This window comes from Cupriavidus sp., from assembly GCF_057315035.1.
The window spans coordinates 56,877-155,314 of the sequence record NZ_DBHKYV010000014.1 but is presented as its reverse complement, the minus strand read 5'-3'; the positions used below and the strand labels follow the sequence as shown (position 1 = coordinate 155,314).

Annotated in this window: 85 protein-coding genes, 2 tRNA genes and 1 riboswitch (1 of these 88 only partly in view); of the genes, 30 read left to right on the top strand and 57 right to left on the bottom strand. The window is 61.9% G+C overall.

Annotated elements, in window-relative coordinates:
- Positions 1-58 precede the first annotated feature (58 nt).
- From ACO550_RS18700 to pgi, 3 genes are all read left to right on the top strand, one after another.
- Positions 59-1,597 carry an NAD(P)H-hydrate dehydratase gene (locus tag ACO550_RS18700; protein WP_315598197.1) on the top strand — a complete coding sequence of 513 codons (1,539 nt, stop codon included), beginning with the start codon at positions 59-61 and terminating at the stop codon, positions 1,595-1,597.
- Positions 1,594-2,532 (top strand): EamA family transporter, encoded by a 939-nt coding sequence (locus ACO550_RS18695; RefSeq protein WP_315598196.1) that lies wholly within the window; start codon positions 1,594-1,596, stop codon positions 2,530-2,532. The genes ACO550_RS18700 and ACO550_RS18695 overlap by 4 nt, the downstream gene beginning before the upstream one ends.
- 203 nt (positions 2,533-2,735) lie before the next feature.
- Entirely contained in the window at positions 2,736-4,364 is a 1,629-nt protein-coding gene (gene pgi, locus ACO550_RS18690) for a glucose-6-phosphate isomerase (RefSeq protein ID WP_315598195.1), read from the top strand.
- 10 nt (positions 4,365-4,374) lie between these two features.
- On the opposite strand, the gene ACO550_RS18685 is transcribed toward pgi, so the two are convergent.
- A complete protein-coding gene (locus ACO550_RS18685) occupies positions 4,375-5,073 on the bottom strand; it encodes an ATP-binding cassette domain-containing protein (RefSeq protein ID WP_315598194.1) in 699 nt (232 codons plus the stop codon).
- On the opposite strand from ACO550_RS18685, the gene ACO550_RS18680 reads away from it, so the two are divergent.
- Positions 5,072-5,758, top strand: a complete 687-nt coding sequence (locus tag ACO550_RS18680; protein WP_485994930.1) for an arylesterase — start codon at positions 5,072-5,074, stop codon at positions 5,756-5,758. The two genes, ACO550_RS18685 and ACO550_RS18680, sit on opposite strands and share 2 nt — an antisense overlap.
- Positions 5,759-5,861: 103 nt before the next feature.
- On the opposite strand, the gene ACO550_RS18675 is transcribed toward ACO550_RS18680, so the two are convergent.
- The 8 genes from ACO550_RS18675 to mnmC form a co-directional block, all read right to left on the bottom strand.
- Entirely contained in the window at positions 5,862-7,808 is a 1,947-nt protein-coding gene (locus ACO550_RS18675) for a SurA N-terminal domain-containing protein (RefSeq protein WP_315598193.1), read from the bottom strand.
- Between the two features lie 334 nt (positions 7,809-8,142).
- Positions 8,143-8,219, bottom strand: a tRNA-Asp gene (locus ACO550_RS18670).
- A 48-nt stretch (positions 8,220-8,267) separates the two neighbouring features.
- Positions 8,268-8,343: transfer RNA gene (locus ACO550_RS18665), tRNA-Val, on the bottom strand.
- Positions 8,344-8,586: 243 nt separating this feature from the next.
- Positions 8,587-10,998, bottom strand: a complete 2,412-nt coding sequence (gene lon, locus ACO550_RS18660) for an endopeptidase La (protein ID WP_315598202.1) — start codon at positions 10,996-10,998, stop codon at positions 8,587-8,589.
- A gap of 266 nt (positions 10,999-11,264) precedes the next feature.
- Positions 11,265-12,542, bottom strand: coding sequence for an ATP-dependent Clp protease ATP-binding subunit ClpX (gene clpX / locus ACO550_RS18655; RefSeq protein ID WP_315598192.1), 1,278 nt, complete (start codon positions 12,540-12,542; stop codon positions 11,265-11,267).
- A 289-nt stretch (positions 12,543-12,831) separates the two neighbouring features.
- Positions 12,832-13,482, bottom strand: a complete 651-nt coding sequence (gene clpP, locus ACO550_RS18650; RefSeq protein ID WP_130390252.1) for an ATP-dependent Clp endopeptidase proteolytic subunit ClpP — start codon at positions 13,480-13,482, stop codon at positions 12,832-12,834.
- Positions 13,483-13,587: 105 nt separating this feature from the next.
- Positions 13,588-14,943, bottom strand: coding sequence for a trigger factor (gene tig, locus ACO550_RS18645; RefSeq protein WP_315598191.1), 1,356 nt, complete (start codon positions 14,941-14,943; stop codon positions 13,588-13,590).
- Positions 14,944-15,089: 146 nt separating this feature from the next.
- A complete protein-coding gene (gene mnmC, locus ACO550_RS18640; protein WP_315598201.1) occupies positions 15,090-17,102 on the bottom strand; it encodes a bifunctional tRNA (5-methylaminomethyl-2-thiouridine)(34)-methyltransferase MnmC2/FAD-dependent 5-carboxymethylaminomethyl-2-thiouridine(34) oxidoreductase MnmC1 in 2,013 nt (670 codons plus the stop codon).
- 123 nt (positions 17,103-17,225) lie between these two features.
- On the opposite strand from mnmC, the gene ACO550_RS18635 reads away from it, so the two are divergent.
- Positions 17,226-18,083 (top strand): 23S rRNA (adenine(2030)-N(6))-methyltransferase RlmJ, encoded by an 858-nt coding sequence (locus ACO550_RS18635; RefSeq protein ID WP_315598200.1) that lies wholly within the window; start codon positions 17,226-17,228, stop codon positions 18,081-18,083.
- Here the strand turns inward: ACO550_RS18635 and ACO550_RS18630 are convergent.
- Both ACO550_RS18630 and ACO550_RS18625 read right to left on the bottom strand, forming a co-directional pair.
- Positions 18,058-18,408: a VanZ family protein gene (locus ACO550_RS18630; RefSeq protein WP_315598190.1), complete on the bottom strand. Its 351-nt coding sequence runs from the start codon at positions 18,406-18,408 to the stop codon at positions 18,058-18,060. The genes ACO550_RS18635 and ACO550_RS18630 overlap by 26 nt on opposite strands.
- A 98-nt stretch (positions 18,409-18,506) precedes the next feature.
- On the bottom strand, positions 18,507-18,932 hold the full coding sequence (locus tag ACO550_RS18625; protein ID WP_315598189.1) for a hypothetical protein: 426 nt from the start codon (positions 18,930-18,932) through the stop codon (positions 18,507-18,509).
- 252 nt (positions 18,933-19,184) lie between these two features.
- Here ACO550_RS18625 and ACO550_RS18620 point away from each other — a divergent pair, with 252 nt between their 5' ends.
- The gene (locus ACO550_RS18620) at positions 19,185-19,745 is read left to right on the top strand and encodes an RBBP9/YdeN family alpha/beta hydrolase (RefSeq protein ID WP_315598188.1); all 561 of its coding nucleotides are present in this window, start codon (positions 19,185-19,187) and stop codon (positions 19,743-19,745) included.
- 21 nt (positions 19,746-19,766) lie between these two features.
- Positions 19,767-19,886, top strand: a complete 120-nt coding sequence (locus tag ACO550_RS18615; protein ID WP_315598199.1) for an alpha-hydroxy-acid oxidizing protein — start codon at positions 19,767-19,769, stop codon at positions 19,884-19,886.
- Between the two features lie 135 nt (positions 19,887-20,021).
- Here the strand turns inward: ACO550_RS18615 and ACO550_RS18610 are convergent, their stop codons facing one another.
- Positions 20,022-20,906 carry a LysR substrate-binding domain-containing protein gene (locus tag ACO550_RS18610; protein ID WP_315598187.1) on the bottom strand — a complete coding sequence of 295 codons (885 nt, stop codon included), beginning with the start codon at positions 20,904-20,906 and terminating at the stop codon, positions 20,022-20,024.
- 169 nt (positions 20,907-21,075) lie between these two features.
- On the opposite strand from ACO550_RS18610, the gene argC reads away from it, so the two are divergent.
- Positions 21,076-22,011, top strand: a complete 936-nt coding sequence (argC, locus tag ACO550_RS18605; RefSeq protein ID WP_315598186.1) for an N-acetyl-gamma-glutamyl-phosphate reductase — start codon at positions 21,076-21,078, stop codon at positions 22,009-22,011.
- On the opposite strand, the gene ACO550_RS18600 is transcribed toward argC, so the two are convergent.
- Positions 21,986-23,092 (bottom strand): phosphotransferase, encoded by a 1,107-nt coding sequence (locus ACO550_RS18600; protein WP_315598198.1) that lies wholly within the window; start codon positions 23,090-23,092, stop codon positions 21,986-21,988. The genes argC and ACO550_RS18600 overlap by 26 nt on opposite strands.
- 52 nt (positions 23,093-23,144) lie before the next feature.
- The gene (locus ACO550_RS18595) at positions 23,145-23,933 is read right to left on the bottom strand and encodes an SDR family NAD(P)-dependent oxidoreductase (protein ID WP_315598185.1); all 789 of its coding nucleotides are present in this window, start codon (positions 23,931-23,933) and stop codon (positions 23,145-23,147) included.
- A 248-nt stretch (positions 23,934-24,181) separates the two neighbouring features.
- On the opposite strand from ACO550_RS18595, the gene ACO550_RS18590 reads away from it, so the two are divergent.
- Both ACO550_RS18590 and ACO550_RS18585 read left to right on the top strand, forming a co-directional pair.
- Positions 24,182-25,870 (top strand): long-chain-fatty-acid--CoA ligase, encoded by a 1,689-nt coding sequence (locus ACO550_RS18590; protein WP_315598184.1) that lies wholly within the window; start codon positions 24,182-24,184, stop codon positions 25,868-25,870.
- 110 nt (positions 25,871-25,980) lie between these two features.
- The gene (locus ACO550_RS18585) at positions 25,981-27,000 is read left to right on the top strand and encodes a zinc-binding dehydrogenase (protein ID WP_315598183.1); all 1,020 of its coding nucleotides are present in this window, start codon (positions 25,981-25,983) and stop codon (positions 26,998-27,000) included.
- A gap of 21 nt (positions 27,001-27,021) precedes the next feature.
- Here ACO550_RS18585 and ACO550_RS18580 read toward each other — a convergent pair whose 3' ends face one another.
- A complete protein-coding gene (locus ACO550_RS18580) occupies positions 27,022-29,892 on the bottom strand; it encodes a winged helix-turn-helix domain-containing protein (RefSeq protein WP_485994929.1) in 2,871 nt (956 codons plus the stop codon).
- 408 nt (positions 29,893-30,300) lie between these two features.
- Between ACO550_RS18580 and ACO550_RS18575 the strand changes: the two genes are divergently transcribed.
- From ACO550_RS18575 to ACO550_RS18560, 4 genes are all read left to right on the top strand, one after another.
- A complete protein-coding gene (locus tag ACO550_RS18575) occupies positions 30,301-31,275 on the top strand; it encodes an enoyl-CoA hydratase-related protein (RefSeq protein ID WP_315594463.1) in 975 nt (324 codons plus the stop codon).
- Between the two features lie 57 nt (positions 31,276-31,332).
- On the top strand, positions 31,333-32,211 hold the full coding sequence (hchA, locus tag ACO550_RS18570) for a glyoxalase III HchA (protein ID WP_485994928.1): 879 nt from the start codon (positions 31,333-31,335) through the stop codon (positions 32,209-32,211).
- A 210-nt stretch (positions 32,212-32,421) separates the two neighbouring features.
- Positions 32,422-32,913 (top strand): hypothetical protein, encoded by a 492-nt coding sequence (locus tag ACO550_RS18565; protein ID WP_315594464.1) that lies wholly within the window; start codon positions 32,422-32,424, stop codon positions 32,911-32,913.
- Between the two features lie 87 nt (positions 32,914-33,000).
- Positions 33,001-34,008, top strand: a complete 1,008-nt coding sequence (locus ACO550_RS18560; protein WP_315594465.1) for a phosphotransferase enzyme family protein — start codon at positions 33,001-33,003, stop codon at positions 34,006-34,008.
- A 229-nt stretch (positions 34,009-34,237) separates the two neighbouring features.
- Here the strand turns inward: ACO550_RS18560 and ACO550_RS18555 are convergent, their stop codons facing one another.
- The 5 genes from ACO550_RS18555 to ACO550_RS18535 form a co-directional block, all read right to left on the bottom strand.
- Positions 34,238-35,125, bottom strand: coding sequence for an SMP-30/gluconolactonase/LRE family protein (locus tag ACO550_RS18555; RefSeq protein WP_315594466.1), 888 nt, complete (start codon positions 35,123-35,125; stop codon positions 34,238-34,240).
- A gap of 21 nt (positions 35,126-35,146) precedes the next feature.
- Entirely contained in the window at positions 35,147-36,109 is a 963-nt protein-coding gene (locus ACO550_RS18550) for a tripartite tricarboxylate transporter substrate binding protein (RefSeq protein ID WP_315594467.1), read from the bottom strand.
- A 114-nt stretch (positions 36,110-36,223) separates the two neighbouring features.
- Positions 36,224-37,216, bottom strand: coding sequence for a Bug family tripartite tricarboxylate transporter substrate binding protein (locus tag ACO550_RS18545; RefSeq protein WP_485994927.1), 993 nt, complete (start codon positions 37,214-37,216; stop codon positions 36,224-36,226).
- Positions 37,217-37,260: 44 nt separating this feature from the next.
- On the bottom strand, positions 37,261-38,487 hold the full coding sequence (locus tag ACO550_RS18540) for a CoA transferase (RefSeq protein WP_315594468.1): 1,227 nt from the start codon (positions 38,485-38,487) through the stop codon (positions 37,261-37,263).
- Positions 38,484-39,410 (bottom strand): hydroxymethylglutaryl-CoA lyase, encoded by a 927-nt coding sequence (locus tag ACO550_RS18535; protein WP_485994926.1) that lies wholly within the window; start codon positions 39,408-39,410, stop codon positions 38,484-38,486. Before ACO550_RS18535 ends, ACO550_RS18540 begins: the two co-directional genes overlap by 4 nt.
- A gap of 103 nt (positions 39,411-39,513) precedes the next feature.
- On the opposite strand from ACO550_RS18535, the gene ACO550_RS18530 reads away from it, so the two are divergent.
- Both ACO550_RS18530 and ACO550_RS18525 read left to right on the top strand, forming a co-directional pair.
- Complete coding sequence (locus tag ACO550_RS18530) at positions 39,514-40,242, top strand: IclR family transcriptional regulator domain-containing protein (protein WP_315594470.1); 729 nt, start codon at positions 39,514-39,516, stop codon at positions 40,240-40,242.
- Between the two features lie 170 nt (positions 40,243-40,412).
- Complete coding sequence (locus tag ACO550_RS18525; RefSeq protein ID WP_315594471.1) at positions 40,413-42,269, top strand: sulfatase family protein; 1,857 nt, start codon at positions 40,413-40,415, stop codon at positions 42,267-42,269.
- On the opposite strand, the gene ACO550_RS18520 is transcribed toward ACO550_RS18525, so the two are convergent.
- Positions 42,241-42,363, bottom strand: coding sequence for a hypothetical protein (locus tag ACO550_RS18520; protein WP_485994932.1), 123 nt, complete (start codon positions 42,361-42,363; stop codon positions 42,241-42,243). The genes ACO550_RS18525 and ACO550_RS18520 overlap by 29 nt on opposite strands.
- Positions 42,364-42,405: 42 nt before the next feature.
- Positions 42,406-43,341 carry a LysR substrate-binding domain-containing protein gene (locus tag ACO550_RS18515; protein WP_315594472.1) on the bottom strand — a complete coding sequence of 312 codons (936 nt, stop codon included), beginning with the start codon at positions 43,339-43,341 and terminating at the stop codon, positions 42,406-42,408.
- 253 nt (positions 43,342-43,594) lie between these two features.
- On the opposite strand from ACO550_RS18515, the gene aspA reads away from it, so the two are divergent.
- The 4 genes from aspA (at position 43,595) to ACO550_RS18495 (ending at position 48,873) form a co-directional block, all read left to right on the top strand.
- Positions 43,595-45,028 (top strand): aspartate ammonia-lyase, encoded by a 1,434-nt coding sequence (gene aspA / locus ACO550_RS18510; protein ID WP_315594473.1) that lies wholly within the window; start codon positions 43,595-43,597, stop codon positions 45,026-45,028.
- 51 nt (positions 45,029-45,079) lie between these two features.
- The gene (locus ACO550_RS18505; RefSeq protein WP_315594474.1) at positions 45,080-46,387 is read left to right on the top strand and encodes a cation:dicarboxylate symporter family transporter; all 1,308 of its coding nucleotides are present in this window, start codon (positions 45,080-45,082) and stop codon (positions 46,385-46,387) included.
- Positions 46,388-46,447: 60 nt separating this feature from the next.
- Positions 46,448-47,887: a cysteate racemase gene (gene cuyB, locus ACO550_RS18500; RefSeq protein ID WP_315594475.1), complete on the top strand. Its 1,440-nt coding sequence runs from the start codon at positions 46,448-46,450 to the stop codon at positions 47,885-47,887.
- Between the two features lie 188 nt (positions 47,888-48,075).
- A complete protein-coding gene (locus ACO550_RS18495; protein ID WP_315594476.1) occupies positions 48,076-48,873 on the top strand; it encodes a metallophosphoesterase in 798 nt (265 codons plus the stop codon).
- A 39-nt stretch (positions 48,874-48,912) separates the two neighbouring features.
- Here ACO550_RS18495 and ACO550_RS18490 read toward each other — a convergent pair whose 3' ends face one another.
- The 12 genes from ACO550_RS18490 to hpsN form a co-directional block, all read right to left on the bottom strand.
- On the bottom strand, positions 48,913-50,361 hold the full coding sequence (locus ACO550_RS18490; RefSeq protein WP_315594477.1) for a PepSY-associated TM helix domain-containing protein: 1,449 nt from the start codon (positions 50,359-50,361) through the stop codon (positions 48,913-48,915).
- Positions 50,362-50,371: 10 nt separating this feature from the next.
- Positions 50,372-52,585: a TonB-dependent receptor gene (locus ACO550_RS18485; RefSeq protein ID WP_485994925.1), complete on the bottom strand. Its 2,214-nt coding sequence runs from the start codon at positions 52,583-52,585 to the stop codon at positions 50,372-50,374.
- Positions 52,586-52,618: 33 nt separating this feature from the next.
- Positions 52,619-52,865, bottom strand: a riboswitch (cobalamin riboswitch).
- A 212-nt stretch (positions 52,866-53,077) separates the two neighbouring features.
- A complete protein-coding gene (locus ACO550_RS18480; RefSeq protein WP_315594479.1) occupies positions 53,078-53,818 on the bottom strand; it encodes a UTRA domain-containing protein in 741 nt (246 codons plus the stop codon).
- A 136-nt stretch (positions 53,819-53,954) separates the two neighbouring features.
- Complete coding sequence (locus ACO550_RS18475) at positions 53,955-54,971, bottom strand: tripartite tricarboxylate transporter substrate-binding protein (protein WP_315594480.1); 1,017 nt, start codon at positions 54,969-54,971, stop codon at positions 53,955-53,957.
- 68 nt (positions 54,972-55,039) lie between these two features.
- A complete protein-coding gene (locus tag ACO550_RS18470; RefSeq protein ID WP_315594481.1) occupies positions 55,040-56,080 on the bottom strand; it encodes an Ldh family oxidoreductase in 1,041 nt (346 codons plus the stop codon).
- The gene (locus ACO550_RS18465) at positions 56,077-57,012 is read right to left on the bottom strand and encodes an NAD(P)-dependent oxidoreductase (protein ID WP_315594570.1); all 936 of its coding nucleotides are present in this window, start codon (positions 57,010-57,012) and stop codon (positions 56,077-56,079) included. The genes ACO550_RS18470 and ACO550_RS18465 overlap by 4 nt, the downstream gene beginning before the upstream one ends.
- On the bottom strand, positions 57,012-58,187 hold the full coding sequence (locus ACO550_RS18460) for a UxaA family hydrolase (RefSeq protein WP_315594482.1): 1,176 nt from the start codon (positions 58,185-58,187) through the stop codon (positions 57,012-57,014). Before ACO550_RS18460 ends, ACO550_RS18465 begins: the two co-directional genes overlap by 1 nt.
- A 74-nt stretch (positions 58,188-58,261) precedes the next feature.
- Positions 58,262-58,543 carry a UxaA family hydrolase gene (locus ACO550_RS18455; RefSeq protein ID WP_137923741.1) on the bottom strand — a complete coding sequence of 94 codons (282 nt, stop codon included), beginning with the start codon at positions 58,541-58,543 and terminating at the stop codon, positions 58,262-58,264.
- 142 nt (positions 58,544-58,685) lie between these two features.
- Positions 58,686-59,699: an alcohol dehydrogenase catalytic domain-containing protein gene (locus ACO550_RS18450; protein WP_315594483.1), complete on the bottom strand. Its 1,014-nt coding sequence runs from the start codon at positions 59,697-59,699 to the stop codon at positions 58,686-58,688.
- 73 nt (positions 59,700-59,772) lie between these two features.
- Positions 59,773-61,119: an MFS transporter gene (locus ACO550_RS18445; RefSeq protein ID WP_315594484.1), complete on the bottom strand. Its 1,347-nt coding sequence runs from the start codon at positions 61,117-61,119 to the stop codon at positions 59,773-59,775.
- Between the two features lie 104 nt (positions 61,120-61,223).
- Complete coding sequence (hpsO, locus tag ACO550_RS18440; protein ID WP_315594485.1) at positions 61,224-62,009, bottom strand: (S)-sulfopropanediol 2-dehydrogenase HpsO; 786 nt, start codon at positions 62,007-62,009, stop codon at positions 61,224-61,226.
- Between the two features lie 2 nt (positions 62,010-62,011).
- Positions 62,012-63,322, bottom strand: a complete 1,311-nt coding sequence (hpsN, locus tag ACO550_RS18435) for a sulfopropanediol 3-dehydrogenase (protein WP_315594486.1) — start codon at positions 63,320-63,322, stop codon at positions 62,012-62,014.
- A gap of 219 nt (positions 63,323-63,541) precedes the next feature.
- Here hpsN and ACO550_RS18430 point away from each other — a divergent pair, with 219 nt between their 5' ends.
- Both ACO550_RS18430 and ACO550_RS18425 read left to right on the top strand, forming a co-directional pair.
- Entirely contained in the window at positions 63,542-64,573 is a 1,032-nt protein-coding gene (locus ACO550_RS18430; protein WP_485994924.1) for a LacI family DNA-binding transcriptional regulator, read from the top strand.
- Between the two features lie 68 nt (positions 64,574-64,641).
- Positions 64,642-66,306, top strand: coding sequence for an ABC-F family ATP-binding cassette domain-containing protein (locus tag ACO550_RS18425; RefSeq protein WP_315594488.1), 1,665 nt, complete (start codon positions 64,642-64,644; stop codon positions 66,304-66,306).
- A 54-nt stretch (positions 66,307-66,360) separates the two neighbouring features.
- On the opposite strand, the gene ACO550_RS18420 is transcribed toward ACO550_RS18425, so the two are convergent.
- On the bottom strand, positions 66,361-66,984 hold the full coding sequence (locus ACO550_RS18420) for a LysE family transporter (RefSeq protein ID WP_315594489.1): 624 nt from the start codon (positions 66,982-66,984) through the stop codon (positions 66,361-66,363).
- 35 nt (positions 66,985-67,019) lie between these two features.
- Positions 67,020-67,727: an FCD domain-containing protein gene (locus tag ACO550_RS18415; RefSeq protein ID WP_315594490.1), complete on the bottom strand. Its 708-nt coding sequence runs from the start codon at positions 67,725-67,727 to the stop codon at positions 67,020-67,022.
- A gap of 150 nt (positions 67,728-67,877) precedes the next feature.
- Between ACO550_RS18415 and ACO550_RS18410 the strand changes: the two genes are divergently transcribed.
- Both ACO550_RS18410 and ACO550_RS18405 read left to right on the top strand, forming a co-directional pair.
- The gene (locus ACO550_RS18410) at positions 67,878-69,272 is read left to right on the top strand and encodes a M20/M25/M40 family metallo-hydrolase (RefSeq protein WP_315594491.1); all 1,395 of its coding nucleotides are present in this window, start codon (positions 67,878-67,880) and stop codon (positions 69,270-69,272) included.
- 60 nt (positions 69,273-69,332) lie between these two features.
- A complete protein-coding gene (locus ACO550_RS18405) occupies positions 69,333-70,589 on the top strand; it encodes an amidohydrolase family protein (RefSeq protein WP_315594492.1) in 1,257 nt (418 codons plus the stop codon).
- A 114-nt stretch (positions 70,590-70,703) separates the two neighbouring features.
- On the opposite strand, the gene ACO550_RS18400 is transcribed toward ACO550_RS18405, so the two are convergent.
- Complete coding sequence (locus tag ACO550_RS18400) at positions 70,704-71,078, bottom strand: hypothetical protein (RefSeq protein WP_315594493.1); 375 nt, start codon at positions 71,076-71,078, stop codon at positions 70,704-70,706.
- Between the two features lie 328 nt (positions 71,079-71,406).
- Between ACO550_RS18400 and ACO550_RS18395 the strand changes: the two genes are divergently transcribed.
- The 4 genes from ACO550_RS18395 (at position 71,407) to ACO550_RS18380 (ending at position 76,242) form a co-directional block, all read left to right on the top strand.
- Complete coding sequence (locus ACO550_RS18395; RefSeq protein WP_315594494.1) at positions 71,407-72,264, top strand: N-formylglutamate amidohydrolase; 858 nt, start codon at positions 71,407-71,409, stop codon at positions 72,262-72,264.
- A gap of 13 nt (positions 72,265-72,277) precedes the next feature.
- Entirely contained in the window at positions 72,278-73,273 is a 996-nt protein-coding gene (locus ACO550_RS18390; protein WP_315594495.1) for a tripartite tricarboxylate transporter substrate-binding protein, read from the top strand.
- Between the two features lie 12 nt (positions 73,274-73,285).
- A complete protein-coding gene (locus tag ACO550_RS18385; protein ID WP_315594496.1) occupies positions 73,286-75,031 on the top strand; it encodes a M28 family metallopeptidase in 1,746 nt (581 codons plus the stop codon).
- Positions 75,032-75,204: 173 nt separating this feature from the next.
- Positions 75,205-76,242, top strand: coding sequence for a porin (locus ACO550_RS18380; protein WP_485994923.1), 1,038 nt, complete (start codon positions 75,205-75,207; stop codon positions 76,240-76,242).
- A 71-nt stretch (positions 76,243-76,313) separates the two neighbouring features.
- Here the strand turns inward: ACO550_RS18380 and ACO550_RS18375 are convergent, their stop codons facing one another.
- The 6 genes from ACO550_RS18375 to ACO550_RS18350 form a co-directional block, all read right to left on the bottom strand.
- The gene (locus ACO550_RS18375) at positions 76,314-77,564 is read right to left on the bottom strand and encodes a CoA transferase (RefSeq protein WP_315594497.1); all 1,251 of its coding nucleotides are present in this window, start codon (positions 77,562-77,564) and stop codon (positions 76,314-76,316) included.
- Positions 77,565-77,568: 4 nt separating this feature from the next.
- Positions 77,569-78,765 (bottom strand): acetyl-CoA C-acetyltransferase, encoded by a 1,197-nt coding sequence (locus ACO550_RS18370; protein WP_315594498.1) that lies wholly within the window; start codon positions 78,763-78,765, stop codon positions 77,569-77,571.
- Positions 78,762-79,592 (bottom strand): enoyl-CoA hydratase/isomerase family protein, encoded by an 831-nt coding sequence (locus ACO550_RS18365; protein WP_315594499.1) that lies wholly within the window; start codon positions 79,590-79,592, stop codon positions 78,762-78,764. Before ACO550_RS18365 ends, ACO550_RS18370 begins: the two co-directional genes overlap by 4 nt.
- A 38-nt stretch (positions 79,593-79,630) precedes the next feature.
- Entirely contained in the window at positions 79,631-80,380 is a 750-nt protein-coding gene (locus tag ACO550_RS18360) for a 3-oxoacyl-ACP reductase FabG (protein ID WP_315594500.1), read from the bottom strand.
- A 101-nt stretch (positions 80,381-80,481) separates the two neighbouring features.
- Complete coding sequence (locus ACO550_RS18355; protein ID WP_315594501.1) at positions 80,482-82,587, bottom strand: acetate--CoA ligase family protein; 2,106 nt, start codon at positions 82,585-82,587, stop codon at positions 80,482-80,484.
- A gap of 48 nt (positions 82,588-82,635) precedes the next feature.
- A complete protein-coding gene (locus ACO550_RS18350) occupies positions 82,636-83,622 on the bottom strand; it encodes a tripartite tricarboxylate transporter substrate-binding protein (RefSeq protein WP_315594502.1) in 987 nt (328 codons plus the stop codon).
- A gap of 138 nt (positions 83,623-83,760) precedes the next feature.
- On the opposite strand from ACO550_RS18350, the gene ACO550_RS18345 reads away from it, so the two are divergent.
- Positions 83,761-84,660 (top strand): LysR substrate-binding domain-containing protein, encoded by a 900-nt coding sequence (locus ACO550_RS18345; RefSeq protein ID WP_315594503.1) that lies wholly within the window; start codon positions 83,761-83,763, stop codon positions 84,658-84,660.
- Positions 84,661-84,721: 61 nt separating this feature from the next.
- On the opposite strand, the gene ACO550_RS18340 is transcribed toward ACO550_RS18345, so the two are convergent.
- The 7 genes from ACO550_RS18340 to ACO550_RS18310 form a co-directional block, all read right to left on the bottom strand.
- Positions 84,722-85,474 carry an IclR family transcriptional regulator domain-containing protein gene (locus ACO550_RS18340; RefSeq protein WP_315594504.1) on the bottom strand — a complete coding sequence of 251 codons (753 nt, stop codon included), beginning with the start codon at positions 85,472-85,474 and terminating at the stop codon, positions 84,722-84,724.
- A gap of 83 nt (positions 85,475-85,557) precedes the next feature.
- Complete coding sequence (locus ACO550_RS18335; RefSeq protein WP_315594505.1) at positions 85,558-86,538, bottom strand: DUF1177 family protein; 981 nt, start codon at positions 86,536-86,538, stop codon at positions 85,558-85,560.
- Between the two features lie 26 nt (positions 86,539-86,564).
- Positions 86,565-87,722, bottom strand: coding sequence for a porin (locus ACO550_RS18330; protein WP_315594572.1), 1,158 nt, complete (start codon positions 87,720-87,722; stop codon positions 86,565-86,567).
- A gap of 103 nt (positions 87,723-87,825) precedes the next feature.
- Positions 87,826-88,581 carry a dipeptidase PepE gene (gene pepE, locus ACO550_RS18325; RefSeq protein WP_315594506.1) on the bottom strand — a complete coding sequence of 252 codons (756 nt, stop codon included), beginning with the start codon at positions 88,579-88,581 and terminating at the stop codon, positions 87,826-87,828.
- A gap of 32 nt (positions 88,582-88,613) precedes the next feature.
- Positions 88,614-89,798 (bottom strand): aminotransferase class V-fold PLP-dependent enzyme, encoded by a 1,185-nt coding sequence (locus tag ACO550_RS18320; protein WP_315594507.1) that lies wholly within the window; start codon positions 89,796-89,798, stop codon positions 88,614-88,616.
- A gap of 117 nt (positions 89,799-89,915) precedes the next feature.
- On the bottom strand, positions 89,916-91,514 hold the full coding sequence (locus tag ACO550_RS18315) for an OPT/YSL family transporter (protein ID WP_485994922.1): 1,599 nt from the start codon (positions 91,512-91,514) through the stop codon (positions 89,916-89,918).
- Between the two features lie 312 nt (positions 91,515-91,826).
- Positions 91,827-92,288 (bottom strand): MarR family transcriptional regulator, encoded by a 462-nt coding sequence (locus ACO550_RS18310; protein ID WP_315594508.1) that lies wholly within the window; start codon positions 92,286-92,288, stop codon positions 91,827-91,829.
- Positions 92,289-92,515: 227 nt separating this feature from the next.
- On the opposite strand from ACO550_RS18310, the gene ACO550_RS18305 reads away from it, so the two are divergent.
- On the top strand, positions 92,516-92,971 hold the full coding sequence (locus tag ACO550_RS18305; RefSeq protein ID WP_315594509.1) for an Ohr family peroxiredoxin: 456 nt from the start codon (positions 92,516-92,518) through the stop codon (positions 92,969-92,971).
- A 61-nt stretch (positions 92,972-93,032) separates the two neighbouring features.
- Here the strand turns inward: ACO550_RS18305 and catC are convergent, their stop codons facing one another.
- From catC to ACO550_RS18270, 7 genes are all read right to left on the bottom strand, one after another.
- Positions 93,033-93,317, bottom strand: coding sequence for a muconolactone Delta-isomerase (gene catC, locus ACO550_RS18300; protein WP_315594510.1), 285 nt, complete (start codon positions 93,315-93,317; stop codon positions 93,033-93,035).
- A gap of 33 nt (positions 93,318-93,350) precedes the next feature.
- The gene (gene mmlI, locus ACO550_RS18295) at positions 93,351-93,692 is read right to left on the bottom strand and encodes a 4-carboxymethyl-4-methylbutenolide mutase MmlI (protein ID WP_315594511.1); all 342 of its coding nucleotides are present in this window, start codon (positions 93,690-93,692) and stop codon (positions 93,351-93,353) included.
- A gap of 45 nt (positions 93,693-93,737) precedes the next feature.
- A complete protein-coding gene (locus ACO550_RS18290; protein ID WP_315594512.1) occupies positions 93,738-95,045 on the bottom strand; it encodes an MFS transporter in 1,308 nt (435 codons plus the stop codon).
- Positions 95,046-95,102: 57 nt separating this feature from the next.
- Positions 95,103-95,765, bottom strand: coding sequence for a 3-oxoacid CoA-transferase subunit B (locus ACO550_RS18285; RefSeq protein ID WP_315594513.1), 663 nt, complete (start codon positions 95,763-95,765; stop codon positions 95,103-95,105).
- A 10-nt stretch (positions 95,766-95,775) separates the two neighbouring features.
- The gene (locus ACO550_RS18280) at positions 95,776-96,465 is read right to left on the bottom strand and encodes a 3-oxoacid CoA-transferase subunit A (RefSeq protein WP_315594514.1); all 690 of its coding nucleotides are present in this window, start codon (positions 96,463-96,465) and stop codon (positions 95,776-95,778) included.
- A gap of 222 nt (positions 96,466-96,687) precedes the next feature.
- Positions 96,688-97,602, bottom strand: a complete 915-nt coding sequence (locus tag ACO550_RS18275; RefSeq protein ID WP_315594515.1) for a LysR family transcriptional regulator — start codon at positions 97,600-97,602, stop codon at positions 96,688-96,690.
- Positions 97,603-97,712: 110 nt separating this feature from the next.
- On the bottom strand, positions 97,713-98,438 hold the 3' portion of the coding sequence (locus ACO550_RS18270) for an MBL fold metallo-hydrolase (protein ID WP_315594516.1). 165 nt of this gene lie beyond the right edge of the window; 726 of the gene's 891 nt are visible here — the last part of the coding sequence; its start codon lies beyond the right edge, outside the window — the gene reads right to left on this strand; its stop codon occupies positions 97,713-97,715.

Here is a 98,438-nt window from a genome sequence, read left to right as displayed (position 1 = left end):
CTTCCCCCCCTCTTCCGGAGCAGCACCGGAACCCTCGACTGCATGGACTGCGCTCGACGTGGCCAGCGACGACCCGACACCACTGTACGATGTGGCCACCATCCGGCGGGTCGAGCAGGCCGGGCTGGATGCCACGCCCGCCTTTACGCTGATGTCGCGGGCCGGTGCCGCCACCGCGGACTGGATTCACCATCATGTGCCCGAAGGCCGCATCCTGTTCCTGGCGGGCCAGGGCAACAACGGCGGCGATGCGTTGGTGGCCGCCACACGCCTGCACCAGGCCGGGCGGCTGGTCGAGGCCTGGCTGATTGCCGAAGCCGACCGGCTGCCTGCCGATGCGGCGCGCGCATGGTTCGAGGCCCGCACCGCCGGCGTGCCACAGCTCGCCATGCATCCCGACCCCGATGCCGCATTGCCACCGTGGCCGACAGGCTGCGTGGCGATCGTCGAAGGCCTGCTCGGCATTGGCCTGAACCGCGCGGCCGATGGCAACGTGGCGCGCTGGATCGCGCATCTCAATGCCTCACGGCTGCCCGTATACGCACTCGATATTCCTAGTGGCCTGTTTGCCGATACCGGCGCGGGCCAGCCCGCCGTGCGGGCCCGGCGCACGCTGACGTTCCTGGCGGCCAAGCCTGGCCTGCTGACACTCGACGGCCGCGATTGTGCCGGCGCCATCGACATCGCACCGCTTGGACTCGACTATCCGCCCGCTGAGCGACCCGTTGCCGTAGTCAACCAGCCCGGCGGCTTCGTCCACGCCCTGCCGCGGCGCGAGCACGCCGACAACAAGGGCCGCTTCGGCAGCCTGGCCGTCATCGGCGGCAACCACGGCATGACCGGCGCGCCCTTGCTCGGGGCGCGCGCGGCGCTGCATCTTGGCGCGGGCCGCGTCCATGTGGGGTTCCTTGCGCAACCGGCCCCGGCGCTCGACCCGGTGCATCCGGAACTGATGCTTCATCCGGTCACGGAGCTATCGCTCGATACGATGTCCGCCTTCGTGGCCGGCCCTGGCATGGGCAGCGGTACCGCCGCACGCAAGCAGTTGGCGCAACTGATCGACATCTGTGCCAATGCGGAACCGCCATTGCCGCTGGTGCTCGATGCCGACGCGCTGAACCTGCTGGCCGCCGACACCGCACTGGGCCAGCAACTGCGCGACGGCAACGTGGCATGCATCATGACCCCGCATCCGCTCGAGGCGGCACGCCTGCTGGGCAACAACGTTGCCGAGGTGCAGCGCGACCGCATTGCCGCCGCCCATGCACTTGCCTCGCAGTGGCAGGCCACCGTCGTACTCAAGGGATCGGGTACGGTTATCGCCACGGCGGACCATGATCCGCCCGCCATCAATCCGACCGGCAATGCCGGCCTTTCCACCGCCGGCACCGGCGACGTCCTCGCGGGCATGATCGGCGCGCTTCTGGCGCAAGGCATGCCATTGCCTGCCGCGGCGCATGCAGCGGTATGGATCCATGGCCGCGCGGCCGATCGGCTCGTTGCTGCCGGCACCGGTCCGGCCGGACTGACCGCCAGCGAACTCTACCTGCCGGCGCGCGCGATCTTCAATGCGCTGCTGCAAGGCGGCGCAGCGTGAACCATGCCATGGCACTGGCGGGCGAAGAAGACCGACGCCGCCGCCTGTTGACGGGGATCGCGCTGCTGGTTGTGGGCCAATGGATCCTGAGCCTGCTCGATGCCACGGGCAAGACATTGACCCAGCAAGGCCTGCCAGTGGTGGCCGTGGCGTGGGTACGCTATCTCGGGCATGTGGTGGCCATTTTCCTGTTGATTGGCCCGGCACGCTGGCGGCAGCTGTCGCGCCCGGCCCTGCCGCGCCTGCAATGGCTGCGCGGCGCGCTGATGCTGGCATCGACGCTGGTGTTCTTCACGGTACTCAAGCTGATGCCGCTGGCCACCGCCACCGCGCTGAACTTCTGCGCGCCACTGATCGTGGTCGCGCTGTCGCCCTGGCTGCTGGGAGAACGTCCCGGCGTGCACGCACGCTGGACGCGCTGGATCGGGGTTGGTATCGGTTTCGCGGGCATGCTGGTGGTGGTACGCCCTGGCGGCGAACTTAGTCCGCTCGGCATGGGACTGGGCCTGCTGTCGGCCCTGCTGTTCGCACTGCTGCAGATGCTCACGCGCCGCATCGCGGCACATGATGCACCCATGACCACGCTGATCCAGAGCGGCGTGACCGGTGCCGCGCTGACCACGGTGCTGGTGCCATTCTTCTGGTTCGAGGCCGTACCGACCCTGCCCCAGGGCGCCCTGCTGCTGTCGGCGGGCGTGACCGGTTCGCTAGGGCACTACTTCGTGATCCGTGCCTTTCAGTACGCCGATGCCTCGTTCCTGAGCCCGTTCCTGTACCTGCAGATCTTCTCGGCCACCGTGGTCGGTTATTTTGCGTTCGGACATCTGCCCGACTGGACCACCGCACTCGGCATTGCCGTGATTTGCGTGGGTGGCGTGTGCGTGGCTGGCGGAGAGCCGCTGTTGCGGCGCATTGCGATGCGCTTGCAACGCTGACGCGTACGTTTGCGCACAAAACTCGCCAGGCGTCGGACAATAACCGATACGGATTGCCCCATTGACCTGCTAAGGTTTGCCGATACCGCAAGCGCCGTTACTTTTTGCAGCCACTTCCGGCTTTTGACATCACATTGAGGCGATATACTTGCGTTCGGGCCCGCTGCCGCGGGCATATGTCCCCCCGATTTCCAGAAGAACGCATGCCGACTGAATTCCACGCCTGGACCGCCCTTCGCCAACACTACGATGCCATCAGCCATACGCCGATGCAGCAGTGGTTTGCCGATGCCGAGGCGGCCCGCCGGGTCGAGGACTTCTCGCTGGAAGCCGCCGGCCTTTACCTCGATTTCTCGAAGAACCGCATCACGTTCGAAACCTTTGCGCTGCTGATGAAGCTGGCCGAGGAAGCGGGCGTGACCCAGCGCCGCGACGCGATGTTCGCGGGCGAACATATCAACACCACCGAAGATCGCGCAGCGCTGCATGTCGCGCTGCGTGCGCTGCCTGACGCACCGTTCAAGGTCGATGGCAAATCGGTGATGCCCGGCATTCACGACGTACTGCATCGCATGCGCGATTTTGCCGCGCGCGTGCGCACCGGCGCATGGACCGGCTTTACTGGCCAGGCCATCACCGACATCGTCAATATCGGCATCGGTGGCTCGGACCTCGGGCCGCGCATGGTATGCCGTGCCTTGGCGCATCTTGCAGATCCGCGCGGTCCGCGCATGCATTTCGTGTCGAACGTCGATGGCACCGAACTGGCCGAGACGCTGGTCCGGCTCGACCCGGCACGCACACTGGTCATCGTCTGCTCGAAGACGTTCACCACGCTGGAAACCATGGCCAATGCGTGCAGCATGCGTGAATGGTTCCTGCGCAACGGCGTCGCCGAAAACCAGCTTGCGCGCCATTTCGTCGCGGTGTCGACCAACCGTGAGGCGGTCGTCAAATTCGGTATCGACCCCGCCAACATGTTCGAGTTCTGGGACTGGATTGGCGGACGCTTTTCGCTGTGGTCGTCGGTCGGCCTGTCGATTGCACTGGCCGTGGGCTTCGATGCATTCGAGGACCTGCTACTGGGCGGCCGCGCCATGGACGACCATTTCCGCACGGCGCCGCTGGCGCGCAATATGCCTGTGGTCATGGGCATGCTCGGAATCTGGTATCGCAACTACTTTGGCATGCCTACCAGTTGCATGGCGCCCTATTCGACGTCGCTCGAACTGTTCCCGGCGTTCCTGCAGCAACTGGAAATGGAAAGCAACGGCAAGTCGGTGCAACTGAACGGCGACCCGGTGCACGTGGATACCTCGCCCGTGGTCTGGGGCACGGCCGGCACCAATGGCCAGCATGCCTATTTCCAGATGATTCACCAGGGCTCGCAGATCGTGCCGGTGGATTTCGTGGCGCCGCTGGTGCCCCCGCGCGAACTGCCGGGCCATCATGCCAAGCTGCTGGCCAACTGCTTTGCGCAGGCCGAAGCACTGATGCGCGGGCGTAGTGCCGAAGAATTGCGCGCGGCTGGCATCAGCGACGAAGCGCGCATCCCGCACATGGTGTTCGAAGGCAATCGTCCCAGCAATACGCTGCTGATGGAAGACCTGACGCCGCATGTGCTGGGCGCACTGATCGCGCTTTACGAGCACCGCACGTTCGTGCAGGGCGTGGTGTGGAACATCAATTCATTCGACCAGTGGGGCGTGGAGCTAGGCAAGATCCTGGCACGTCCGATCGAATCGGAACTGAAGGGCCAGGGTACGGCCACGCACGATGCATCGACCGCCTCGCTGATTGCTCGCGCCCGCAGGGTGCTGGGACGCGCCTGACGCGCAACCGCTAGATTTCCGTTCCCATCAGTTCGTCGCTGGCCACACGGCCAGCGTCGATGGTCAGGATGCGGCCGCAACGGGCCGCCACGGAGCGATCGTGCGTGACCAGCACCAGCGTGGATCCCGCATCGCGGTTCAGTTCGAACATCAGCGCGATCACCGCCTCGCCCGTGGCGGTATCCAGGCTGCCGGTGGGCTCATCGGCAAACAGGATGGCGGGCCGCGCCACGAACGCGCGGGCCAGCGCCACGCGCTGTTGTTCGCCGCCCGACAAGGTGCGCGGATAATGTGACAACCGCTTACCCAACCCCACGCGTTCGAGCATTTCCGTGGCACGCTCGCGTATGCGATCGGTTTCGCCACGCAATTCAAGCGGCAGCATGACGTTCTCCAGCGCGGTCAGGTGACCAACCAGCTGGAACGACTGGAACACAAATCCGACATGGCGGCCGCGCAACGCCGCGCGCTGGTCTTCGTCGAGCTGGAACAGGTCTTGTCCATGCAGGCGCACGGATCCGTTGCTCGGCAGGTCAAGGCCGGCCAGCAAGCCCAGCAGCGTGGATTTGCCCGAACCGGACGCGCCGACAATGGCCAGCGTTTCGCCCGCCGTGACGGAAAACGAGACGTCGTGCAAAATCGTCAGCGAACCCGTCGTGTCGGCTACGGTCTTTCCGAGTGACTCGACAGCAAGAATGGAAGAAGACATGCGCGAGAAGATTGGAAACGTTAATCGCCGGCGGCTGCTGGCGGCTGGTTGTGCGACTGCCGTCGTCGCGTTCGGTTCACTGGCATCCATGCCCGCCCTGGCCCAGGCTGCCGGCCCCGCGGTACTGATACTGGGCGACAGCCTGTCCGCCGAATACGGGATCGCGCGTGGCACTGGCTGGGTCAGCCTGCTGCAGGAACGCCTGCGCCATGAGCGGTTCGATTATAGCGTCGTCAATGCCAGCATCAGCGGCGAAACCACGGTCGGCGGCAAGACCCGGCTGCCCGACCTGCTCAAGCGGCACAAGCCGGCCGTCGTGGTGGTGGAACTGGGTGCCAACGACGCGCTGCGCGGGCTGTCCCTGCAGTCGACCGAGACCAACCTGCGTGGCATCGTTGGCGATGCGCAGAAGGCCGGCGCACAGGTGGTGCTGGTCGGCATGCGCATTCCGCCGAACTATGGCACCGACTATACCGAGCGATTCTTCGGACTGTTTCCGAAACTGGCCAGGGAATACCGCACGCAACTGGTGCCCTTCTTCCTCGACAAGGTCATTGCCCGGCCGGAATGGTTCCAGGACGACCGGATTCATCCCACATCGGCCGCGCAAGCCACTCTGCTCGACAACATATGGCCTGCGCTGAAACCGCTGCTCAAGCCCCCAGGCAAGCCTAGAACGAAGTAAAACAAAAAGCCCCTGCAGGTCGATGACCGCAGGGGCTTTTTATTGCCTTGCTGATTTGCTGCCTTGCTGTCTTGCCGACAGCAACCAGTAGTGTCAGTGGGTGTCAGCGGGCAGCAGCGTCGCTTGCCGCGGCGGCATCGTCGGTCTTCACCGGATGCAGCACCTTCACCTTGGCCTTGGCCTTCAGCGCGTCGTAGTAGGCCGCAAGCTCGGTCTGGCCAGCCAGTTGGCTCAGCTGCTGCGCGTCAGCCTGACGCTGGCCCGGATTGGCCTGCGCGGGGGTACCCACCTTGGTGATGCGGTAGATCGCATAGCCATCGGCACCCAGGTCCACACCAACCACCGACGGCAGCTTCGTGGCATCGGCGCGCATGATGGCATCCACAGCCTTCGGCGACAGGCCATCGGCCTTGGCACGCGACACGGTCATCAGTGCGCCGAAGCCGTCGGCACTGCCGCTCTTCCTGAGCGCTTCCAGACGTGCCTCACCATCCTTGCGAGCCAGCTCGGCAGCCTGCTGCGCGATATAGGCCTGGCGCACCTGCGCTTCCACGTCCTCGAACTTGCGGGCCGCGGCCGGACGGTAGTCGACGATACGTGCCGACACCAGCGTCGTGGGACCGACCTGGACGGCTTCGGTATTGCGCTTGTTCTTGATGATATCGTCGCTGAACAGTGCCTTGAGCAGCTTCTCGTTGTTGAGCGGGCTGTCCTTGCCCAGCGCCGGGTTCGGCTGGCGCGTGACATTGTCAGCCGTCTGGATCGTCAGCTTGAACTTGTCGGCAGCCGGCTTCAGGCTGTCGGACTGTTCGTAGACCGTGTTGCCAAATGCATCAGCCTGTTCGGCGTACTTCTTGCCTGCCAGCTGCTTCTTCAGTTCGGCTTCCAGTTCCGGACGCACCGCGTCCAGCGGCTGCGTAGCGGCCGGCTTGATGCCGGTGAGCTTGATGATGTGGTAGCCGTAGTCGGTTTCCACCAGGTCGCTGATCTGGCCGTCCTTGAGCGCGTACATTGCGTCTTCGAACGGCTTGACCAGTGCGCCACGGCCCATGAAGCCGAGATCGCCACCGTTGGCCGCCGAGCCCGGATCCTGCGAGTTCTTCTTGGCCACGTCTGCAAACGTTTCCGGATGCTTGCGCACTTCATCGAGCAGCTTCTCGGCCTTTTCCTTCGCAGCCTTCCGATCGGCTTCCTTGGCATCCTTCGGCACGGTCACGAGGATGTGGCTGGCGCGGCGCTGCTCTTCCGTGCGGAAGCGCTGGACATTGCTGTCGTAGTAGGACTTCAGTTCCTCGGGCGTAACCGCCTGGCTCGCGGCCAGCGCGTCGCCCGACAGCACCACGTACTCGACCTTGGCCTGCTCCGGGGTGGTATAGGCCGACTGGTGCGACTCGTAGTAAGCCTTCAGCGCGGCAGCGTCCGGCGCCACCTTGGCCGTGAAGTCGGCCGGCTTGATCACCAGGGCCTGCACATCACGCTGCTGGTCACGGATCGCGATCAGTCGATCCAGCAACGACTTGGGCACGAATGCGGTAGTACCCACGGCGCCGCCCAGTTGCTGCGTGGCCAGTTCGAAGCGCATGCGCGAGTCAAGCTGCTCGGGCGTCATGCCTTGCGCCGCCAGCAATTGCACATAGGCCTTTTCATCGAACTTGCCATCGGGGCCGCGCAGCTGCGCAATTGCCGGAATGGCCTGGATGGCTTCGGCAACCTGCGCGTCGGAAACGGTCAGGTGCTTCTTCACGGTAGCGTCAGCCACCACGCGTTGCTGGATCAGTTGCTCCAGCACGGACTGGCGCGCCGCGGCGCCTTCGAACATGCGCGGATCGTAATTGTTGCCAAGCATCTGGCGCATACGTTCGCTCTGGTCTCGCACCACGTTGTCGATTTCCTGCACGGTAATGGCACGGCCATCGACCTTGGCAGCGTCGTGCGAACTGTCCATGAAGCGCGAGTAGCTCTCGACTCCAAAGAACACGAACGACGGGAAGACAAGCACCAGCAGCAGCAAAAGCATCAGGCGCCGGTTGTTGCGTACGAAATCAAGCATGCTGTTCGGGTAAAGGGTTGGGCCTTGGGCCGACGGTCAAACCCCGCGATTCTAGCAGGTGCGTGCGCCAAGGCCTGCGGAATGTGAATCGGGAGATGATGTTGGGTCAGGATTTGGCGATTTGGTGAGTTGGCGATTTGCCGGCGCTTTTGGCGTTCGCGCACCAACGAAGTGGAACGCCCGTTGCACGGGCCTTCCACTTCGGGGGCTCGCCTACGTTCCGCAGGCCGCGGATTCGCTTGCAAGCGAATCCCTTCGAGCCCCGCCGGGAGCTGCGCAGGCAGCTCCCTCCACTCCGCCCAAAAAAAAAGCCCGCGTGCGCGGGCTACTTTTTTGGCGGAGTGGACGGGGCTCGAACCCGCGACCCCCGGCGTGACAGGCCGGTATTCTAACCAACTGAACTACCACTCCTAATTGGGTCCCTTCTCGGCAATGCTATCGACCGCGCAGATGGTGAAGTGGTGGGTGCTGAGGGGCTCGAACCCCCGACCTACGCCTTGTAAGGGCGCCGCTCTACCAACTGAGCTAAGCACCCACTAGACCATCTGCAGCCTGTTGCCTGCAGGGTAATCTCGCTTCGCACGATTCGGCGGTTACTGCATGGTTGCCGCTGTTTGCGTTGCGAGGCCGCGATTGTAATACGATAGTTTTCGGTTTGCCAAGTGCTGATTGAAAGAATTTTCCGATTGGCCCTTTGTACGGAATCGAGGCACCAAACAAAAACGCCGCAGGGCTTGCCTGCGGCGTTCCGGTTCAACACGTACAGCGCGTACGACGCTCAGTGATGGATGCGATCCACCTGCGCCGCAGCCTTGTCTGCCACGTCGGCAGGCTTGGCCTCTTCATCCGGCAAAGCCTCGGGCTTGCGCTCGAGTGCCAGCTCCAGCACCTTGTCGATCCAGCGTACCGGCACGATCTCGATGGCGTTCTTGACGTTGTCGGGAATATCCGCCAAGTCCTTCACGTTCTCCTCGGGGATCAGCGCCAGCTTGATACCGCCACGATGGGCTGCCAGCAACTTCTCCTTGAGGCCACCGATCGGCAGCACTTCGCCGCGCAATGTGATCTCGCCAGTCATCGCCACATCGGCACGTACCGGAATACCGGTCAGCACCGACACCAGCACACTCGTCATCGCGATACCCGCCGACGGGCCATCCTTGGGGGTGGCGCCTTCAGGCACGTGGATATGGATGTCGCGCTTCTCGAACATCTCGTCCGCGATACCCAGACGACGCGCCCGTGAACGCACCACCGAACGCGCAGCCTCGACCGATTCCTTCATCACATCGCCAAGCGAACCCGTGCGCGAGATGTTGCCCTTGCCCGGCATGATCGCAGCCTCGATCGTCAGCAGGTCGCCGCCAACCTCGGTCCACGCCAGGCCAGTTACCTGGCCCACCTGGTTTTCCTTGTTGGCCAGGCCAAAGTCGTACTTGCGCACGCCAAGGAATTTGTCGAGGTTCTCGGAATCGACCTTGACCGCGCCCGACTCCTGCTTCAGCAGCAACAGCTTGACCACCTTGCGAGCGATCTTCGACACCTCACGTTCCAGCGAACGCACGCCAGCTTCACGTGTGTAGTAGCGGATGATGTCGCGGATAGCCGCTTCGGTCACGTCGATCTCGCCCTGCTTCAGCCCGTTGTTGCGAATCTGCTTGGGCAGCAGGTAGCGCGTGGCGATGTTGACCTTCTCGTCCTCGGTGTAGCCGGACAGGCGAATCACTTCCATCCGGTCCAGCAGCGGAGGCGGAATGTTCAGCGAGTTCGACGTTGCCACGAACATCACGTCCGACAGGTCGAAGTCCACCTCGATGTAGTGGTCCTGGAACGTATGGTTCTGTTCCGGGTCCAGCACTTCGAGCAGGGCCGACGACGGGTCGCCACGGAAGTCCATGCCCATCTTGTCGATTTCGTCGAGCAGGAACAGCGGATTGCGCACGCCAACCTTCGACAGGCTCTGCAGGATCTTGCCCGGCATCGACCCGATGTAGGTACGGCGGTGACCGCGAATCTCGGCCTCGTCACGCACGCCACCCAGTGCCATGCGCACGAACTTGCGGTTCGTGGCGCGCGCCACCGACTGGCCCAGCGAGGTCTTGCCCACGCCGGGAGGACCGACCAGGCACAGGATCGGCGCCTTCACCTTGTCCACGCGCTGTTGCACGGCAAGATACTCGAGAATGCGTTCCTTGACCTTCTCCAGGCCATAGTGGTCTTCGTCGAGCACGCGTTCGGCGTTCGCCAGGTCATTGTTGACCTTGCTCTTCTTGCGCCACGGCAGGTTGACCAGCGTGTCGATATAGTTGCGCACGACCGTGGCTTCCGCCGACATCGGCGACATCAGCTTGAGCTTCTTGAACTCGGCGTCGGCCTTCTTCTTGGCCTCCTTGGGCATGCGGGCAGCCTTGATGCGCTTGTCCAGCTCCTCAAGATCGGCACCTTCCTCGCCCTCGCCCAGTTCCTTCTGGATCGCCTTGACCTGTTCGTTCAGGTAGTACTCGCGCTGGCTCTTCTCCATCTGGCGCTTGACGCGGCCACGGATGCGCTTTTCCACCTGCAGGATGTCGATCTCGCCCTCGAGCTGCGACAGCAGGCTCTCGAGGCGCTCGGTCACCTTCACCATCTCCAGGATCTTCTGCTTCTGCTCGAGCTTGATCGGCAGATGCGCGGCGATGGTGTCGGCCAGGCGGCCAGCCTCGTCGATACCCGACAGCGATGTCAGGATCTCCGGCGGAATTTTCTTGTTGAGCTTCACGTACTGGTCGAACTGCGACACGATCGCGCGGCGCAGGGCCTCGGTCTCGGCCGATTCAACCGGTGCGGGCGGCACAGGCACGGCTTCGCACATGAAGTGCGAATCGTCCTCGCTCACTTCGGTGATGTTTGCTCGCTGCGTACCTTCGACCAGTACCTTTACGGTACCGTCGGGCAGCTTCAGCATCTGCAGGATGTTCGCGATGCAGCCGACCTCGTAGAGATCATCGGCGGTAGGTTCGTCTTTGGCGGCCGTTTTCTGTGCCACGAGCATGATGCTCTTGCCCGACTCCATCGCAGTCTCAAGCGCCTTGATGGACTTCGGGCGTCCCACGAACAGCGGGATCACCATGTGCGGAAACACCACCACGTCGCGCAGCGGCAACAGTGGGAGGCGAATCGGCTCAGCCGGGAGGAGTTGTGTTCCGGACATCATTTTCCCCAGTCAGTCATTTAAGGCGTAAATAGGGTCGCGGGAATCGATTGCAAGATACCCATCATCAATTCCTTGCACAGACAAACATGCTGCGGACTGCACTTGCGACCCACTGTGAAACAGCATACCCGCGTTTGCTCCCGTTCGTTTGTGGAATTGAAGAAAAAAAGCCGCTCGCTTTCCAGCGAACGGCAGCTTGAATTTTTCGCCAGTGTGGTAACGACCTCGCGGGTCCTTGGCATTCGGCGTCAGTGGAACCCCGCTCAGTTGGATCCCGCTACCTTGGGCTGCTGCTCCTCGTACATCAGCAGCGGCGGCGCATCGCCGGTGATCGTGTTTTCATCGATCACCACCTTCTGCACACCCTTGTAGTTCGGCAGGTCGTACATGACGTCCATCAGCGACTGCTCGAGGATCGAACGCAGGCCACGCGCACCGGTCTTGCGGCGGATAGCCTTGCGCGCGATCGCCGACAGCGCGGCCGGGCGGATTTCCAGTTCCACGCCTTCCATGGCGAGCAGCTTCTGGTACTGCTTGAGCAGCGCGTTCTTCGGCTCGACCAGGATCTGCATCAGCGCGGCCTCGTCGAGCTTGGCCAGCGTTGCTACCACGGGCAGACGTCCGATGAGTTCCGGAATCAGGCCGAACTTGATCAGGTCCTCCGGCTCGGTCTGCGGCAGCACTTCGCTGACTTCGCGTTCTTCCTTGCTCTGCACCTGTGCGTCAAAACCGATGCCGGTCTTGTCCGAACGCTGCATGATGACCTTTTCCAGCCCGTCAAATGCGCCACCGCAGATGAACAGGATGTTGGTGGTATCCACCTGCAGGAAGTCCTGGTTCGGGTGCTTGCGGCCGCCTTGCGGAGGTACCGATGCCATGGTGCCTTCGATCAGCTTCAGCAGCGCCTGCTGCACGCCCTCGCCGGACACGTCGCGCGTGATCGACGGGTTGTCGGACTTGCGCGAGATCTTGTCGATTTCGTCGATATAGACGATGCCGCGCTGGGCCTTCTCAACCTCGTAGTTGCAGTTCTGCAGCAGCTTCTGGATGATGTTCTCGACGTCCTCGCCCACATAGCCCGCTTCGGTCAGCGTGGTGGCGTCGGCGATCACAAACGGGACGTTGAGCAGGCGCGCCAGCGTCTGCGCGAGCAGCGTCTTGCCCGAACCGGTCGGTCCGATCAGCAGGATGTTGCTCTTGGACAGCTCGACATCGTCCTTCTTGCCGAGGTGCTTCAGGCGCTTGTAATGGTTGTATACCGCGACGGCCAGGATCTTCTTGGCCTGCTCCTGACCAATCACGTACTGGTCAAGGCTTTCGCGGATTTCGTGCGGAGTGGGCAGATCCGAGCGCGTCGCCGCGGCGACGTCCTTGTCGGTCGCGGCGGCCTCGTCACGGATGATCTCGTTGCACAGGTCGATGCATTCGTCGCAAATGAACACCGACGGGCCGGCGATAAGCTTCTTCACCTCGTGCTGGCTCTTGCCGCAGAACGAGCAGTAGAGAAGTTTCTCGCTGGATGAACCTTTTTTGTCCGCCATAGGAATCAGTCACATTAGCAGTGTGGTCCCCGCCAGAGAGGTCCTGACGGGAAACGCATTAAACGCATCATACGCCAAAACAATTGGCGCGGTCGGCGGCAATCCCTGCGTGTGGGGCAAAACGCAAAAACGAGGCACGCGGCCTCGTTCCGGTGTAGCCTTCGTCATTTGGAACGCAGGCCCTGCGGCAACGGCCGGCTCCGTCAGATATCGCCCGGGCGATTCCGCGTGGAACGCGACCGGGCAAACATGCCGACGCACCGGCTCAAGCCACAACACACAAACGCGCTTAGCTGCGGCGCGTAATCACCTTGTCGATCAGACCGTAGTCCACCGCCTGGTCGCCGCTCATGAAATTGTCGCGATCGGTGTCGCGCGCAATCTTCTCGACCGGTTGACCGGTGACTTCGGACAGGATGCTGTTCAGGCGCTCGCGCAGGTACAGGATCTCACGCGCCTGGATCTCGATATCCGATGCCTGGCCACGGGCTCCGCCCAGCGGCTGGTGAATCATGATGCGCGAGTTCGGCAGCGCGCTACGCTTGCCCTTGGCACCTGCCGCCAGCAGGAATGCACCCATGCTGGCCGCCATGCCCATGCAGAGCGTCTGCACGTCAGGCTTGACGAATTGCATCGTGTCGTAGATCGCCAGGCCTGCCGAAACCGAGCCACCGGGCGAATTGATGTACAGCGACACGTCCTTGTCCGGGTTCTCGCTTTCGAGGAACAGCAACTGGGCTACCACCAGGTTGGCGGTCTGGTCGTTGACTTCACCGACCATGAAGATAACGCGTTCCTTGAGCAGGCGCGAGTAGATATCGTACGCGCGCTCGCCCCGGCCGGACTGCTCGACAACCATCGGCACCAGTCCGAGACCCTGGGTCTCCAGGGCGGAAGCCTGCGTGGTTGCCAGACGATCAAGCAAATCATTGCGGGTCATGCAGGTTCTCCAGATTTTCAGGAATAGCGTCAACCGGCCAGCGCGCGAGACCGGCTGACGTAGGCCGGCGCCGCGTGGCTACGCGGCCTCCGGCCATGCCCGACTTCAGGCCTGGCCTTGCTCGGGCGTGGCGGTGAGTTCTTCGAACGACACCGACTTGTCCGTGACCTTGGCCTTGTCGCACACGAAATTTACCACGTTGTTTTCGAGCACGTAGGCTTCCATTTCAGCCAGGCGTTGCTGGTCGCCGTAGTACCAGCGCATGACTTCCTTCGGGTCCTCGTAGCTCTTCGCGAAGTCCTCGATTTCAGCCTTGACCTGGTCCGGCTTGGCTTCCAGGCCGTTGGCCTTGACGATCTCGGCCAGGATCAGACCCAGCTTGACGCGACGCTCGGCTTGCTGCGCGAACATCTCGGCCGGAATCGGCATGTCCTTGGCGTTCGGCATGCCACGCTGTTCCAGATCGCGGCGGGCCATTTCCACCAGGCGTTCCTGGTCCTGTTCGATCAGGGCCTTCGGCACGTCCAGCTCGCTCACCTTCAGCAGCGCTTCCATGACCTGGTCCTTCAGCATGGCGTGCGTGCGGCGCTTGACTTCGCGCTCGAGGTTTTCGCGGATGTCGGCGCGCATCTTGTCAACGCTGCCGTCGGCAATGCCGAGCGACTTGGCGAATCCGTCGTCCACTTCCGGCAGATGAGCCCACTCCACCTTCTTCAGCGTGATCGTGAACTCGGCAGTCTTGCCGGCCACTTCCTTGCCGTGGTAGTCCTCGGGGAAGCTCAGCGGGAACGACTTGCTCTCGCCTTCCTTCAGGCCCAGCGTGGCCTGCTCGAACTCGGGCAGCATGCGGCCTTCGCCCAGCACGTACACGAAGTCTTCGGCCTTGCCGCCGGCGAATTCAACGCCGTCGATCTTGCCCACGAAGTCCACCGTCACGCGGTCGCCATTCTGGGCGGCCACATCGGCGCCACCGTCACCGTGGGCGCCGGCTTCGCCGCGGCCATGGTAGTGCACGCGCTGCTTGCGCAGGATGTCGACGGTCTTGTCGATCTCGGCGTCGCCGATCTCGGTCTTGGTGCGGGTCACCTCGGCCGACGTCAGGTCGCCGAGCTTGACTTCCGGATACACCTCGAACGTGGCTTCGAAGGCCAGTTCGTCTTCCGCCACGCCATCGGTCTTGATGTCGAACTTCGGCTGGCCGGCCACCTTTACTTCCTGAGCCTGGGTGATGTCGAAGAACTTGCGTGCGGCCTTGTCGAAGCGGACTTCGAACTCAACCTGCTGGCCGTACTGCTTCTCGACCATCTTCATCGGCACCTTGCCCGGACGGAAGCCGGACATCTTCACGGTCTTCGACAGACGCACCAGACGTTCCTGGGTTTCCTTCTGCACTTCGGCCTTGGGAATAGCCAGGGTTACCTTGCGGTCCAGCTTGCCGAGGTTTTCAATGACGTTCGACATGGTCGTTAATCCAATCCAGAAATGTTGTTGTCAGCGCAACCGCTTGCGCACCTGCCGCATGGCTCGCGCGAGCAGGATTCTCCGCGCAAACGGAAAACGCGGATTATCGCACGATTTTCATTCGCTTCCGGCAGTTTTTACCCTAGTCAGTCTTGATCCAGCCCCGTATCGGGTACTACCGGGTCCTGCGCGCGCCCGTGACGCAGCGCTCGCAGCAGCAAGCGGGCCGGGTCGATGGCATCCGCCAGATCCGCTTCCAGCGGCAAAGGCTCGCCTTCCAACTGGCAGGCGATCAGCTCCGCACCCAGCGCTGCCCATGTGAGGCCGCGCGACCCATATGCAAGGGCTGCGTAGAGCCCATCGGCGCGCGGCAGATCACGAAACTGCGCGCCACGCAGCGCATTGGCATCCGCCAGGGCGCGCGCCTCGTCAGGCATCCGGCCAATCAGTGGCAGGCGATTATGCGTGACCGTCCGTACGCCCACGTAACCGTGCAACGTGGCGGGATCGATCCGTGCTATCCCGGCCGCGCGCTCCGGCATCAGCGATGCAAGCCGCGCAAGATTCGCAGCGTGCATCGCCGGATCTTCAACCAGCGGCCCCTTGTCGTCCTCGTAACTGGAACCCATGCGCGCCCCGCCCTGCTCACCTCGCGGCAGCAGGTATCCGTTACCAGTGACCACGCAGTCGGGCCACCCGCCAAGCGCATCAACCTGCCGCGCATCGAGGTCGGTCAACTGCCCGCGCACGCGGCGCAGCGCCAGGAATCGCGCCGATACCAGCCGTTCGGCCTCATGTGCATTGGCCAGTACCAGCACCGGTGCGCTGGCCAGCACTGCACCGGAAGAGTCGGCGGCCAGCCACTGGCCATCCACATGGGAGATACCCGCCACGCGGCACCCGAAACGCGCATCGAGCATGGTGCCCGCGGCCGCCAGCTGGGCGCGGCAGATATCGGGCGGCGCCACCCAGCCGCCTTGCGGGAACCACAATCCGCCACGGCCCACGGCGGCGCCGTGGCGCTCGCCGGCTTCCTCGGGAGACATCCAGCGCACGAACGACTCCGGAAAGCCCAGCGCAGCCAGCGCGGCTCGCTGCGCCGCATTGTCGGCATCGTCCTCGCCAATCTGGAGCACCCCGCAACCGTTCCAACCCGGCGGATGCCCAGTGGCCGCCAATGCGCGCCAGGCGCGCAAGGCCTGGAGGTTTCCGGCGCGCGACAGCCGCGAAAGCTGACTGTCGTCGGCCGACACGTGCGCATGCATGGCTGCCGCGCGATGGCCCGAGGTCTGGCGAGCCGGCGCATCATGTGCATCGAACAACGTGACGCGCCAGCCGCGCGCGGCCAGCCTTTCGGTCACCGCACAACCGGCCAGTCCCGCCCCGATCACAATGGCGTGCCGTTCGGCCCATTGGGCAGCGTCGGGCGGCGCGTGGCGACGAATCTTCCAGAGCGGCGCAAAGCGCGCCACGGTCATATGGAACTTGCCGGCGAAGCCTTGTACCTTGCTGACCTCGAAACCCACGGCCTTGAGACCGCGCCGCACAAAGCCGGCAGCGGTATAGGTGGCCAGCGTGGCGCCCATCCGCGCCAGCCTTGCCAGCCCGCGCAACACGGCGTCCGACCACATGTCGGCGTTGCATGACGGCGAGAAGCCGTCGAGATAGAACGCATCGGCGCCAGCCACGAGCCTTGGCAGCATGGCCTCGGCGTCGCCGAAAGCCAGCGTCAACGTGACGGCCCCGCCCTCGAAGGTCAGCCGATGCAGGCCCGGCAGCGCGTCGGGCCATTGTTGTTGCAGCTCCCCGGCCAACGGCAACAGGTCGTCACCCAAGCCGGCATGCAGCTGCGCCAGCCCCTCGCGCGTGAAGGGGTGTTTCTCGATCGAGACGAAATGCAGGCGCCGGCAGCGTAGCGGGTCATTGCGCCATGCCTGCCATGTGGCCAGGAAGTTCAACCCCTGTCCGAAGCCGGTCTCGACGATGACGAACTGATCGCGTCCGGCCCAGTTGCCAGGCAGGCCATTGCCGCCCAGGAACACGTGCAGCGCCTGCTCCAGGCCGCCGTCGGGGCTGTGGTAGAGGTCGTCGTAGCGCGGCGAATAAGGGATGCCGTCTTCGGAAAGAATGGGCTCGGCGGACTCCAGGGCACGCGGCATGGCTATGATGGATACGGCGGAAATGGCGGCGGATGGTAGCATAGCGCCCTTCGCGCCAACCGTCCGCCACACCTCGCCACGCCTTTTTGCGAGCGAAGTTTGCGCGCCGTCATCCGCCTCGCCATGCTCAGTTACCGTCACGCCTTCCACGCCGGCAATCACGCCGATGTCCTCAAGCACGCCGTCGTCGTCCAGTTGCTGGACTACCTGACGCAGAAGGACAAGCCGTTCTGGTACGTCGACACCCACGCCGGCGCGGGGCTCTATGCGCTCGACCACGCCTACGCGCAGAAGAAATCGGAGTTCGAGACCGGCATCGGCCCGCTCTGGCGCGCCGCCGCTGCCGGCGAAGCACTGCCCGAACTGCTCGAAGCCTACCTGGACCAGGTGCGCGAGCTCAATGAAGACGGCAACCTCAAGCACTACCCCGGTTCGCCGTGGCTGGCCTGGCAAATGCTGCGCGAGCCCGATCGCATGCGCCTGTTCGAACTGCACAGCACCGAAATCCAGGTGCTGCGCGACAACTTCCGCGGTGCCGGCCGCAAGGTCATGCTGTATGACGGCGACGGCTTCAACGGCATCAAGGCAATCCTGCCCCCGCCGCCGCGCCGGGCCCTGGTACTGATCGACCCTTCATACGAAGACAAGCAGGACTACGCCCGCACGCTCGATACGCTCAAGGCTGGCCTGGAGCGCTTTGCCACCGGCATGTACGCCATCTGGTATCCCGAAGTGCAGCGCCGCGAATCGACGCAACTGCCCGCACAACTGAAGCGCCTGCCGCTCAAGAGCTGGCTGCATGTGTCGCTGACCGTCAAGCATCCGGTCGATGGCGGGCTCGGACTGCATGGCAGCGGCATGTTCATCGTCAACCCACCCTGGACGCTCAAGGCCGCGTTGCAGGAAGCGATGCCGAAGCTGGTCGAACTGCTCGGCCAGGACAGCGGCGCAACGTTCACGCTCGAATCGCTCGATAACTGAACAGCAGGCCGACGGCGATGCCCAGTGAATCGGCCATCAGGTCGTGCCACGAGGCATCGCGATAGCTCGTCATCGACTGCAATATCTCGATCAGGCCACCATAGGCGACCAGCCCGAGCACCACGTGCCATAGCCGTCCGGGCCAGGCACGCACACCGAGCATCGCCAGCACGCCAAATGCCAGCAGGTGGTTGGTCTTGTCCCAGCCCGTGGTGGGCTCCGGGATCGATGGCGGCAGCAATGCAAGCACCAGCACGGCCAGCGCGCATACGGTGAAGAACAGCCGGAATTGGGAAAGGGTCAGCGGGCGCAAATCGTCATCCATCCGTAGTACGTACCGATCAACCGATCGAGCATCGTACAACGGCGCGGTGCACTCGGTGGGATGGCGTACGGACCGACGCCGAATCCCGGCCCTGAACTTCAGTCGTCACGACGGCCATTACCGCGGCCGCGCTTGCCATTGTCGCCCTGGTCACCGTCCCGCCCACGGCCGCGATCGTCGCGACGATCCCCGCCACGATGCTCGGCCCGCTCATCGCGCCGTTGCCAGCCGTGCTTGTCGCCGTTTTTGTCGCCCTGATCGTTGCCACGGTTCGACGCGCGATGACCATGGTTATCGCGATCCCGGTCGTTACGGTCCCAGCCGCGATTCCAGTCCCGGCTCCAGTTGCTCCGGTCACTGCGATTCCAGTCGCTACGCCGATGGCCGTCATCCCAGCCGTAATAGCCGCCGTGGTATCCACCCTGGTACGGCGCATGGCCGCGCCGATAGTCGTCGTCGTAAGGAACGGCGCATCCGGTGAGCAGTGCCGCCGCAGTGACGGATAGCACGTGAAGGGACTTCATGCTTGGACTTTCGTTGAATCAGGAAAGCCGAGCATACCGGGCGGCAACCACGACGGTTGTAAGAAATGGTGTCTCTCCGTCACAGAACGGGGCCACACAGCCAGCATTCTGGCACCGAAAGTCAAATGCCTGTCGCCTATTGTCAAGCGCAAGGGATGCGCCGCGCCGATACTGGCGGACGACCCAACAACGTCCGGATGCGGCACCCGCAGCGGTGCACATCAGGGCGACGCCCGCCCTCGAAATACAGTCATGCCTCCTACGACCCCAACCGTCCTGATCGTCCCCGGCCTGCGCGACCATGTGCCGGAACACTGGCAAACGTTGCTTGCGCTTGAACTGCCCCGCGCGATCTCCGTTGCCCCGCTTGAGCATGACAAGCTGAGCTGCGCCGCGCGGGTCGATGCGATCGATCGCGCTCTGGCCATCATCGAGGGACCGGTCATCATCGTGGCACACAGCGCTGGCGCGATCATGGTGGCCCGATGGGCGGCCCGCGGCATCACGCGGAACATCGCTGGCGCATTGCTCGCGGCACCTGCAGATCTGGAGACGCCGCTGCCGGCCGGGTATCCGACCATCGACACATTGCGCGACCACGACTGGCTTCCGATCCCCCGCGACAAGTTACCGTTTCCGAGCATCGTTGCGGCAGGCAGCAATGATCCGCTGACGCGGCTCGAGCGCGCCCGTGACATGGCGCAGGCGTGGGGCAGCCGCTTCGTGAATCTTGGCGAGGTTGGACACCTGAACCCTGCTTCCGGCTACGGCGCGTGGCCGCGAGCGGAGGAATTCATCCGCGAACTCTCGTGATGGCGAACCACGGCCGACCTCCTGTCGATCGGCCGTGGCATTTCGCGCGCTATCACCCTGTTGCGCGACGAGGTCGATCGAAACATGGCCATGCTTGGCGTGCGGACCCTCGACCAGGTAGACAGGTCCGTGATTATCTAGCCAGCGTTGGAAGGAATTGCGGCGGGTCCTGAATCACCGGACCCGCCTTGAACGAACCTGCCGCGGGTCAGATTACGAAGATGGCAAGGTGCTCAAAATAAGTCCAACACTCTCGGCCGCTTCGCAGTTCGCCCCCTACCCCGCCCGCAGCGCCCACAGGGCCTCCAGCACATATTCCGTGGCGCGGTCTACCCGTTCCCCGCTGTGCGCCAGCCCCAATCGCCGCCACAACGCCGGCCGCAACGGCCGCATCACCACCCGCGCGTCCGGTGCCGGTGTGGTGACCTCGTGTGGCAACAGCGCGGCGCCATAGCCGGCCGCTACCAGGCTCTTGATGGCATCGTTGTAGTTGAGCTGGATACGTGGCACCGGCCGGTGGCCACCGCTGGCGAACCACTCGGCGGTCAGGCGCGACAGGCGCGTGGTGTTGTCATTCAGGATCAGCGGACGCGTTGCCAGCCAGGCCGGCGTGATGCGCGCCGGGCAAGGCCAGCTCGCGGGCAGGAACGCCTGTACGGGATCGCGCCGCCAGGGGCGGATGGTCAGCCCCGCCACGCGCGCCTGTGGCAGCGCCACCAAGCCAATTTCCAGCGTGCCGGCGGCCAGTCGCGCCAGCGACTCCTGCGAGGTCAGCACGGCTACCTGCACATCGATGTCGGGATGCCGCTCCGCCAGCATGGCCAGCGCCTGCGGTAGCAGGTGGGCGATGGCGCCGGTCGAGGCGCCCAGGCGCACGCGGCCGGTCAGTCCCTGCACCTGGCGCTGCACATCGTCCAGTGCGAGGTCGGCATCGCTCAGTAGCCGGCGCGCCCGTTCGACCAGGGTCTCGCCAATCGCTGACGGACGCACCTCGCCGCGCTTGCGCGTCAGCAATGGCGCACCGACGCGGGCCTCCAGCTCCGCAATGTGCAGGCTGACAGTAGGCGGTGCCAGGTGCAACGCACGCGCGGCTTCGGCAAAGGAACCCAGGTCGGCGATGGCGACGAGGGTACGCAGGCGGTCCAGGCTGATCTCGCGCATGGTGCGGCGCTCCGTTGAAGGCGTATCAGGATATCGTTCAGAAAACCTGAATTTCATCATCATGAAATTCAACTTTCCCGATTCTATCCGGTGGCGCAAGATCACGCTTCCGGTACCAGCGCCGCATCGGCCGGGCCGCCACCATCACGCCATCTCCGAGGATCCACCCATGCGCTACCCGCTTGTATTTATCGACGGCGACCAGGGCACCACCGGCCTGCTGATCCATGAGCGCCTGCGCGGTCGCGACGACTTGCGCCTGCTGACGCTGCCCGCCGGCCAACGCAAGGATCCGCGCGCCCGTGCCGACGCCATCAACGGTTGCGACATCGCCATCCTGTGCCTGCCGGACGGCGCCGCACGCGAGGCGGTGGCATCCATCGTCAACCCGGCGGTGCGGGTGATCGACGCCAGTTCGGCACACCGCACGCAGTCCGGCTGGACTTATGGCTTTCCTGAAATGGCCGCCGACCAGGCGCAGCGCATCGCGAGCGCGTTGCGCGTCAGCAATCCAGGCTGCTACCCCACTGGCGCGATCAGCCTGCTGCGCCCCTTGTTAAAGGCCGGCCTGCTGCCGCCCGACTACCCCCTCGCCATCCACGCGGTATCAGGCTATTCGGGTGGTGGCCGCACCGCCGTCGACATGTACGAGGGTCCAGAGGACAACCATGCCCTGCCCTTCCAGGTCTACGGCCTGGGCCTGGCGCACAAGCACGCGCCTGAAATCCAGCAGCATGTGGGTCTGACACGGCGTCCCGCGTTCGTGCCAGCCTATGGCGCCTTCCGGCAAGGCATCGTACTGACCGTGGCACTGGAACTGGACCTGCTGGCACCCGGCACGGACGTCGACAAGCTGCACGCCTGCCTGGCCGACCACTACGCCGGCGCCCGCCATGTAGAAGTGATGCCCCTGGCCGAATCGGCCGCCGCCACTCGCCTCGACCCGCAGGCACTGAACGGCACCAACGACCTGCGCCTGGGCGTGTTTGCCAACCGCGAGCATGGACAGGTGCTATTGGCGGCGGTGTTCGACAATCTTGGCAAGGGCGCTTCGGGGGCGGCAGTGCAGAACCTCGACCTCATGCTGGCCCAGGGAGCGGCGTAGGTTCACCAGAGAGGCCGTCTTGTTCCACGTTTCCTGAATGCAGGGTTCGATGCCGGACGGCCTCATGGCGCATCGCATAGTGCCATCCCAGATCGGCTATCGGCCCAGCTTTGGCGCCGGTCTCGACAGCATCCGCAGCCGCCGCGTTACCTTGCCGGGCCCTCTGCGCGATGCCGAACATGATGGCAGCCAGCCGGAACAGGTTGTAGGCAATGTAGAAGTCCCAGTGTTCGATCCCCTCGGTGCCATTGGCTGCGACATACCGCTGCAGATACGCCTGCTCGGTCGGGATACCGAGGCTCTGGAAGTCGAGGTCGGCGATACCGCGCCACAGCGATGACGGGATGTGCCAGCTCAGGCAATGATAGGCAAGATCGGCGAGCGGATTTCCGAGCGCCGACAATTCCCAGTCCAGCACGCCGATGACCTTGGGCTCGGTGGCATGGAAGACCAGGTTGTCGAGGCGGAAGTCGCCATGAATGAGCGTCGTCTGCTCCGCTGCAGGGATGTTTCTTGGCAGCCAGTTCATCAGCGCTTGCATGGCGGAGCTCTCGCGCGCGCCAGTGGTGCAACTCTGGCGCGTCCACCCGGCAATCTGCCGCGCCAAGTAGTTGCCGCTCGGGCTGTAATCGGAGAGCCCAAGCTGTCGAACGTCAAGCCGGTGCAGCGACGCGATCACGCGATTCATCTCGGCGTAAATGGCGTCGCGCTCGGCGCGCTGCATGCCTGGCAGCGATTGGTCCACCAGGACCCTGCCCTCCAAATACTCCATCAGGTAGAACGGGCTGCCAACCACGGACGTGTCTTCGCTGTACAGGTACACTGCGGGGACAGGCACATTGCTGCCCTGAAGCGCACGCATCACGCGAAACTCTCGGTCGATGGCATGCGCCTTGGCCTGGACGTTGCCAACAGGCTTCATGCGCAGCACGTAACGGTGTGCGCCCGAGACGACCAGGAAGGTCGGATTGGACTGGCCCCCGGTCAACTGAGTGCTCGTCAGCGACGTCTGGTCGATCAGCCCGCGCGCATGAAGCAACCGGGCTAACGCATCCCAATCGCGGCGAGTCGTATGGTTCATTGGATCGTTCATTGGATCGTCCTTTGGCTGGTGTGGAGAACGGCGGGACGCATCACAGCGTGCCGACGAGATGTCCGCCATCCACGGGCAACACCGTGCCCGTGATGTAATCGGAGGCTCCCGATGCCAGCAGCAGCAATGCGCCATCGAGTTGCGAGGGCTGTCCAAGGCGTCGCTGCGGGATTCGCCGGACCATTGCTTGTCCGCCATCTGTCTCGAAGAAGGCCCGATTGATATCAGTGGCGAAGTACCCGGGCGCCAGCGCGTTGACGCGGATGCCATAGCGCGCCCATTCCAGCGCGAGCGATTGCGTCAGGTGAATCAGCCCGGCCTTTGCCGCCGTGTAGGCGGGAACCTGCTGGGCCACCCTCATCCCCAGGATCGACGCAATGTTGATGATGCTGCCTGGCCGGCCTGCGTCCTGCATCTGCTGGGCAGCGCACTGCGCCACGCGCCAGGCACCTGTCAGGTTGGTCTCGATGACCTGGCGCCACTCCTGTTCCCTCGTTTCCAGTGCGGGTCCTGTGGTTGCAATACCAGCGCTGTTGACAATGATGTCCACGGTACCAAGCGCCTGCCCGGTCTGGAAAAGCGCACCCGATACCGAATCTGGATCGCAGACATCCAGCCGCACGACACATCCGCTGCCGCCCGCCGCCGAAATTTCGGCCAGTAGCTTTTCACCATCCGCCGTGCGCCTGCCGGCAAGCGCGACCCGGCATCCTGCATGTGCCAGCGTCAACGCAAAGTGGCGGCCAAGCCCGCCAAATGCGCCGGTGACAAGCGCCACTTTGCCTGCCAGGTCGGGAAAGACGGGGGATAGGCGGTTTGTAGATTCCATGGTTGCAGTCTCCTTCGATGCCGTGGACGGAGCAGCGTTCTTCCATGCCTTGGGTCGGTCTGCCGCTCCTCAATGGCTGCCACATTAAGCCGCGGCCTTCGATTCGCCAGCCACCCTATCGGGGAGCCCCCCTGTCCAGGCCGGCCAGCTCCCCGATTGGGGGGCTGGCATGCGGAGCCATGGCGCTTACGCTGCCAGGCATCCAGCGGCCAATGCGCCCGCATGCACCACGATCGAGGAGCCCTTCCATGTCACGGCCTACCCCGCCCACCCCTACCCGGCCCACCCCTATCCCGCGTACGCCATCGGCGTACGCCTATCCACTGCTGATCAAGCAACTGCTGCATGCCCCGTTGGCGGTCAACCCGGAGCAGGAAGTCGTCTATCGAGGGCAGGTACGGCATTCGTACTGGACCATGCGGCACCGCATCGGCCAGTTGGCCAGTGGCCTGGATGCGCTGGGGATTGAAGCGGGTGACACGGTTGCGGTGATGGACTGGGACAGTCATCGCTACCTCGAGGCCTACTTCGCCATCCCGATGATGGGAGCCGTGCTGATGACGGTCAATGTGCGACTCTCGCCAGAGCAGATCGCCTACACCCTGAACCACGCTGGCGCCAGGCTGTTGATACTGCACGTTGACTTCCTGCCCGTGTTCGAGACGATCCGCGACCAGCTGAAAACCGTCGAGCACCTGATCCTGATCGGCGAGGACGCACTCTCGATCGAGAGCACACCGTTGCCCGAAGGATTCGAGGCCGAGTACGAAGCGCTGCTGGCGGCGGCACAGCCCGACTATGCCTTCCCCGATTTCGATGAGAACGCGCGGGCGACGACCTTCTACACGACCGGCACGACCGGCTTGCCCAAGGGCGTGTATTTCAGCCATCGGCAGATCGTGCTGCATACCCTGGCGACCATGAGTGCGCTGACCGCTGCCCCCCGACAGGGTCGGATACATCGCGACGATGTCTATATGCCGCTGACGCCGATGTTCCATGTTCACGCCTGGGGGATGCCCTTTGTAGCTACGGCACTCGGCATGAAGCAGGTCTATCCGGGGCGCTATGCCGCGGACCAACTCCTGCGGCTGGTGCAAAACGAGCGGGTCACGTTTTCGCACGGCGTGCCGACGCTGCTGCACATGATCCTGTTTCACCCGGAATCGGCGGGTATCGATCTCAGCGGCCTGAAGATCATCATCGGCGGATCGGCACTGCCGCGCGGGCTGGCGCAGGCCGCCATCGATCGCGGCATCGATGTATTCACCGGCTACGGCATGTCGGAAACCTGCCCGATTCTCACGCTTGCGCAGGTCAAGACGACACTGCTCGGCGATCCCGCCACCGAGCTTGACACGCGTACCAAGACCGGGTTGCCCATTCCTCTGGTCGATCTGCGCATCGTCGATGACGACATGCGCGACGTTGCGCACGACGGCAAGGCCAGCGGCGAGATCGTGGTGCGGGCGCCGTGGCTCACGCAAGGTTACCTTGGCAATGCAGCGGAATCCGAACACCTTTGGGCCGGCGGCTACCTGCATACCAGCGACATTGGCTCGATCGACACCGATGGCTATCTGCAGGTCACCGACCGCATCAAGGACGTGATCAAGAGCGGCGGCGAGTGGGTGTCATCGCTTGAGCTCGAAGACCTTATCTCGCGTCACGCGGCTGTCAGCGAAGTCGCCGTCATCGGCGTGAAGGATGCGCGGTGGGGCGAACGTCCACTGGCGCTGATCGTGCTTCGAGCGGGACTCTCTGCCGAGGTCGCCGAGATCCAGGAGCATCTGCGCGATTTCGTCTGCCGCGGCGCCATCTCGAAGTACGCAGTGCCAGAGCGCGTGCTATTTGTCGACGCCATCGAGAAAACCAGCGTGGGCAAGATCAACAAGCGACTGCTTCGCGAACGATACCAGGCCGCGCACTCCCTCTAGGCGTCTTTCTTTCCGGATCCGTCCAGAGGCGCCGGCGTGGCGCCGCCGCGGCATCGAACCATTGACGACGGATATCCGCGTCGCTCTCTAAACGTTCATCACGACATTCCATGACTTCGCTCTTGCATAACATCCCCGATACCATGACGGCCATCGAGATCAAGCATCCCGGCGGCCCCGAGGTACTGGTGCCCACGCGGCGACCTGTGCCCATACCCGGCACGGGCGAATTGCTGATACGCCACCATGCGGCAGGCGTCAACGGCCCCGACGTGTTCCAGCGCAAGGGGCTCTACGATCCGCCTCCCGGCGCTTCCGACATCCCGGGTCTTGAGGTGGCGGGCGAAGTCGCGGCCCTCGGCCAGGGCGTTACCGGATTCAAGGTCGGAGACCTCGTCTGTGCCCTGATTCCTGGGGGTGGATACGCCGAGTACAGCGTCGCCAGCGAGCACAATACCTTGCACCTGCCTGATGGCCTGCAGTTGGTGGAAGCTGCGGCGATGCCGGAAACCTTCATGACCGTCTGGCTCAACCTGTTCCAGCGGGGCAAGTTCACCCGTGGCGACACCGTGTTGATCCACGGCGGCGCCTCCGGCATCGGCACCACGGCCACCATGCTCAGCAAGGCGTTTGGCGCGGCCAAAATCATCACCACCGTGGCGTCGGACGCGCAACGCGACGCCAGCCTCGCACTTGGCGCCGATTACGCAGTCAATTACCTGGAAGAGGATTTTGTCGACGCCGTGATGCGCGTCACCGACGGCAAGGGCGTCGATGTCGTCGTTGACATCATTGCCGGCGATTATGTCCCGCGCAACTACGCTGCCGCGGCCATCAACGGACGCATCGTGCAGATCGGTGTCATCAAGGGCATCGCCAAAGAAGTCGACCTGTTCCCGATGCTGACCAAGCGCCTGACCCATATCGGCTCGACATTGCGCTCACGCACGCCCGAAGAGAAGGCCGAGATCATCCGCGAACTCGAGGCGCAGGTCTGGCCGCTGATTGCATCTGGCGCGGTCAAGCCACGCATCTACCGGACATTTGCACTGGACCAGGCGCGAGCCGCCCATGAGTTGATGGACTCTGGCACCCACATCGGCAAGATCGTGCTCACGATGGGCCAGTAGTTCTGGACGTCGCGCCCGCAGCTAGGTCTGCGGTGCGCTTCGATCCACCACCCTGGGCAGGTCACGGCCCAGACCGCTGCGTACAGCCTGGATGCGGGAATTGACGTTCAGCTTCTCAAAGATGTTCTTCAGGTGCCATTTCACTGTTTCCGGCGCGACGCGAATGGCCCGGGCGATCTCCTTGTTGGATAGCCCTCTGGCCACGTAATCCAGGATTTCCACCTCGCGAGCACTCAGTCGGCTGGAAGCCAGCGGCTCGACGGCGTATTCGGTTTGGTATTGCGCGGCGTTGTGCCAGGAGGCAGTGCGCGTGCCGTCCCCTGCGCCACCCGGCGCATCGAATCCGGTGCATAGCCCATCCACATACCAGGACTCGATCTCCGCAGGCAGCGTCTGCTGATGGCGCAGGCCATCCAGGATCTCCCTCGCCACCGGACCGGCGTCAAGGAAAACGCGCCGCAGACCGTTCTCCTGACCATACGCAACGGCCGCCAGCATGGCTTGCATGGCGTCCGTACGTTGTCCGGCGCCATGCAGGGCGACAGCAAGGGCCACAGAAATCTGGGCGCCCAGATACGGCATGCCTGCTGCGCGCACTTCAGCCTGGACGCCCTGCAGGATCGGCACGGCATCCGCAGGCCGGCCACGGGCCACCAGCAGACGGCAGTGCGCCACCTGGAAGCGCTGCCAGGTCTCCAGGTAGCTGCCCTGAAGGCCCGCAGGCCGCTGCCCGACCAATGCGTCCAACTCATGGCCGATCCGCGCGGCGCGCCCCAGGTCACCGGACCGGATACTGATCCGCATCGCCTCGGCCTTGCATGCGACTTGCATGCGCAGCCATTGCCGGCTCCTGGCAACGGCTTCCGCGTCTTCGATAATTCTGAACGCGTCATCCTGTTTGCCCGCTAGCAATTGCAACCGCGCCAGCGTCATGCAAAAGCCGACCAGCGGGCCGAGCGAACACGATTGCAGCGCGATTTCAAGCCGCCCTTCCAGCAGTTCGGCGGCCCGTTCCAGGTCATTCCATTCATAGTGGATGGCGGCCAGGTATCCGACCGGAAGTACCGATGCGGCAGACTGCGGGCCAGCGCGCACGTTGGATTCGCGCAGCACATCCTCCAGGGTCTGGACCGCCTCGCCAAGCCGGCCTTGCACGAAGAGGCTCAGCCCGACCATGCTCTGCCGATAGACCATGGCGTAGATCGGCGCGTTTGCCCCGGTACCGAACGTCAGCGTGCGGCGCAACTGCTCGATCTCCTCGAACCCCGACGCATAGCTAAGCCCGAAAATAAGCGTCGTCAGGCCAATTCCTTCGGCCCATGAGCCATCTGCCGGGCCCAGTTCCAGAACCTTGCGTCCAAATTCCAGAGAGCGCTGACTTTCGTCAGACAGGCCAGCGATCAGCGCCTTGACCGCCTGCAACTCGACCCGGACCACCTCGGTGACGGGCAGCTGCCCGCCCGCGATGTCCTCCTCGACCGCCTGCAATTCCTGCCGGGCCGCGACCGTTTGCATCGTCAATGAAAGCGCCCAGGCATGCGCCAGCCGCAAACGAAGCCGGCCACGCACCGCCTCAACGGGAAGTTTCGCAACCCAGCTCAGGACGGTGCGCACATCGCTAGCCTCCACCAGGCTCATTGCGCATTGCTCGACCCAGCCGGCGGCTCGATCGCCATCGCCGGCCGCCAGGGCGTGCCTGACCGCTTCCGCCCACAGCGCTTGCGACGCAAACCACTCACTAGCCCGGCGATGGAGCCCGGCAACGTCGTGCGGCCGTTCCCGGACCAGACGTTCTCTCAGATAATCGGCAAACAGCGCATGGTAGCGATACCAATGGCCCTCGGCGTCCAGCGGCCTGACGAGCATGTTGCGTGCCATCAGCCACTCGAAACTGGCATGCGCCTCGGTGGAGCCTGTGAGCGCATTGCACAAAGGCACCGACATCCGTTCCAACACCGCGGTCTGCAGGAGAAAAGCCTGCAGCGGCTCTGGAACGTGAACAAACACGTTCTCGTTCAGATACGCTTCAATGCTGCGCCGGGCGAATGGCAGGCGCTCCGAGAAAACACCGACCTGTTCATTCGCGCTCAATGCAAATGACGCCAGTTGCAAGCCCGCCACCCACCCTTCGGTCGCACGCAGGAGCGTCTCGGTCTGCGCCGCGCTCAACGCATGGCCAGAAACGGCGGAGAAAAAAGCCTGTGTCTCGGCGCTGTCGAAACGCAGGGCTTCAGCATCCACCTTCAGCAATTGGTCCCGGGCTTCGAAGTAGCTCAGCGGAAACGCCGGTTCGCTACGCCCCGCGACGAGCAGATGCAGGTTCTCTGGCGCATGGCGCAGCAACCGGAACACCGCCTCGTGAATGGCCGGAGATGCCAGCCGGTCGAAATCGTCCAGTACCAGCACCATCTGGCGCGGCAGCTCCAGCACCGCATTGAGGAACTCGGCAAACATCACGTCTACCGGCGCAAGCGGGTCAGGCTCCAGGCGACGGGAAACCGCTTCGCCGGCTTCTTTGCATGCGCGCCTTGCAGCGGCAAGCAGGTAGGCGCCGAACTGATACAGGTCGTCGTCATCGCGGTCGACACTCAACCAGCCAATGGCACAACCTTCCTGTTCAAGAATCTTCTTCCATTCCGTCAGCAATGACGTCTTGCCAAACCCAGCCGGGGCGACCATTACCGTCAGCTTGCGATCCAATCCGCGGCGCAATTGCTCGATGGCCCGCTGACGATGAACATAGTGCCGCGTCCGCGGCGGCGCAAGCTTGGTCAGGATCAGGGCCGGACGTAACTGGGCCGGTTGCGTGATGGCAGGCGGCGATGACGGGAGGGCTTGCAGACGGCGATCGGATCCCACTGTAGTTTTGGTCAAAGTGCGGATATCTCGCATGAAAGAGCCCCGGCCCCAAGCCGATGACCAACGCGGCCGGCCTCAGTGCCGGACTCAGAGACCGGCACTGAGCACTGCCCTCGCCGACCAGGTCCGCGTACGACTGTAATAGATGATCGCCGAAACCAAAGTCAAGCGACAAGGGCAAGTGATGCTGTCAAAAGGGGGGGCGATGGGGGGGAAACAGCAGGGGCAAAGGGGAACGTCCCATCGACGCAAATTCGTTGCCATCGGCATGCATGATTCGCGCTGTGCCGTGGGCCCTTGGCGCGCCGAGTTTCGCATTGCACGGACCTTTCCTGACACCTAGACTGAAGTCCCCGCCGGTTGGGGAGGATCCTTGCAAACGCGGCGGCGATACGCGGATCATTGCGTTGGTGAAGCTTGCACCCTCAAGGAGAGCCTGCCATGTCGAATCTTTCACGACGTTCCTTCGTCCAGTCCATCGGCGCCGCAACACTCGCGCCAGGCGTGTTGCTTGCCGAAGCCGAGGCTGGGACCGGGACGGCGGGGACGGGAAGCTCCGTACCGCCCCAGCGGACCGGCACGAACTACGCCGATTACAAACACATCCAGGTTAGCCAGAACCGTGGCGTCGCTACCGTCACGTTGAACTATCCGCCGTTCAACCTGCTCGACGAGGTACTGTCGGACGAGTTCGACCGGGTGACCCGACAACTGGAACAGGATGCCGCGGTACGCGTCATCATCCTGCAGAGCGCCGTGCCGAAGTTCTTCATTGCGCACTCGGGCTTGCATCGTGTCGGGCTGGCACCGAAGACTACTTCGAATACACGCACTTTCCGCCTGACCCAAATGCTTGGCGAGCGTCTGCGCAACATGCCCAAGGCTGTCATCGCCAAGGTCGAGGGCATCGCCCGTGGCGGCGGCTGCGAGATCGCGCTGGCCGCGGACATGTGTTTCGCCGCCATCGGCAAGGCTGTGTTCGGGCAACCGGAAGTCGTCTGCGGACTGGTTCCCGGCGGCGGCAACACACAGCGGCTGCCACGGCGCATGGGGCGCGCACGCGCGCTCGAGGTGCTGCTGGTCGGCGGAGACTTCCCCGCGGAACTGGCCGACCGCTATGGCTACATCAATCGTGCGCTACCGGCCACGGAACTTGGCCCATTCGTGGACCAGCTCGCCCGCCGCATCGCGACCTTCCCCACCATCACGATTGCCCACCTGAAGAAGGCCGTGGACATGGGGTCTGACGTTTCCTTCTCCGAAGGGTTGCTGGTGGAAGCGCACGAGGCTGATCTTTGCGTCGCCAACGATTCGATACAGGCGCGCGTGAAGGCAATACTCGATGCCGGCGCCGAGACCTATGAGGGCGAACTCCACTTCCCCGACCTGGGCGCGAAACTGCCGCCCGCCGATTAAGCACCAGACTAAGCGCCAAATTCAGCGCTACACCCGCTCATCGTTCAAACGGAGCCCATGATGACGTCCCAAACAGACAACAAGCAGCCTACGCCTGACCCAGCCGAGCGCAAGGCGTTCTTCCCATCGCCCTACTCACTCTCGCAATTTACATCGCAAAAATCAGACCTCTCGGACGCCGACTATCCGGACGCCTATCAGGGAGGTCGCTGGAAGATTCTGTTGGTGGCTGCCGATGAGCGCTACCTGCTGACCGGAAACGGGACGTTCTTTTCGACTGGCAACCATCCCGTCGAGACCCTCCTGCCCATGTATCACCTGGACCGCGCAGGCTTCGAGTTCGACATCGCGACTTTATCGGGCAATCCAACCAAGTTCGAATGGTGGGCCTTCCCTTCGGAAGACGCGGAAGTAAAAGCCCTCTACGCGAAGTACGAGCAAAAATTCCAGCAGCCGCTCAAGCTCGCTGACGTAGTGGATAGCCTGGACAAGGACACCAATTACATTGCCGTATTCGTCCCCGGGGGACATGGGGCCCTGATGGGCCTACCGTTCAGCACAGACATGAAGGCGACCCTGCAATGGGCGATGAAAAACGACAGGTACGTCATCACGCTGTGCCACGGCCCTGCCGCCCTGCTTTCCGCCGGCGTCGATGAGCCCAACGGGGGAGACCTATTTCAGGGCTACCGAATCTGCGCATTCCCGGATGCCCTGGACAAGCAGACGCCGGAAATTGGCTACATGCCCGGTCCGTTGCGCTGGTTCTTCGGCGAGAAGCTTGCCGCCATGGGCGTTGAGATCATCAACACCAACATTGATGGCAGCACGCTCCGGGATCGCAAGCTCCTCACAGGCGACAGCCCGTTTGCGGCCAACAATCTTGGCAAACTAGCTGCACGCGCGTTGCTGGATGAAGTGCATAAAGCCAGCTGACCGCTAGTTCTCGCACCGCGGCGCGGGCTGCTTCATGCAAGCCTGCACCGCGCAGCCATCCCGACCGAAGTGTAGTCATACGGTCAATTCGCCATCGAATGGCTTGGTGTGCGTCAGCACACAATTGTCATTCGTTATCTTTCGATTTATCGATATGCTGAAGCATGCGTGGCGTTCTAGACCAAAAACCTCGGGCGAAAGGATACGGAGATGGCCAGGATACGCTTGCTTTTGCTGCTAGCATTCACCACGCTGCATTCTTTCGCCTGGGCCGCCGAGTTGTCGGACTCGGACGCAGGCACGTATGAGATGCTAAAAGCAGATCGTACGCCAACTGGATTTCTATACAAATTCAGCCGCTCCGGCAACAAATGGATTGCTTTCGCTAAATCGCCCGGCAAAGAGTGGAAGAATATGTCCTGCGATCCTGGCTGCGAATATAGAAACAGTACCGCGAAAGATATTCAGACCTTCTTTCCTCCCAGCTTCAGGGAGGAAAATGAGCTCGCCTGCATCCAGAATATCGCTCAAGTCTTCTGCCGATTCGTGCCTGTCAACGAGCCGCGGAGTCGAGGCTATGTTTTCATCATTCTCGTGACAGGAAAGCCGATCCCGGTGAGGACTCGGAGGGTTGCAAACGAGCCGTCTGCCGCGATTTCCAAAAGCAGTCGCCGCGACGAACGTGGATCTGCGTCGCATTGACTATGACGCAATCCCGAGGCAAGCCGAAGCAGTGAGTGACGAGGTGGTTTTCTGAACCCCTCCTCCATCCACCATGCTCATCGATCCATGACTGTGAATATCGAAATCGCCCAAAGCACTCCGTCCACGGCGGCCATTGCAACAGCGGTTAGCCTGGGTTACGCGCTTGGCTCAGTGGTGGAATGCGAACTGTTGCGACGCGGCTTTAACCATGTCTACGGACTTCGCTTTAGCGATGGCCGACGCGCCGTAGCACGTCTTTGCGCCCGCCGCCCACGTGGCGCGCCCAATATCGAGTATGAAGCAGCACTACTGCGCCACCTGAAGTCAGCTGGCGCTCATGTCGCGGCGTCGCTGCCGGCCCGTTTGGGCGTTGAGGCGATTTCGATGGACCTTCCCGAAGGCAGCCGGCCCTTGATGCTGTTCGAGTATCTTGAAGGTGAGCCGCCCGATGACGCTTTGGTCGACATTGAAGCAACTGGCCGCGGACTCGCCCTTCTTCACGAGGCTGGCCAGCACTACAGCGGCCCGGCAAGCCGGTATGCGCTTGAGCTCCCGCAATTGCTTCATGCTTCGGTTGATCGTCTCTGCACAGCACCAGCGCTTGACGATGGACTGCGAGACGAGCTCCTCACCATTGCCCAGCGGCTGGACGCTCGCCTCAGCGCAACACATGGATTGAGCCACGTGAACTGCCACGGCGACTGCCATGGCAGCAATAACTTCATGACCGATGGCCCGGATGGCAGCCGCATCGCATCGTTCTTCGATTTTGACGATGCTGGCCCAGGCTGGCTAGCCTACGAACTCGCGGTCTATCTGTGGGCGATGCTGCCGCGTACGGCAGGCGCCGAACTGGATGCACGATCAAAAGAACGGTGGCTACGCTACATTGCCGGCTATAGCAGCATCCGCCCCATCGAAGCCGCGGACTTTTCCGCCATAGCCCCGTTTGTCGCGATACGGCATTTTTGGCTCCTGGCAGAATATGCCGGCCGAATCGATGTCTGGGGAACGCAGACGTTGAACAGTGCCACGTTGCGAAGGAGCGCGCAGTTGTTGTCCCAATGGGAAGCGATGGAGATACCCCAATGAGGCAACCGGGGCCGCCATCGCGGCCAGAAGTCTTACTTCGTACCGGCGGCCAGCAGATATTTACGGCACACGATGCTGGAGACCTCACCCTACAGATGGGGTATGCGAGGCGCTGCGATACGGTGAACTGAGGAAGCGGCCACCATTCGATCAATGGCAACCGCCAAGGAGAAAACTGCCGATACGGACCACCAAGACTTTGTGTCGGGCGACCAGCTCTCAAGCAAACCTACAGCGTCGCACGGAGGATCGTTCCAGTCTCTGACTCGGTCACGAATACTTCCAGGGATGCTGAGGGACCGAACGTAAGGTTTGTTGTTGTCGCTCCCGTTGGACTCGTCAGAATGCGTTCAGGCTCGCCTCTGCGGTTCAGAATCCAGACGCAGCCCAGGCTTGCGTGTGCAACGTACAGACGGCCTTCCTTGTCCATCGCCAGACCGTCCGGGCCACTGGCACCGTAAAAGGTAAAGAACTGGCCCACCTTCGAAACGCTGCCATCTGATTGCAGCGGAGCGCGCCAGATGCAGTTTCCACGTGTAGCGGCGACGAACAGCACCTTCTCATCGGGCGACAGAACCAGACCGTTCGGGCTCGGTACGTTGTTCAGCAACATATCCAGCTGCCCGGACACTCGCAGGCGGAAGACACGGCCCGTTGGATCGTGCAGACCTGTTTGCCCCTGGTCGGTGAAGTAGATATCCCCGCACGACGAGACAATCAGATCATTCAAGCCTTTGAAGCCTTCCGCATTCCTGCGGGACAGGATGGGCCGTATTGCGCCGGATTCCACGTCGAGTTCAAGCAGCCCCTTCTTGTAGTCCGCAATCGCAAGGCGGCGATCATCGAGAAAGGCCATCCCGTTAGGCTCACCGTCGTACTCCGCCACCAGCAACCATTCGGCCGCGGGCGAGATACGGAAGATGCGCCCGTACGGTATGTCGGTTACGTAGAGATTTCCCGCACGGTCGAAGACCGGTCCTTCGAGGAAGCTTGCGACGCAGTTTCCAGCCTTGTTGGCATCGGCCCAGTCCGACCGAGTGTTCACCTTACGGAACCGCTCAGGCATCGAAGTGAATATCTCGAGCGGCGTCTCTCTTGGCACAGTCCGGAAGTACATATGGATTCCTATCGTGACGATTTATTCTGGCTTGACGTCGGCAGACTTCGCGACGTCTGTCCACATCTTGGTATCTTCCACAATCCGGCGCGAGAAAGCCGCTGACGTTTCGCCTCCGGGCGTCGCGCCCATGCTTAGCAGGCGCTCCTTCACGTCCTTGTCATTGACGCTCTTCTGCACTTCCTTTTGCAGCAGCGCAACGATCTCAGGTGGCGTGCCTTTGGGAGCAGCCAGGCCGAACCAATTGCTGACGTTGTATGTTTTCAAGCCTGCTTCGGCAAATGTGGGGACGTCCGGCGTGGACGTCAGCCTTGCGTTACCGCTTACGGCGAGAGCTCGCGCCTTCCCTCCCTTGATCTGGGGAATCGCGGTCGGCGTAGCGGTAACAAGCACGTCAACGTTGCTGGCTACCAGTCCCATCAGTGCATCGCCTGCCCCTTTGTACGGAACGTGTGTCATCTTGATTCCAGCTTCCCGTTCGAACACGGCGGCGGCGAGATGGGTCGAACTGCCTGCACCACCCGATCCAAAATTGAGCTTGTTCGGATTCTTCCGCGCGAAGTCAATCAACTGCTGAAGCGACTTGAACTGAGACCCCGCCGGTACGATGAGGATGACCGGCGTCTGCGCGATCACGGTGACAGGCACCAGATCCTTGGCATGATCCCATGGCAGTGTCTTGAACAGCCCCGGCAACATCGTGTAGGTCGTGTCGTTTGCCAGCAGGGTGTATCCATCGGGCGTCGCGCGAGCTACCTGCACGGTTCCGATCGTGCCGCTGGCGCCCGGCTTATTCTCCACGACAAACGATTTGCCGAGGTTTTCGGAAAGCTTTTGTGCTGCCTGCCGCGCGACGAAATCGGTGGTTCCGCCTGCCGAGTACGGCACGATGACACGGACAGGTCTCGACGGATAGGGGTCGGCTGCCATTACTTGCGCAGAGATTGTTAGCGATACTAAAGCGATGACGAACTTCGGGAACATGTCAGTCTCCTTGAGGCTGCTATTGGGCAGCTCGGCAGGCTGCCGGCCCAGGGGGCGGAAGCGGTTCTGGTGAAACTAGGTTAATGCACTCAAACCAACAGGTGGGCTCGGTAATCAGTTGTCCAACTTGATGTTCGCTTCCCTGACCACGCCTCCCCACTTCGCATGCTCGGCTTGCATGAACGCGGTGAACTCGGCAGGCGTGCCGCCCAAAGGCTCCGAGCCTTCGGCGTGAAGCTTCTCAATCGTCTTGGGGTTCTTGAGCGCCTGTTGCAGACGCGCATTGAGTTGATCAATGACCGCTTGCGGCGTGCCGGCCGGCGCGACCAGCCCCGTCCATGCGCTCGACTGGAACCCTGGGAAGCCAGACTCCGCTACCGTTGGGACGCCAGGAAGTGCGGGCAGGCGCTTCGGCGAGGTTACCGCCAAAGCGCGCAGCTTCCCCCCTTGGAGCATGCTAAAGGCCGACTGCGGTGTAATGAAGTAGAAGTCCGTTTGCCCACCGAGGAGGTCGGTCATGGCAGGCCCCGCCCCTTTATAAGGAACATGAAGGAACTTCACCGCCGCCTTGCGCGCGAGCAACTCGCCCGACATATGCCCGATCGTTCCATTGCCCGGTGACGCCATTCGGACGGCACCAGGCTTCGCCTTGGCCGCCGTCACGAGATCGGCAAGGGTCTTGAATGGTGAGTCCGCCTTCACCACCAGGATGACCGGCTGTGCGGCAACCAAGCCAATCGGTGCGAAATCCTTAAGCGGATTGAACGGCATTGATCGGTACAGCCAAGGATTAATCGCAAGGTTGGCCGCCTGCCCCATCCCCACGGTGTAGCCGTCGGGTTGAGATTTCGCTACGGCGTCCATACCGATGTTTCCGGTCGCTCCTGGCTTGTTCTCAATCACGATAGTCCAGCCGTTCGCATCGTCGATGCGATCCGCAATGATTCGAGAGATGGTGTCGGTACCACCGGCCGGGGGCATCGGCACAATCAATCTGATGGGCTTCGCAGGGTACGCCTTTTCCGCGGATGCCCCGGTGCTGGAAAGCGCTACCGTAAGCGATGCAAGGACCGTGACAAACGCTCGTGGTGCGAATGGAATCTTCAAGATCTGTCTCCAGTATGTTTTTGCGTTCAGTGCTGGCCGCTACTTCAGGACAGAGGCCCGACGACGCCCGCGCGCTTCAACTCATCCAGCTCTGCGCCGTTTAAGCCAATCTCGGAGAGCAGTTCGAGGCCGAATTCACCGATCTTCGGCGGATTGGTCCGCACACCCGGCCGACGACCGTCCAACGTGAACGGCAAGAGCGGCGACCGGGTCGCCTGGCCAGCCCGAGGCCCTTCTGGCACAACGATGTCGGCCAACCCCCCGGTGGCAAGCAGATGCTCGTCTTCGAAGAGGTCTTGGGGCCGGGCAATTGGCGCGTAGGGAAGCCCATTCTTTTCAAAAACATCGGCGATGTCCTGCTTTCGCATAGCTGCAAGACGCTCACGCACGATAGGCATCAGCCATGGGCGTGCATCGACGCGCTGGTTGTTGGTCTCCAGGCGGTCGTCCGCAGCCAAGTCAGAGAATCCGAACGCTTCACAGAACGTCTTCCATTGCGTGTCGGAGACCACAGCGAGGAAGATTTGCTCGTCGTTGGCGACGTTGAATACGTCATAGATCGCCCAGGCGGAGATGCGGCTCGGCATCGGCGCGGCAGCAGCCCCCGTTACGGCGTACTGCATCATGTGGTGCCCGACGAGGAAAACATTGTTCTCAAACAATGCGGACTGGACTTCCTGGCCCTTTCCCGTTGACTGTCGCTCCCACAGGGCGACGATTGCACCAAGCGCGCCAAACACGCCGCCCATGATGTCGTTGACCGCTGCGCCCGCTCGCAGCGGACGTCCCTCAGGTCCCGTCATGTAAGCAAGGCCGCCCATCATCTGAACGACCTCATCGAGCGCGGTGCGATGATCGTACGGCCCCGGCAGAAAGCCTTTGTGGGAAACATACACAACACGCGGATTCAATTTGCTCAGGCTGGGATAGTCAAAGCCGAGCTTTGCCATGGCGCCGGGCTTGAAGTTCTCGGTCACCACATCTGCAGTTCCCAGCAGGCGCAAGACAAGTTCGCGGCCACGAGGATCCTGGAGATTGACGGGCAGGCTTTTCTTGTTTCGATTGAACATCGTGAAGAAGCCCGCACCCGAACCCTTTAGGCGGCGCGTATTGTCGCCGGTGGTAGGTTCAATCTTGATGACTTCCGCGCCCAGGTCTGCAAGCACCATGCCGCAGGAGGAACCCATGATCATGTGCGAGAACTCAACGACCCGAATTCCTGCGAGCGGCAACCGGGGCTGGTCTTGATTGGCGTTGGTGTCTTGGCTCATGCCCGCTCCCGAGCATAGCGAAAGTCTTTGGGCAGGCCAGCCGAGGGGACGAAACCGTAAAGCGGCTCACCCGGAAGCGCACCCGAGAGAATATTCCTTGCGGCGTTGAGCTTCTCGATATCAATTCCGGTATCAATGCCGCTAGCCTCCAGGAGGAACACCAAATCTTCGGTCACGATGTTGCCAGTGGCCCCCGGAGCATATGGGCATCCGCCCAGCCCGCCCTGGCTTGCGTCAAAGGTGGACACGCCGACTTCGAGAGCGGCCATGACATTGGCCAGGCCCTGCCCGCGCGTATTGTGGAAGTGCGCACCGCCCGCCTTCTCGCCAACTTCCGCCTGCAACCGCTTGAAAAGGCGCTTGACCTGGACTGGATTGGCATAACCAGAGGTGTCCGACAGGCCCACCTCGTCGACGCCAAGTTCGGCCATTCGCACCGACATGCGAATCGTGTCGTCGTCAGGCACATTGCCAGCGATGGTGCAGCCGAATGCGACGGACATGCCGGCCTCTATCGCAACCGTGGGGAATGCTTCATTGCGCAGGGCCACGATTGCCGCCACTTCGTCCTGCATCTGCCGATGCGTCTTTCGAATGTTGGCGAGCGAATGTGCCTCGCTGACTGACACCGGAAGCGTGATTTTGTGGGCGCCTGCTTCGAAGGCAGCTTGCGCACCTTTCAGATTCGGAACAAGGGCCGCGACGTGCAAACCGGGAATTGTGCATGCATGCCGCACAACTTCTGCTGCGTCCGCCATCTGCGGCAGCAGCTTGGGAGAAACAAAGGATGCGACTTCAATTTCCTGCAGGCCGGCCGCTGCCAAGGCGTCGATCCACCGGCATTTCCGCTCGGTGGGCATGGTTTGATGAATGGCTTGTAGGCCGTCCCGGGGGCCAACTTCACTGATGAGGACCTTCTTCACTTGACGCTCCGTTATCCGTTCCATAAGATGGAACTATGTTCTGATTTAGTGTAGGGTATGCTTTCGACGAAGGTCAACCTTCGGACTTACCCTTATCCAACTTATGCCGCGCAAGCCACAAAACACCCCGATGGCCGAAGAGGATTCGGCGCCCGGCGGGGCATCCACCGTCGATCGCGCGTTGTCCTTGCTCGACGTATTCACTTTTGAAGACACCTCCCTCACGCTCACCGAGATGGCCGAACGCGCACGGCTCTACAAGAGCACCACGCTGCGGTTGTTAGCGTCGTTGCAACACAAGGGGCTGGTTCAGCAGAAGGCGGATGGGAGCTACAGTCTCGGCCCTGGCGTCGCAAGGCTGCACGCCATTTACTCGGCTTCGTTTTCGCTTGAAGAGATCGTCATGCCCGCGTTGCGCGAGCTCATGCGCGAGACCAAGGAAAGTGCCGCGTTCCACGTACGCCAGGGCGATTTCCGGCTATGTCTCTATCGCGTCGATTCGCCCCAACCGGTTCGCGACCACATACGCGCAGGTGAATTGCTGCCTATTGATCGCGGCGCTGGTGGTCGCGTCTTGATGGCTTATTCGGGCGCCGAAGGAGAAGTCTACGAACGAGTGCGTGAAGCGGGGATAGCGATGCTGGTGGGAGACCGGGTCCCAGAACTAGGGGGTGTCTCTGCCCCGGTATTCAATGCCGCTGGCGAGCTTGCCGGTGCCGTTACGTTGACCATGCCAACCGCACGCTATTCGGAATCTTTTGCGAACCCCGTTCGGGCAGCCGCATTCAAGATTTCCACCGCGCTCGGGGGCGGTGTGCCACGCCGCAGTTAAGGCGCTCCTGATGGCGACGGGCGACCAATGATCCCTTCCCGACTCCGATCTAATCGCTGTTGTGATCCTGCGTGCGGTGGCGCACATACCGTGCGCCACGGCTTCCGGAAGCCGGCTTGTTGACACGAAGTGATATTGCTAGGCTGCATTGACGTGCGCCGGCGATGTGTATGTCGCGATCCGTAAGTCCCACCATGCGGCGCGCCATCGATGGGGAAATCAAGATGGAAAACGACCGGGATCCGGAATCGGGGCTGACTCGGCGCGATTTTCTCCGCGCTACCGGCCTGGGCGCCGCGGCGTTGGGCCTTGGCGGGGTCCACACCGCCCAGGCTGCGGCGCCCGGCACAGATAGCGCCGTGCCCTCCACGGCGAGCCAGGCGGCCGGCCCGTACAACATTCTTCTTATCCTTGTCGATCAGGAGCGCTATTTTCGGCCGGGAGAACTGCCGGTGGGCTACAGCCTGCCGGCACATGAACGCTTGATGAAGCGTGGCACGACGTTCCTGAACCACCAGATCAACTCGTGCGTCTGCACGCCGTCGCGGTCAATACTCTATACAGGCCAGCACATCCAGCAGACGCGGATGTTCGACAACACCAATTTTCCGTGGATCACCAGCATGTCGACCGACATACCGACGCTTGGTGACATGCTTCGCGACGCAGGCTACTACACCGCGTACAAAGGCAAATGGCATCTCACCAAGGAGTTCGAGACCGTTAACAAGCTTGGCACGCCAACGAAGATATTTACCGCAGAAATGGAAGCCTATGGCTTCTCGGACTACATCGGGATCGGCGATATCATTGCCCACACGAGCGGCGGCTACCTGCACGATGGGGTGATCGCCGCCATGGGGACGAGTTGGCTGCGCGGGAAAGGCCGCGATCTTGCGACACAAGGCAAGCCATGGTTTCTGGCGATGAACCTCGTCAATCCGCATGACGTGATGTTCTACGACACCGACCCGCCCGGAACCACGGTTCAGGCAATGCGCGGCCTTGCGCATGTTGCCCGCGATCCGAACGATCCGCTATATGCGAAGCAGTGGAATTTCACACTTCCGGCCAGCCACGCACAGGCGCTCGACGCACCGGGGCGTCCGCCCGCCCACCGGGATTTCCTGCGCTCACACGACGCCATGGTAGGCGCCATTCCCAACGAGGAAGCGCGTTGGCGGCGGCGACACAACTATTACCTGAACTGCATGCGCGACGTCGACCGCAATATCGCATCTGTACTGGCCGAACTCGACGCCGCGGGCCTGACCGACAAGACCATCGTGATCCTGACGTCCGACCATGGCGACATGGACGGGGCCCACCAGCTTCACGCCAAGGGGGCCGTCTCGTATCGCGAGCAGAACAACGTACCGCTGATCATCTCCCATCCGGCCTATCCGGGCGGCAAGCAATGCCGCGCCGTCACCTCGCACCTGGACATCGCGCCGACCCTGGTTGCGATGACTGGCGTGGATGCCACCAAGCGCGCGGCGCTGGTCAAGGGCCTTGCGGGCAAGGATTTTTCGGGCCTGCTAAGCGCCCCGGAAAAGGCCAATGCGAATGCGATTCGCGACGGCGCGCTGTTCTGCTACAACATGCTGGCCTACATCGACGGGGATTTCCTCTACAAGGCCGTGGAGTACCTGCAAAAGGGCGGCAAGCCAGACCAGTTCAAGAGCACAGGCATGCGGCCCGACCTGATGAAGCGCGGCGCCGTCCGCTCGGTGTTCGATGGGCGCTACACGTTCGTCCGCTACTTCTCGCCCAAGCAGCATAACCGGCCCGGGACGTTGGAAGAGCTCAACCGCTTCAATGACGTGGAGTTGTATGACCTGCAGACCGACCCGTTCGAGATGCACAATCTGGCGACCGAAAGTCGATACCGTGAGCTTGTCGTTGCCATGAACGACAAGCTGAATCGGCTGATTGATGCGGAGGTAGGCGAAGACCGTGGGCAGATGCTTCCTGGCGGCATCGATGCAGGGTGGGAGGTCACGCCGGAGACCATGGCCGGAGCGTGATGGCGAGCCGGCCGACATGTTGCATCGTCACCCATCGGCCATCGACCATCGACCATCGACCATCGACCATCGACCATCGACCATCGACCGCGATTATCGGGCGGTGCTATCGGCTCATCTTGCCTGCACGGCTTACTCAGACTGGAGCTTCGCCTTCGACGTGCTCAGACAAAGCAGTGTCGTCCAATGACTTCCATAGGTCTTGCAGCGTAGGGTTGGTGTTGGAAATCGCCCGATAGCATCTTATTTCCAGTTGAGCAGTCCAGGTGTCGTGGCCCGCCTGGACCAGGCGCCCCGCTGCGATCTCCTCCGCTACCGCGCTTACCGGTAACCACGCAATGCCGTAGCGTTCGACCACCATCTTCATCAGCAACATCGCCATGTCCGCTTCGTAGCAGCTTCGCAGATGGTACGTTACGTCGGCGCTGTTCAAGATCATGTCGACAACGCGTCCCATGAATGTCGTAGCCGTGTACGCGAGGTATGGGAGCGGATCGCCGGGAGCGCCCGGCAGCGAGAACAACGGGTTTCCGCGGTCGTCTGGCGCAGACACGGGGATGAAATCCTCATGCCCTAAAGTCAGTCCGGCAAACTTGTCTCGGTCGAGCAGGATTGGCACAAGCGGATGGTGATATCCGATCATCAGGTCGCAACTGCCTTCCGCCAATGCCACAACGGCGTCGTGAACGTTTGCAGCAACGACCCGCGCATTGAAATCGCCCGTCTGCTGATGGAACTGCTTCAGCCACTTTGGCAAGAACGTCAACGAGAGCGTATGGCCAGCGGCGATCTGGATGGAACGGCCTGGCATCTTTGCTTCCTGACGCAATTCCGACCGCAGTTCCGTTATCGCACCGACGGATTCCTTGCTTTGCTCGCAAAACCTGCGGCCGGCAGGCGTCAGTTCGACCGGGTAGGTACCACGATCTACCAGTTCGACGCCGACCCAATCTTCCAGCGATTTGACGCGTCGTGAAAGCGCGGATTGGGTAACAAACCGAAGCTCGGAAGCTCTGGAAAAGCTGCGAGTTTGCTCGATCGCCAGGAGATCTTCTATCCATTTCAATTGCATTGGGCGCCCCTTTGCGTCTGACGTTTAAAGCCCCATGAAAGGCTTGAGATTGCCGTTGCAGCGCACTGTCTGGAGCAAAAATGCAAAATAAATATGCCTTATACAATACAAAACTGCCGATAAAGTGCGCCAAAAATCGCTCATTGCAAAACTATTCTGGTATGGAATAGTTTCATTTTACATCCTCATCAAGTGGTTTCCGTTGCTCTCCTAGAATCCGGTTGCGCACCAAGGCGCACTGACAAGGGATGCGATGGCTATTCAACAAAATTTCAACGGAACGCGACGCGAGCACGACCTGCTTGGTTATCGCGAGGTGTCGGCAGACGCGTACTACGGCATTCATACGCTGAGGGCACTGGAAAACTTCCCGATCACCGGCGACCCGATCTCGAAGTACCCCGAGCTGATCGTCGCCCTGGTCGATATCAAGGAAGCCGCGGCGCTTGCAAACCTCGAATTGGAACTGCTTGATGAGCAGCGCGCCAACGCAATTGTCGAGGCCTGCAAGGCCATTCGCGCGGGCCAGCACGCGGACCAGTTTGCGGTCGATCTGATTCAGGGCGGCGCAGGCACCTCGACCAATATGAATGCCAACGAGGTCGTATGCAACAAAGCGCTGGAAATTCTGGGATGCAAGCGCGGCGAATACGACGTGCTGCATCCGAATGAACACGTCAACATGAGTCAATCGACCAACGACGTGTACCCAACGGCGCTAAAGATTGCCACCTATCGTAGCGTGCTGCGGTTGCTGGACCAGATGGCGCTGCTCGAGTCGTCCTTCGAACGCAAGTCCGCGGAGTTCCGCGACATGCTGAAGGTGGGTCGCACGCAGCTCCAGGACGCCGTGCCCATGACGTTGGGACAGGAATTCGGCACGTACGCCGTCATGCTGAATGAAGACCGCCAGCGATTGGGCGAAGCCTTGCCGCTCATCAGCGAAATGAATCTCGGTGCCACGGCGATCGGCACCGGCATCAATGCCCATCCGGACTACGCGGTTCTCGTGCGCAAACACCTGTGCACCGTAAGCGGACTACCGCTACATACCGCGCCCTACCTCATTGAGGCGACACAAGACTGCGGCGCGTTCGTTCAGCTCTCAGGGGTGCTCAAGCGGATTGCCGTGAAGCTCTCCAAGGTTTGCAATGACCTGCGCCTTCTGTCCAGTGGTCCGCGCTCCGGGCTGGGCGAGATCAACCTGCCTCCTGTGCAGGCAGGATCCAGCATCATGCCCGGCAAGGTAAATCCGGTGATTCCGGAAGTCGTGAATCAGGTGGCCTTCGAAGTCATCGGTAATGATATGACCATCACCATGGCCGCTGAGGCCGGCCAACTGCAGCTCAACGCCTTTGAGCCGGTCATTGCCTATTCACTGTTCCGCAGCATCAGCCATCTGACGCAAGCCTGCGCCACGCTTGAGGAAAAGTGCGTGCGCGGCATTACGGCGAACCGTGACCATATGCGTGAAATGCTGGACCGGTCCATCGTGCTCGTGACCGCGCTGAACCCCTACATCGGATACGCAAACTCGACCGAGGTCGCACGCGAAGCGCTGGAAACCGGCCGCAAGGTTGCTGACATCGTGTTGGAGCGAGGCCTGCTGTCTCAGAACGCCCTGAATGAGATTCTCCGGCCGGAAGTCTTGACGTCGCCCCGCGCGCCGATCGCATTCAACAAATAGGCATCGGGGCTACGAGTACCCGGTCAGACCATCTATCGGAGGAGAACACAAATGAATACAAAACGACTGACCACACATATCGTGGTTGCAATGGTGGCCGGCATAGCCGTTGGATGGCTGTGCCACACCCTGGCCAAGGATGCCCAGGCCGCGAAAGAAATGGCAGGCTATTTCGGCATCGTGACCGATATTTTTCTGCGCATGATCAAGATGATCATTGCACCACTGGTGTTCGCCACCTTGGTTGGTGGGCTGGCCAGCATGGCAGACAGCGGCGCCGTCGGGCGAATTGGCCTGAGAGCCATGATCTGGTTCATTTCCGCCTCGGCCATCTCCCTCGCGCTGGGCATGCTGCTGGTCAACCTGTTCCAGCCGGGTGCCCATTTGAACCTCACCATCCCCGAAGCCAGCGCGGCAGCCACCAACCTCAAGGTCGGCGACTTCAGCCTGAGGGGCTTTATCACACATGTGTTTCCAAAGAGCATCTTCGAAGCCATGGCCAACAACGAGATTCTCCAGATTCTGGTGTTCTCGCTCTTCTTTGGCGCGGCGTTGGCGTTCGTAAAAGGCAGCGGCAAGTCGACCCTTGTCAACGCGATCGAAGAACTGACAAAGGTCATGTTTCGCATCACGGACTACGTGATGCGCTTCGCGCCGGTCGGCGTCTTTGCCGCGATGGCGGCTTCCATCACAGTGGAAGGTGTCGGCGTTCTGGTCAGCTACGGCAAGCTGATCGGCGAGTTCTACCTCGGGCTCGCGATCCTCTGGGCAATCCTGTTCGGTGTGGGTTTCCTGTTCCTCGGCAGTAGGACCTGGCAGCTTGGGAAGCTGATCCGCGAACCAATTCTGCTCGCATTCTCGACCGCCAGCAGCGAATCGGCGTACCCGAAGACCATCACGGCCCTGGAACGCTTTGGCGTCTCCAAACGCGTGTCGAGCTTCGTCTTGCCACTCGGATATTCGTTCAACCTTGATGGTTCGATGATGTATCAGGCGTTCGCCGTCATGTTCATTGCACAGGCGTACAACATTGAACTGTCCTTTACCCAGCAACTGACCATCCTCCTGGTGCTTATGGTCACGAGCAAGGGCATGGCTGGCGTTGCACGGGCTTCCCTGGTGGTGGTAGCAGCTACGCTGCCCATGTTCCATCTTCCGGAGGCCGGCCTTCTGCTCATCATTGGCATCGACCAGTTCTTCGACATGGGCCGAACCGCAACCAATGTCGTCGGCAACAGCGTTGCCACCGCGGTCGTGGCAAAACTTGAGAACGAAACATCACCTGAGACGGTCGATGGCGCCACGGATGCCGTGCCGTCGGGTGCGCTCGCCACACAGGTGAGCGCCACGCATCCATGAACTAAGCTTAATTCTCCCCGCACGGAATCAGCCTCGAAACCGAACCTACTCACAGACGCAATGCAAGACCTTACCTTTGGAATCATCGGCGGCCTCGGGACGCTTGCCGGGGCTGATCTCTTCCTCAAGCTTGTGAAATGCCGCGCGGTAATGGCAGATCAGGGTCGCTATCACTTCTTGTTCGAGCAGCATCCGTTTCGAGACGTCGCCGCCCCGCTTACCCGTGATGCCGGCATGACAGGGCGTAAGCTCTACGTCTTCAAGACGTGCCAATCCTTTGAAAGCAGAAAGGTTGACGCGGTGCTCATGCCCTGCTTCGCATCCCACACCTTTCGCGATGAACTCCAGTCGGAGCTTTCGGTTCGCATTGTCAACATGATGGATGCGCTGGCCCAGGCGTTGCGTGACGCATTGCCGGACGGTGGACGCATTGGCGTCCTGACGTCAGATTACGTTCGCGTTGCGGGCTTGTTCGATACGCACTTCCGTCAACGCTATGAGATCGTATATCCGACTGCCACGACACAGGCTGCACTGATGGAGGCGGTGTACGGTGCAGACGGCATCAAAGGCGGGAACACCGAGGGCATCGCCCTGGAGCACGTCCATCAATCGTGTCTGGAATTGCTCGACGCCGGGGCCGCCTTGATTGTCCCGGGAATGACCGAACTTTCACTGGTCGCCACCGCGTTGCAACGTCGTGGCATCCCCATTGTCGATGTGAACCAGGTCTACGCTGACTATGCTACGTCCATGGCGGACGGACAAGTCAGTCCGGCCTTCAAGCTCGGCATCGTCGGCGGCGTGGGCCCTGCCGCAACGGTCGACTTCATGGGCAAGGTCGTGAGCAACACCGTCGCGACCAGGGACCAGGATCACATCAAGATGGTCGTGGAGCAAAATCCGCAAATCCCGGATCGCACCGCAAATCTTCTGCGCCACGAAGCGGACCCGACAGTTGCACTCTATGCGACCTGCAAACGTCTCGAATCCGAGGGCGCCAACGCCATTGCAATCCCCTGCAATACCGCCCATGCGTATGTCGAGCGGCTTCAACCGCATCTCTCGATCCCGATTGTGAACATGCTGACGGAGACCGTCGGGCACATTGTGAGCAAGTATGGAAAGGGCACGAAAGTCGGACTACTCGCGACGTCAGGCACAGTGGAGAGCCGGGTCTATCACGATGCCGCCGAGGGGCAGCTCGAGTTGATCACGCCGTCGCCCGACTTCCAGGACATGGTGATGGACGCCATCTACGGCCCGGCAGGCGTGAAGGCCGGCTACACGCAGGGGCACTGTGCCGAGTCACTTCGGGCGGCCATCGAGCACCTTCAAAGTAAGGGCGCACAAGTCCAGATCCTCGGCTGTACCGAACTGCCGCTCATTTTCTCGCAGGCCGACAGCTTTCCGGTCGGGAGCGCGAGCGTAGCACTGGTGGACCCAACCGATGTCCTTGCAAAACGGTGCGTCCAGCTAGCGACCTCCACCAAGGCGTAGTGCGAGCCACGCTCTCAGTCCGAATCAACGCCGGTACGATAGGTCGCTGGCGACATCAGGACATAAGGCGATGGCTAACCAGTATTTCGCCCAAATTCGGTGCACGCACAACCGTCCCTGACCTCGGCTAACATGCTCAAGGGACGAGCGACACATTTGCACACCAGCAGGGGAAGCCGGGAATACCGATGACATCGATCGCACAGGTTTCAGATATCCATGTTCGACCTCAGGGCATGCTTTACCAGAACCTGATCGACTCGAATGCCATGTTCCTGAGCGCCATCCATGCGCTCAACCGTCTGGACCCCGCCCCTGACACCGTCCTGATCTCCGGAGACCTGACCGACGACGGATCGCCAGAGGCCTATGCCATGCTGAGAGAGCTACTCGGGTCGTTGATCCACCCCTATGCACTCATGCCTGGCAATCACGACAATCGGGATGCTCTGCGGGCGGCATTTGGCGACCAGCCATGGTGGCCCGAGGCCGGCGAACTCAATTTTGGTTTCGACGTTGGCGCTGTGCATGTGTTGGCAGTCGACAGCACCGTTCCGGGCTTCCACCATGGCGAACTAAGCCCATCGACGCTTGCGTGGCTTGAACGTGAACTCGAAGCGAACCGGGACAGGCGAATCGTCATTGCGATGCATCACCCGCCGTTCGACACCGGCATCCCCTATCTGGACAAGTATGGATTGCGCGAGTCTGGCGTTGTCGATCAAGTATTGTCGCGGCATCGGAATGTCGACTTGATCATCGCAGGACACGTTCACCGTGCCATGCATGCGCGTCTAGGTACGATACCCGTGTTGACATGTCCGAGCACCACGACCCAGATTGCCTTGCGATTGCATGCCGATGCAAAACCAGCGTCGTACATGGAGCCCCCGGCCTTCATGCTGCATCGATGGGGAACAACTGGCGGCACCGTATCGCACCTATGCTACGTAGACCATTTCGAGGGGCCGATGCCGTTCGCGTGAGAAGATTGTTTCTTGCGGAACGAGTGCAGGCCCAGCGGCTCAGCGGCGCAGCCGCCGCCATCCCACCACCACGCCGCTGACAGACATCGCCAGGCCGACGATCGACAGTGCCCAGACCACAACATCCCACCAGGGACGGTTTTGCGTCAACGCCACGAAGTCGTAGCTGTGAACGGCGTTGAACAGCCAGCGGTAAATGCGGCGGCTATCGTCGCTACGGCCGATGACCTGCCCGGTCGCCGGATCGACGTAGACCCAGGTATGGCTGGCATCGTCGAAACCAATGCGCAGTACCGGGAAGCGGCGCGCATGGTGATGGCTGTACCAATAAGCATCGGGTTCGGTTTGCACATCTGTTGACGCGATGCGTGCCTCGGGCATCAGCGTCGCCGCGGCACGGATCAATGCATCGTCCCGCCACTGCAGCGGTGCACCACCGTGTGGATCGATCGCACGCACGTGTCCGTCACTCGAAGACGCCAGCAGCACCGGCCTGCCTCCCGTCCACGTCATGCGGATCTCGCGCACGCCATCACCAAGCGCGTGCCAGGCCGGTGTCGGGAATGACGCGGCCGCATGCCCGGCGTAGCGCTGCAGCGCCGCCCCTTCGAAACCGCGCCCATTGAACCACTGGTTCGGATTGACTGACAGCCAGCCCGAGATCAGCCAGAACAGCAGGAACAGCGCGCCGACAAGGCCCGCGGCGTGGTGCCACGCCATCCAGCCGTGATAGGGCGACGTGCCGCCCATGCTGCCGTGCGCAAAGCGACGCCGCACACGCAACCGCAACCAGCCAATCCAGATACCGCTAATGGCCACCACCACGCATGGCCCCGACGTCCACAACACCACTTGCCGCCACAACGGCGGATCCTTGCGGATTGGCGTGAAGTAGAGCCAGTGTGGCACCGCGCCCAGCCAGTTCCAGAAGCGTTCGGTGCGGTGTGTATCGCGCATGACCTCGCCGGTCTTCGCCGAGACGTAGAGTTCGGTGCCAAGGCCGTCGTCGATAGCGAGGCGGTGCAACGGCCGCCAGGCGTTCAGCCCATTTGGCACGGTCCACTGGTCGCGCTCGGCCGTCTCCAGCCACTGCGCCGGCTTGCCGGCAAACCGTTGTGCGATAGCCTGCGCCGTGGTTGCGTCGATTTGCGAGATCACTCGGCCATCGACCGCGGAAACGGTGTACGGCCTGCCCTTGCCATCGATCATGCGATAGACGGGTAGATCGCCCGCCATCTCGAGCCGCAGGCTACGCGGGAAGGTATCGAGCCCCGCCGCTACCATGGCTGCGTCGGGCGTGGTGGCGATCGAGCGCAGCGCCAGCGGCGGCAGGCCGGCCAGCCGTTCGGTATCGGTCAGCGCGGGAAATCCCACATACATCATGACCAGCCCCGAGCCAAACCACATCGCGATCAGCAGGCAGCCGGCTATCCCCATCCAGCGATGGATCAGGTACAGCCAGCGCTTCACCCTGAGCTTGCGCCACACGGCCGCGGCCTCAGAAGTAGAAGTTGACTGACAGCTCGGCCGAGCGAGGACGCCCCAGCAGCCATTGCTGGCCGCCGTTCGAGAACGATTCGGCGTAATCGCGGTTAAACAGGTTGTAGACGCGCAGCGTCAACGCCGCCTGCTTCGACACGCGCCACGACAGTGCAGTGTCGACCGTTGTGTAGCTTGGTACGCGCACACGATTGGCAGTATCCGCATAGCGGCCACCTACGTAACGCAGGCCCGCCCCCAGCGTCCACTGTGGCACGAAGTTCCAGGTCAACCACGCATTGGCCGCCTGCTGCGGTACGCTGGTCGGCACATTGCCGGCGCGCGACACCAGTACGCCACCGACCGATTCGTTGAAGTCGTCGTAGCGCGCACGCAGCACCGTACCGTTGACATCCAGACGCAGGCCGCGCACCACTTCCACGCTGGCTGAGGCTTCCAGTCCGCGTGACGATTGCTCTCCTACCTGCTGCGTGATGGTCGGATTGACCGGGTCACGCGACAGCAGATTCTTCTTGCGGATCTCGTAAGCCGCGAATGTCCATTCACCGCGATTGCCCCAGAACGCCTGCTTCACACCCACTTCCACCTGCTTGCCGGTGGCCAGTTCGAAGTTCCGTTGCGCATCGGACGTAGTAATCAGCGCGCCGAGCGGATCGGTGGCCGTGGCGTACTGCGCATAGACCGACAGGCTCGGTGTGAACTGGTACACCGTACCCACGCGCCACGTGGTATTGGCGAAGGTCTTGTCCCAGGCCGTGTTGGCCACCAGATCGGTACGGGTCATCGCCGCATGGTCGAAACGCACGCCACCGATCACGGACCACTTCTCCGTCACGGAAATGCGATGTTCGCCGAACAGCGCGTACTGCGTGGTGTTGGTGCGGAAACGCGGTGACGTAACGATGCCCGGCGGACTGAAGAACATTCCCGGATCAAAGTCATACGCATTGACCGTCGACGAGCCGCCATACGGCGAGTTGTTGGAATGCGTGAAATTGATCTTGTTGACGTCGAAGCCCACCGTCGTGGCGTTGTCGAGGCCGAACAGCCTGCTCTTGACCGTGATGTCCGCGCGGTTGCCCACCTGTTCCTGGTCGTGCAGGATTTCCAGGTAGTCGGTACGGCGTACCTGCGAGGTGGCCGGCAGGAACGTATAGGTCTCACTGTCGCGCCAGTGCCGATGGCTGGTCAGGTAATAGAACTGGTTGCGCACCGTGACGCGGTCATTGGGCGTCCATTCGGCGTTCAGGCGCGTCCAGCGGTCGCGATAGCTGATCTGGGCATCGCCCACGTTGTAGTTTTTCTTGCGCAGCGAAGTATCCAGGCTGCCGTTCACCAGTGGCGTGCCAAGGTACTGCTGCGGATGCTGGGTGCCGTCGTCATAGGACAGCGTCAGGTTGAAGTCCGGGTTGACGTCCAGCCGCACCGACGCCGACACCATCAGGTTGTTCGAGTCGCCGCGATCGACCCAGCCGGCCGAGCGGTTGTAGGCGGTGGCGAAACGGTACGACAGGTTGTCATTGACCTTGCCGCCGCTGTCGAACGCCACGCGCGCGGTTTTTTCAGTGCCGCCAGTGATCTGGAGTTCGTTCTCGATCGGGCCGCGGATCGGCTTCTTCTGCACCACGTTGACCACACCGCCGATTGCCCCTTCGCCATACATGACCGAAGCGGGACCACGCAGGACCTCGATGCGATCCACCGACCAGGTGTCGAACGGGAAGGTGACGGTGCCCGACGCCACGTACATGCGCGTGCCGTCGAGCAGTTGCATGACCGAGCCCTGCCCCGCGAAACCGCGCGCGGCCAGCGACGTGCCGCCGTTGCCCGGCGCCGGGTTCGCCGTGATACCGGTGGCCCGGGTGACCGCTTCGCGCACGCTCAGGTCGCCGCGCGCGCGAATCGTTTCGCCGATGAGCACTTCAACGCTCGCGGGTGTTTCCAGCGGCGTCAGGCCAAGCCGGCTGCCGGTGTATTCGGGCTTCGACAGTGCGAGTCCGGGTTGCGCGACCTCGCTGACCGTGATGGCCGGGAGCGTGCTCTCCTTCCTCTCCGAAGGGATCTCCTGGGCAAATGCGTAGGGAAGGTTCAGGCCGGCAACGGTGCCGAGCGAGGCAGCCAGCAGGCGCGGCTGGCGTCCATACGACAAGCGCAGGCGGAATTGTGCCGAGCGCGAGCGGCCAGCGGAAAACGCAGACAAGTTGTATTTCATCGTGAAGCCGGACGACCCCGTCCGTGCAATGAGTGTCGATGATGACAACAGGCCGGTATCCGGGCTTGCAGGTTGGAAGCGTTCGCTTCCAGGATGCCATCGCCTTCCCGCGGCAGCAAAGCTGTTGCGCAGTGACTGTCGACTCGAAAACTCAGAGCCGACGTGATGGTTCCCAAACCTGCTTACCGTTGCGGGGGCAGCACAGGCTGGCCGAGTTTGCGGCGTTCCTGTTTCCCGTTTAACCAATGGGATTTCCCATCGGCACCTGCATCACGTTCGGCGCGCAAGGGGTACGCGCCGCGAGCGCATTCTACTCGTAACTATCCATTACGAGCCCAACTCCGTAACAGAAACAACACATTTTGGATTCGAGCCGGCGACAGAGGGCTCGATTTGATATCGAAGTTGGCGTATTTGGTAGATATCCAAGTCCGTCGATGGATTGGTGCGGTGAGACAGAGCATCCAACTTGTGAGCGACGCGGCTCAGCCGTCAAGGCTGCGACAGCGTGAACTCATGATGCGATGTGTTGAGCTTTGAGACGCGATACTCGATGCGTTCATCGTGGTATGAATACGCTACCCGCAAGACCAGCAGCAACGCACAGCCTTCAGGCGCGCCGATCAACTCACTATCTTCCTTGTCCGCCAGGGTCGCACGCAGCCGCTCCTCGGTGCGGATGATGTTGATGCCAAACTCATCCTGATAGAAGTTGTATAGCGTATTCGGTCGCTCACGAAGTTGCGCCTCCGTGAGCGTCGGGAACCTGTCTGCCGGTACCGTAATGTCATCGATCATGACCGGCGTTTTCTCCAGCGAAAGCGCGTTGGAGAACCTGAAAACGGGGTCACCGACCGATAGTCCCAGCGCCGCTGCTTCGGCCTTGTCTGCCTTGGCACGTCGGAACTTCACAAGCCGCACGGTTGGATAGTCGCGATGCCCGTCCTGGCGCACCACACGGAAGAACCGGAAGAAGTGGTCTTCCAGCCGATGCGTTGCTACGAACGTGCCCCGGCCCTGATGGCGAATCAGGATGTTCTCCGCCACCAGCTCATCGATCGCTTTGCGCAGTGTCCCGACGGAAACGCCGAACCGCTCGATCAGCTTCCGTTCCGACGGAATTGCTTCGGCCGGCTTCCACTCGCCTTCCGAAAGCGCGGCCAGAATGGCGCGTTTCACATCCTTGTACAAAACGCCACCAATGGAAGCGCTGGCGTCGAATCTGGAACCCACGACGAATATCCTCAGGTTATGCGGTTTCAAAGCCGGCAAGCCGACATTCATATAGATAAACTACATGATACTGAACTTGCTCCCAGCCCCCAAGAAACCGGTGCGTCCCATTGGCAACCAGCGCGGAACATCGATGTCACTCAACCCGGATGCGCTTCTCTTCGATGACTTTGGCCCATCGCGTCACTTCCGTACCGAAGTACTCGGCAAACGGCGGACCGCTTTGCGGTGCCGGTGTGAAGCCCGCTGCCGCAATGCGCTGGCGCACCGATTCATTTGCCAGCATGCGCGCCACGGATGCGGAAATTTTCTCCACAACGGGGCGCGGCGTACCGGCTGGCACCATCAGGCCAGTCCAGTTCTCAACAATCAGGTCGGGATACCCCGCCTCCGCGACGGTCGGCACATCCGGAAGCAATGGGTGACGCTCGCGGGTGGTGACCGCCAGGGCCCGCAGTTTCCCGGCTTTCACGTACGCCAGCGATTCCGGGAAATTGGAGAAGACCACATCGATCTGGCCACCGATCAGATCCGTCATGGAAGGCGCGCCGCCCTTGTATGGCACGTGCGTCAGGTTGACCTTACTCTGGCTTTCGAACAGCGCAAGCGTCAGATGAGGCGGCGTGCCATTCCCACTAGATCCGGCATTCAATGTCGACCTTTGCGCGGCGGCCGCCAACTCCTTCATTGACTTGATCGGAGAATTGGCCGGGACCACCACCACCATGGGCGACGAAGCGACTCGAACGACAGGCAGCAAATCCTTCTGCATACTGAACGGCAGCGTGGGAAACAGCGTCACGTTCGACGCATGCGTCAGCGTTACCGCCAACCATGTGTAGCCGTCCGCAGGCGCTTTCGCAACCTGGTCTGCCCCGATGTTGGCATTGCCACCGGGCTTGTTGTCCACGACGATGGGCTTTTTCCATTCTTCCGACAGTTGCTGGGCCACCGTGCGCGCCATGAGGTCAGTCAGGCCGCCTGCGGCGAACGGAACCACATACCGGATTGGCTTGTCCGGATAACTCGCCACGCCATCCTGCGGCGCTGCCGCAGCCACGGTTTGAGGCCCTGCCAGGGCCGCGATCACTGCCAACGTCGTGAACGCACAGCAAAAGCTTCTGCGCGCGCCAAGGTTAAAGCGTCGATGCATGGTTTGTCTCCTTTGTGGTCGTCAGCCCGTCTTACGCAGGCTCGCCGCTGCTCGGATGATGAAATGCGCTAGGCTTTGATTGATTCTCCTGCCGACTCCCCTGCTGTCTCTCCTGCCATTGTGCGAAGCTCGCTCCACAACGCGTCCGGGATCTCTACTCCATGTTCTGCGGCTTCCTTCTGGGCGCGATGCCGCCGTGCGCCCGGCAGGCGCGCACCTTCGTCGCCCAGCATGGCGCTTAGCAGGGCTTCCACACGCTCCGCGTAGGCTTCGCTACCCGCGAATGCGCCGGGATCCAGCACCAGGAATAGCTGGCCGATGCGCGGGCGATTCCCTGCGTCTTCGAAGAACGAATCGGCTTCCGCACCAAACTGCGCGCCGGCCAGCGATGTCACCAGCAGTTCGACCATAAGCGCCAGCATCGCGCCCTTGACTCCGCCAGCCGGCAACATGGAACCGCGCAGCGCTGCCTTGGCATCGGTGGTTGGCTGACCGTTCTCGTCCAGTGCCCAGCCCAACGGGATTGCCTTTCCTTGCTTGGCGGCGACCATGATCTTGCCGCGCGCCACCTCGGACAACGACAGGTCGATCACGACGGGAGCCTTGCCGCGCCGCGGAAAGACGGCCGCGATGGGGTTCGTCCCGAACAGCGGCCGCTTGCCTCCCCATGCGGGCATGGCTGCCGGAGAGTTGCCCATTGCAATCCCGATCATGCCTGCCTCGGCAACCGCATCGAGCGGCAACGCCGCCGCGCCAAAGTGGTGGCTATTGGTGACCGCGGCAACGCCGACCCCGGTCACACGGGCGCGTCCGATAGCCTCTGTCACAGCAAGGTCGCAAGCTGCGAAGGCGAAACCGCAGCGCGCGTCGACAAGCACCGCACTAGCACGTTTGGCACTTGCAGTTGGCTCGGCATTGCCGTCAACCCGGTCATGGCGAAGATGTGCCACATACATCGGTACACGGGAAACGCCGTGCGATGGCAGCCCTGCTGCATCGGCGCGTGCCAGCGCGGCTGCCGTTGCCGAGGCTTGTGTCGCGCTCGCACCGGCACGACGCAAGGCTGACGCCGCAGTACGCTCCAGGACGTCAAGGCGAACAAGAGTCATGTGCTTGCCTCCAGGGTTTTCCGCACTTCGTTGGCGATCATCATCGACACACGGGCATTGGCCTCCTGCGTGACTCCACCGATATGAGGCGTAAGGATCAGGTTCGGTGCGTTGACGAGCGGGCTGCCGGCAGACAATGGCTCGACCTCGAATACGTCCAGCGCAGCGCCGCCGATATGTCCCGCACGCAAGGCATCGGCCAAGGCAGATTCATCCACCACGCCACCTCGGGCGGTGTTGATCAGCACTGCGCCCGACTTCATTGCCGCGAGCCGGCCCACATCGATGAGGTTGCGCGTGGCGTCGACGAGCGGCACATGCAGGCTCACTGCATCGGCCTGTGAAAGCAGTTCGTCGAAGGTCACGCACCGCACACCTGTTGCTGCCCACACAGGATCGGCCGCGGCGAGCATCGGATCGTGCGCGATCACCTCCATGCCGAAGGCCTTCGCCAATGACGCCGTGCGCCTGCCGATATCGCCGAAGCCCACCAGACCGAGCGTCTTGCCCAGGGCCTCCCTGCCATCGGACAACTTCGCGCGCGGCCACTTGCCAACTGCCACCTCTGCAGTGGAAAGGTAGGCGCCGCGTAACAGCACGGCAGCCGTGGTCACCACGTATTCGGCCACGGACCTTGCGTTCGCACCGAGTGCCGGGATGACGCGAATGCCGCGTTGGCGACAGGACTCGACATCGATGTTGTCCAGGCCGACGCCGAGCCGACCAACAACCTTGAGCTGGCTAGCCGCCGCCAGCAGCGCCGCATCGACCTGGGTGCGGTTGCGCACGATCAGCCCGTGCGCATCGCCCAGGCCGTCCAGCAGATCGGCGCGCTGGTCCACCCACCCCGGTTCGTATTGCACGTCGAAACCAGGGGTGAGCGTCTGCACCGCGGCTGAGTCCATGAACTCGCTGATGCAGATTCGCTTCATCATGCGGACTCGTGGATGCGGGTCAGCACGAATTCGCGGTGACCAAGTGCTTCGGCAGCGGTCCAGCGACCGTTGATGGTGGCCAGCATGCATTCGAGCAGCTTGTCACCGGTCTGGTCCAGCGTCTGCTCGCGCTGCAGAAGTCCCGAGCAGTCGACGTCCATGTGTTCGCTCATCAGGCGCACCGTGCGCGGATTGGCACACAGCTTGATGACGGGGACGATCGGGTTGCCGATCACGTTGCCCTGCCCGGTCGGGAAAAAGTGTACGACGTAGCCGGCGGCCGCGCACAGCGTCACCATCTCGGCAGCGGCAGACGATGAGTCCATGAACCAGAGACCCGGGTGCGTCGGCTCTTCCGCCTTGTCAAGGACGCCATCGACGGTGCACAGTTTGCCGATCTTCTGGATATTGCCCAGCGCCTTTTCCTCGATGGTCGTGAGGCCGCCGGCGATGTTGCCCTTGGTCGGCTGCGACTCCGAGAGGTCCGAGGTTTTCCAGCGATCGATCATGCCCTGATAGCGTTCGAACATTGCCATGAACTGGTGACGGACTTCGTCGTTCGCGCAGCGGTTGGCCACGATATGCTCGCCACCTGTCAGTTCCGAGGTTTCACCGAACACCAGTGTCGTACCGAGCGGATGAAGCTTGTCGAATGCATTGCCGACCGTCGGGTTGGCGCCGCAGCCGGACGTGGTATCCGATTCACCGCACTTGGTTGAGATCCACAGATCGCCGATCGGGCATTCAACGCGGTGCTGCGACGTGGCGTACTGCACGAATTCCTTCGCGGCCTTCGACGCACGCATGATGGTCTCGTGATCGCCGTGGCCTTCGATGCCGAAGCCCACCACCGGCTTGCCCGTCTTGGCGATGCCATCGACCACCTTCTTGGTCCAGCCATCTTCAATGCCAATCACCACCACCGCTGCGACGTTGGGGTTGCTGCCCGCGCCGATCAGCGTACGGAAATGCAAGTCCAGGTCCGGACCGAACTGCAACCGGCCATAGGGATGGGGAATTGCCATGGTCCCCTTGATGGCCACCGCAACGGCTTCGGCGGCGGCGTTGGACAGGTCGTCCAGCGGCAGGATGATGACGTGGTTACGGACACCCACGCGACCATTGTCGCGGCGGTAGCCCCAGAACGTGGTGTTTTGATCGATTACGGACATGACGGGGTCCTCAGGTACTTTTTGCAGGGAAGCGGTTTCGGTGACTACGTGACTAACGCGCAAGCCGGCGTGGCTTACCAGCGCTTCGTCTTGATGTTGTGGACGTGAGCGTGCTCGCCGGCCTTGATGGGCGCCACGACCTTGCCGATGTCGATGCCGTACTTGTAGACCGTTTCGTTCAGGGCCATATCGCGCAGCGCGACCTTGTGCCCGATTGGAATCGGTTGCAGCGCGGTCACGGTCACCACCTTGTCTTCATCCATGATCCAGGCGTTGAGCTTCGTGCCGGGCTCGATCCCTTCGACCACTGCCACCGCAACGGTGTCCTTGGCGTCATGCAGTACTACGTGAATCATTTTTGTCTCCTTCGTGTGGGTCAAACGTGAAACCGTGAAAACATCGTAGGCGCTAGATTCATCCATGTCAACTAGCTCATATATATGAGTTGAATGACCAAAAAAATCCGGGAGCTCTTTTCGAGAGCACCCCGGCAGGAATTCAGCCGAGTTCGGGGATCAGCACGACCTTTCCCGCCGCGACGCGCCCTGCGGCAAGATCGGCAAAAGCAGCCGGGCCGTCTGCCAAAGCCCGCGTTTCCACCCATTCGAGGGATCCGAAGCTGCCATGTTCCAAGGCCCGTACGGTGGCATGCATGTCCGCCATCGTATAGGTGTAAGTCCCTAGCAGCGTGATCTCAGCCAACGTCAGCTTGCGCATGTCGATCTCGCTCGACCACGCCTGCAAACCAATATGCATGATCACGCCCCCAGGCCGCGTTGCCGCAATCGCCAGATTGCGGGTGGGCGCCGCCCCGACCGCGTCGATGACAACATCGAAACTGGATTCGCCTGGGGGATTGGCAATCGGATCGATCACCTCGCATCCGAGATGGCGGCTGACGGACGCCCGCCTCAGTGAATTGGTTTCCGCAATGCATAGATGCCTGCATCCATACGAATGCACCAGCGCCCCGGTCAACATGCCGATGGCCCCCCCGCCAATGATGAGGACACGCGCCTCCGGCAAGGGCCGCGTCAATGCCCGCATGGTCAGGTTGATCGCATGTAGCGCCGTGGCAGCCGGCTCGGTCAACGCAGCAGTTACGCTCGGCAATGAACCGGGAATCGGAATTGCACATCGCGTTGGTATCGCCAGGTACTCTGAAAGCGCTCCCGGCCGGTTCATTCCAATCATGCCCCGGTTTGCGCAGAGGTTGTCTCGCCCCTGAAGGCAGTAGTCGCAATGACCGCAGGTGACAAGAGGATTCGCTGTGACGCGCTGCCCCACGGGCATGCGGGATTCATCGGAGGAAGCGACGATGGTTCCGGCGAACTCGTGGCCCAGGACCAGCCCCGGCTTGCGGCGGGGATCGTGGCCATGGTACGCGTGAAGGTCCGACCCACATATTCCACTCGCATCGATGCGCAATAGCAGTTCGCCGGGTACCAGGGTCGGCATCTCGCGGTCAAGTACCGCGACGGCGTCAGGCTCAGTGTAGACAATGACTTTCATTGGATTTCTCATCCGTATTGGACGGTAAGCTGAGAGCTTGTGAGAGTTGCTGGTGCTGGGTCGCGGATGGCGCTCAGGTCTTCGATGGCTCCAGCCTTACCGCCGTGGCGTGCGAAGAGCGAAATGCGATCCACATCGTGCAGCCGGCACTCATGAAGCCAATCACGAGTACGTAGGCACACAGGTACCACGGCTCTCCGCCGGCCTTGGCATTGAGCCAGGTGGCAATGATCGGAGTCAGGCCGCCCGCGAAGACACCGGCAAACTGATAGACAAACGAGATGCCGGTGTACCTCACGCTCGGATCAAATACTTCCGAGAACATCGAGGACATGGTCCCAAAGACTGCCGCGTGAAACACGCCAAACGGGATGATGATGGCCGCCCATACCAGCCACACATTGCCGCCGGAATGCTGCATCAGCCAGAAGGCCGGGAAGGCTGACAGCCCAGCCAGCAGCGCGCCGGTGCCATAGACAATTGGCCGCCCCACACGGTCAGATACCGCACCCCACAGCGGGATAAAGAATGTCATCACAAAGGCGCCGATCAACACGCCAAGCAGCGCCTGATCGCGGGACAGTTTCAGTGTCTGCGTGAGATATGAAAGCGAGAACACGCCAAACACATTGAAGAAGACGCCATCGATAAAGCGCGCGCCCATGCAAGCCAGCACAATGCCCGGATAGCGGCGCAGCATGGCCATGAAGGGCAAACCCGGCGTCTTCTCGCGGCTGTGCTGGGTCGCCGCAAACTCCGGAGACTCCTCGACGTGGGTACGCATGTACGAGCCGATCAATACCATCGCCGCACTCAGAAGGAAGGCGACACGCCATCCCCAGGCAAGGAAGTCCTTGTCCGACAGCAGCAGCGACAGGACTGCGATCACGCCACTGGCCAGGACCAGCCCAAGCGACATGCCCGTTTGCGGCAGGCTGGCGAAGAACCCACGACGTTTGACCGGAGCGCTTTCAAAGGTCATCAAGACCGCCCCGCCCCACTCCCCGCCCAAACCAATACCCTGGGCCACGCGGCACAACAGCAGCAGGATCGGCGCCCATACGCCGATCTGGTCATAGGTCGGGATCAGGCCAATCGCCGTGGTCGCCACGCCCATGATCATCAGCGTCAGCACCAGCATCTTCTTGCGTCCCAGCGTATCGCCGAAGTGCCCGAAGATGACGCCACCCAGCGGACGTGCCACGAAGCCCGCGGCGAACGTCGCATACGCAAGCAGCGTGCCGACTACCGGGTCGCTGGTAGGGAAATAGAGCTTGTTGAATACGAGGCCAGCGACCACGCCGTAGAGAAAAAAGTCGTACCACTCCACCATCGCGCCGATCGTGCTCGACGTGACTACCTGGCGCAACTTGCGTCGCGCGTCCTGCGCGGACTGCGGCGCCGTTGTCTGCTTCGTCATGCTTGTCTCCTGTGAAGTCTCATCCCGGTGGCGCGTTTGCGGCGCTCTGCTCGGGTTCCGGCGCCGACATTCGCGTCGCGCCGTCATCAGTTTGTTTGCGTGCTTTATCGAGCGGTATAGCCCCCATCCACCATGAACGTCTGTCCGGTGATGTACGCAGCCATATCACTGGCGAGGAATGCAGCGAGCCCATGCAGATCGGCCAACTCGCCATTCCGGCCAACGCAGGTACGGCCGGCGTGATGTTGTGCCAGAGCCTCGTCCGCAAAAACAGGACCTGTCAGCGCGGTCGGAAAGAAGCCCGGCCCGATCGCGTTGCAAGTGATGCCATGGCGCGACCACTCCTCGGCAATGGCACGTGTCAGTTGGACAATACCGCCCTTGGCCGCACCATATGGCGCACTATTGGCGAAGGCGCGATAGGACTGCAGCGAGGCAATGTTCAGTATGCGCCCCCACCCTTGTGCCTTCATGGCCGGCGCCAGGGCCTGCGTCAGAAAGAACGGCGCGCCAAGGTGCGTATCGAGTTGGAGCCGCCACGACGCTGGCGTGATCGCGCCGAAAGCTTCCCGAAGATTCATTCCTGCCGCGTTGACCAGGATATCAACCGTACCGTGCTTGCGCTGCAACCCCTCGGCCGAAGCCGCAATGGCATCGAGATCCGAAAGATCGCACTGGTGCGTATTGACCGAAACGCCCAGTGCGTCAAGCCTGGCTGCTGCCGTTTCAAGCTGTGACTGACGTCTCGCGGCCAGTATCACACGGGCTCCGGACAACCCCAGCGCCACTGCAATGGCCTCGCCGATGCCCGAACTTCCACCCGTCACCAGTGCCTGCCGCCCTGTAAGGTCGGGCGCCGGCCGGGCAACTGCATTTTGCGGTTGATTCATGATTACACCTCGACCGGCGTGCCCATTTCGAAGCGCGAGTTGGGGAAGTACTTCGCCATGCGGTCGTCCGCCGTGCGCGCATGTGCCTCCATACCCTCCAGCCGGGAGATGCGTGCGGTGACCTGGCCGATCTGTCGCGCCGCCTCGCGCGTCATCTTTTGCCACGTCAGCGTCTTCATGAACTTGTGCACGGACAAGCCGCCAGAGTAGCGTGCCGCCCCCTTGGTCGGAAGCACGTGGTTCGGACCGCTGGTCTTGTCACCGAACGCCACGGTGGTTTCCTCGCCAAGGAAGAGCGACCCATAGCACGTCAGGTTGTCCAGCCACCAATTGAGATCGCCGGTATGGACTTCCAGATGCTCCGATGCGTAGCGGTCGGACACCTCGACCACATCCTCGCGGCTGTCGCACAGGATCACTTCGCCATAGTCACGCCAGGCCGCGGTGGCGGCATCACGCGCAGTCGGCGGCAACTTGTCGATCAGCGCTGGCACCAATTCCATAACCCGCTCAGCCAGCACGCGCGAGGTGGTGAACAACCACGCGGGCGATTCATGTCCATGCTCTGCCTGCCCGACCAGATCGCTTGCGACGATCGCCGCGTCGGCGCTGTCGTCCGCAATGACCGCCACCTCCGACGGGCCGGCAAACACATCGATGCCGACTTGACCGTACAGCGTCCGCTTGGCCTCCGCCACGAACTTGTTGCCGGGGCCGACTACCACGTCGGCAGGCTTGCCGGTGAACAGGCCATAGGCCATCGACGCAATCGCCTGTACGCCGCCTAACGCCATGATCACGTCAGCGCCGGCGGCCTGGAACGCATAGAGAACATGCGGATGGATACCCTGGCCGCGGAATGGGCTTGAACAGGCGACCACGGTCTTGACGCCGGCCGCCTTGGCCGTCGCCACGCCCATATAGGCCGACGCGATATGTGCATAGCGCCCTGCCGGCGCATAACAGCCCACCACATTCACGGGAAGCACACGCTGCCCTGCAATCACTCCCGGGTGCAATTCGACGGAAAATTCCTGCAAGGATTCGCGTTGCGCCAATGCAAAGTCGGTGACCTGACGGATCGCGAAATCAATGTCGGCGCGAACCGCCGCCGGCACGTCACGAATCTGTTCGCGGATCTGTTCGGGCGTCAGCACGATGTCGCCACTCCAGCCATCCAGTTGCTTCGCATACTCGCGGACCGCGTCCTCTCCACGCGCCTGGATCTGGCCGAGCATCTCGGTCACCACCTTCTGCGCGGTGGCTGTTTCGGTCTGGGGCGACTTTTCCGCTTTCTTCAGGTACGAAATCATTTCTGCAGGTCCTCCATGGATGGTCTAAATGTAAGCGCTTGCATTTTGTGGCGAGTTTCTTGGCTCATATCCAGATTTCTCCTACGACTTTTCCAATGCAAGCGCTTGCATGGAGAATAGGAAACGAGAACAGGATCGCAAGAAAGGGTTTTCCCGCAGACAAATCCGCGCACGATTACCGCTCCTTCCCAGCGCCGTCCTGCAGGATATCGGTCACAATTGAGCATTCGAAGGCGGAGCCAGGAAGTGCCTAAATCAAGACTTGAGGATGTGGCGAAACTTGCCGGCGTATCCACGGCGACGGTGTCGCGCGCCCTCTCCTCGCCGTCGCTGGTCCGTGAAGGGACCCTGAACCGGGTGCGGGAGGCGATTGAAAGCCTTGGCTATGTTCCCGACGCTTCGGCACGGACCCTGGCTTCCGGGCGCTCACATACGATTGCCGCTGTGGTACCGACCCTCGACAACGCGATCTTCTCCCATGCCATTCAAGGGATGCAGGGCGTGCTGGCCGCAGCCGGCTACCAGCTTCTTCTGGGGTCCCACAACTATGATCCGAACACCGAGATCGATGTAGTACGGGCGCTGTCCGAGCGCGCGGTTGATGCCATGGTGCTGGTCGGAGCGGACCACGCACCTGAAACGCTGTCGATTCTCAAGCAATCGCACACACGGACCATCGTCACGTGGGCACTATCCAACCAGTGTCCCTGCATTGGATTCGACAACTTCGAGATCGGCGCGTTGGCCGCCAGATACCTGTACGACCTGGGGCACCGTCATTTCGGCATGATTTCAGGGATATCGCGCTACAACGACCGCGCACGGCTGCGGACGGAAGGATTTGCGAGCACACTTCGGGCGCTGCGCGCCGAGCTTTTGCCGCAAGCCGCATGCGAGCAGCCCTACACGTTTGCCGGGGGGCGCGCCGGGTTACAGGAAATCCTGCGCAATGCACCGACCAGGCCTACGGCCATCTTTTGTGGCAACGACGTGCTCGCCTTGGGCTGCCTGTTCGAAGCTACCACACTGAAGCTGAGCGTTCCCGGCCAACTGTCAATTGTTGGCTGCGACGACTTGCCAATCTCCGCGGAAGTCGCACCCGGTCTGACAACCATCGCCCTGGAAAGCAGCTTGCTGGGCAAGAAGACCGCAATAGCATTGTTACGCTGGCTCCAGGACGGCACTGATCCCGGACGCACCGAGATGCCGGTATCCCTGATTGAACGCGGTACCACCGCACCGCCTTCCTGAATTTGCAGATCCACCAGCCCTGCACGTCCGGTCGGCTATCATGCCAGTCTTCTCAGAAGTAGCTCCCTATGATTTCCGTCCGTAATGTCACGCTGCGCCGCGGCGTCAATGTCGTATTAGACCGCGCTTCCGTCACCTTCAACCCTGGCGAGAAAATCGGTCTTGTCGGCCGCAATGGCGCCGGAAAATCGTCCTTCTTCGCCCTTCTCAACGGCACGCTGCACGAAGACAGCGGCGAATTCTCGATTCCCGCGGCATGGAAGATGGGCCAGGTCGCGCAGGATATGCCCGAGACCGAGCAGAGCGCGACCGACTTCGTAGTCGAGGGTGACACCGTGCTGCTGGCCGCGCAAAACGAAGCAGCCGCCGCCGAGGCCAGCGACGACGGCATGCGCATGGCGCACGCCTACATGGCCCTGCACGACGCCGGAGCTCACGACGCCCCCTCACGTGCCGAAGCGCTGATCCTGGGCCTTGGCTTCACCGCTGCGCAGCTTAGCCAGCCGGTCAACAGCTTCTCCGGCGGCTGGCGCATGCGACTGCAACTGGCGCGCGCGCTGATGTGCCCGTCCGATCTGCTGCTGCTCGACGAACCGACCAATCACCTGGACCTCGACGCGCTGGTCTGGCTGGAAGCATGGCTCAAGCGCTACCAGGGAACCATGGTAGTGATCAGCCACGACCGCGAATTCCTCGACGCGGTGACGCAGGTGACGGTGCACGTCGACAACGCCAAGCTCGTGCGTTATGGCGGCAACTACAGCAAGTTCGAAGACATGCGCGCCGAACAGCTCGTATTGCAGCAGGCCGCGGTGGCCAGGCAGACTGAAAAGATTGCTCACCTGCAGAAGTTCATCGACCGTTTCAAGGCCAAGGCCTCGAAGGCGAAGCAGGCGCAGAGCCGCGTCAAGGCGCTCGAGCGCATGGAGAAGATCGCACCGGTGCTTGCCGACGCAGAGTTCAACTTCGAGTTCAAGGAGCCGCTCAGCGTCCCCAACCCGCTGTTGTCGATGCTGGACACGAGCTTCGGCTACCCGGCGCCGACCGACGCACTGCCGGGCACGCCGCCCACGGTCATCGTGCGGGGCATCAACCGTTCCGTGCTGGCCGGCCAGCGCATCGGCATTCTCGGTGCCAACGGCCAAGGCAAGTCCACGCTGGTGAAGACCGTGGCGCACGCGCTGGCGCCAATTGCCGGCGAAATCAGCGAAGGCAAAGGCTTGAATATCGGCTACTTCGCACAGCAGGAACTCGACGTGCTGCGCCCGCTCGACACGCCGATGGAACACATGATCCGCCTTGCCAAGGACACGCCGCCGCATATGCGCGCCCCCGGCCAGAGTGGCACCGAACAATCGCTACGCACCTTCCTCGGCACCTTCAACTTCAGTGGCGACATGGTCCATCAGGCGGTCAGCACGATGAGCGGCGGCGAAAAGGCGCGGCTGGTGTTGTGCATGATCGTCTGGCAACGCCCCAACCTGCTGCTGCTCGACGAGCCTACCAACCACCTCGACCTCGCCACACGCGAAGCGCTGGGCATGGCCCTCAACGAATTCGAAGGCACAGTGATGCTGGTCAGTCACGACCGGGCCCTGCTACGCGCCGTGTGCGACGAGTTCTGGCTGGTCACCAAGGGCGGCGTCGAGCCCTTTGACGGCGATCTGGAGGATTACCAGCAGTTCCTGCGCGACGAAGCCCGCCGCATGCGCGAGGAAGCGGCCGCAGCGTAGCGCGGCATCGACTTGAAACGATGGATCACGGCGCCATGCTGGTGCCGTAAGCCATCAGTTGTTTCGCCTGTACATGGCCAGTCCGGCCGAAAGCGTAAACATGACTGCCGCATAACTGCGGTTGAGCCGAGTTATGCCTCGTTCCGTCATGACACGCGCCACTTGAGCCCCTCCAAGCGCGTACAACGCCATTACGACAACATCCACACCGGCTGAAACAAGGCCGAGGATCATGTACTGAACCGTAACTGGCTGCGACGGATCGATAAACTGCGGAAGGAATGCCGAAAAGAACAGGAGCAGCTTGGGATTCGAAAGCGTGACGCCGAAGCTCCGGAAAAAGACCCGTGACATTGGCATGTTCGGGTTTTCCTCGACAGAAGCAAACGCCGTCGGACTACTCCTCCACATCTGAACCGCAAGCCAGGCCAGGACTACGACACCGATCCACTTGACGGTGGAAAAGAGGGTTGCGGAAGTAGCCAGTAGCGCCCCCAGCCCGAATCCAACGGCGGAAACTATCAGCAGGTCGGAGAGTGCAGCGCCAAACATCCCGGCAACAACTACCTTCCAGTTTCGCGAAGCGCCGTTGGTTAACGCCAGGAGTGACGTAGGACCCGGAATCAAGGCGCCGGCAAAACAGGCCGTTGCATAGAGAATTGCAGTCTTTGTTTCCATTCTTCGCTTTTCCTCGTCGCGTACCGGGAAGCTCGTTAGCTTTCCGAGTTGGCTATTGCACGCGGTCCGCTCCTGCGTGCTCGCTCCGCCAGCATTCCATCAGCAACGGCTCTCGCGTCCATCCTCACCCCTGCATCGGCTTTCAAAACGTGACGCTGAACAAGTCGGTGTATGCGCGCCCCATCTCTTTCACGCAAGGCCGCAATCATTTCGCGATGCTCCTCTGCGCTTCTGACCAGCGCATCATATGAAGGCCACACGGTGACAGCCCCGCTGCCTGCGCGCGCGCGCATGGACCAAATCAGCTCGAGAAGAACAGGATTGGCGCAAGCCGCGTAGAGTTGGCGGTGGAACACCTGGTTCTCTTGACTCTGTTCCGCAATCCGTCCCGCCTTCGCCGCTTCTTCGAAACGGGTCGCGCTGTCCTCCAACTCCTTGATGCTCTCCTCGCTGATGCGCTGGCAGGCTTCAGCAGCCGCGGCCGCTTCCAGAATCGCCCTGACTTCTCGTACATGCCGAAGCGTGTCCGTATCCGGCTCGGACACTCTGTACCCACGGTTAGGCATATGCTCCATGAGCTTGCGAGCCACAAGTTGCTCCAGCGCCTTTCGAACGTCAAAGCGCGATGCACCAAAGCTTTGCTCAAGATCGATTTGCCGTAGCCACTCGCCTGGCCGGTAGGCGCCCTCCGCAAGAGCCTTGGCAATCTCTTCCGCTAAATTGCGTTTCGTTTCGCGCGCCATCTCCGCCCTAAAAAAGTTCTCAACGAGGCCAGCAGTATATGCTACATTTCTGTGACCGAAATTGGCGCCAATTTTGGTTTACTTCAAAAAGAAGAGTGCCGTTCACATGATTGGCCCCGCCCCTTACTGCAACCCAACAGGAACATGCTCATGACGCAATCCTTACGCGCACTCGCACTTGTCACGATGCTGGGCGCTGCGAGTGGAGCCCATGCCCAAGGTGCAGGTGAGTATGCAAATCCCGCCTTCGACGAGATCTACAGGCAGCTCGTCGAGATTGACACTTCCCATTCCAAGGGTGACACCACACAAGCATCGAATGCGATGCGCGACAAACTGCTTGCCGCCGGGTTCGGGTCAGATGAAGTACAGGTAATCGCACCGTTCCCGAAAAAGGGAAATATGGTGGCTCGTCTTCGGGGAAGCGGAGAGAAAAAACCGCTTCTACTACTCGCCCATATAGACGTAGTCGAGGCCAAACGCGAAGATTGGAAGTCGGACCCGTTCAAGATTGAAGTCCGCGACGGCCAGTATTTCGCGCGCGGTGCGATTGACGACAAGGCAATGGCCGCTGCCTTTATCTCCATCCTGGCCCAGTTCAAACGTGAAGGCTTCCGTCCGAATCGCGATGTGATTATTGCATTGACTGCAGATGAAGAACGTGGCGGCTCACCATCGAACGGTGCGGCCTGGCTAATCAAGAACAAGCCGGAACTCGTATCTGCCGAATTTGGCTTGAACGAAGGTGGCAGAGGCGAATACAAGGATGGCAAGCCCTACGTAAATGTCGTTCAACTAGCAGAAAAGACCTTCGCACAGTACGAATTCGAAGCCACGGGGCCTGGGGGCCATAGTGCGAGACCAACGCAAGCGAACACGATCTACGACCTTTCTGAGGCACTCGGCCGACTGCGCGCCTTCGGCTTTCCTGTTGTTCTGAGTCCCGAGACTCGTGCTTACTTCAAGACCAGCGCCCCACTTCAGAGCGACTCAGACAAGAAGGACTACCTCGCCGTCGCAGATGGGAAACCGTCTGAAGACGTAGTTGACCGCCTTTCGACAAAACCCAACATCGTGGGGATGCTTCGCACCACCTGTGTTGCAACCATGATTCAAGGCGGCCACGCGCCCAACGCACTGCCGCAGAGCGCAAAGGCAACGATCAACTGCCGACTATTGCCAGGTGCGAAGCACGCTGACGTCGAGGCTGCGCTCAAGCTGGTTGCCGGCCCTAAGGTAACCGTGAAGGCAGTCCGCCAGGATGAGCCATCCCCTGGCTCCCCTCTGAATGAAGAACTGCTGTCGGCGGCCAGCTCGATCAGCCAAAGTATGTGGCCGGGCGTTCCACTTGTCCCGACGATGGGTGTTTCGACTACCGATAGCCGACGCTTCCGGGCGGCCGGCATCCCGATGTATGGGATCAGCGGCCTGTTTGTCGACCCATCAAACACTGGCGTCCACGGATTGAACGAGCACGTGGGTATCCGTGAGCTTCACGATAGCCGGGAATTCCTGTATCGACTCGTACGCCGGCTCGCTTCGTAACGCCCGGCAGAACCCCCAGACCTCTCGCTGGCGGGAGGTCCCTCCATTTAGGCTAATACCATGCAAGGCTCATTCTCGAAGTGCGCTCGTACACTGCTGCTTACTGCGCTGGCGCTGATTCCCGTGTATGCCACTCATGCAGCAGAAGATCAGAATCGCATTCTGATTCGTGCTGGCCATCTTATCGATGGGAGTGGAGGTATGCAGGACAATGTCCTGATTGAAGTCCAGGGCAACAGGATCACTTCCGTTTCACCAGCCGATGGTCGCAAGCCGACATACGACTTCTCCGCGCTGACGGTCATGCCTGGCCTCATCGACACCCACGTTCATATCGACTCTCACTTCAACAACGAGGGACGGATCGCGCTTCCCCTTGAGCCTGCAGGCGAACGCGAGTTCTACGCATACGAGAATCTCTATCGGGACCTCATGGCTGGATTCACAACAGTACAGGGTCTGACTTCGCCCTCGGTTGGCTCACCATCTGACTTGATCCTCCGCGCAGCGATCGCGCGCGGAACTATCCCCGGACCACGTGTGTTCACCTCCGTCGAGCTCATCAATGAGAAGACGGGAACACCGGAACAGATACGCGCCAAGGTCAGGGAAATCGTAGGCCGGGGGGCCGACGTCATCAAACTGTTCGCCTCGAAGAGCATCAGGGAACATGGCACGCAAACCATGACAGACGAGCAGATTGCAGCTGCATGCGGCGAAGCCAAGGCACTTGGGAAGCGCAGTTGGGTTCATGCCCACAGCGCGTCGTCAGTCAGGGCAGCGGTCAAGGGCGGCTGTTCGGCCATCGCCCATGGTAGTGCCATTGGCGACGAAGAGTTCGACCTGATGGCAAAGCACGGCGTCTTCTTCGAACCCGAGATTGCACTGGTTTCCTTCAACTATCTGGAGAACAAGGACAAATTTCTCGGTGCCAGCAACTACTCGGAAGACGCTTTCAAGATCACGCAGGCCAGCATTGCAAGCAAGCTTGCGATGTACCGAAGGGCAATTCAGCACAAGGACCTGAAGATTGTGTTTGGCACTGATTCCACTGCGGGCGCTCATGGCCAGATGGCCCGAGAGCTGATCTACCGCGTCGAAGTTGCAGGGCAGCCCCCGATGGATACCATAAAACAAGCGACATCGGTAGCGGCCGAAGCCTTGGGAATGCAAGGTTCGCTTGGAACGGTAGCTGCCGGGTCTTTGGCCGACATCATCGCAGTCGATGGAAATCCCATGTTGGACGTGCGTGCGCTCCAGCGCGTCTCTTTTGTCATGAAGGATGGGCGCGTGGTCAGGAATCAGCCACTCAACTAGCGCTCAACGTAGGGCCCCCAAGGCCCGTACTACTCTCCAGTACCTGCCACACACATGGTGCTGCACGCGTCCGCACACCTTGCATGACGCCGCATGGGCAGGCATTGCGCGGCTTCAGTGCCGAGCGTCCTCCTGCTCCAGGAAAATGTCGTAATGCAGCTTCAGTAGTGCGGACGCTGGCCTTTCTTCCACCTTATCAGGAAGAACTTGTAGAAATTTTGCCTGGTACTGCCAATAAACGGTCCAGCGCAAGGCCATTGCCACGCCGATACGAAATGTCGTATCCACGGAGATAAGGTGAAGCTGAAAGAGCCGTCTCACGTCAGACCGCAACAGTATGTAATTGCTTAACGAGCGGTCCAAGGCCCCGGATTCCCCAAGGATACGGGCAGGTTCCAGCACTGGTTCCACGCGAGTACCAGTCACGGCGCAACTGGTGTCGTACGCGCGAAGGACCAGCGTGCGGAAGTGATTGTCGTGCTCAGTCATGTTGTGCCAGGAAGGTGTGGGGTGCGACTCCTGGAGCGCGCCTCTTTACCTTTGTCAGTCGACATTTAATCACGTCTGAGAGGCCGCACGTTTCCGCGCTCTCCGGACCGGTGATGTTCAGCCTTCCGGCTACCCCTTCCCGCTCCCCCTTCCAGCACCGCCCCACCTTTCTGAATGAACAGACGCCTAAGACGCCTAAGGGTTTTCCATAGGCCGTATGCGCGTACGCCACCCTTCCTCCTCCGGATTTATATGCTACATTTTCGTTACCACGATTGGCGCCAATTTATGCGCCATACAGGATCGCAAAATGTGTAAAGGCATCCACATGACCATCGCTTTTTCCTCAACCGCGTGCGACGTGACGGTTCCGTTCGTGCCGCATCCGGCCTTGGTATTCGATTCACCACATAGTTGGCGAAACCCTCCGATGGGCGTCCGCGTTGCTGCCCCGGAAGCCGCCCTTCTCACAAGCTGGGACGCCTTCGTTGACGAGTTGTTCGGTCACGCCCCCTCCGCAGGCGCGACACTGATTTCTGCACGATTCCCGCGCTGGCTAATTGACGTCAATCGTGCCCGCGACGACATTGATGTCGGGATGATTCAAGGCACCTGGCCACTCCAGGCACATCCGACGCAAAAATCGCGAGTCGGCATGGGCGTGCTTCGACGCTATGCATTGCCAGGCGTTTCCGTACATGAGGCTGCCCTCCCGGTCCTGACCGTGCAGAACTGGCTGCAGGACTTCTACGACCCCTACCACCGTGAACTCAGGCACCATCTGGACGCCGCCCATCGAGCACACTCGGCGGTCTGGCACTTGAATTGCCATTCCATGAAGTCCGTCGGCAACGCCATGAATGCGGACAATGGAGCGAGACGCGTCGACTTCGTCATAAGCAACAACGACGGCAAAACATCTTCGTCCGACTTCCTGCACACGGTTGCAGACCTTCTCAAGGTTCGAGGCTTTTCCGTCGGCATCAACGACCCATACAAGGGCGCCCACCTCATCGATGCGTATTCGGACCCTGCCATCAATCGTCACAGCATTCAGATCGAGGTCAATCGTTCGCTATATATGAATGAGAAGAAGTTCGAGAAGAACGACAATTTTTCTTCGCTGCAGACGACGCTTTCAAGTGTGATTGACGAACTCTCTGCCTACGTCCGCGCCCAGCTATAAATCGGAGTCCACCTTGAAAGCAACTCGCCGCACCATTCTCAAAGCTGCCCTCGCAGCTAGCAGCCTGCCTGCCTTGCAAGCGGTTTCAGGCATTGCTCGCGCAGCGCAGTATCCGGATCGCCCTATTCGGCTCGTGGCCCCGTTCTCTGCGGGTGGAGTCACGGACCTGGTCACCCGCATCGTCGCCCAACAACTGAACGGCATACTCAAGACTTCGGTCGTGGTGGACAACCGCCCCGGCGCCGGTGGCAACATCGGCTCAACCTTTGTCGCCAAATCCGACGCCGATGGCTACACATTGCTAGCTGGCTCGCTGTCAACGTATGCGCTGAACGCTGGAATGACGGACCGCCTGGGCCACAACCCACTCACGGACCTCGTGCCCGTTGCCCTGACGGCGATGATTCCCATCGTTCTTGTCGTGCCACCGTCGCTGGGCGTAAAGGACCTCAAAGGCTTGATTGCGCTGCTCAAGGCCAATCCGAACAAGTACAACTATGGCTCCGCAGGCAACGGCACATCTGCCCACATTGCTCTGCACATGTTCCTGCAGCGCACGGGCACGCAAGCAACGCACGTCCCGTACAAGGGTACGTCTCAAGCACTCATCGACCTGCTCGCGGGTACGGTCTCGATGGCAGTTGCCTCGCCAAGTGTCGTGCAGGGCTATGTTCGCGAAGGGAAGCTGATTGCCATTGCAGCCGTGGCACCTTCACGATTGAAAGCCATGCCCGAGGTACCGACCATGGCGGAAGCCGGACTGCCGAACTTCGACGTCTACTCGTGGAACTGCATCTTCGCCCCCGCAAAGACTCCGCCGGCGATCCTGGACCAACTGCATGACGCGGTAGAGAAGGCCGTTTCTACACCCGCAGTTCGCGCCACCCTTGAGAAGGAAGGCACCATCCCGATGATTGGCTACTCTCGCGCCGCGACCGACAAGTATGTTCGCGACGAATACGCGCGCTGGGTTCCGTATGTCAAGAAGCTTGGTGTTTCTAACGGCTAAGAGGTGTTGAAAATGGAAGCAACGTTTGCAAATCTCTCCGTACCGGAAGAGCGCCAACTGATGAGTTCAGTAAGCACCGCAATTGGATGGAGTCTGGTCGAGGAGTTTTCCCGAACCCGCCGCGAGCATCCGGATGAAGTTCGCAAAGGGGCGGAGATTCTCCTCGCCAAGCTACGCGAAGCGGGCCTGGACCCGCATGTGCATGACCCTGAAATTCATCTCGTTCTGCCGGTGAACGTCTCGCTGACAGTTGGCGGGAAGTCCTTCCGGTCCAAGGCGATGGCCGGCTCGCCAACGACCCCTGCATTTGAGGCCAGGCTGATTCATCTGCCAGCCAGGCATGCGGTCCAGCGCGTACACACCAATGACCCTGCAGTCCTGTTCGGCAAGCACTATACGACCGAGTCGCTGCGCGAGAAGGTCAGAGGCAAGGTCGTACTGACTAACGGATTGTCGAATCCAGGCCGCAGTGAACTACTGGAGAATCTTGGCGCGCTTGCCGTTATCGCCATCAATCCTGGCGAGCATGTCCACTGGGGCGCCAGTTCCACCGTATGGGGCTCGCCAACGCTAGACGACCTGGACCGTTTGCCAAAGATTCCGTCCCTTTCAGTCGCCAACCCTGACGGCCCGGCCTTGATTGCCGCTGCCGAAGCCGGGGACAGCGTACGTATCGAAGTGGAATCCCTCAGCGGCTGGTTCCGGCAACCGATTCCGGAAGTCAGAATCCGGGGCCGAGAATCCGATGGGCGTTTTGTGCTGATGCACGGCCACTACGACTCCTGGGACGTCGGTGTTGGCGACAACGCAACCGGCAATGCGGTCCTGCTGGAGGCGGCCAGGGCACTGAAGGCATGCCCGCCAAAGCATGACGTTCGCATCCTCTGGTGGCCCGGCCACTCGGCAGGTCGATATGCGGGCAGCACCTGGTATGCCGACGCCTTCGCGCACGAACTCCATCATGATTGCATCGTGCATTTGAATTGCGATTCCCCGGGCTCGAAGGATGCGACGTACTATGGGAGCATCCGAGGCATGGCAGAGGCACAGGATGTAGTTGCAACAGTCGTGAGAGACCTTTTCGACCAGGAGTGCGAGCTGGAGCGTCCCTCGCGAGGCGGCGACTACTCGTTCAACAACCTCGGGGTAAGTGGCGCGCTGCTGGCCAGCTCGATGGTGCCGCCCGAGGAGCGCCAGCGGCGCGGTTGGTACTCAGTGGGTGGCAACGGTGGAAGTCCGACCTGGCACACCGAAGCAGACACCCTCGAAGTTGCGGATCGGATCATTCTGGAGAACGATACCCGCCTTTACACGCTGCTCGCCGCACGGATCGCAAACGCAGACGGAACCGTACTCGACTATCGGCGCCCATTCGCCGACATCATCGGCAGATTCGAGGAATGCAAGTCTGCAGCCAAGTCCTCGGTGGACTTCGGTATTCACACGCAGCTCTTCCACGAGGTACGCGCAGGAATCGAAGCGATGTATGCCAGCCTCCAAGGCTCGGCGGCAGCGGCGTCGGCATTCCGCAGCCTGGGGCGGGAAATTGTCCGGCTGGGCAATGGTGTCGGCGACGTCTACAACCACGACCCGGCAGTAGCTTTCCCGATTCTTCCCATCATCAAGGCTGCGTTCGCCAATCCGTCGGAAGATCCAGCCGCACGAGTCACGCTGCAACGCGGTGCCAACACGCTAAGACTCCGGCTTGAAGGACTGCGGTCCATCGTGTCGGCGGCCCTGACGCCAAGCGTAGCTTAATCCAGCAGGGCCTCGCGCCCTGCCACTCCTTTCCAATCAAAGCCAGATTCCCGCGCAGACGGGAAAGGGACTCGTTTTGTCCAAAACCGCCAAAACGAAGGTCTCCAGTCCAAAAAGCTGGCGGCAATGACTGCCAGCTACTCACCCCGAAGTACCCTTAAGGAGAAATCACCTTGTTGCTCAGAAATGGGAGCCGTTTCATCGTCTCCACGGCATTGGCCGGGATGTCATTTGCCGCGGTGGGCGCCGACAGCGTCCTTATCTATGGAAAGATCGACACTGACGTTGAGTACCAGCGCGCCGGTGGAAAGTCTGTCGCGCAGATGGTCGACAACGCATCGCGTTGGGGGATGCGTGGAACGGAAACGCTCAACAGCGAGCTTTCGGCAGCGTTCGGGATTGAATATGGATTCAACGCCGACAGCGGATTGGGGACGAGCCCTGACCTGCGGAACTCGTATGTCGGCATGATTAGCAAGACGTTTGGCGCATTGGCGCTGGGTCGCCTTGACTCGGGTGCCATTAGCGGCTCGCCAATCTATACCCAAAACAGCGGGATCGTCGACTACGTCATTCACGACGCCGGTACCACCGCAATTGGCACGAAAGTCCTGAACGGTCGCAACCGCGTATCGAATGCTGTTGGTTACCGATCCCCTGAATTCGGCGGGCTCTCGATGAAGGCCCGAATGAACCTGGCGGGGCCCGACCCTGCGGTGTCGAGCACGACCTCGCCAATCCAGTCGGAAGACGATATCCGCGCTTATGACGTTGCGCTTGACTATGCCTCCAAGAACATCACGCTCGGCGTAGGGTACTCGCGCGACAGCCGTACCGGCGGCCTTGCTTCAAATAACTTCCGTGACAAGGTTCAGACCGGCGCCGCCTATACGTACAACGACCAGTACAGCGTCTACGGCATTGTTGGCCGTGATCGCTATGCGCCTGGCACAACCACCCGTGGGAACGTGCTCTACTGGCTCGCAGGAGCAAGTACGCAACAGGGGCCGCACAAGATCATGATCAACTACATGGAGCGACAGGTTCAGAGCGACCGCCAGGGTACGCTAAAGAAAATCCAGGCCGGCTATCGTTATAGCCTGAGCAAGCGCACGGCCCCGTACATCTTCTTTGACCGTGAAGACCCCAACTCGAATCTGCACGGTAACATCATCACGACGGTAGGTGCCGGCATCGTTCACAGCTTCTAAGTACTCCGGGGCCGCGATGAAGCGACTGTTTGTCGACGCGGCCCTTCCCCTGCGCATTCTGCATGCAGCAGTTACCCCATCGAGGTCGGGTCGCTTTCCGGACCAGCCACGACGCCTGCATCATGCAGGCGACCAATGGCGGCACTCTCCAGTCCCAGCACACCGCTCAATATCTCGTCGGTATGCGTGCCGAGCAGTGCCGCGGCCGGGGTGGCCTCACGATCCATCCCGAAGACGCGTACCGCTGCCCCGGCGGCCAGGTGCTCGCCGACGCCCGGGGTGGCGATTCGTTCGAACACCGGGTTGGCCAGGCTCACGCGCGGGTCTTTTGACAACAGTTCGCTGACGGTGCCATAGCGGCCCCAGCAGACTTTGTGCTGGCCGAGCGCGGCTTCTGCGTCCGCCTGCGTACGCGCGGCAAACCATGGCTCGACCAGCGCGGCGATCGCATCGCGCGCTTCAAAGCGCTGCGCCTCGTCGCGAAAATCGAGTCCAAGCCGCTGTTGCAAGACGCAGAGCGACTCTTCGATGCCGCAGCACGACACCAATGCTTTCCATTGCCCGGCCGAGATCGCCGCGACCATGATGCGGCCGCCGTCGGCCGTGCCGAAGTCGCGACCGAATGCTCCGTAAAGATGGTTGCCGATGGAGGGTCGCTCCTGCCGCAGTACCTCGGCTTCCGTCAATACGCCCAGGTGCGACAGCATCGAAAAGGCCATGTCGGACAGCGCAAGCTTGAGCTCTGACCCGGCACCCGTGCGACGCCGATGGTCGATCGCGGCCACAATGGCGAACGCTGCCTGGTAGGCACACGCGATGTCCCATGCGGGCATGACATGGTTCACCGGGCGCTGCGCCGAGCCTCCTCCTGTTATGGCAGGGAACCCTGTCGCGCAATTGACCGTGTAGTCAACTGCGGTGCTCCCATCCCCATTGCCCTGGATGGTGCAACTGATCATGTCAGCGCGCCGCGCGGCCAGCACATCGTGTGTCAACCACGGTGTGCCGATATTGGTGAGCAGTACGCCGGAATCGGAGCCCGGTGCTGTAGCCAGCGACTGGATCAACTCCTGGCCTTCAGGCTTGCGCAGGTCAATGGCGATCGAGCGTTTGCCCTTGTTGAGGGCAGTCCAGTACAAGCTGCGCCCCCTTCCTTCAGCATGAGGCATCCGCGGCATACGCGCATAGTCGATGCCGCCACCGATCATGTCCACGCGGATCACGTCCGCGCCGAACTGCGCCAGCGTCAAACCCGCGAGTGGTGCCGCGATAAAGGCGGAGCTTTCGATGACGCGGAGCCGGTTCAAGTGAGGGTAAGTCATGTTGTCAGGCTCGTTCAAACACTGCCGCGATGCCCTGTCCGCCGCCGATGCACATCGTCTCCAGGCCATAGCGCTGCTGACGCCGGGTCAACTCGTGCAGCAGTGAGGTCATGATGCGCACGCCGGTTGCCCCAACCGGGTGTCCCAGCGAGATGCCGGAGCCATTCACATTGAAGCGATCCGGGTCGTTCCAGCCCCAGCCCTTGGCACAGGCCAAAGCCTGGCATGCAAATGCTTCGTTGAGCTCGACCAGACCCATATCGTCGAAAGACAAGCCATTCTTGCCGAACAGTTTTTTGACAGCGGGTACCGGGCCAATGCCCATGTGCGAAGGCTCGCAGCCAGCCGCGGCCCAGCTATGCAGGTAGCCGATGGGGGTAAGTCCCAGTTCTTCCAGCTTGTCCTCGGCCACGATCAGGCAGGCTGCGGCGGCATCGTTCTGCTGACATGCATTTCCGGCGGTGACGATACCGTCCTCCATGATTGGCTTGAGCCTGGCAAGCTGTTCCAGCGAAAGATCGGCACGGATGCCTTCGTCACGATCCACGATCAGCGCATCGCCTTTCTTCTGAGGCACCATCACCGAAACCACTTCCTCGGCGAACTTTCCGCTGGACCATGCGGCTGCGGCGCGCTGGTGGCTGCGTAGCGCAAAGGCATCCGCTTCCTCGCGGCTGATGCCATAGTCGCGAGCCAGGTTCTCCGCAGTTTCGATCATGCCGCTGATGCGTCCGAAGCGTGCTTCGGGCTGCGAGCGTTCGCGACCACGCTCCAGGCGATCATGAAACTTCACCGTGCCGGCACGCTTGCCCCAGCGCATGTCGGTGGTGTAGTACTCGACATTGCTCATGCTCTCCACGCCGCCAGCCATCACCACATCGGCCGCACCAGTCTGCACCATCATGGCAGCGGTAATGATGGCCTGCAGGCCGCTGCCACAGCGGCGATCCAACTGCATGCCGGCCACCTCGACGGGAAAGCCGGCTTGCAACGCCACCCAACGTCCGGTGCAGGGCACTTCACCGTTGGCATAGGAGTGGGCAAATATCACGTCCTCGATACGGGCCGGATCGAGTCCCGTGCGCTCGACCACGGCGCGCGCCACGGTCGCGCCGAGCTCTTCCACAGCCACGCTGCGCAGGCTGCCGCCGAAGGCGCCGATAGGCGTGCGCAGTGGGGAGACGATTGCGGCTCGTTTCATGAGAGGTCCTTTTGCTTGCTATCGGTTTGCGTCCCGGCATTGCCGAAGCGCGGGGTTTCCTTGGCGAAGAATGCGCGCACGCCTTCCTGCGCTTCCGCCGAACTGAAGGCACGGTCAGACAGCGGCAGCGCCAGCCGCATGGCTTCGTCCTCGGTGGTATCGAAACTCAGGTCGATGGCCTGCTTGCACAGCCGCAACGCCAACGGTGGTCGCTGCGCCAGGGTGGCGGCCAGCGCCAGTGCTGCCGGTAACGCCTCGCCGGCTGGAGCCAGTCGATTCACCAGCCCCCAGGCCAGCGCGGTGGCGGCATCGATGGGTTCGCCCAGGAACATCAACTCCTTGGCGCGCCCCTCTCCCACGCGGCGCGTCACACGCACCGGGCCGCCGCTACCGGGAAAAACGCCCAGCTTGATTTCCGGCAGCGCGAAGCGCGCGTTCCGGGCCGCCACGATCAGGTCGCAGCACGCCGCGATTTCAAGACCACCGCCGAAGGCCAACCCGTGGACCGCTGCGACCGTGGGCTTGGGAAAATCATCCAGCCGGCCAAACACGCGGTGCTGCAGAGCAAGCTTGCCGGGTACGATCCGGCCCGGCGCCATCAGCGAACGGAACTCGGCGATGTCGGAGCCGGCACAGAATGCGCGTGCTCCTGCCCCCGTCAACATTACCGCGCGTACCGAGGCGTCGGCATCGAGCGCATCCAGCGCGCGGTCCAGCGCCTCCGTCATACCCCGGAACACCACGTTCAGCGGCGGGTTGTCCAGCGTCAGTGTGGCCACGCCCTCGCGCACGGTACAGCGCACGGGGCCTTCGGTGATCTCGGTCATCGCTTCGTCCTCTCTGTTGGCGGCGGTGCTCGCACGGTTTAGCCGAAGCGTCCGCCAGTCACGTGCAGCACCTCGCCAGTGATAAAGCTGGCGCGCTCGGACGCCAGGAAGGCCACCGCGTCACCAATGTCGGTGGGTTGGCCCACGCGCTTGATTGGTTGCATCTGCACGGCCCGTTCCCTGATGGCTTCGTAGGTGGGCAGCGCCTGTACCATCTCGGTTTCCATGAAGCCCGGCGCCACGCAGTTGACGGTGATGCCATAACGGCCTTGCTCGATGGCCAATGCCTTGGCCATGCCGATCAGGCCAGCCTTGGCCGCCGAGTAGTTCGCCTGGGTGGGATTACCGAGATAGGCGCGCGAGCTGATGTTGATGACACGGCCCCAGCCTTGCTCGATAAACCTCGGCATCACCGCCTTGCAGGTGAGGAAGGCGCCCTTGAGCATCACCTCCATGACGAGGTCCCAGTCTTCCTCGCTCATCTTGACCAGGTACCTGTCGCGCGGGAAACCGGCGTTGTTGACGAGGATGTGTACGCCGCCAAAGTGCGCCACGGTCTCGTCCACCAGACGCTGGACCTCGGCGGCCTTGGTAATGTCAGCGATGATGCAATGCGCCTCCAGGCCATCGGTACGAAGCTGGGCAGCGGTTTCCTCGGCTTGCTCGCGCAGGATGTCGGTGATCACCACCTTGACGCCCTCCTCGGCCAGTCGACGCGCCGTGGCAGCGCCCAGGCCACGGGCCGAGCCGGTGACGATGGCCACGCGGTCCTTTATCTGCAGATCCATGTTGTTGTTTCCTGAGTGGTAAGGCTGAGCCGACGTCTGTTCCCGGCCTCAGCAAATACTGGAGCGCACCATCCGCGCGTGCGGCGTTGCTTGCTCGCGGATCATTCGCAATGCCCGGCAACCTCGATGACCGCATCGGCAGCAAACGCGCCGTGTCCCTCGGGCATCGCGAACACCGGGTTCAGGTCGATTGACTGCAGTCGCGGACCCGCCTGATGGGCGAATACCGACAAACGCGAGAGCATGGCTGCCAATGCGCCAATGTCAGCTGGGGGCTTGCCGCGTGCACCGAGCAAAAGCGGCGCACCCTTGATGGAACGGATCATCTGTTCGGCCACGTCCTCGCCGAAAGGGCAGCGCCGTAGCACGACGTCCCCCATCACTTCCACGAAGATGCCGCCCAGGCCGAACATGGCCATCGGACCGAACACCGGATCGCGCTGGATGCCGAGGATGCATTCCACGCCGCCAGACAGTTGCCGGGCCACCAGCACACCTTCGAGCCGCGCCGCGGGTGCGGCTTGCCTGGCCCGCGACATCAACAGATCGAAGCCTTCCCGCACGCCCTGTTCATTGCCTACATCTAGCAGCACGCCGCCGATCTCGGACTTGTGCAAAATGTCTGGCGACAGGATCTTCATTACCACCGGGAAGCCGAGCGACTCCGCGGCTTCGACTGCAACGTCGGCCGTCGCGCAACTGTGCTCGGGCGCCACCGCAATGCCGGCCTGCGCCAGCACTTGCTTGGCTTCGGCCTCGCTTGGCGTTGAGTCAGGCAAGGTTACCGTTCGCACTTCGGGGGCGGGTTGCCCCGGCGCGCGGGCAAAGGCGTCTCCGAACCGCCCCATGGCCTCGATGGCTACCACCGCGCGGGTCGGGTCGGCGAACACCGTAAAGCCGTCGGCTTCATACTCGCGAACGCGCTCGGGCGCGGCCAGTACGGACAGCACATAGAGCCGGTCCGGATGCTTGTCGCGTACGGCTTTGAGCTGTTCTCGCAGCCGGGGCGCGATGGAGGCCGCACCGCCGGTATAGGTGAAGAACCCCAATACCGACTGATATCCGCCCTCTTCCACCACCGCCTCCGTAAAGCGGCCGGCGATAGTCATGTCGTTGAGGAATTGCGCGGTGCAGTCAACGGGATTGCGCGGCGCGGCGAACGGCAGCATTTCCTTCAGCCGGCGCTGCGTGGCCTCGGGCATCTCCGGCATCGGCAGTCCGGCAACCTCGGCAGCATCGGAGATGATGACACCCGCGCCGCCGCTGACGGTGATCACGCCCAGCGTATTGCCAACCGGGAAAACGCCCCGCGTTGCCAATCGTGCAACGTCCAGCATATGCTCGGTGGAGCGTGCCCGCACCACGCCGTACTCGGCCAGTACGGCATCGGTGACCGCATCGTCGCCAGCCAGCGATGCCGTGTGCGACTGCGCCGCCGCGCTACCCACCGCGCTGGTGCCCACCTTCATCATCACCACCGGCTTGCGAGCCCTGCGCGCAGCCTCCAGCGCACGCAGCAGGCGCTCACCGTCGCGAATGCCTTCGGAGTAGACCGCAATCACATCGGTGGAGTCGTCGTCCACCATGGCCTGGACAATGTCCCCCAGGCTGATGTCAGACTCATTGCCACTCATCACGCACGCCGATACGCCAATGCCTGCATCGCGCGCCAGACCTAGTATGTGGCTGCCATAGGCACCCGACTGGCTGGCGATACCCACACGCCCCGCCACCGGAAAGCCCGTTTCCACCACCGACGTGAAACTGCCATAAAAACCCAATCCCGGGTTGATCACGCCAAGCGAGTTCGGTCCAAGTAGCCGCAGGCCGTGTTGGCGCGCGGCGCTTACCATGCCCCGCTGCATCGCCGCACCCTCTTCGCCCGCCTCGGCGAAGCCAGCCGAAAAAATGATCGCCGCAGCCGTACCACGCCTGGCCAGTTGGCTCACCACTTCCGTGGCAAGCGGAGCCGCCACTGCGATGATCGCCACATCAGGCGCCTCGGGCAGATCCGCCACGCTGGCGTAAGCCGGCAGGCCCTGGATAGTCTCGCGCCTGGGATTCACCGGCATCAGCCGGCCTTGGTATGACTGGCCAAGCATGTAGTCGATAGGTCGACCGCCGATGCGCAATGGATCGTCGGATGCGCCGATCACGGCGACGGAGCGCGGGCGTAGCAGGCGCACGAGTGGATTGAAGTCGGACATGACGAAGTCAGTTTGCGTATGACAGCGAAAGAAACGGGGGATTGGCGCTTATTCGACCTTGGCGCCGGAGGTCCTTACCACCTTGCCCCAGCGGTCAATCTCGGCGTTGACAAGCGCACCGAACTGCTCCGGCGTGCCGCCGGCAGGCTCGAAGCCCTGTGCCCGCAATCGGTCGCGCAGGTCCTGACTGTCCAGCGCCCTGCGCACCTCGGCGTTAAGCTTGTCGATGATGGGCCTGGGCGTTCCTGCCGGTGCCATCAGGCCATTCCACGCCAGCACATTGAAACCCGGCACGCCGGACTCGGCCACGGTGGGCACATCCGGCAGCAAAGCCGAGCGCTTGACGTCGGTAATGGCAATGGCGCGCAGTTTGCCGCCGTTGACCTGCGGCAGCGCGGAGAACATCAGGTCCATCACCAGTTGGGCATTGCCGGCCATCACATCCGCCATCGCCGGTGCACTGCCGCTATACGGTACGTGAGTCATCTTCACGCCCGCCATGGAGCTCATCAACTCGGTGGCAAGATGGGTGGAAGAGCCGTTGCCTGCGGAGCCGTAGTTGATCGCGCCGGGCTTGGCGCGTGCCGCCGCCAGGACGTCTTTCACCGACTGGTATGGCGACGACGGCGTCACCATTACCAGCAGCGGACCGCTGGTCAGCTCGATGACCGGTGCCAGATCGGTCTTGATGCTATAGCGCAGGTTCTTGTAGATGGACGGATGGATGGTGTGGCCGGTGGTGACCAGCAATAGCGTGTAGCCGTCCGGCGTCGAGCGACCCACCTGCTCTGCGCCAAGGTTGCCAGAGGCACCCGGCTTGTTCTCCACCACGAATGGCTGGCCCATGCGTTCGCCAAGTTTCTGCGCCAGCAGGCGCACCACGATGTCGTTGGTGCCGCCCGGTGGGTATGGCACAACGATTTTCACGGGCTTGGCAGGATAGGTGTCGGCCAGCGCCAGGCTGGGCAGGGCCGCATTGAGTGCGGCCGTTACCGCGATAACGGCGGCGGCCAGCCACGATTTCGGGCTTTTCATGCATGTCTCCGGTTTATGGCGCCGCGCATTGCCTGCGCGGCGTCGGCTTCTTGATGCCTGTACCGGTTTTGATGCTAATTACTGCCCTATACTAAATCCAATACTTTAGATGGATTCACATATACACAGGATGTATGGATGGACTTGCGCCAGCTCAAACAATTTCTTGCGGTCGCCGAGACCAGCAGCTTTAGCCGCGCCGCGGAGCGCTTGCACATGGCGCAGCCCCCGCTGTCAGTGGCAATCCGCAAACTCGAGGAAGAACTACAGGTGCCGCTGTTCGAGCGCACCGCGCGTGGCGTCCGACTGACCGCGCCCGGCGAAGCCGCGTTGCAGGTAGCCCGTCGCTGCCTGCTGAACGCCGAGGCGGTGGCCACAGCGGCCCAGGCTACGGCGAACGGCAAGGCCGGGCGACTGCGTATCGGGTTTATCGGTTCCGTGACATTCGGCGTGCTCCCGCGCCTGATCAAGGCGTTCACGCGAGAACACCCGCAGGTACGTCTGGAACTGCGCGAAGGTACCAACCTCGAGGTTCTGACCCTGGTGGAGACCCAAGAGCTTGACGCGGGCTTCGTACGGGTGCCAACCACGCGGCCAGCGAACGTGCAGTTCCAGCCGGTTCAGACTGATGTCTTCTGTGCCGCGCTGCCCAGCGGCCATCCGCTTGCGAAGCGTAGAGCGGTCACCCTGCCGGAGCTGGCCGCTCATCCGCTAGTCGGCTACGCTCCCTCGCGCGTCGGGGGCCTGCAGGCAGCGTCGATGCATCTGTTCGCCCGTGCAGGTGCCAGCCCGCACGTGGCACAGGAGGCCGTGCAGGTGCAGACAGTGCTGGGCCTGGTGGACAGCGGACTCGGTGTCGCGCTGGTGCCGTCGGTCAACGCCCGTTACGCGAGCAAGGGGGTAGTATTCCGACCGATTTCAGACTTGCCGCCGGACGCCACCATCGGCATCGCACTGGCATATCCGGCGAGCGAGGAAAGCGCAGTCTGCGTCAGATTCAGGCAAAGCGTCGCCGAGATAAGCGCACAACAGCCGTAGCCATGGACCGTACAACCTGCATTGCCGCCAGCAGGGACACTTGCCTCCAGCACCGGGAACATCACCCGGCGAATCCCACTACGTCACGGAGCAAGCGGACTGCATTGGACAAGGGCTCAAGCAGCTGTGGGACGGCGGCGGGCGTCAGTCTCGTATCGAGACCCGCGATACAGATTGAACCGATTACCGCAGTGCTGCCACGGCTTCGCAATGGCAGCGCCAGGCCGGCAACATTGGCGGACGATTCGCCATGCGTATAGGCATAGCCCTTCTCGCGGACCTCGTCGAGACGGGCCTTGAAAGCGTCCGCATCCGGCATGTTCGCCGCATCTTCGGCCTGGCCGCGCGCATAGGCATGCGCGCAAACCTCCTCACTCTGGAAGGCCAGGATCGCTTTTGCATGAGCCCCCGCATAGAGCGGAAACCGTTGACCGAGCTCGATGGAAAATCGTAGCTGATGCAGACTTTGTTCGATCCCGACACATAGTCCCTCTTCACCATCGAGCCACGACAGGAACACCGTCTCACCGCTCTGCTCCGCAAGCGTGCGCAGAATGGGCTGGACCACTTCCGCTGGCGAAAACGTCTTGCGCACGACTTGACCCAGTTCGAACAGGCGCAGTCCGAGCGAATATTTCCCGCTTTCCGTGTCTTGCACCAGGAAGCCGTTCTCCGCGAACGTCGCCAGTACGCGGTGCACCACCGCTGGATGCACGCCACTGTGCTTGGCCAATCCACGGACGCCCCATGCAGGCTGCTGCACGGTGAAGCAGCTCAGCAGAGCCAAGGCGCTATCTAGCGTTTTAAGGGTCATGACTTGTAGTTCCGGAAAATGGCGAATCGCGAGTCGACTTCTCGCGAGAATGGCGACATTCTAGTCGACTCGGCAGGCTATCCTTAGCGGGATGCCTTGGCCGTTCCGCTGGTCTGGAACACGCGCAGATCCGGATACATGCCCTGGATGCGCTGCCATTCGGTGGCATCGAAGAACTCGCACGGGCCATACACGTCAGTGGTCGTGAAGCGTTTGGCAACTTCGATGCAGAAGCGGGCCGCCTCGGCCAGGTCGATCTCGTGGCTGGCACTGGAATCGCTGCCTCCCACCACCGACTGGGCGGTGATGGCCACGCCCACCACTGGCGCCGACGTGGCGATATGCGGCTGCATGATGCTGTTGAAGTGATAGAGGCCGTTATCGTAGGGTGTGATGTCCTGGATCGAGATCGGCAGCGTCACCGCCGGGCGGCCCGTGGTGGACTGCATCACGCTGACCAGATCTGGCGCCACGCGCAGCACGTACCCCTGCATGGCCGTGGGCGTAATGGCGAAGCCGCGCTGCTTGATAATGCTGTTGCCCTTCGAGGCATCGATCGACAGGATCGCGTCCATCTCGGGCGTGACCTCATACTCGTTCATGGTCTCGGATGACACCGGCATGCCCATGAAGGCGATGCCGTCATTCTTCGACATCGACACGTCGGTAGAGATATGCGTGGTTACCACTACGTCGCCACCCAGATCGTCACCATTGGCCTTCATTTCAGCCAGCTTCAGCGCTACGGCGATGGCCGCTACGGGCCCGTCGGCATCAGACACCATGCCGATGCGATGCGGCCGGGCACCGGCTGCGCCATTGCGTCCGATCACGCCCAGCGTGCGCGCCTGACCGCCGGCGTGGCGACCATGGCTGCCCGGGATCAGGATCTTCACGAAATCGCTGGTCTTCGACGTGTCTTCAGGCAACTCGTGGCTGACCGTGGTAACCGTCACGGTCACACCTTGTTCACGGTATGGGGCGAAGAGCGCTTCGACAGCCGCGCCATTGGCGCGGGCGCTGTCAATCAATTCGTAGGCGGTAATGGTCTGTTTCAAGGACATAGTGGTGACTCCGGAAGATCAGGACATCAGAATTTGTGGCGCAGGCCGACCATGACCGTGGTCTGGTTGCTCTGGCCATTGAGCTTGCGGCCAGTGCCGCCCGCCCAGTTGGTTGTATCGCTGGCAAACACGCCGTTCCAGTCGCCACCGACCCAGTCGTAGGCAGCCGCCAGATAGGCATCGGTGCGCTTGCTGAAGTTGTAGTCGAGCACCGCATAGGCGGTCTTGCGCGACCCATTGAAGCCGTCGGCCTGCGTGCGGTCGTACATGAAACTGCCAATCACCGACAGCGCTGGCGTCAGTTCATAGGTTGCGGCCAGCGTGAAGAAATCGTCCTGGCGGCGTGTGGCGAACTGGGAGTTGAATGCCGCGCGATTTCCCGGCGTGGCGGCCGTGGTCATGCTCGTGATCGTGGCAGTGTCGGTCCCACCCTTCGACGAATCGAAGTTGCTGTCGCGCTGGCTATGGATGTAGTTGCCGAAGAGCGTGGTCTTGCCAATCTTCCATTTCACACCGCCCAGATAGATGCGCGCGGCGCGCGACTGGGCATCGCGAGTCTGCTGGAAGTCGCCCACAGCCGTGACCGGACCCGACTGGTACTGCACGCCGAACGAGGTGGACGAGGTTGCGGACGTATTGCCAGCGGTCTCGCCAAACGCGTATTCGGCGATCACCCACACCGGACCCATGGCCTTCGAGTACGTGATGGCGTTGTCGTAGCGCTGGCCCGTCAGGAAAACCATCCAGGCATTCGACGGCGCCGCGCCCACCCCGAGCGGATCCACAAAGTACAGCATGGTGTTGGCCGTGGTGTACTGCCGCCCCAGGGCGATCTCGCCCAGCGAGTTGCTGGTCAGCCGAACAAACGCCTGCCGCCCGAACAACTGGCCCTGCTGGTCGAGCTTGCCCGTGTCGGCAAGGAAGCCGTTCTCAAGCGTGAAGCCCGCCGACATCCCATTACCCAGGTCTTCGTTGCCCTTGATGGTAAAGCGGCTCCCCGACAGGAATCCTTCGCCGCCTTGCTGCAATCCCATCACGCTGTTGCCATTGGTACTGGCATGGCTCTGGTACGTAACCGCGGAGTCCACCACGCCGAGCAGCGTGACACCACTGGACTGCGCGTAAGCGCTGCCGCACAGCATCGGCAGCCCTAACAAACCCGCGCCTGCAACGACCCGTTTCATCTTCTTCATGTTGTGTTGTCTCCGAATGCAACGCTGCGCCGCCGTCTCCCCTGGGGGCGCGCGTCACGAATCCTTTGGTGGGCAGTGGTGAAATGTGCGCCGGTCAGATGGCGAAGGCAGGCCACTGGTCCATATTGGCCGGGCCGCTCACGCGAGAAAGCGGGAAGGCATCGCCTTCAGCAATGTTCAATGCCTCGGTCGAACCCGGGAAGTGGAGCGCGCCGCGCTCGCCCAGCACCGTGCCATTCGTACCCTCGACGTACAGCGCCGAACCTTCTGGCAGCGCAAAGACATGCTCGCCCGGATTGATGTGCATGAATTCGGCCAGCCGCTCTTCGCGGCTTTCTCCGTTGTGACCTGCCGGCTTGCCGGGGATGAAATGCGGGTTGATCTGGAAAGGCACCAGCCCCAGCGCGCGCAGGCTGGGTGGCTGGACCACCGGCATGTCGTTGGTGGTGCGGATGGTCGGGCACGCCACGTTGCTGCCCGCGCTCCAGCCTACGTAAGGCGTGCCGGCCAGCACCCTGGCGCGAATCGCGTCGACGATGCCGGCTTCGTACATGCGCTTGAGCAGCGCGAACGTGTTGCCGCCTCCCACCGCGATGGCATCAGCCTGCTCCACTGCCGCGCGCGGGTTGGCGGCATGGTGGATCGACACCAGTTCATAGCCATATCGGGCAAACACAGGCTGAACGATGTTCTCGTAAGCATCAAAGCTGAACGTCACGCCAGCGAAAGGCACAAACAGCACCTTGCGCGCTTCCTTGCGCAGCAGCGTGTGGATTTGCGTTTCGGCATGCTCCAGGTAACCAAGTTGGTCCTTGCGCGAGCTGCTCATCAACAGGATGCGTTGGGTCATAATGTTTCTCGAATGGATAGGACGAAGAAGGCTCACCGCACGCAGGCTTCGACCAGATCCGCCACGCGGTCCAGTTCCTGCTCGGTGTTGAAGTAGTGAAGCGAGACGCGCGCCATGGTGCTCACGCCATAACGGGCCAGGATCGGCTCGGCCATGAAACCGCCGGCTTCGATGATGCATTGCTGCTGTTCGAGTGCCGCGACGATGCGGGCCGGGTCCACGCCGCGGATATTGAACGGAACGATGCCGATGCGGTCGCGCACGTCAGACGGTCCGTAAAGTTCGAAACCCGCAATGCGCGACAGCCGTTTCAAGGCATACGCGGTGAGGGCTCGCACGCGTGTCTCGATCGCCGTAACGCCGATTTTTTCGGCATATTCCAGCGCGGCGCCAAGCCCCAGGATGGCCGGCACGATCGGGCAGCCGGCTTCGAAGCGGCGCGCGCCCGGTACGAATCCCAGCGCGCCGGTCTCGCGGTTGTAGCTGCCGTTCCACCAGCCGGTCAGGCTGGGCTCGATGGATTCGATCAAGCTGCGGCGTACGTAAAGCATGCCCGTGCCTTCCGTGGCACGCAGCGCCTTGCGGCCAGTACTGGCCAGGAAGTCACAGTCGAGCGCGCGTACATCGGTTGCGAGCATGCCCACGCTTTGGGACGCATTCACCAGGGACATCACACCATGGCGACGTGCCACGGCACAGATCTCGACGGCTGGCTGGACTGCGCCCGTGGAGTTGGGCAGATGCGAGAACGTCAGCAGACGGGTGCGGCCGGTGATCGCAGCTTCGAACGCCTCGGGCGACAACAGGCCTTCGGCGTTGGCCGGAACCATCCTGATCACGACGCCATGCGTGACCTCAAGGCGGCGCCATGGCAGGAGGTTGCTCAGCATCTCCGTGTCGGCCACCAGGATCTCATCGCCGGCCTTCCAGTCAATGCCACGGGCAATCAGCGAGATGGCCTCGCTGGCATTCTTCGTGAACGCAATCTCGTCCGCGTCGGCATTGAGAAAGCGGGCCGTGGCGGCTCGTACGGCTTCCACACGTGCGTAAGTCTCCTTGCGGAATGCAGGCAGGTAGATGCCAACGTGGCCAGTGTCCAGCAGGTAGCTTCGTACGGCATCCAGCACGGCGTCGGGTGGCAGCGAGGCTGCGGCAGTGTCCAGATAGATCGTGGAGGCGGTCAGCGGCGTGTCGGACCGAATGGTGTCGATTTGCATGGGACGTAGGGATGAGTGAGGGGACGCCCCGCGCGCGTATGGCGCGGGACCTCCGCCGCAATGCGGCTTTAAGATTGAAGCGGGACGCGTTGCTTGAGCTGCGTTACTTGAGCTCCGTTACTTGAGCTTGATCATCGATCCGACGAAGCTGAACAGCGCATCGCCCGCAATGACGCCACCAGCAAAGGCTGACATCTCGGCGGAATGGCGGTCTCCGCGTAGCTTGACGACGGCAAAGCGGATTGCCAGGCCGATCAGCACCGCCCACCCGGCCAACGGCGAAGCGATCAGCATGCCGGTAGCGAGCAGAATGCCCAATTGACGCCGGGAGCCGCCCACCAGTTGCAGCAATGCGCCGGGAATCGCCCACAGCGCAAGGTTGCGCGCCACCTCGGCCGACGAGCCCGCCTGGATCGACGCGGCATACACCCGATCAACGGGGGGCAGCATGTTGGCGGCGAAGAACTTGCCGTGGAACACCACCACCACCACCGCCGCCACGGCGAAGCCGATCATGGCAGCCAGGAACTGCTGGCGGCGTCCGGCCAGTTCGAGCGCCATGTCCTTGCCTTCGCCGCGTAGCAAGTAGCCCGTCTTGAGGTCGTAGCCCATATCGGCGAAGGCCGGCCCAGTAGCGGCCGAGAAGCCCACCAGCACGGCCAGTGCGCCGGGCGGGAAGCCGATCATGATGCCGATGGTGAGCGTGATCAGCGCCACGGCGAAGGCAGGAAACCAGCCCGAATGCATGGCGGCGATACCAACGATCAGTTCGTGGATATAGGCTGCGAACGCTGCATAGACCACGAAACCGAGAAGCATCCATACCGACATTTCGGCGGCATGGCCTGACAGCAGCGAAATCAACAGCGAGATGGCAAGGTAGACCAGGAAGCCCCCGCCCAGCACGCGGCTGACGCGGCCGCCCTGCCCTGCCTCACCGGCATGCGAGGCGGCGCGGCGCGACATGTGCACCTCGCGCGCAACCTGGAACAAGGCCACCACGCCGGCGCCGATCATGAGGCCGTGCGGGATATAGGCCTTGGCGATATCGAGACCGAACAGCGGCATCGAATAGCCGCGCGTCAGCAAACCAATGCCGAACATCAGCAGTGCCGCAAGGTTGCCCAGGAACGCGGCGCCAAACGCCGACATCGGCACGCCGAACCACGAACCTGCCACGCCGCAAGCAATCCCCAGCCCCAGGAATGCCGCCTTGCGGCCACCGCGGTCGCCAGCCCAGATGGCTTCGGCCGTTGCAACGCCCGAAGGCCATGCACCGGTCGCCGGGAACACCTTGCTACCAAACAGGAAGTACAACATTGCGCCATCAACGAACATCGCCACGATCGCGCCTATCAGCATCGGGGTGGCCAGTTCAGGCATACCCATGGCGTAAGGCACGCCGATTGGAATCATCAGCGAGTTGGCGGCGCCGAATGTTGCAGACGAGATGGCGGTCTGCACGAGGTTCTGCCGTTCCAGCACCCGGAAACGCCGCGTGACTTCCAGCGGGATCCGAGCGAACACCATGGCGACCAGCGCCCCGATGATCGATGTGTTGGCCGATATGCCCAGCGAGACGATCAGTTGCATGCCGATCATTGCTCCGAACACCGACAGTCCCACAGCCACCAGCAGCAGTACCGGCTCGGACATGCGCGAGCGTGCGGCGCGCTCCACGCCAATGCCCGGAGCCTCTTGAATTGGTAGTTCCATCTTCCGATCCCTCATTGCTCAACCACCGTTATAGTCCGTCTCTTATATAGAGACAGTGTCTCTTTCATTGAACGGTTCGAATCCTAGTTGGCGCACCAGGGTGCGGCAATGCGGGTTTACACGGACATGGAAAGAAGGCGGCTGTGAACGGTGCTCCCCGTAAGAAGCACCCCTTCACATTCACTCAATGGACTGCATGCGCTTGCGCTGCCGGGAGACAACGGCACAGCAAAAACGGATCGCCAATTTCGGGGATCGACGGGATCGCCAGCCATCGTTGCGATGACTAGGCACTCGGCCGGTGAAGCGCCGCTACGCCTCGCCTTGCGTATTCTCCACAAGATTATTGCGCAACAGCACGATTTCCTTCTGTAGCTTGGAGAATCCCTGGCTGGTAAGACCGCAGGCATCCACCAGGTCAATGTCGAAGGACTTCTCGCGCAGGCGTCGTCCCGCTTTCGTCAAGCTCACCCGCACCTGGCGCTCATCGGCCGGGTTCCGATGGCGTTCCACATAGCCCATCGCCTCCAGCTTCTTCAGGATGGGTGTGAGCGTGTTCGATTCGAGGAACAACTTCTCACCCAACCCGCCGACGGTCTGCCCGTCTTCTTCCGACAACGCGACCAGCGTCACGTACTGCGTATAGGTCAAACCAAGCTTCTCGAGCATTGGTCGGTACGCCTTGCCAAACGCCAGATTCGCCGAGTAGATCGCAAAGCACAGGAAATCGGCCAACTTGAGGTCGGTGGCACCGCTACTTTCGTTCGACTTCATCTTGCACGCCCTCGCTACAGAACCAGTGATGCTGTAGATCATACATCGCATACGACTTCATCGTAGACGCCTAAATGAAGAGTTGTGCCCAGCCCGCGTGCGCCCTGGAGAACGGCGTGAAGAATTTCCTTGATCTTCCAGTCGATCTGTACCAACATTCTTTCAATCGCATACGATTGAATCGTGTACGGTATTAAAAACTGCAATTAACCAAGGAAGAAGACTCCATGACCAAGATCGACAAAGTACTGTTCACCGGCAAGACCCACACGACGGCCAGCAACGCAGACAGCAATTTTTCTGCACACGAGGGCACCCTGAACCTGACGCTGACGGCGCCGGGCAACACCTCGGCCCCGGAGTACTCCTTTGCGGCAGTCCAGCCCCACCCGACCGCCGAGCAGCTGTTTGCGGGAGCGTGGTCCGCCTGTTACAGCGCTGCGGTCGGAATTGTGGCGAAGGAAAAGAAGGTGACGTTGCCCGCGAACGCGGCAGTCGATATCGAAGTCGACCTCGGCATGACAGGACGCGAATATTTCCTGCAGGCCAGGATCAACCTTCACGTCCCCGGCGTTGATCACGCTGTTGCCCTTGAGATTGCACATGCCGCCGATCAGATCTGCCCGTACTCGAAGGCAACGCGCGGCAATATCGATGTGGCCGTGAACGTCGTGACTGCGTAACCTGACCTGCGAGTAGTAGTGTCCCGTCGGCCTCACCTTTGGTCGACGGGATTGCTCGTATTCACTCGGGCAGCACGGCGGACGGATGTCGCGCGAGCGGTGTCACCTGGATGGTCATGAACGGAAACAGCGGCAGCGACGACAGCAATGCATGTAGCTCGTCATTGCTTTCGACATCGAAGATGCTGACGTTCGAATAGCGTCCGACCACGCGCCACAGGTGGGGCCATTTGCCGGCCTTCTGGATCTCGATGGCACGCGCCTTCTCCGCGGCCTTGATGGCTTCCGCGCGCTCCGCGGGAATGCTTTCGGGAATCTTCACGTCCATCTGAACGCAGTAAAGCATGTTGTTGTCTCCTGGTATGTTGGGATATGTGGATCAGGCCTCGGGGCTATCGCCGCCAACCGTTTCAGTGCGGAACGGTTTGAGCTGGCCGATAAAGGTCTTGCCGTGCTCGAACCACGCGCGGCGCACGTCCGACGCCATATAGGTCTCATACGCCGCGTCGTTCTCGAACCAGCATTCGCCAATGGCATCCACCTGGCCGATATCGAAGTACGGCACATGGGTGTCGGTAGGCTGCTGCACCACGAGCCTGACTTCGTACTTGTGCAACCCGGGCACGTCATGCGACATCTCGTAGTGGCGCAAGCATTCCGCGCGAAAGGTTTCCTGTGACATGTCGTGAGGCTTGACCAGCAAGTACAGCAAGCGAATCATGATTTCTCCTTTGGATTGGTTTTGTATGGATGGCAGTGACCGGTATCAGGGGCGCGCGGCCGCGGCGCTAGTCACCGTGCCGGACGGCGAAGCTACCACCGGTACATCCCCGGTTGCGTCAACGTCGCCAATCGTCTCAATGGCGATGCCACGGGTTTCGGGCAGCAACAGGATGCCAAATACTGCGATAGCGTAAGCCCCCAGACAGAATGTGCCCATGGCGTTGGCCAGGCCGATATGGGTGGATAGCACGCCGACACCCACCACCGAGCCCGCCCCCACCGACTTCCCGACGTTATACGCAAAGCCCATGCAGGTAGTACGGACGTGGGTCGGGAACATTTCGCTCAGGAACGGCCCCAGCGCGGCAAACATGCCGATGGCGGAGAACCCGACCAGGAAACTGAGCACCATGGCCAACCCGGTATTCAACGGCAGGAACATATAGCCGGCGGTGACCACCCAGGCGCAGACCGCCAGGCCGATCAGCGTGGGGCGGCGCCCAATACGGTCCGACAGATCCGCCGCCGCCACGAAGCCGCAGAACGAGCCGACGGCCATGATCAGCACCGTGACGATCAGCGATGCGGCTGCCACCTTGCGCTGGTTAAGCAGCGACGGCAGCCAGACCAGAATGGCATAGCAACCGGCCTGCAGGCCGATCACCAGGACACTCGACAGCGTCAGCGAACGCGCGTACTTGCGGTCGAGCACGGAGGCCAGCGAGGCCTTCGGCGCGCGGCTTTGGCGGGCGCGCTCGAATACGGCGGAGTCCTTGACGTGCCGGCGGATAAACAGCACGATCGTCGCCGGGATCACGCCGCTCCAGAACGCTACGCGCCAGGCCATGTCGTGCGGCAGCCAGGCCAGCAAAAGCGTGGCAACGAGGACCGCCAGCGCCCAGCCCAGGGCAAAGCCCGACTGCACGTAGCCCATGGCCTTGCCGCGGTGCCTGGGGTCGATGACTTCGGCCATCAGCGCCGCACCCACGGCCCATTCGCCGCCAAAACCCAGCCCTTGCAGCGTGCGGAACACCAGAAGCTGTTGATACGATTGCGCGAAGCCTGCCAGCACACCGAAAAATGTAAACCAGATGATCGCCAGCACCAGAATGCGTGCGCGGCCATAGCGGTCGCTCAGAATGCCGGCGCCCCAACCGCCGATGGCGGTAACGATCAGCGCCACGGTGCCCAGCAGGCCAACTTCCGCCTTGCTCAGGCCCCAGACTACGGTCAGCGCAGGCAGCAGGAAGCTGAACATCTGCATGTCGAAGGAATCCAGCGCCCACCCTGAATAGCAGGCCCAGAAGGTCTTCTTTTGCTGTGCGGTGCCGCTCTTGTACCAGGTCAGCATGGTTGTCTCCTCTTTGTGTGTGTCTATTTGTGTGTCTGCATCGTGGCCACCCAGGACTCAGGCGCACTCGGGGGCCGACAGGGTCGTGAAGTCGAGATCGACATCGGTGATCGACTGCAGCGTTTCCCGCGACATGTCACCAATGATTTCAATCACGGAAACGCCTTGGGGACCGATGGCGAACGTGCCAAGTTCGGTGTAGACGCGGTTGACGCAGCCAAGGCCCGTCAGTGGATAGCTGCAATGACGACGCAGTTTGCTTTCACCGTCCTTGGTAAGGTGGTCCATCATGACGAACACGCGCTTGGCGCCGATCGCCAGATCCATGGCACCGCCAACGGCCGGAATGGCATCGGGTGCGCCGGTGTGCCAGTTGGCGAGATCGCCGTATTCCGACACCTGGAAAGCACCCAGCACGCAGAAGTCCAGATGCCCGCCGCGCATCATGCCGAACGAGTCGGCGTGATGAAAGAACGCCGCGCCCTTCTCCAGGCGGATGGCTTCCTTACCCGCGTTGATCAGGTCCCAGTCTTCCTGCCCGGGTTCCGTGGCGGACCATTGACCGAGCACACCGTTCTCGCTGTGCAGGATGACTTCCTTGTGGCGTGGCAGATGGTTGGCCACCAGGGTCGGCAGACCGATGCCCAGGTTCACGTACGCGCCATTGGGAATGTCCCGTGCCACGCGTGCGGCCAGCAGGTTTCTTGCCAGTTGATCCATGTTGTTCTCCTTATGCGGCAGCCGGCACTGCGCACGCGCTGTTGCGCAAGACGATGCGATTGACGAAGATGCCCGGGGTCACGATGACTTCCGGATCGAGTTCTCCCAGTTCGCAAATGCGGTTCACAGCCGCGATGGTGTGCGTGGCGGCCATGGCCATGACCGGTGCGAAGTTGCGCGCGGTTTTGTTGTAGACAAGGTTGCCCCAGCGATCTGCCGCGGCGGCGTTGATCAGGGCAACATCGACGTGGATCGGATACTCCAGTACGTAGCCCCGCTCGCCGATCATTCGCGACTCCTTGCCTTCGGCCAGCAAGGTGCCAAAGCCGGTGGGCGTGAAGAAGCCGCCAATCCCGCAGCCGGCCGCGCGCAGGCGCTCGGCAAGCGTGCCTTGCGGCACCACTTCCAGTTCGATCTCGCCGGCTCGGTAGAGGGATTCGAATACATGCGCGTCACGCTGGCGCGGAAACGAACACAGCAGCTTGCGCACGCGGCGCGCCTTGAGCAGTGCCGCCAGGCCGGTGTCGCCGTTGCCGGCGTTGTTGCTGACCACCGTGAGATCCCTGGCGCCCTGCTCGATCACCGCGTCGATGAGTTCGTCGGGCATGCCCGCGCCACCGAAGCCGCCGATGGCGATAGTGGCGCCGTCGGCAATATCGCTGACGGCGTCGCGTGCTGTTTCGTAGAGCTTGTCGATCATGATTTGCGAAGGTGGATGTCCGATGAGCTCAGGTTGCCATGTAGGAATCGGACCCACAATTTCGCGATTGACAAGCGCCCTTAGGGCTTGCTTAAGAGGGTGTGTTTTACAGAACGTATGGCGACGCCAGTGTCATGCCGATGACACACGCTGTAGCGCCGGTATTACGCCGATGAAGCGTCCGGTGTCTACTGGCAAGAGGGATGGTGTACAGCGAAGGAATCAGGTTGCGCGTGCGTCCGGCGCGTAGCGCTCGATCAGCCGGTTCGCGAACTCGCGCGCGAAGCTCGACAGCCCATCGAGGTCCCGCGCGCAAAGCTGAAACGTGCGCACGGCCCAGTCATCGTGCAGGTTGCACGCGCCAATCTGCTGTTGGCCCTTCAGACGGGCAAACGCCGCCTTGGGCATGATGGCAATGCCGGCCCCGGCGGCCACCATGCGACACATGGCGTCATAACTTGCCACATGGACGCGAACCGTCATCGGCTTGTGCACCGCACCGGCGGCGCGTGTCAGGAACATCTGGAACACACTGCCTTCAAGCAATGCCACGAAGGCAAAGTCCAATGCCTGCTCGAACCACACGTCGGGATTCGCCAGCAATGGGTGCCCCAGCGGCGCAACCAGAATCAGCGCGCTTTTGACGAACGGCACGGCCTGCAGGCCAGCCGTTGGCACATTGCCGGAGATGATGCCCAGATCGGCGCCACCTTCCCTTACCAGCCTGACGATATCGTCGCTCAGGCGCTCCCTGACCTCAATACGCACATCGGGATGGGTGGCAAGGTAGTCCCCGATCACGGGCGGAAGATACTCGGTAATGGCCGTGGTGTTGGCCACCAGCTTGACTTGCCCGCTCAGCCCCGTCGTGAACGGCTGGAGATTGCCCGTCAGCCGTTCCAGTTCCGCCAGTACCACGCGCGCATGCTGCAGATAGACCTCGCCCGCGGCGGTCAGCGTCACGCCCTGTGACGATCGCTCAAGCAGACGCACGCCAAGCGTGTCTTCAAGATTCTTGATCCGATTGCTGACCGCAGGCACCGACAGGAAAGATCGCTCGGCGCCACGCGTCAGGCTGCTTGTTTCCGCAACGTTGACGAACAGGCGAAAATCGGTGATGTCGAAAGGTACTGCCATGCAAATGTCGGGGCGCGTCGGTCAAGCCTTGATCATAGCCGCGATCGGCAAGCCACAGGCCGCCATTTGCGTGGACGCCGGCGGCCACCTGTTGCCCGATGCAGCAGGGATTACCAGGTAGCGGGCTCGAACCGGAACCCCTGCCCCTGGCGTCGCACGTAGCCGCAGTATGGTTCGCCAAAATGCACGGGAAGGATCAGTGCGCCGGTGTCGGCCGCATTGTTCAGGAACGCCAGCCGGGTGTCGCGCGCCAGGTCGGGGCGGATGCAATACCCGGAGTTCACATCGGGGCGCACGATCTGGATGGGGCTGTGCAGAATATCGCCGCAAAAAGCCGCTTCCTCGCCTTGTGAGCGCACGCGGAATACCACCTGGCCAGGGCTGTGGCCCGACGCTGGCTCCACTTGCAGGCAGCCGGCGACTTCGTGCCCCGGCTCGATCGTCTCTGCCAGCCCTTCATTGACCACCGGCATCACGCTGTCGAAGAACGATTCGCCGAATACGTCCACCACGCCGGGTTCCTTGTTGCGGCCGTCCCTGCAGAAGACAAAATCATCCTTCGGCAGGTAGTAGCGTGCATTGGGAAACGTGGGTACCCACCGATTGTCCTGCCACGTGGTATTCCAGCCGACATGATCGGCGTGCAGATGCGTCATGACAACATGCGTGACTTTCTCCGGCGGAGCGCCGGCGGCAATCATCCATTCGCGCACCAGTGTATTGAGCATGTTCATCCGCGCAATACCCGCGCGCGGCTTGAAGTTTCCAACGCCCGTATCGACCACAATGATATTGCTGCCCGCATGCACCACCCAGAACTGGATCGTGACGATCAG

What these genes read in the sequence shown, in the direction of transcription:
- ACO550_RS18495 (WP_315594476.1), top strand. Translation starts at nt 48,076, where the DNA reads ATGACATCGATCGCACAGGTTTCAGATATCCATGTTCGACCTCAGGGC.
- ACO550_RS18320 (WP_315594507.1), bottom strand. Translation starts at nt 89,798, where the DNA reads ATGCAAATCGACACCATTCGGTCCGACACGCCGCTGACCGCCTCCACG.
- ACO550_RS18555 (WP_315594466.1), bottom strand. Translation starts at nt 35,125, where the DNA reads ATGTACTTCCGGACTGTGCCAAGAGAGACGCCGCTCGAGATATTCACT.
- lon (WP_315598202.1), bottom strand. Translation starts at nt 10,998, where the DNA reads ATGTCCGGAACACAACTCCTCCCGGCTGAGCCGATTCGCCTCCCACTG.
- ACO550_RS18425 (WP_315594488.1), top strand. Translation starts at nt 64,642, where the DNA reads ATGATTTCCGTCCGTAATGTCACGCTGCGCCGCGGCGTCAATGTCGTA.
- hchA (WP_485994928.1), top strand. Translation starts at nt 31,333, where the DNA reads ATGATGACGTCCCAAACAGACAACAAGCAGCCTACGCCTGACCCAGCC.
- ACO550_RS18630 (WP_315598190.1), bottom strand. Translation starts at nt 18,408, where the DNA reads ATGGATGACGATTTGCGCCCGCTGACCCTTTCCCAATTCCGGCTGTTC.
- clpP (WP_130390252.1), bottom strand. Translation starts at nt 13,482, where the DNA reads ATGACCCGCAATGATTTGCTTGATCGTCTGGCAACCACGCAGGCTTCC.
- ACO550_RS18360 (WP_315594500.1), bottom strand. Translation starts at nt 80,380, where the DNA reads ATGGATCTGCAGATAAAGGACCGCGTGGCCATCGTCACCGGCTCGGCC.
- ACO550_RS18405 (WP_315594492.1), top strand. Translation starts at nt 69,333, where the DNA reads ATGCAAGGCTCATTCTCGAAGTGCGCTCGTACACTGCTGCTTACTGCG.
- ACO550_RS18590 (WP_315598184.1), top strand. Translation starts at nt 24,182, where the DNA reads ATGTCACGGCCTACCCCGCCCACCCCTACCCGGCCCACCCCTATCCCG.
- ACO550_RS18465 (WP_315594570.1), bottom strand. Translation starts at nt 57,012, where the DNA reads ATGAAGCGAATCTGCATCAGCGAGTTCATGGACTCAGCCGCGGTGCAG.
- ACO550_RS18460 (WP_315594482.1), bottom strand. Translation starts at nt 58,187, where the DNA reads ATGTCCGTAATCGATCAAAACACCACGTTCTGGGGCTACCGCCGCGAC.
- ACO550_RS18585 (WP_315598183.1), top strand. Translation starts at nt 25,981, where the DNA reads ATGACTTCGCTCTTGCATAACATCCCCGATACCATGACGGCCATCGAG.
- ACO550_RS18455 (WP_137923741.1), bottom strand. Translation starts at nt 58,543, where the DNA reads ATGATTCACGTAGTACTGCATGACGCCAAGGACACCGTTGCGGTGGCA.
- ACO550_RS18330 (WP_315594572.1), bottom strand. Translation starts at nt 87,722, where the DNA reads ATGAAACGGGTCGTTGCAGGCGCGGGTTTGTTAGGGCTGCCGATGCTG.
- ACO550_RS18575 (WP_315594463.1), top strand. Translation starts at nt 30,301, where the DNA reads ATGTCGAATCTTTCACGACGTTCCTTCGTCCAGTCCATCGGCGCCGCA.
- ACO550_RS18400 (WP_315594493.1), bottom strand. Translation starts at nt 71,078, where the DNA reads ATGACTGAGCACGACAATCACTTCCGCACGCTGGTCCTTCGCGCGTAC.
- ACO550_RS18625 (WP_315598189.1), bottom strand. Translation starts at nt 18,932, where the DNA reads ATGAAGTCCCTTCACGTGCTATCCGTCACTGCGGCGGCACTGCTCACC.
- ACO550_RS18290 (WP_315594512.1), bottom strand. Translation starts at nt 95,045, where the DNA reads ATGCTGACCTGGTACAAGAGCGGCACCGCACAGCAAAAGAAGACCTTC.
- ACO550_RS18530 (WP_315594470.1), top strand. Translation starts at nt 39,514, where the DNA reads ATGCCGCGCAAGCCACAAAACACCCCGATGGCCGAAGAGGATTCGGCG.
- ACO550_RS18415 (WP_315594490.1), bottom strand. Translation starts at nt 67,727, where the DNA reads ATGGCGCGCGAAACGAAACGCAATTTAGCGGAAGAGATTGCCAAGGCT.
- mnmC (WP_315598201.1), bottom strand. Translation starts at nt 17,102, where the DNA reads ATGCCGCGTGCCCTGGAGTCCGCCGAGCCCATTCTTTCCGAAGACGGC.
- ACO550_RS18340 (WP_315594504.1), bottom strand. Translation starts at nt 85,474, where the DNA reads ATGACCCTTAAAACGCTAGATAGCGCCTTGGCTCTGCTGAGCTGCTTC.
- catC (WP_315594510.1), bottom strand. Translation starts at nt 93,317, where the DNA reads ATGCTTTACTGCGTTCAGATGGACGTGAAGATTCCCGAAAGCATTCCC.
- ACO550_RS18525 (WP_315594471.1), top strand. Translation starts at nt 40,413, where the DNA reads ATGTCGCGATCCGTAAGTCCCACCATGCGGCGCGCCATCGATGGGGAA.
- ACO550_RS18310 (WP_315594508.1), bottom strand. Translation starts at nt 92,288, where the DNA reads ATGAAGTCGAACGAAAGTAGCGGTGCCACCGACCTCAAGTTGGCCGAT.
- ACO550_RS18445 (WP_315594484.1), bottom strand. Translation starts at nt 61,119, where the DNA reads ATGACGAAGCAGACAACGGCGCCGCAGTCCGCGCAGGACGCGCGACGC.
- ACO550_RS18345 (WP_315594503.1), top strand. Translation starts at nt 83,761, where the DNA reads ATGGACTTGCGCCAGCTCAAACAATTTCTTGCGGTCGCCGAGACCAGC.
- ACO550_RS18550 (WP_315594467.1), bottom strand. Translation starts at nt 36,109, where the DNA reads ATGTTCCCGAAGTTCGTCATCGCTTTAGTATCGCTAACAATCTCTGCG.
- ACO550_RS18475 (WP_315594480.1), bottom strand. Translation starts at nt 54,971, where the DNA reads ATGCATCGACGCTTTAACCTTGGCGCGCGCAGAAGCTTTTGCTGTGCG.
- ACO550_RS18370 (WP_315594498.1), bottom strand. Translation starts at nt 78,765, where the DNA reads ATGAAACGAGCCGCAATCGTCTCCCCACTGCGCACGCCTATCGGCGCC.
- clpX (WP_315598192.1), bottom strand. Translation starts at nt 12,542, where the DNA reads ATGGCGGACAAAAAAGGTTCATCCAGCGAGAAACTTCTCTACTGCTCG.
- ACO550_RS18285 (WP_315594513.1), bottom strand. Translation starts at nt 95,765, where the DNA reads ATGGATCAACTGGCAAGAAACCTGCTGGCCGCACGCGTGGCACGGGAC.
- ACO550_RS18280 (WP_315594514.1), bottom strand. Translation starts at nt 96,465, where the DNA reads ATGATCGACAAGCTCTACGAAACAGCACGCGACGCCGTCAGCGATATT.
- ACO550_RS18600 (WP_315598198.1), bottom strand. Translation starts at nt 23,092, where the DNA reads ATGAACCATACGACTCGCCGCGATTGGGATGCGTTAGCCCGGTTGCTT.
- ACO550_RS18410 (WP_315594491.1), top strand. Translation starts at nt 67,878, where the DNA reads ATGACGCAATCCTTACGCGCACTCGCACTTGTCACGATGCTGGGCGCT.
- ACO550_RS18365 (WP_315594499.1), bottom strand. Translation starts at nt 79,592, where the DNA reads ATGACCGAGATCACCGAAGGCCCCGTGCGCTGTACCGTGCGCGAGGGC.
- mmlI (WP_315594511.1), bottom strand. Translation starts at nt 93,692, where the DNA reads ATGATTCGCTTGCTGTACTTGCTGGTCAAGCCTCACGACATGTCACAG.
- ACO550_RS18485 (WP_485994925.1), bottom strand. Translation starts at nt 52,585, where the DNA reads ATGAAATACAACTTGTCTGCGTTTTCCGCTGGCCGCTCGCGCTCGGCA.
- pepE (WP_315594506.1), bottom strand. Translation starts at nt 88,581, where the DNA reads ATGACCCAACGCATCCTGTTGATGAGCAGCTCGCGCAAGGACCAACTT.
- tig (WP_315598191.1), bottom strand. Translation starts at nt 14,943, where the DNA reads ATGTCGAACGTCATTGAAAACCTCGGCAAGCTGGACCGCAAGGTAACC.
- ACO550_RS18635 (WP_315598200.1), top strand. Translation starts at nt 17,226, where the DNA reads ATGCTCAGTTACCGTCACGCCTTCCACGCCGGCAATCACGCCGATGTC.
- pgi (WP_315598195.1), top strand. Translation starts at nt 2,736, where the DNA reads ATGCCGACTGAATTCCACGCCTGGACCGCCCTTCGCCAACACTACGAT.
- ACO550_RS18680 (WP_485994930.1), top strand. Translation starts at nt 5,072, where the DNA reads ATGCGCGAGAAGATTGGAAACGTTAATCGCCGGCGGCTGCTGGCGGCT.
- ACO550_RS18565 (WP_315594464.1), top strand. Translation starts at nt 32,422, where the DNA reads ATGGCCAGGATACGCTTGCTTTTGCTGCTAGCATTCACCACGCTGCAT.
- ACO550_RS18395 (WP_315594494.1), top strand. Translation starts at nt 71,407, where the DNA reads ATGACCATCGCTTTTTCCTCAACCGCGTGCGACGTGACGGTTCCGTTC.
- argC (WP_315598186.1), top strand. Translation starts at nt 21,076, where the DNA reads ATGCGCTACCCGCTTGTATTTATCGACGGCGACCAGGGCACCACCGGC.
- hpsO (WP_315594485.1), bottom strand. Translation starts at nt 62,009, where the DNA reads ATGAATCAACCGCAAAATGCAGTTGCCCGGCCGGCGCCCGACCTTACA.
- ACO550_RS18675 (WP_315598193.1), bottom strand. Translation starts at nt 7,808, where the DNA reads ATGCTTGATTTCGTACGCAACAACCGGCGCCTGATGCTTTTGCTGCTG.
- cuyB (WP_315594475.1), top strand. Translation starts at nt 46,448, where the DNA reads ATGCAAGACCTTACCTTTGGAATCATCGGCGGCCTCGGGACGCTTGCC.
- aspA (WP_315594473.1), top strand. Translation starts at nt 43,595, where the DNA reads ATGGCTATTCAACAAAATTTCAACGGAACGCGACGCGAGCACGACCTG.
- ACO550_RS18595 (WP_315598185.1), bottom strand. Translation starts at nt 23,933, where the DNA reads ATGGAATCTACAAACCGCCTATCCCCCGTCTTTCCCGACCTGGCAGGC.
- ACO550_RS18385 (WP_315594496.1), top strand. Translation starts at nt 73,286, where the DNA reads ATGGAAGCAACGTTTGCAAATCTCTCCGTACCGGAAGAGCGCCAACTG.
- ACO550_RS18505 (WP_315594474.1), top strand. Translation starts at nt 45,080, where the DNA reads ATGAATACAAAACGACTGACCACACATATCGTGGTTGCAATGGTGGCC.
- ACO550_RS18610 (WP_315598187.1), bottom strand. Translation starts at nt 20,906, where the DNA reads ATGCGCGAGATCAGCCTGGACCGCCTGCGTACCCTCGTCGCCATCGCC.
- ACO550_RS18580 (WP_485994929.1), bottom strand. Translation starts at nt 29,892, where the DNA reads ATGCGAGATATCCGCACTTTGACCAAAACTACAGTGGGATCCGATCGC.
- ACO550_RS18375 (WP_315594497.1), bottom strand. Translation starts at nt 77,564, where the DNA reads ATGACTTACCCTCACTTGAACCGGCTCCGCGTCATCGAAAGCTCCGCC.
- hpsN (WP_315594486.1), bottom strand. Translation starts at nt 63,322, where the DNA reads ATGATTTCGTACCTGAAGAAAGCGGAAAAGTCGCCCCAGACCGAAACA.
- ACO550_RS18275 (WP_315594515.1), bottom strand. Translation starts at nt 97,602, where the DNA reads ATGGCAGTACCTTTCGACATCACCGATTTTCGCCTGTTCGTCAACGTT.
- ACO550_RS18450 (WP_315594483.1), bottom strand. Translation starts at nt 59,699, where the DNA reads ATGAAAGTCATTGTCTACACTGAGCCTGACGCCGTCGCGGTACTTGAC.
- ACO550_RS18560 (WP_315594465.1), top strand. Translation starts at nt 33,001, where the DNA reads ATGACTGTGAATATCGAAATCGCCCAAAGCACTCCGTCCACGGCGGCC.
- ACO550_RS18315 (WP_485994922.1), bottom strand. Translation starts at nt 91,514, where the DNA reads ATGGAACTACCAATTCAAGAGGCTCCGGGCATTGGCGTGGAGCGCGCC.
- ACO550_RS18335 (WP_315594505.1), bottom strand. Translation starts at nt 86,538, where the DNA reads ATGTCCTTGAAACAGACCATTACCGCCTACGAATTGATTGACAGCGCC.
- ACO550_RS18420 (WP_315594489.1), bottom strand. Translation starts at nt 66,984, where the DNA reads ATGGAAACAAAGACTGCAATTCTCTATGCAACGGCCTGTTTTGCCGGC.
- ACO550_RS18685 (WP_315598194.1), bottom strand. Translation starts at nt 5,073, where the DNA reads ATGTCTTCTTCCATTCTTGCTGTCGAGTCACTCGGAAAGACCGTAGCC.
- ACO550_RS18355 (WP_315594501.1), bottom strand. Translation starts at nt 82,587, where the DNA reads ATGTCCGACTTCAATCCACTCGTGCGCCTGCTACGCCCGCGCTCCGTC.
- ACO550_RS18620 (WP_315598188.1), top strand. Translation starts at nt 19,185, where the DNA reads ATGCCTCCTACGACCCCAACCGTCCTGATCGTCCCCGGCCTGCGCGAC.
- ACO550_RS18470 (WP_315594481.1), bottom strand. Translation starts at nt 56,080, where the DNA reads ATGACTCTTGTTCGCCTTGACGTCCTGGAGCGTACTGCGGCGTCAGCC.
- ACO550_RS18515 (WP_315594472.1), bottom strand. Translation starts at nt 43,341, where the DNA reads ATGCAATTGAAATGGATAGAAGATCTCCTGGCGATCGAGCAAACTCGC.
- ACO550_RS18540 (WP_315594468.1), bottom strand. Translation starts at nt 38,487, where the DNA reads ATGAGCCAAGACACCAACGCCAATCAAGACCAGCCCCGGTTGCCGCTC.
- ACO550_RS18350 (WP_315594502.1), bottom strand. Translation starts at nt 83,622, where the DNA reads ATGAAAAGCCCGAAATCGTGGCTGGCCGCCGCCGTTATCGCGGTAACG.
- ACO550_RS18305 (WP_315594509.1), top strand. Translation starts at nt 92,516, where the DNA reads ATGACCAAGATCGACAAAGTACTGTTCACCGGCAAGACCCACACGACG.